Origin of the sequence: Saccharopolyspora erythraea, assembly GCF_018141105.1 — a bacterium.
GTDB lineage: Bacteria > Actinomycetota > Actinomycetes > Mycobacteriales > Pseudonocardiaceae > Saccharopolyspora_D > Saccharopolyspora_D erythraea_A.
The window spans coordinates 2,909,383-3,021,391 of sequence record NZ_CP054839.1 but is presented as its reverse complement, the minus strand read 5'-3'; the positions used below and the strand labels follow the sequence as shown (position 1 = coordinate 3,021,391).

The following is a 112,009-nucleotide window of genomic DNA, read 5'->3' as shown; positions in this document are numbered from 1 at the left end:
CCCTGCTCCACCAACGCCTCCGCCGTTGCCGCGGCCGCTTCGACCGCCACGTCCGCGCACGCGACCTTGGCGCCGTGCAGGGCGAAATGGCGAGCCACCGCAGCCCCGAGGCCACCGCCTGCACCTGTGACAACAATCCCTCTACCGCGATACGACATGCCTTCCTCCAACGACGATCTCCTTGCCGAGCGCTCCACTGCAGCGCATGCGGCCCGAGCTGAACACGACAGTCGACACGGCTTCGCGGAGAAGGATTCGATGACGCACCGCAGCCGCACAGTGGATGCGGAAGACGGTGCCCCGGCCGAGCACCGGAATGCTCACCAGTTCAACTGGTCCCTCAGGTTCCGTTTCAGCAGCTTGCCGGCCGGCGTCCTCGGCAGACTCCCGGCCTCGAGGAACGCCACGTGCTTGGGCACCTTGTAGCCGGCCAGATGGCGCCGGACGAAGTCCTGCACACCGGCTTCGGTCAGCTCATGCCCCGGACGCAGCGAAACGATCGCCCGGACCTCCTCATCCCACTGGGTACTCGGCACACCGATCACGGCGGCCTCCTGAACCGCGGGATGCGTGTAGAGGACCTGCTCGATCTCGGCCGAGTAGACGTTCTCCCCGCCAGTCTTGATCATGTCCTTGGCTCGGTCGTGGAAGTAGAAGTAGCCGTTCTGGTCACGACTGGCGAGGTCGCCCGTGCGCAGCCAGCCACCGCGGAAGACTTCCTCGGTCGCCCTCTGCCGACCGAAGTAGCCGGTCATCAGGCTCGGGCCCCGCACGCAGATCTCGCCGACCCTTCCCGGCTCAAGCTCGTGGCCGGACTCGTCCTGGACCTGGGCCTCGACGAGCAGGTACTCCTTGCCGATCGAGCCGTCGACTTCGGCTCGGAGCATGTCGTGGGGCTGGAGCCGCGTGACCATCGGGCCCGCCTCGGTGAGCCCGTATCGGAAGTACAGGGAGGCGTCGGGCAACACCTCTGAGAAGGCCTGCTTGTCCGGCATCCTCAGCAGGCCTGCGCCGGAATGCATGGCCCGGAAGTACTTCTGGAAACCGTCGGACTCGAATGCTCCAGAATTCAGCAGCCTGCGGATCATGTTCGGCACGAGGAAGAGGTTCGTGATCCGTTCGGCTGAGACGATCTCGGCCACGGCATCCTCATCGAACTTGTGCATGAACACGCTGGTCTTGCCGGCCAGGTAGTGGGTGACGAACCAGCACAGCAACGCCGCCGAGTGGAACATCGGCGTGATGATCAGGCCTCGTTCCTGCTGGTGCTGGCCCAGCCCGCAATCGGCGTTCTCGTTGATGGCGTTGGCCAGCGCCGCTCGATGGGAGAGCACCACGCCTTTCGAGAAACCTGTGGTACCGCCGGTGAACAGGATGCACAATGGGTCTTCCGGGGAAGTGTCGAGCTCGATCGGGCCACCAGAGCGGAACAGGGCCTCGTACTGAGCGCCCTGGTGTACCACGTGCTCGGCAGAAGCGAGTTCACCCGTGGCCTCTGCTGCCGAGTAGGCGTCGCGGAAGGCATCCTCGACGAGGACCACCGATGCACGGGTCTCGTTCACCCCTGCGACCAGCTCCGGTGTCGACCACCGCCAGTTGTAGGGCACGAAGACCGCTCCCGCCGCGGCCGCGCCCAGGAACGCCTCGACGGTGAAGATGCTGTTGCCACCCAGGACCCCGACGCGGTCACCAGGTCGCACACCGAGTTCGGCCAAGCCGCGCGCCAGCCCCCACGCCCGGTGCGCGAGTTCCCCGTGGGACAGCCGTCCGCTCGCGTCCACCACTGCGTCGCCGCCTGGATTGCGACGCGCGTTCAGCCTGATCAGATCGGAGACCGTGCGCAACTGGTCCTCCTCTGCTACCCATGCTAGTTCTCGACAACGTTCCTATGCCGCAATCGGCGGTACCCACGTGGCTCGCATGGCTAGGCGCGGCCGCACTGGGCGCGGTCAGGAGATCGACAGCCCGCCGTCCACCGCGATGACCTGCCCGGTGACCCATTCGTCCGCGAGCACCAGCCGTGAAATCCACAGCGCTACTTCCTCCGCCGTACCGTCGCGCCGCAACGGAGTGGCATCCCGCCGCCTGGCCAACAGCTTCTCGATCTCGTCCTGCGACATCCCGGCGCTGCGGTAAATGCCGGTGAGCACCGGACCTGGAGCCACGGCGTTGACCCGGATCCCGTCCGCGCCGAGCTCGAGCGCCCAACACCGGGCCAGGTGCGCGACGGCCGCCTTCGACGCGGAATAGTGCGCATTGCTGGGCGTGGGTTTCACCCCTGCCAGGCTCGAAACGTTCACGATCGCTCCGCCGGCGCGCCGGAGATGCGGCAGGGCCGACTGGGTGACCAGCGTCGTTCCGAGGATGTTGACGTTCAGAAGGTCCCGTACGCACGCCGGGTCGACCTCGTCGAGCGCACCGACCAGGAAACGGCCGGCGCAGTTCACCACGCCGTCGATACGACCGAACCGCTCCGCGACGCCCTCGATGGCCCTCGTCACTGCAGCCTCGTCGGTCACATCGACCACACGCGCGTGGCCAACTCCAAGCTCAGCCATCGACTCGGCGTTCACGTCCAGGGCAGCCACCCGAACCCCTTGGGCCGCTAGCAGATCCACCGCGGCCCGGCCGATACCCGAACCAGCACCAGTGATGACGACAACCGGCCCATCCCGTTCTTCCACCGCACCTCCCAGCGAGCTTCAGCACACGGAAGGAAACTAGCAAGCGTTCGTTCATTTTCCAAGCGGCTGACGGCATCGACCCGGCGCCTCGACCGCTTCAGGGATCAACTCCCGCTAGTCAGACCACACAGAGATGTGGCTGCCTTCTGCTGGAGAAGCTCACCGAGCCGAGCCTCGCCACCCACGTCCGCTGCGACGACACTCAAGGCAAGACAGCACGTACGAGCGTTCGTACCAAAACTATGGCTCGGATCACGTCACGTCAACGCCGCACGATCGGATCCTTGACCAATGCCGACAGACTGCCTACATTCCAAACAATCGTTCGTAAGTGACTGCCCAGTCGCGCAGCGTGGAAGGGAGCGCTCAATGAGTGAGCAGAGCACCACTGCGGTGCCGGAGACCGACGACGGACCGGCCGTCGAAGAAGAGCTCCTGGTCGAGGAGGTCTCCATCGACGGGATGTGCGGAGTCTACTGAGGACGCGGCGATGACCGATCTCGATGCGAGCCGCACCTACCGGTTGAACCCCCAGGTGGCATTGCGCCCCGAACCGTTCGGGGCTCTCGCGTACCACTTCGGCAACCGCCGGTTGTCGTTCCTGAAAGTTCCCGAGCTCGTGGACCTAGTTCGTCGCCTCGGCGAGTACCCGAGCGTCGAGGACGCGTTGGTCACCGTCCCGGAGAGCCGACGTGCCTCGTTTCGCAGCGCACTGGCCTCCCTCGCGGCGACCGAGATGATCGTGCCGGCCTGACACCGCGCAGTCGGAAGGAGAGAGTCGACGATGACCGCTGCGATCGGGTCTTCCCATGCGCCCGTGCCATCGCTGGTTAACCAGTTCAAGGAAGGTCTCGACGCGCCGATCTGCCTGACCTGGGAGTGGACGTACGCGTGCAATCTCGCGTGCGAGCACTGCCTGTCCTCCTCGGGGCGCCGGGACCCGTACGAACTGGACACCGCCGAGATGAAGGCCGTGATCGACGAACTGGACCGGATGCAGGTCTTCTACGTCAACGTCGGTGGCGGAGAACCCACAGTGCGGCCCGATTTCTGGGAACTGCTGGATTACGCCGTCGCCCACCGGGTGGGGGTGAAGTTCTCGACCAACGGCCTGCGCATCGACGACCGGCGCGCGGCACAGCTCGCGGCGATGGACTACGTGGACGTGCAGATCTCGTTGGACGGGGCCAGCCGAGAGGTCAACGACGCGGTGCGCGGACCCGGGTCGTACGACATGGCGCTGCGTGCCTTGGAAAGCCTCGCCTCGGCGGGGATGCGCGACTTCAAGATCTCCGTGGTGATGACCCGTCACAACGTCGCCCAACTCGATGACTTCAAGAGAGTCGCCGACCACTACGGCGCGCAGCTGCGGATCACGCGCCTGCGCCCGTCCGGTCGCGGTGCGGATGTGTGGGACGAGCTGCACCCCACCGCCGAACAACAGCACCAGATCTACTCGTGGCTGACCGCCCACGGACAGGACGTCCTGACCGGGGACTCGTTCTTCCACCTCAACGCCTTGGGATCCACACCACTGCCGGGACTCAACCTGTGCGGCGCGGGGCGCGTCGTGTGCCTCATCGACCCAATCGGGGACGTCTACGCGTGCCCCTTCGCGATCCACGATGCATTCAAGGCCGGCAACGTACGCGACCACGGCGGCTTCCAGCAAGTCTGGAGTGATTCGGAGTTGTTCAGCGACCTCCGGCGCCCGCAGTCGGCAGGGGCGTGCAGTTCCTGCGCGGCGTTCGACGCATGTCAGGGCGGCTGCATGGCGGCGAAGTTCTTCACCGGACTGCCGCTCGACGGCCCGGACCCCGAGTGCGTGATGGGGCATGGCGAGTCTGCGATGTCTGTTGTGGACCTATCCGGGCTTCCCCGACCGTCGAAAGACCATTCCCGCAGTGGACGCCGAACCGTGTCACTGGGCATGCCCGCTGTCCCGGCGAAGCCCTGCGACTCCAGTCCGCTTGCGAGCGGACTCTGATCACTCGGCGCACGAGCCGACGTCGTGCGGAGCCGCTCGTTGTACCGCGCGAGTCCGTTCCCACCCGAACACTCCTGCTCGGAACTCCGGGCAACGACAAGCCGAGGACCTCCCATGGCGAGTACGAAGCAATGGTTCGAAACCGTCGCCGAAGCGAGGGAGCGTGCCCGCAAGCGGCTTCCGAAGTCGGTCTACCTCGCTCTTCTGGCAGGGTCGGAGCGGGCTGTCACCCTCGACGACAACGCGAACGCCTTCGCCGAGCTGGGGTTCCTGCCGCGCATCGCCGACCTGCCCGCGAACCGGACGCAGACCACCCAGGTGCTCGGGCAGGAGCTGTCGCTCCCGGTGATCCTCTCCCCGACCGGCGTGCAGGCTGTGCACCCGGACGGCGAGGTTGCCGTGGCCCGCGCCGCAACGGCCTCGGGCACGGCGCTGGGACTGTCCTCGTTCGCCAGCAAGCCGATCGAGGATGTCGTCGCGGCCAACGAGAAGACCTTCTTCCAGGCCTACTGGTTGGGCGACACCGAGAGCATGCTGCGGCGGCTGGACCGCGCCAAGCGAGCCGGCGCCAAGGGCCTCATCGTCACCCTCGACTGGACCTTCGCCACCGCCCGGGACTGGGGCAGCCCACCGCTGCCCGAACGGGTCGACCTCAAGACCATGCTCAAGTTCGCACCCCAGGTGGCCACCCGCCCCCGCTGGCTGTTCGAATACCTGCGCGGAGGCTCCCTGCCTGACCTGACCACACCCAACCTCGCCGAGCCCGGTGAACCGGGGCCGCCGTTCTTCGGCGCCTACGGCGAATGGATGCAGACTCCGCCGCCGAGCTGGGACGACCTGGCCTGGCTGCGCGCCCAGTGGGACGGGCCGTTCCTGCTCAAAGGCATCACACACATCGACGACGCACGCCGGGCCGTGGACATCGGAGCCACCGCGATCTCGGTGTCCAACCACGGCGGCAACAACCTCGACAGCACCCCCGCGACGATCCGCGTACTCCCCGGCATCGCCGACGCCGTGGGAGACGACATCGAGGTCCTGCTCGACGGGGGCATCCGCCGGGGCAGCGACGTCGTCAAGGCCCTCGCGATGGGTGCCCGGGCCGTGCTCATCGGGCGCGCATACCTGTGGGGCATGGCCGCAGGCGGCGAGCGAGGCGTGCACAACGTGATCGAGATCCTGCGCAACGGCATCGACTCCGCGCTCCTCGGGCTCGGCAAGTCCTCCGTGCACGACCTCACCCGGGATGACCTCGTCATTTCTGACCGCTTCACCCGCGGACTATGACAGTCGGAGGCAATACCATGGGCGAACCGAGGTGCGCGGTCGTCACCGGTGCTGCGCGCGGAATCGGCGCGGCTGTGGTCGAACGACTTGTCCACAACGAATGGCGGGTCGTCGCCACCGACCTGTGCGGCGATATCCCCGGCGCACACTACCGGCTGGCGACAGAAGAACAACTGGTGTCGCTCGCCCGCCGCTGGCCCGAAACGGTGCGCGCCGTCCCAGCGGACGTGCGGGACCAGGAAGCGCTCCGCAACGCGGTCGCCGAAGCCGAGGCGGCGTTCGGCGGAGTGGACGCGGCCGTTGCCGCAGCGGCGGTCATCGCCGGAGGTAAACCGCTCTGGGAAACCCCGGACGTGGCTTGGGACGCCCTGTTCGAGGTGGGGGTCCGGGGCGTTGCCAACCTCGCCACCACGGCGGTGCCCGCGATGCTCCGGCGACCGGAACCCCGCTCCGGACGGTTCGTGGCACTGGCCTCGGCCGCGGCACACCGGGGTCTCTACCACCTCGCCGGATACAACGCGGCCAAGCACGCAGTCGTCGGCCTGGTCCGCGGGCTGGCGGCGGACCTGCGGGGCACCGGCATCACCGCGATGGCGGTCTCGCCCGGGTCGACCCGAACCGACATGCTGCAAGCCACCGCGGAGCTCTACGACCTGCCCAACGTCGAGGAGTTCAGCACCCACCAGTTCCTCGACCGGTTGCTGGAACCCGAGGAGGTCGCCGCCGCGGTGTGCTGGTTGTGCTCACCGGAGTCCTCGGCGCTCACCGGGACCGTCGTCCACGCGGACGGAGGTTTCACCGCATGACGGCCGTCAACGAATCGACGACCGGTGTCCGGGCGGTCCCACCGGGAACGCGGCTGGTCGCCGACCCGTCGCTGCGTCGGTTCGACGGCGGCCGGATGCTGCTCGGCGGTTCGCCACCCCGGCTCCTCACACTCAACGCCCGGGCCGCGGAATCCGTGCGGGGCTGGCTGAACGACGAGCCAGTGCCCGACGACCCGACAGCGGGAAGGCTCGCGCGACGGCTCCTCGACGCGGGTCTGGTGCACCCCCACCCCCCGGCCGGCGTTCACAGCAGCGCGGACGTGACGCTCGTCGTCCCGGTCAAGGACAACCCGGCAGGGACGGCCCAACTACTCGACGCGACGCGGGATCTGGCCCGACGCATCGTGGTCGACGACGGTTCCGCCGACCCGCTGCCGCGCGCTACGATCCGTCACGACCGCCCCCGCGGTGCCGCGGCAGCCCGCAACACCGGTTGGCGGCTCGCAAGCACCGAGCTCGTCGCATTCCTGGATTCCGACATCACACCGGAACCCGGCTGGCTGGAGGCGATCCTGCCGCAGTTCGGCGATCCGCAGGTCGTTGCCGTCGCACCACGAGTGCGTTCGCAGCGAACGGGGTGGTCGCCGGCGGAGCGCTACGAAGCTGACTTCTCCAGACTGGACATGGGGGACGGCCCGGCGCCCGTCCGGCCGTTGAGCCGGGTCTCCTACGTGCCCACCGCTGCTCTGGTCGTACGCAGGTCCGCCCTGGCCGATGTCGCCGGATTCGACGAAGAGCTGCGGTTCGGGGAGGACGTCGACCTGGTGTGGCGGCTGCTCGCGAGCGGCGGCACCGTGCGCTACGAGCCGACAGTCACCGTCTGGCACACGCCCCGCCGCACTCTGCGCGCCTGGCTGCGCCAGCGCTTCGACTACGGCACCTCTGCGGCACCGCTCTCCCACCGCCATTTCGGCGACCTCACCTGCGCCTTGCTGACGCGGTGGAACACCGTCGTGTGGTCGTTGGTCGCGGCGGGGAAGCCCTTGCCAGCTGTTGCGGTCGCTGCCGGGGACGCGATGCGGCTGGTTCGCGGGCTGGACGGCCTGCCCCCCAGGGAGGCGCTCGGCCTCGTAGCTCGTCGCCAGGTTGTGGTCGCCCGCATGGTCGCCGAGGCAATGCGGCGTGGGTGGTGGCCACTCGCGCTGCTCAGCCGGAACGGTCGCCGCCTCCTCTCCGCGAGCGTCGCGCTGAAGATCTGGGACGTGACGCGCGCCCGTCGCAAAGTCGATCCGGCCGCGCAGTTGCTCGCCCTCGCCGACGATCTCGCCTACAGCGCCGGGGTGTGGGCTGGCTGCTTCCGCCACCGAACGCTCGCGCCGCTCATCCCGCGAATTGTCGACGAGGCGCGGACGCTGCGATGAACCTGGCATCCATGTGCTGGCCCCAGCTCCACTCCGCGCGCTTTCTCTTGGCAGTGCCGCTCGGCGCCACCGAGCAGCACGGCCCGCACCTGCCGCTGGACACTGACACCGCGATCGCTGAAGAACTGTGCCGCCGACTGGCAGAACGGCGCCCGGACGTCCTGGTGGCACCTGCTCTACCATACGGCTCCAGCGGTGAGCACGCCGCCTTCCCCGGCACGCTCTCGATCGGTCAGACGGCGGTCGAACTCGTGCTCACCGAACTCGTCCGCTCCGCTGACGCATTCACCGGCGTCATCATCGTCAACGGCCACGGCGGCAACCTCGAACCTGTCCGCGCTGCCATGCGAACGCTCCACGGCGAAGGACGCCGCGCGCTCACCTGGACGCCGGACGGACCCGCCGACGACTCCCACGCCGGGCGCACGGAAACCTCTGCCATGCTGCACATGCACCCCGATCAGGTAGACCACGCCGCGGCCGAACCGGGTACCACCGCCCCGCTACCTCAACTGATGCGACTACTCCGTGCCGGCGGAGTGGCCGCGGTCAGCCCCAACGGCGTCCTCGGCGACCCGACCGGCGCCACCGCGGAGCAAGGGACGGTACTCCTCGATCGATGGACCGACCAACTCGTGGCCGCAGTCGAGCAGTGGCACCGCCGCTGACAGTCAGAGCGGGCCCGTACGTCCCCACGAGCAGAGGGTATCGCGCCCTCGCAGTCGAACTTCCCATCTCAGCAGTCTCAAAGCGGATGCCTCGGCGCGGCTAGCGCTACCTACCGTTTGCCGGGTCACAGCGACGCACATGCACGGAACCAGGCCGCCCCTGGTTACGGCGTCTCGTCGGCACCCGTAGGACGCCCGCGGGATTCACCAACTCGTGCACTACTGGCTGCTGAACTGAACGGGTGGTAACAGCGTTCACGGCGTCACCGGCCGCTGCTCGCCTCGTCTCGCCCGAAATGGTCTAACACGCGAGGTTGATCAGCATGACTCCGATCCGTGAGCGTCCCTCTCTCAATTCACTTGCCGGCTGGGCCGTGCACGCCCGTCGCCGCACCGCACAGCATGCGCCCAGCGGTGACAGCAACGGGATGCGTTTCGCCTTTTACGGCCGCACGTCCACACGCCGCCACCAGCACCGCGCCACTTCCGCGGCCTGGCAACGCGAAGCCGCCGAACACACCATCACCGGCCATGGCACCATCGTCGCCAAGTACTTCGACACCGGCTGCTCCCGACGCTTACCGTGGGCCCGGCGTCCCCGAGCTGCCGCGCTCTTGGCCGCACTCGACAACCCAGACCGTGCGTTCGAGGCGATCGTGGTCGGTGAGTACGAACGAGCCTTCACCGGCAACCAGTTCGCCCACCTGCTCCCGCTCCTCGAACGCCACGGTATGCAACTGTGGCTCCCCGAAGCCGCCGGCCCGTTTCACGCCGACAACCCGAACCACCAGGCCCTGATGACCATGCTCGGTGCCCAGTCCCACCGCGAGGTGCTCCGGGCTCGACACCGGGTCCTGGCCGCGATGCGCACCCAGACCCACGACCAAGGCCGCTACCTCGGCGGCCGACCACCCTACGGATACCGGCTCGTCGACGCCGGACCACACCCCAACCAAGCACACGCGCGCTGGGGCCGCCGACTGCAACGCCTCGAACCGGACCCAGCCTCGGCCCCACACGTGCGCTGGATGTTCACCCAACGCCTCAAGGGCATAAGCCTCGCCGCGCTCGCCCGGACACTCAACGACCTGCACGTCCCCTGCCCATCCGGCCTCGACCGCGACCGCAATCCACACCGCTCCGCCCAGGGCTGGCAAGTACCGACCGTGGTGTCAATCCTGGCCAACCCCCGCTACACCGGACGCCGAGTCTGGAACCGCCAACACACTCAAAGCGCACAAGAACAAGACTTGCCCCTGCAGTTATGGAGCGCCCCGCAGGAATGGGTGATCTCGAAACACCTCACCCACCCGGCATTGGTCAGCGAAGCCGACTTCATCGCCGCCCAACACATCCGCGCCGCCCGCTCCCCCAACGACGGCGCCACCCGCACCTACCTGCTGGCCGGACTCGTGCGGTGCGGACTCTGCCAGCGCCGCATGGACTCACACTGGGCCAACCACCGACCCGGCTACCGATGCCGCCACGGCCACACCAGCAGCCGACACCGCTCCCCCGACCAGCCCAAGAACCTCTACGCCCGCGAAGACCACCTACTGGCCCAGCTCAGCACCCACGTCGCCGGCCTCGCCCGCAATACTGCGCCCGAAGAGCTCGCGCAGTACCTGCGAGACCACGACCTGGTCATCGTCTATGACAAGAAAGGCCCGATCGTGACCACCGACCGAGCCTGACCAGCGGCGACACCGCCGCACATATGGGGTAATTCCGTGTCCGAGGGGGGACTTGAACCCCCACGCCCATTAATAGGGCACTAGCACCTCAAGCTAGCGCGTCTGCCATTCCGCCACTCGGACGCCTCGGGCCCGCCCTTCACTTCCGGGCGGCCCCGCTGTGTTGTGTACATAAGATTAGCCGATCGCTCAGTGGCCTCCCAACCCACCCCCCTCTGCGCCACCCGGGTGGTAGAAAAGCCTGGTGAGTGAGCACATCGATCCCACTTCCGGCAGCGGCGACGACCCAGGGCTCAGGCAGGCCGAGGACGAGGTCGTCAGCCTCGCCAGCGATCTCATCCGCATCGACACGACCAACACCGGAGACCCCGCCACGCTGGTCGGCGAGCGCGCGGCCGCCGAGTACGTGGCGGCCAAGCTCAGCGAGGTTGGCTACGAGACGACCTACGTCGAGTCCGGCGACCATCCCGGCCGGGGCAACGTCATCGCCCGGCTTCCCGGCGCCGACAGCGACCGCGGTGGGCTGCTCGTGCACGGTCACCTCGACGTCGTGCCCGCCGACCCCGCAGAGTGGTCGGTGCACCCGTTCTCGGGCGCGGTGCAGGACGGCTACGTGTGGGGCCGCGGCGCGGTCGACATGAAGGACATGCTCGCCATGAGCCTGGCAGTGGCCCGCAGGCTCAAGCGGGACGGCATCACCCCGCCCCGCGACATCGTCTTCGCGTTCCTCGCCGACGAGGAGGCCGGCAGCTTCCACGGCGCGCAGTGGCTGGCCGACCACCGCCCGGAGCTGTTCGAGGGCTGCACTGAGGCGATCAGCGAGGTCGGCGGCTTCTCCGTCACGCTCAAGGACGGCGTGCGCACCTACCTGGTCCAAACCGCCGAGAAGGGCATCCGGTGGCTGAAGCTGCGGGTGCGCGCCCGCGCTGGCCACGGCTCGATGGTCCACGACGACAACGCGGTGACCAAGCTTTCCACCGCCGTCTCCAAGCTCGGCCAGCACCGGTTCCCGCTGGTGCTCACCGACTCGGTCCGCGAGTTCCTCGACGGTGTCACCGAGCTGACCGGCTGGGACTTCCCCGACGACGACATCGACGGTTCGGTCGCCAAGCTCGGCAACCTGTCCCGGATCGTGGGTGCGACGCTGCGCGACACCGCGAACCCGACGATGCTCACCGCCGGTTACAAGCACAACGTGATCCCTTCGGTGGCCGAGGCGGCCGTGGACTGCCGGATCCTGCCGGGCCGCGAGGAGGCTTTCGACCGCGAGCTGGCCGAATTGCTCGGTCCGGACGTGGAGCGCGAGTGGGTGGGTCTGCCGCCGGTCGAAACGAAGTTCGAAGGCCGGATCGTCGATAACATGACCGCTGCGCTGATCGCCGAGGACCCGGGTGCGCGGACGCTGCCGTACATGATGTCCGGCGGCACCGACGCCAAGTCGTTCAGCAGGCTCGGCATGAACTGCTTCGGCTTCGTCCCGCTGAAGCTGCCCGCCGACCTTGACTTCGCCGCGCTGTTCCACGGCGTGGACGAGCGCGTGCCGGTCGAGTCGCTGCGCTTCGGCACCCGCGTGCTGGACCGCTTCATCCGCAACTCCTGACCGACCGCGGCGGCTCGGCGCGCACGCCGGTCGCCCGTTCGATCTGTCGGGGCCGTCTGGTTCGATCGGCCCGCGGAGTTGATCAACGGGAGGTGCGGCTGTGCCACGGCAGGAAGACGCGTCGGTTGCGCACTGGATCGAGGTGTACCTGGAGCATCTGCAGGCCAGGAAGCTCGCCGCGAACTCCCTGCGCGCCTACCGCCTCGACCTGACGGCCGTGGCCGGTGAGCTGGCCGAGCTCACCGGCCGCGGCACCGCCGATCTGCCGGTCGACGAGCTGACGACGTCGGTGCTGCGTTCGGCCTTCGCCCGGCACGCCGCGGCGCGCTCGGCGTCGTCGGTCACCCGCACGTGGTCGACGTGGAACGGCTTCTTCGGATTCCTGGTCGTGGAGGGCGTCGTCGGCGGCAACCCGATGCAGGTCATCCCCAAGCCCCGCACCTCGCCGGCCACCCCGAAGCCGCTGCAGGGCGAGGACACGCCCGAACGCCTGCTGCGCACGGTGTCGGCGGGCGTGCGTCGCGCCCGCAACCCCTGGCCGGAGCGCGACCTCGCGGTGCTCGCCACGCTGCTGTGCACGGGTGTGCGCTCAGCGGAACTGCTCGACCTGAGGGTGGGGTCGCTGGCCGGTCGCGCGGGCGATCGCAGGCTCCACGTGCGCGGCAAGGGCGGCAAGAACCGCTCCATCCCGATCGAGGACGCCCTCGACACCGTGATCCAGAACTACATGGCGACGCGCCGCGCCCGCTTCGGCGACCGCCTGCCCGGATCGGACCCGCTGTTCGTCGACCACCGCGAGGAGCCGTTGCGACGCGGCGGGCTGCAGTACCTGGTGCGCCAGTCGCTCCGCGCGGCGGGAGTGTCCGACCGGGTCCAGCGCGGTGCGATGGTCCACGCGTTGCGGCACACCTTCGCCACCCGGCTGGCCGAGGACGGGGCAAGCGCCGCGGAGATCGCCAAGCTGCTCGGCCACGCCTCGATCAACTCCAGCCAGACCTACATCGACGTGACCGCGCGGGAGCAGCGGCTGTCGGTGCGCGCGAACCGCACTCACCGCGTGCTCGGCGAGCTGTCCTCCCCGGAGTGCTGACCGCCCCACCGCTCACCGGTGCCGGCCAGGGCGCTCACCACGCCGACCGGGTCGCGGAACACCACCGTGTCGCCGAGCAGCGGGTGCCGCGCCCAGTCGACGACGGTGCCGCCGAGCTCGATCACCCGGTTGCCCGCCACGTCGATGTCCTCGACCGCGAAGTAGCACAGCCAGCCCCACCGGCCATCGACCTGGCGCCCGGTCCGTCCGGCGACCGCGCGCCCACCGACGGCGTACACCGCGTCCGAGACCGTCCAGTTCAACGTCTCGGTCCAGAATCCGTCCGCGCGCTCGGCCTCGGCCGCGAACAGCTCGACCCAGCACGGCTCCCCCGGCCGCGGTCCGGGAGCCCAGGGGCCGTGCTGCGCGCGCCCCCTGGTCATCCCCGCGCTCGCGTCGTCGGGCCCGGTCAGCGACCCGTCGTGCTGGCCCCCGGCGAACACGACCCGCAGCTCGGTCGCCTCCCCCGCCTTCCTGCCGCGCACCGACGCACACCTGCGGTTGCCTATCCAGCAGTCGAACCCGGCACCGGTCTGCATCGGCATCCAACCCAGCAATGCCTCGTGGAACGTCATCGAGGCGAGCGGGTCGGCGGTGATCAGTTCGGCGCGGCGCAGTCCACGGGCCGCAGGGTTCAAGCGCACGACATCGATTCCTCACGCCGGTCGGGGCGGGCTCGGGCGTACATCCTGACCCCGCGACCGGGAGGTGACAATGCTCGGTTCGATCTCAAATCGGCGACGTGACCACTCTCACCGGAGTCTTTCCAGCTCAACGGCCACGTCCACGACCTGCGCGGCCATCTTGCGAAGCTCCTCCGACGAGGCCCCGTCCTCGGCCGCGGTGACGACGTCCTCGGCGGCGCAGCGCAGCTGGAACAGGCGGTCCTGCAGGTTGGCCAGCTCCGTGGCCGACAGCACGACCGCGTCTTCCGGGAGGCCGCCGCGCTGCACGGCGGTCCGGCGCTCGTAGGCGCGCTGCCTGCACGACTGGGCGCAGTACATCCTCGGACGGCCTTGCCTGCCCGCCTCCGGTATGCGCCGCCCGCACCAGGCGCAGTGTCGGATCGCGCGCGGACGTGCGGTCTCGTGCAGGGGCTCCACGGCCGACAACGCTAACCGGCACCCCCGCGAGCGCGGTGCCGCCACGCCGATCCGGCACAGTGGGGGCCGTGACGCACCCTTTCCTTCAAGGACCATGGCCGCGGGCCTTCGCCCACCGCGGATGGCACATCGGGGAACTGCACGACATGGAGAACTCGCTCAGCGCGTTCCAGCGTGCCGCCGAGGAGGGCTTCCACTACATCGAGACCGACGTGCACGCCACCGCCGACGGCGTGGTGGTCGTGCACCACGACGCCACGCTCGACCGCACGACCGACGGTCGCGGCGCGATCCGGCGTCTGCCCTGGTCGGCGGTCGGTTCAGCGCTGATCGGCGGCCGCGAACCGGTGAGCAGGCTCGACGACGTGCTCGAGGAGCTGCCGCACACCTTCTTCAACATCGACGTCAAGGCCGACTCCGCGGTGCAGCCCGTCCTCGACGCGATCCGCGCCCACGACGCGTGGGACCGGGTCTGCCTGGCCGCGTTCGACGACCGGCGGATCGACGCCCTGCGACGCCGCGCCGACGACCGGCTGCTGACCTCCATGGGGCAGCGCGCCGCGACCTTCCTCTGGGTCGCCTCCCGCTGGGGCGGCTGGCCGATGCGTCCGCGGATCAACGGGTGCGCGGCGCAGGTGCCGCCGCACCACGGCCGGGTGCACGTGGTGGACCCGCGTTTCGTCCGCGCCGCGCACAAGTGGGGATTCGAGGTTCACACCTGGACCGTCGACGACGCGGCGACCATGGAAGCGCTGCTCGACATCGGGGTGGACGGCGTGGTCACCGACCGCCCGGACGTGCTGCGCGAGGTGTTGCGGGCGCGGGACCAGTTCCCGGCGGAGGTCGAGGACCGGCTCTCCGATTCCGGACCCGCTTGAGTGGAAATACGCATTGTCAGCGCGTGATCCTTCTCCGTCCTGAGTGAGCCAGTACAGTCCGGTTACCCCCGAACAGGTGAGCACGGGCTGGAGGGACCGAACGGATGAGCGTGATGGACAGCGAGCTCGCACCGGACGCCGCGGGGCGGCGCCGGGAACAGCGGGGTTGGTGCTGGTACGACTGGGCCAACTCGGTGTTCCCGACCTCGGTGACGACGGTATTCCTCTCGCTGTACCTGACCTCCGTGGCCACCGAGTCCGCCCGCGCCGATGTCGCGCGCAACGGAGTCAACGCCTGCCCCGGGGACAACGCCCTGCAGCGGTGCGACATCTCGTTGCTGGGGCTGTCCTTCCCGGCGGGATCGCTCTGGGGCTACCTGCTGTCGGTGGCGACCGTGGTGCAGGTGCTGGTCCTGCCGATCACCGGCGCGATCGCCGACCGGACTCAGAACAAGCGCGCGATGCTCGCGTCGTTCGCCTTCGGCGGCGCGCTGGCCACCGCGATGCTCGCACTGGTCGCGGGAAGCAACTGGCAGTTCGGCGTCGCGATGTTCATCGCGGCCAACATCTGCTTCGGGGCGTCGGTCGTCGTCTACTACTCGTTCCTGCCCGAGATCGCCGACGCCGATGAGCGGGACCAGCTTTCCTCACGCGGATGGGCGTTCGGCTACCTGGGCGGCGGTCTCGCGCTCGGTTTGCACCTGGTGCTCTACCTCGGCCACGACGCCGTGGGGCTGAGCACCGAGACCGCGGTGCGCCTGGTGTTCGTCTCCTCCGGCGTCTGGTGGGCGGCGTTCACGCTCCTGCCGCTCGCGGCGCTGCGCCGGCACCGTCGGCCGGAGGGAACCGAGCGCGGGGCGTCTGCGCTCACGGCCGGCTTCAAGCAACTCGCCTCGACCGTGAAGGGGGCGCGGCATTTCCCGCTGACCCTCGGCTTCCTGGGCGCCTACATGGTCTACACCGACGGCATCGCCACGGTGGCCAACGTCTCGGCGCAGTACGGCAGCCTGGAACTGAAGCTCCCGCAGGACTCGCTGATCATCACGCTGCTGATCGTGCAGTTCATCGCGTTCGTCGGCGGCGTGCTGCACGGCAGGGCGGCCCGGCGGTTCGGCGCCAAGAAGACGATCATGGTCAGCCTGGTGTGCTGGATCCTGGTGCTCGGCGCCGCGTACTTCGTGCAGGCCGGGCAGGCGCTGCAGTTCTACGGCCTGGCGGTCGGGATCGGCCTGGTGCTCGGCGGCACCAACGCGTTGTCGCGCTCGCTTTTCAGCCAGATGGTCCCGGAGGGCAAGGAGGCGGAGTACTTCTCGCTCTACGAGGTCGGCGAGCGCTCGACCTCGTGGCTGGGCCCGCTGGTGTTCGCGGGTGTGGGGCAGGCGACCGGGTCGTTCCGGCTGGCCATCATCTCGCTCGTGGTGTTCTTCGCCATCGGCCTGGTCCTGGTCGCGCTGGTTCCGGTGCGCCGGGCGATCGAGGCGGTCGGCAACCGGCCGCCGGCCGTGCTGTGAGAACTTCGTTGTGTACTTACGGTAACCGTTTGGTCGCACTCTGGAATCGAAAGTGCATTGCTCCAAGCCAGTGACGACGTCCGCCGCGGTGGCCCCGGGAACGGAATATGCCGGTACACAGCGTCGTGACAGACTGGAACCCAATGTGGCTACATTCCGTTATCGATTCGCGCGTCAAGACTACAGGCGGGTGTCGTGATCTCCGTCCCACTCTCCCGCCTTCACCCCCACCTCGCGTGGCTTGAGTGACTCTTCATCTGGCACTATCACCCGTTCGAACGCACCTATAGATTGTCAGGGGGATAACGCGTCACGAACGCGGACCGACTGCATCTCTAGGGGTGCAGCTTTCGTTGACGGGTGAAGAACGTCACCGACGGCGACCAGAAGACCTACGCCGGGAACAGATGACGGGACCGCCGTCGTTGCACTCGGTGAGCACAACCGCCCGGGCTCCCACCGGGCCGAAGTGAAAGGAACCGTCATGGCCGATCGCGTTCTGCGTGGCAGCCGGCTCGGAGCGGTCAGCTACGAGACCGACCGTAACCACGACCTCGCACCGCGCCGGACGGTGCGCTACGCCTGCACCAAGGACCACGAGTTCGAGGTGCCGTTCTCCGACGACGCCGAAATCCCCCCGACTTGGGAGTGCCGCCTGCACGGCACCGAGTCGAAGATCATCGACGGCAGCGAGCCGGAGCAGAAGAAGGCCAAGCCGCCGCGCACCCACTGGGACATGCTGCTCGAGCGCCGCAGCATCCCCGAACTGGAGGAGCTGCTCAACGAGCGGCTCGAGATGCTGCGCGGCCGCCGCAGCCACTCCGCCTGAGCGAGAGCACGGCATTGCCGGCGCCTGGGCCCCGTCGGGGTGCCCAGGCGCTTTTCCGCGTTCAGCGCAAGGTCCGCCGCAGCAGGTCCAGCGCCTGACCGCCTCGGCGGCGCACCCCCCACTCGGTCACGCGCAGCAACGCCTCGCGCACGACCGAGCCGCTCATCTTCGACTCGCCGACCTCGCGCTCGATGAAGGTGATCGGGGCCTCCACCACGGTGCAGCCCGCCTTCACCGCGCGCCACGTCAGGTCCACCTGGAAGCAGTAGCCCGCCGACTCCACGCCGCGCAGGTCGAGCTTCTCCAGCACCTCGCGGCGGTACACGCGGTAGCCGGCGGTGATGTCGTTGATCGAGAGCCCCAGGGCGAGCTTGGAGTAGAGGTTCGCGCCCCGCGACAGCGCCTCGCGGTGCCAGGGCCAGTTGACCACGCGCCCACCCGGCACGTAGCGGGATCCGATCACCACGTCGGCGCCGGTGGCCAGCGCCGCGAACAGCCGGGGCAGCTCCTCCGGGGAGTGCGAGCCGTCGGCGTCCATCTCTATGACGGCCTCGTAGTCGCGCTGCAGCGCCCACTCGAACCCGGCGACGTAGGCAGCGCCGAGACCCGCCTTCTGCGTCCGGTGCATCACGTGCACCCGCTCGTCGTCCGCGGCGATCCGGTCGGCGACCTCACCCGTTCCGTCTGGACTGCCGTCGTCGACGACCAGCACGTGCACCTGCGGCAGCGCGGTCAGCAAGCGGTCCACGATGGGGCCCAGGTTGTCCCGCTCGTTGTAGGTGGGGATCACCACCACTGCCGAGCCGGGACTCCCCGCCGGGCCGTCGAGGGGGTCTTGCCGCTTCGCCATCCATTCCTCCTTGCCGACGCCGGGACGCGTCGGCAGTACGTCGAATACCTTCTCGGGCGCTTCGATGGCCCTCACACGTCCCGGGAACGCCTCCGCAGGGTGAACACGACCGCTCCAGCCCCCAACGCCACCAGCACCCACAGCGGGGCGCTGCCCAGCCAGGTCGCCGGTGTGCCGCTCGATCGCAGCGGCACCTCGCCCACGAGGTTCTGCGCGACGAACTGCCCGGTCTGCTGCGCGACCGTGCCGTCGGGCCGCACGATCGCGCTCACGCCGCTGGTCGCGGCCACCACGACCGCGCGGCCGTGCTCGACCGCGCGCAACCGCGACATCGCCAGCTGCTGGTAGCTCATCTCCGAGTGGCCGTACCAGGCGTTGTTGGTCGGCACCGCCAGCAGCGTGGCGCCCTCCCGGGTGGCACCGGTGAACACGTCGTCGTAAGCGACGTCGTAGCACATCCCCAGCCCCACCCTGGCCGGTCCGGCGTCGAGCACTCCGGGTCGCTCGCCGGGAACCATGTCGCGCTCGAAGCGGTCGACGAACGGGCTCACCAAGCGGGCGACCGGACGCATCGGGATCGTCTCGGCGAAGGGCACCAGGTGCTGCTTGTCGTACTCGCCGCCCGGACCGGTCACCGGGTCCCACTGCACGATCTTGTTGCGCAGCTGCCCGTCCTCGTCAACGCCCAGGCCGCCGACGAGCATCGGCACGCTGAGCTCCGCGGCGATCCTGCTCAGCTCGGGGTCGTACTTCGCGGGCCCCCACGAACCGACCTGTTCTGGCAGTACGACGAGGTCCGGGCGCGGTGTCCGGCCGGCCCGGACGTCGTCTGCGAAGCGGTCCGCGGCCCGCATGTGGTTGTCGTGCAGGACGTCGTCCTCGTAGAGCAGGTCGAGCCCGATGTCGGGCGCGTTGCCCTGGATGACGGCGACCCTTGCACTCCCCGCGTTGGGGTCCGTGCCGATCGTCGGCAGTGCCGCGAGCCCCGCGAGCACAGGGACCAGTGCCGTCGCCACCGGTGCCACCAGACCGCGGCGTTCGCGCAGCCGGGTGACGAACTGCGCGAGCGCCGCACCGGTCAGCGCGACCGCGAAGGTGACGAGCACGGCGCCGCCCAGCGACGCCAGCGGGAGCAGGGCTCCGGTGGCCTGGGTGAAAGCCAGGCGCCCCCAGGGGAACCCGCCGAACGGCACGCTCGATCGCAGCGACTCGGCGATCACGAACACCGCGGCCATCCACACCGGAGCGGCCGCGAGCCGGCTCACCCGGGCCATCCCGGCCCCGGCGAGACCGAAGAACAGGGCCTCGACAGCCGCCACTCCCATCCACGGCCACGGTCCGAACTGGGCGCTCAGGAAGTCCTGCAACCACCCCAGCAGAGGGAGCATGAACGCGAAGCCGAACAGCAGGCCGTAGCCGAAGCCCGCCCGTGCCCGCCTGCCCAGCACGACCAGCGCGAAGCCCGCGAACGCGACCGGCGCCAGCCACCAGACGTCGTGCGGTGGGCTGACCGCGTACAAGGCGAACCCCGCCGCCACGGCCAGGAGCATTCGTCCCCACACGGCGCGGCCCGGCAGCCGCCCACCCGGGCTGCCGCCGCCACGGCGCTCACGACGCTGCGGACTCAGCGTGGGGACTGCCACCTGATCAACCTTCTCGGCCATGGGCCCCGGTGCGCGACCAGGACGTGCGTACATCAGAAGCCAGGCGCGCCGCCGGCGCGCCCCAACAAATGTACGCCGAGCCGCTGACCGGGCCCGAGCGCCGGTTGCTCAGCGGTCGCGACGGCTCAGCTTCAGCTTGGGGTGGCGCACGTCGTTTCCGCCCATGAACGAGTAGGTGCGGATGCGCACCAACGGGGCGTCGGGCAGCTCGGCATCCTCGTCCACCTTGACCTTGTTGCCGCCGAGGAAGTCGGTCGCGTCGACGACGACGCGCACGCCGCGGGGCACGATGACGTCGCTGCCGCCCATGATGGAGACCAGGGTGATCTCGACCTCCCCGCCGGGCAGCACGGCCTCCCGCAGGTCGACCTTGGAGCCGCCCATCAGCGCGAAGACCCCCATCCGCCGTGGCACCCGCCAGCGGCCCTCGTAGTCAGAGCCGCCCATGATGGCGAGCTTCCACCGGCGCTTGTGCTCCGGTTCCCCACCCTGGTTCTGGTCGCCCTGCGCCGCCGGTAGGTCGGCGGTCAGTGCTTCGAGCTCGGCGCGCGTCGCGGCCGCGTATGCCGCGTCGACCCGCTGGGTGAACTCGGCCAGCGCGAGCCGGCCCTCGCCCACCGCCTCGGTCAGCCGCTTCGCGACCTGGTCGCGTTCGGCGTCCGACGCCCGGATGGCGGGCGGCCGCTCGCCGCTGCCCTCGGAGCTGCTCATGTGAACAGTTTACGACCGGAGGCGCGAAGTTGGTACCATTTCTCCAAATCCCCGCCTTCCCGCCGGCCACCGGAGTTCACTCCATCAAGCGACGGCGAACGCTCGTTCGAACGCGGATACTCGATCACATGAGCACCGGATCGAACGAGTTCCCCACGTCCCGTCCGCAATGGACACCCGGATCCCACCGTACCCGCGAATCACGAACAGGCATGGCACGCATGCGAGTTCGCGGTCGCCCACCGGATCGCGCCACCGTCCACGAGCAACAACAACCGTCCACGAAGGACGGTTCAGTGGTCGTGGCCCTCGTCGTCATCGCTGTGGCGGACGTAGATCGTCTCGCCGCGGAGCACGGTGCGCAGGCAGCGCGGAAGCCTGGCGCCGGAGCTGAGGTCGGGCAGGCCCGGCACGCCGGCTCTCGGGTCCGTGGACCAGCGCTGCACGCGCGAGTCCGGCGCCGCCACGACCAGTTCCCCGGCATCCCACACGGCGTAGGTGGCCGGGGAGCCTGGCACGAGAGTCCCCGTCACACCGTCGTTCACCCCGGCGGCTCGCCAGCCGCCCTTGGTGTGGGCGGTGAAAGCCGCCCGCGGCGAGATGCCGAAGCCTTCGGTGCGGTGGTTGACCGCGGCCTGGACCGAGCGCCACGGGTCCACCGGGGTGACCGGGGCGTCGGAACCGAAGGCGAGCAGCACGCCGCTGGCGGCCAGTTGCGAGAACGGGTTCAGCCGTGTCCCGCGCGCGGTACCGAGGCGCCGGGCGTACATGTCCTCGGTTCCGCCCCACGCGGCGTCGAACGCAGGCTGCACCGACGCCGCAACCCCGTAACGGCCCAGTTCCGCCGCCTGCTCGGCGTCGATCATCTCGAGGTGCTCCAGGCGGTGGCGCGACCCGGCCAGCGCCGGGACGCCGACGGTCTCCGCGGCCCGGCGGAAGCCTTCCGCGACCTCGGCTACACCGGCGTCCCCTATGACGTGGAACCCGGCCTGCAGGCCGTTGCGGGTGCACTCGACGAGGTGCTCGGCGACGGCCTGGGCGTCCAGGTACAGCACGCCCGACGTCGACGGGTCGTCGGTGTAGGGCTCGTGCAGCGCCGCGGTGCGGGAACCGATGGCACCGTCGACGAACAGGTCTCCGCCCAGGCCTCGCACTCCGAGTTCTCGTGCGCGTTCGAGGGCACCGAGCTCTCCCCAGTAGCCCACGACCTCGGGCAGACCGCCCTTGGCCGCGACGTCGAGCAGGTCCGCGAGGTCGTCGGCCCCGGAGATGTCCGGCCCCGCGCACTCGTGCACGCACGCGACGCCTTTGGACGCCACGTCGCGCAGGAACTCCAGCTGCGCCTCGCGTCGCTGCGCCGAGCTCAGCGACTCGCGCGCCGCGCTCCTCGCGTGGTGGTGGGCGACCCGGGTCAGCGGCCCTTCCTGGCTCCAGCCCTCGGCACCGCGGGCCAGCGGCGCGCGTTCGACCAGGGCGCTGGACACCAGCGCGGAGTGGACGTCGATGCGGGAGAGGTAGACGGCCGCGCCCGCGGCGGCGGAGTCGATCTCCGAGCGCGTCGGCGGCCGGCGTTCCGGCCACCACGTCTCGTCCCAGCCGTGGCCCCACACCAGCGCCCCGGGGTGCTCCTCGACGTGGTCGCGCAGCGCGTGCAGGAACTCGGTCAGCGAAGCGCAGCCGGTGAGGTCGAGCCCGTTGAGCAGCAGGCCGGTGGAGGTGGCGTGCACGTGGGCGTCGACGAAGGCGGGGGTGACGAACGCCCCTTCGAGGTCGACGACCTCGGCGTCGGGGTGCAGGGCTCGGCCGACCTGGTCGCTGCCGACCCACGCGACGGTTCCGTCGATCACGGCCATCGCGGTGACGTCGGGGCCGGCGGGCGAATGAATCCGGCCGCCGAGCAGCAAGGTGGTGTCGGACATGTCCCTGTAGTTTCCGTGTCGCGGATGTTCAGCAGCGCGGTGCGCCATGCGCCGTGGGTTCGGTCGCGTGCCGACCACGATCGTTCCGGCGAGCTTACCCGCAGTGGCCTGACGGTCGGCGTCACGCCGGCCGGCTCACCGCCCGCTGCTGTCGTCCGGCGACGCTGCCTGCGAAGACGAGCCCGAAGGCCCCGTCTCGTCGCGGGCACCGGGAATCTGCGACCGGGTCTGGTCATCCCGCTGAGGCGGGTCGTCGTCCTCGGTCACGGAGATCACCTCGCCGTCGATCACTCCGTCGTCGGCCCCGGAACGGCCGCCGAAGCCGGCCGCGGCACCGCCTCCGGCTGCGGCCTGCTCGCGGCGGATGCGTTGGGTGTGCAGCCACACCTGGTCCTGCATCTGCTGCGAGTGGCGCTCGGCAGCGCGCTGCATCCGGCGGCGGGCCAGCGCACGCGTGGGCGGGAACAGGCACAGCAGGCCCAGGACGTCGCTGACGAAACCGGGCAGGATGATCAGGATCCCACCGACGGCGATGAGCGCCCCGTCGGCGAACTCGCGGGTCGGCGGCCGCTTCGCGCGGACGGCCTCGTTGATCTCGCGCAGGGTTCTGCGCCCCTCGCGGCGGACCAGCCACGAGCCCAGGACCGCGGCGACGACCAGCAGGCCCAGCGTGGGCCACACGCCGATCGCCTGCCCGATGGCCACGAGCACGCTGATCTCGACGATGGCGGCGACGAGGAGCAAAACCAGTATCGGCACGACGTCGGCAACCTCCGGTTGATGGCTTTCACCTGTCCAACGTCCGAGAACGGCCAAATGCTCCCACAACCGCCGAAGAAGGTGGGACCTGCGTTGTTAGCAGCGCCACGATCAGCCCGCGACCTGATCGACTCCGCGCGCCATAGACTGCCCGGTGATGCGGGCGCACATTACGAAGCTGGTCACACTGCTGCTGGTCGTCGGCGTGCTGGTGCTCGCCGTTCTCGTCAGCGACCGGTACCTGCCGGACCTGCCGCAACAGCCGGAACGCCTGCCGGCAGCGGTGGTCACCATGGGCGACAGCACGCTCTCGGGCGAGGGCGGCGGCAACTACGAGGCCGGGACCAACGGCGAGAACGACAACTGGTGCCACCGCTCCCCCGCCGCTCCGGTGCACCAGCTGCGCCTCCCGGCGGACGTGACGCCCATCAACCTCGCCTGTTCGGGGGCCCGCACCGATGTCGTGGGAGCGAACCCGGAGTCGGGCCGACTGGAATCCTCTCAGGCACGCCAGCTGGCCGAGCTCGCGCACCGCTACCGCGTCACCGACGTCATCGTGCAGGTCGGCGCCAACGACGATCCTGGTTTCAGCGATGTCGTGAACCGCTGCGTCGAGGCGTGGGCGAGCCGTTCGGCCATCGGCTGCGCCGAGCAGATGCGTGCGGAGTGGCCCAAGCGCGTGGAGCGCATGAAGCCGAAGGTGCGCGCTGCCCTCGGCGACGTCCGCGCCGCCATGGACAGCGCGGGCTACACCCCGGGCAGCTACTCGCTGGTGGTGCAGTCCTACGCCTCGCCGGTCGGGCCGGAGGTCGCGCCCGAGCTGCAGAACCTCTCCGGCTGCCCGTTCCTCACGCCCGACCTCGCCTGGATCCGCGACACCGGGGTGCAGCAGCTGTCGGACGGGTTGCACGACGTCGCGCAGCAGGTCGGCGCACGGTTTCTCGACCTTTCGCAGGCCGGGCGCGGCCACGAGGCGTGCACCGGCGGCAACAAGACACCCGAGGAGGAGTGGTTCACCAGGCTGACCGTGGACTGGCCGTCGCTGAAGGACGAGCTGCGCGCACCGCACGCGATGCAGGAGTCGTTCCACGCCAACGCGACCGGTCACGCACAGTTCGCCCGGTGCCTGCGTGCGTTCCTGGCCACCGAAGACCCGAGCGCGGTGTGCCTGCCCGACGAACGCGGGAACCTCCAGGCGGTCTCGCCGGAGGTCGCCGCACAGCGGTCGAACCCCTGACCAAAGCTGGACTCGACCGGCGCGCCAGGGTGGTGCGGTCATTGGTGGTGCGGCCTCGGTGCCGTGAGCCGGGTGGACTCCCTGACTGCTGAGTTCGCTGGGGCGTGAGGGACGTGTGCATCGTGGGCACGGCACGTACCGGAGCCATGGCCTGCTGTCTTCACGGTCGCCGGATGCGGGCTGTGCCGCCGCACTCCGACACGGCAACGAGAGGACGACTGCTTCGCTCGTGAGGAGGATGGCCTCATCGGATGATCGACAGGATCTGGCAGGCGGCTTCGGCGAGTTCTCGGTCGCCTTCGAGGCGGCTGCGCTGGATGGCCACGTCCGGCTCGATGCCGCGCGTGCACAGCAGCCATGCCGTCTCGGCGTCGAGGTGGACGACCGCCGCCGGGTCGTCCACCGGCTCGGGCGCCAGGGACCAGCCGAGGCCGGTGCAGGTCGCGGCCCAGGTGCCGCCAGCCGGGCCGTCGACGACCACCTGGACCTGGGTGGCCGCTTGTGCGGGCGCGGCCCGCATGGTGTGCGGGAGGGCGCGCATGAACGTGTCCAGGACCGGCGCGAGCAATCGCGGGTCGTGGTCGGTGGGCCGGCCGACGGCGTGCCTGATCTGCTGGCGATGCGTCCAGTACTCGGTGAGGTCTCGTGCGCAGTCCAGCCACAGGGGCGCGGGGTCGGCTCCGGCCCAGGACACGCCGAGGCTGCGTCCGTCGGGGTCGCTCTGTTCCCACAGCGCGCTGATCGCGTTGCCGGTCATCTCCAGCGTCTCGGTCAGTGCCGCCGGGCTGATCCGCGCGGCGGCATCCACCCATTGCTGGTTGGTGCGGTGGATGAACGTTTCGAGGGTTTCGCCGGGTGCGAGCGGTGGGCCGTCGTCGTGGTGATCGCGGTCGCGGGAGATCCGGCCGTAGTCGTCACCGAGGACGTGCGCCGCGAGGTCTCGGACCGTCCAGCCCGGGACGCTCTCCTCACGCCAGTCGATGGGGTCGAGGTCGCGCAGGAGTTCCAGCAGCCGGGAGCGCTCCGGGGTGAACAACGGGCGTGCGTCGATCGGTGGCCCCAGCCAGGAGAAGTCGGGCATCTGGTCAAGCTAGTGGACCGGCGCTGCCTGACGTGGCACGACCGGCTGGCAGAGCGGTTCGGGCAGCCGGACCGTCCGCGCCGTCTCGGCACTATCGGGCGGCCACGGCGCGGACCAGGAGGAACACCGGTTCAGAACTGAGGGTGTTGTATGCCTTCGGGTTCGCGGCTTCGAGTGCGGGCAGTGGTCGCGGCTCGTCGAGTTGTTCGACGGTGAAACCGGCCTGTTGCAGGAGGCCGAAGATCTGCGACAGGGGACGGCGGTAGAACGAGACCTCCACAGGTTGGTCGCCCAGGTGCCAGGTCTCGGTCACGAGCGTGGTGTCCAGGTAGACCGGCCGGCCCGCCCACTGCCAGTCCGCCGCCGGGTGGTGCACCGAGAACACCAGTGCGCCGCCGGGCACGAGGCATCTGTGCAGTTCCCCGAGCGCGGGTGCCCAGTCCTCCAGGTAGTGCAGGACGAGGGAGGCCACGACGAGGTCGATGCCGCCGGTCGGCACCGTGGTCAGCGGCTCGGCGAGGTCGGCCACCTCGAACCGTGCGCGGTGGCCCAGCCTGCGCCGGGCGAGCCGGACCATCTCCGGTTCCCGGTCCAGGCCGAGCACGTGGGCGCCGCGGTCGACGAGCTGTTCGGTCAGCGCTCCGGCGGCGCTGCCGAGTTCGAGCACTCGCTTGCCCGCGACGTCCCCGGCGAGTTCGAGGACTGCCGGACGGTCGTAGTAGGCGTTGGCCGGGCTCTCTTCGGAATGCCTGGCGTACGCCTCGGCGAACCGGCCGTACACGGGCCGCACCGTCAGATTTCCGGCGGGCGGTTCTCGAACGGGGTCGAGAGCACGACCGTGGTGCGGGTCGAGACCTTCGCGGCTTCCCTGATCTGGCGCAGCAGGTCCTCCAGGCCGAGCGGCGAGGCGACCCGGACCTGCAGGATGTAGGACTCGTCGCCGGCCACCGAGTAGCACGACTCGATCTGCGGCAGGTGCTCCAGCCGCTGCGGGTAGTCGTCGGGGGCCGCCGGGTCGATCGGAGTCAGCGAGATGAACGCCGTCAGCGGAAGACCGATCTGCTCGCCGTCGACCTTGGCCACGTATCCCTGCAGGGCGCCGCGCTGCTCCAACCGGCGAACCCGCTGGTGCACCGCCGAGACGCTCAGCCCGACCCGCTCGGCGAGCTCGGTGAAGCTGCAACGTCCGTCGCGGGCCAGCTCCCGCAGGATCGCCCGGTCGGTCGCCTCCAGGTCGCCGGGCGACGTCCCTCCCCGCTCGCTCACGCCGGAAGCACAATCAGCTCGTGGGGCTGGTTGTTGACGCTCTCCACGCCGTCCTCGGTGACGATGACGATGTCCTCGATCCGCGCTCCCCACCGGCCGGGCTGGTAGATGCCGGGCTCGACGCTGAAGGCCATCCCCGGTTCCAGCACGGTCTTGTCGCCGTCGACGACGTAGGGGTCCTCGTGCACGTCCAGGCCGATGCCGTGACCGGTCCGGTGCACGAAGAAGTCGCCGAAGCCCGCGGCGGCGATCGGCTCGCGCGCCGCGGCGTCGATGGACTCGGCGGTCACGCCGGGCCGGACCGCATCGACGGCGGCGCGCTGGGCGGCTTGGAGCACCGCGTAGGTGTCGCGGACATCGTCCTGGGACGGCTCGCCCACGGCGTAGGTGCGGGTGCAGTCGGAGTTGTAGCCCTCGGCGATCGGGCCCCCGATGTCGATGACCACGACGTCGCCTTCCTGCACGACGCGGTCCGAGAGCGCGTGGTGCGGGCTGGCTCCGTTGGGGCCGGAGCCGACGATGACGAACGCGGCCTCGACGTGGCCTTCGGCGACGATCGCCTCGGTGATGTCCGCACCCACCTCGGCCTCGGTGCGGCCCGCCTTGAGGAACTCCGCCATCCGCGCGTGCACCCGGTCGATGGCGGCCCCGGCCTTGCGCAGCGCTTCGACCTCGGCGGCGTCCTTGCGCATTCGCAGTTCGCGCAGGACGTCGCCTGCGAGCACCTGCTCGGCACCGGGTAGCGCGTCACGCAGGGGGAAGGTGTGCAGCGCGGGCATGACGTCGGCGACGGCGACCCGGGCGGGGGCAGCGCCACCGCGGCGCAGCAGGTCCGTGACCAGGGCGTACGGGTCCTCACCGTCGACCCAGGTCACGACCTCGATACCGAGCTCGCTCGCGGGGACGTCGGCGTAGCCGAGCTCCTCGAGCTTCGGCAGCACGAGGGCGGGCGGGGCGTCATGACCGGCGGCGGGCAGCACGAGGCAGCTCAGCCGTTCGAACGACCCGGCGCCCGCGCCGATGAGGTAGCGCAGGTCGGAGCCGGGTGAAATGAGCAGCGCGTCGAGGTCCGCGCCCGCTGCGGTCTCGGCGACGCGCCCGAGGCGGGCCGCGAGCACGGAGGGATCCTGCTTCATCGAAACGGTGGCCATGGAGCTAACCCTAATCCTGCTCGGCACACCCGCCATGGCGGCGGTCGGTGGGGCCGCTGCCGCCGACCGGGCTCTCGGCCCGGTGTGGCGAACCCGCTGGTCGGACCGTGTATAGGCGGACTGGGGCACGTGGTGGTGCGCTGCGTTGGGAGCGTGGTGGGAGGCAACGTCGATGCACACGTTCGGGCGAGGAAGCCCGGCGAGCACGACTTGATCTTGGGCTGACCCCGAACTGCCACAGGGGTTCTGTCACGCCGGCGGGTGGAGCGATTTCTGGTGGGGCGCATTGGCTGCGGGGAATTTGTCCTGGTCCTGGAGTGGGCGGTGAAGGCCGTCTGGTGGGCTGGAGACCGGAGTGTGGCGTCGCGTCAGGTGCTGCTTCGGCGGGGGAAGGCGTGGACGTGGACCGTGATGCGTTCGTCAGTGGGCCTGGGCTCGCGCCGGTACCAGTCGATGAGGCTTTCGATCTGTCTGGACAGCTCCGCGAGTTCGGAGGGGCTCAGCGAGAGCGTGGTGTCGGAGATCGTGGCGGCCCGGAGCCATTCCGGGCTCCAGTCGCGGATCTCGCCGAGGAAGGCGGTGCTGCGGCGGTAGTGGGTGGCCAGGACTTCTCGTATGTAGACGTCGAGGGCTTCGCCGAGGTCAGGATCGCCGGTGAACCTCTCCGCCTCCAGCACCGTCAGCTCGTGGCTGGCCCGCCACCAGCGTTCGCGCTTGGTGCCGCGGTCGGTGTCCTCCTCGATGAACCCGTGTTCGGCGAGCTGGCGCAGGTGCCAGCTGGTGGTGCCGGAACTCTCGGCGAGGCGCTTGGCGAGCTGGGTGGCGGTCGCCGGGCCGTCGGCCCGCAGCATCCCGAGAAGCCTGATGCGCAGCGGGTGGGCGAGTCCGCGCAGGCTTCTGGCGTCCAGTACCCGCTCGTGACGTTCGATCACCGCGTAACGGTAAGGCCAAGAACCATTTGCGCAGGGTTGTTGGCGGTTTTCGCTCACAGCTGGACGGAGGGGGCCACCCGTCGCCCGGGCGGGGGCTGCTCGCGGGCTCTGGACCGAGGGCAGCGCTCGTCCCGTGGGCGGACGGTGCTCGGTCCCAGCGGACGGTGTCGCCCGATCCCGGCGGGTGGCCGCTCGGTCCCTGCGGGTGGGCCGCCCGGTCCCCGCGGACGGCGCCGCCCGATCCCGGCGGGTGGCCGCTCGGTCCCCGCGGGTGGGCCGCCCGGTCCCCGCGGACGGCGCCGCCCGATCCCGGCGGGTGGGCCGCCCGGTCCCGGCCAGACGGCGCCGCCCGGTCCGGGTCCGGGACGGACGCGGCAGCGTCCGCGGGAGACCAGACCGGACGGCAGCGTCAGACGGCGACCAGACCGACCAGCGCCAGCCTCACCGCAGCGGGTACAGCTCCAGCGACTCGACCCTGACCTGCCCGCCGGTGGCGAACGGGCGGACGCGGTCGCCGTCGCCCGGGAAGACGAGATCGGTCAGCACGGTTTCACCCCGCCCGCCGAAAACCTCCACGCAGGAGCGGTCGACGAGCACTCGCAGCCGCAGCACGTCGCCGTCCGGGTGGAGTTCGGCCGAGTGCGTCGCGGCGAAACCCGGGCTGATCGACGTGCCGGAGGCGGTGCGGTCGACGAACAGCCGCCGTGCCGCCGCGTCGTAGCCGATGCGGGTCTGCTGCCCCTCGCCCACGAGGACGTCGACACCGAACGTCGTGGCGGTGTCGAGGCGGAACTCGGCGACGATGTCGAGCACCTCACCGGAGAACTCCGGGGCGGGCCCCTGGTCGGAGACCACGCCGCTCCAGCTCTGCGGCTTGCCACGGCGGGCTTCCAGTTCCGGCACCGGGTTCTGGGTGATCCGGGTACCCGAAGCGGTCGCGGTCAGGCCGACGGTGCGGGGCACGGTCATCGCTCCGCGCCACGGCTCGGTCGGTACCTGCTTCGCGTAGTCCCAGTTGCTCAGCCAGCCGAGCCAGATCCGCCGGTCCGGGACGTCGGACCAGGACTGCGGCGCGTAGAAGTCGGCGCCCTCCTCCACCCACCGGACGTCCTCCGGCGGCGCCTCGGAGGTGAACGTGGTGCCGTCGAAGTCGCCGAGGAAGTACTGCGTCGCCGATCCTCCGGCGGGTCCACCCGGGTTGATGCTGACGATGAGCACCCAGCGGGTGCGTCCGGGGTCGCCGTCGACCGGCAGCTCGAACAGGTCCGGGCACTCCCAGACGCCGCCGTGCGAGCCGTGTCCCACGCCGAACTCGCTGATCCGGTTCCAGTGCTTGAGGTCTGCCGAGTCGTAGAAGACGATGCGGTCGCCGGCGGCGAGCATGAGCACCCACTTGTCGCCGTGGCGGATGACCTTCGGGTCACGGAAGTCGGCGACACCCGGGTTGGGGATGACCGGGTTGCCTTCGTACTTGGTCCAGGTGCGGCCCCGGTCGGTGCTGTAGGCGAGGCTCTGCTGCTGGGTCTGGCCCGCGCTGGTGTAGAGCGCCACCAGACCGGGCTCGGCGTCGAAGAAACCGCTGGTGTTGTCGTGGTCGACCACCGCGCTGCCGGAGTAGATCTCACCCAGGTCGTCGGGTAAGAGCGCCACCGGCAGCTCCTCCCAGTGGGACAGGTCGGTGCTGACCGCGTGGCCCCAGCTGAGGTTGGCGTGCTCGCTGCTCTCGGGGTTGTGCTGGAAGAACAGGTGGTACTCGCCCTGGTGGTGGACGAGCCCGTTGGGGTCGTTCATCCAGTTGCGCCGCGGGGTGAAGTGCACCGCGGGCCGCCACTGGGCGGTGCGCCCGCGGGGGCGGGCGGAGGCCGGGGCCGACGCACCGGTCAGGCCGAGGCCGACCAGTGCGCCCGCGCCGGCGAGGAAGCCCCGCCTCGGGAGTTCGAACGCCGACTTGCCGTTGTGGTGCCGCATCCGTTCCTCCTGCCCTCAGGCGTTGACGGGTTCGTTGTCCAGGTCGCGGGAGAGCAGGGAGACGAGCTCGTCGAGCACGGGCTCGGCCGAGTCGCCCTGCGCGGAGAGCTCGACCTCGTCTCCGTGCTGGGCGTTGAGGGTCATCAGGCCGAGGACGCTCGCGGCGTCGACCGGGTCGCCGGCGACGCCGTCGGTGACCTTGGCGATGCGGACGGCGACCGGCTTGGCGCCCGCTGCCTGGGACAGCAGCGAGGCGGGCCGGGCGTGCAGGCCGACCGCCGAAGCGATCGTGACGCGACGTTGCATCGTGATCTCCTTTCACAGGGGATATTGCGGGTGGGGACGACCCCGACACGACTGGCGGGGACGGCGCGAACCGTTGACGGACGACGGGTGTGGGAACCGAGGTGACCGGCGGATTGGGACGGGGGGCCAGCCCGCCGGTCACGTTCGGCCTCCACAGCGGACTCGGAGAGCACTTGCAGGCGACGAGGTGCCTGGATTACCGGTGTGGCATTGGTTTTCCACGCTGGCGGGGAATCCACCGGCGAGTGATTCGTAGTGGACGAAAGTCCAAATCGGGAATGTTCAAGGACGGGTTTGGCATTTCGGAGGAGAGCGGGATTCGGCGATGTTCTGCGAGCGGTCAGCCGGGGTGCGGCTCAGTCCACACGGGACCGTCACCGCGTCCGTCCCCGGCGGCCGCCGGGCCGCGGCCACCGGGATCCGGATCGCCCGGCTGTCATCGTCGGAGTCCCGGTGGCCGCCGCATCACGGGCGGGATCAGGCCGGCACGGCGCTGGCGTCCGCCGCGGCGTCGGCCGGGGCCTGAGCACGCCCGAGCTGCTTGGCGAAGATCACCGCCACCGCCGAGATGACGACGCCGGCGAGGATGGCGACCAGGTACAGCAGGGGCTGGCCGACCAGGGGCAGCACGAACAACCCGCCGTGGGGCGCGCGCAGCGTGGCGCCGAAGATCATCGACAGGGCACCCGTGGCGGCGGAGCCGACCACGATGGACGGGATGACGCGCAGCGGGTCCGATGCGGCGAAGGGGATGGCGCCCTCTGTGATGAACGAGGCGCCCAGCAGCCACGCCGGTCGTGCGCTCTCCCGCTCCGCAGGGGTGAACAGCTTGCCGCGCACGGTGGCGGCCAGCGCCAGGGCCAGCGGCGGGGTCATGCCCGCGGCCATCACCGCCGCCATGATCTCCAGGGAGGTCTCGGTGCCGGTGGTCAGTCCGCCGACGGCGAAGGTGTAGGCGACCTTGTTGATCGGCCCGCCCATGTCGAAAGCGATCATCGCCCCGAGCAGGGCGCCGAGCAGCGCCGCGTTCGCTCCGGTCAGGCCGTTGAGCCAGCCGGTGAGCGAGGCCATCGCCGCCGCGATCGGCGTGCCGATGACCACGAACATCAGCACGCCCACCACGAGCGAGCCGAGCAGCGGTAGCACCATCACCGGCATCACGCCCGCGACCGCCCGGGGCACCTTGATGCGCCGCAGGGCTCCCACCACGGCACCCGCGAGCAGACCGGCGACCAGACCGCCGAGGAAGCCCGCGCCGACGGTGACCGCGATCGCGCCGCCGACGAAGCCGGGGGCGATGGCGGGCCGGTCGGCCATCGCGAAGGCGATGAAGCCGGCCAGCACCGGCACCAGGAAGTCCATCGCCGCCGAGCCGATCTGGTTGGCCAGCGCCGCCCAGCTGGTCAGGCTGCCCGCGTCGAAGTGCTCGGTGACGCTGGGGGCGTCGGTGATCTGGTAGCCGCCGAGGGCGAAGCTCAGTGCGACGAGCAGGCCGCCCGCGGCCACGAACGGGATCACGTAGCTGACGCCGGTCATCAGCCACTGCCGCAGCTTGCTGCCGATCCCGGCGCCCGTCACGACCTTGGTCGCCAGCTCCGGCCCGGCGTTCGCCACGCCCGGCGCCGGTTCCGCTGTCGCGGGGGCCTCGGCGGAGGCGGCAGCGGCCTGCTCCAGCAGGCCGGCGGCGTCGTTGATGGCCTGCTTGACCGTCGCCTCCACGGTGGGCTTGCCCGCGAAGCGGTCGCGGTCCTGGACGCCGACGTCGGCGGCGAACACCACCGCGTCGGCCTCGGCGACCTCGGCCGCCGACAGCGAGTTGGCCCCGGCCGAACCCTGGGTCTCGACCTTGATCTCGTGCCCGGCGGCCTTGGCCGCCTGCTCCAGGGCCTCGGCGGCCATGTAGGTGTGCGCGATGCCCGTGGGGCACGCGGTGACCGCGACGAACTTCATGGCGTGACCTCCTCGCGCACGTACTCGGCGACCTGCGCCGGGTCGGTGGCCTCCAGCAGCGTCTGCTTGAACTCGGCGCGCACGAGCCGGCGCGCGAGCGCGGCCAGCACGGTCATGTGGTCGGACCCGCCGCCTTCGGGGGCGGCGATGAGGAAGATCAGCCTGGCCGGGCCGTCCTCGGCGCCGAAGTCGATGCCCCCGGTGCTGCGGCCGAAGGCGAGCGTGGGGGTGGTGACCGCCGCGGACCGGCAGTGCGGGATGCCGATGCCGCCTTCCAGGCCGGTGGGCATCTGCGACTCGCGCGCCTCGACGTCGGTCAGGAACCGTTCGAGGTCGGTGACGCGTCCGGCTGTGACCAGCCGCTCGGCCAGCGACCGCACCGCCGTGCGGCGGTCGTCGTCGGCCAGGTCCAGGTCGACGAGTTCGGTGGTGATCAGTTCAGTGCTCATGCCGCCGCTCCGGTGAGGCTCAGTGATTCGTCCACTTCGTGCACACGGACGGCCGCCGTGCGCAGGTCTGACGGGTGGGGCATCCGCGATCCGGCGAGTCCGACCGCGGCGGTGCCGTAGGCGACCGCGGTGCGCAGCGCACCCGGTCCGTCGCCACCCTCGTGCAGGAAACCCGCCAGTGTCGCGTCTCCCGCCCCCACGGTGCTGAGCACCGCGGTTGCCGTGCTGAGCGCGTGCCAGGCGCCGGTCCCGGTGACCAGCAGCGCTCCCTGTTCGCCGAGGCTGACCAGCACCGCCCCCACGCCGGCGGCGCGCACCTCGCCCGCCACCTGCAGCACGTCGCCGAGAGTGGGCAGGTGGCGGCCGGCCAACTCGGCCAGCTCGGCCAGGTTCGGTTTGATCAGGTCCGGCCCGGCCTGGCAGGCCGCGGCCAACGCCGGGCCGGAGGCGTCGACGGCGACCCGGGCCCCTGCCCGGTGGCCGGCGCGCACCAGGCGGGCGTGCAGGTCGTCGGGGCAGCCGCGCGGGAGGCTGCCGCAGGTGACCAGCCAGTCGGCGCGGCCAGCGAGCTCGACGGCCCTGGTCTCCAGCGCCGCGACCTCCGAAGCGGTCAGCTCCGGGCCCGGTTCGTTGAACTTGCTCGTGGTGCCGTCGGCTTCGACGACGGCGACGTTGCTGCGGGTGGGCATGCCGATGGGGACCTCCACCACCGGCACCGCCTCCGGCGCCAGCAGCTCGGCCAGCCGGGCGCCTTCGGCGCCGCCCGAGGGCAGCAGCGCCAGGGTCGGGCGGTCGGCGGCCGCCAGCGCGCGGGCGACGTTGACGCCCTTGCCTCCGGGGTCCAGCCGCACGCGGCTCGCCCGGTGCACCGCGCCGCGCTGCATCTGCCCGACCAGGATCGTGCGGTCCAGGCTCGGGTTCGGGGTCACCGTGACGATCACGCCGCCACCACCTCCGTCTGCGCGCTCAGCTCGGCGACGGCGGCCTCGTCGAGCCCGCTGTCGGTGATGAGCACGTCGATCTCCGACAGCTCGGCGAACCGGCTGAACTGGTCGTCGCCGTACTTGCTGTGGTCGGCCAGCAGCACCCGGCGCCTGCAGGAGCGCACCATCGCCGCCTTGACCGCGGACTCGGCGGTGTCGGGGGTGGTGCAGCCGCGGTCGACCGAGAAGCCGTTGGTGCCGAAGAAGCCGACGTCGACGGTGAGCCCGTCGAGCACGTCCAGCGCCCACGACTCCACCGAGGCCAGTGTGGTGCCGCGGATGCGGCCGCCGAGCATGTGCACGGTGCAGTGGTTGCGGCCGGCGAGCTGGCCGGCCACCGGCAGCGAGTTGGTCACGACGGTGAACTCCCGGTCCGTGGGCAGCATCCCGGCCAGCCGGCCGGTGGTGGTGCCCGCGTCGAGCAGCAGGGTGCCCCGGTTGGGCAGCAGGTCGAAGGCGGCTCTGGCGATGCGTTCCTTCTCCGCGGCGTTGGTCTGGTCCCGCTGGGTTACCCCGGGTTCGAAGTCCAGTCGCTCCACCGGGATGGCGCCGCCGTAGACGCGCCGGACCAGCCCCTGGCGCTCCAGCGCGCCGAGGTCGCGGCGGATCGTCTCCGGTGCCACCGCGAGTTCCTCCGCGGCACCCATCACGTCGATCCGGCCGTCACGGCGCGCACGCTGCGCCAGCAGTTGCTGCCGTTCCGCCCCATACATGCCCGTTTGCCTCCGGTCTGTGTTTGGTGTTGCCTGATTCTGCCCTTTGTTGCCATATTGTCAAGGGACAGCAAACCGCTGGAAACCCGAGGAGCGGACATGACCACGACGACAGCGCACGGTGTGGGCGTCAGCCCCGGGCAGGTGTCCGGGCCCGTCGCACGCGTCGCGGAGCCGCTGCCGGAACCGAAGGCGACACCCGCCCCCGCCGACCGCGACCAGGAGGCCGCGCGCATCGGCCCGGCGGCCACCGCCGTGGCGCGGCGGCTGGCGGACCGGGCTGAATCGGTCACGGGCGAGGCGCGGGCGATCCTGGAGACCACCGCCGCGATGGCCGGCGACCCGACGCTGCTGGCCAACGCCGAAAAGCTGGTGCGGGAGCGCGGCCTGCCCGCGCCGCGCGCGGCGTTCGAGGCGGCCGAGGAGTTCGCCGCCCTGCTGGCCGCGGCGGGCGGGTACCTGGCCGAGCGGGTGCGCGACGTGCGCGACGTGGCCGACAGGCTGATCGCCGAGCTCACCGGCACCGCCCCGCCCGGGGTGCCGGAGCTGTCGGGCCCGGCCGTGCTCGTCGCCCGCGACCTCGCCCCCGCCGACACCGCAGACCTCGACCCCCGGCTCGTGCTCGCGCTGGTCACCGAGGAGGGCGGCCCGACCGGGCACACCGCGATCCTCGCCCGCTCGCTGGGCATCCCCGCGGTGGTGGCGGCACGCGGCGTGCTCGCCGCCGACGCCATGGGCGCCCGGGTCGACGGCGACACGGGCGAGGTCGAGCTGTCCGACGAGCCGGTGGCCGTGGAGGTGGCGCAGCGCCCCGCGCAGCGCGTGTGGGACGGCGTCGGCCGCACCGCCGACGGGCACCCGGTCAAGGTGCTGGCCAACATCGGCTCCGCCGCCGACGCTGCGGCCGCGGCCGCAGCGGGCGCCGAGGGCGTGGGCCTGTTCCGCACCGAGTTCTGCTTCCTGGCCGCCACCAGCGAACCCGACGTCGCAGCCCAGCGCGCCGCCTACGCAGAGGCGCTGGCGCCGTTCGCGGGCAAGCCCGTGGTCGTGCGGACCCTGGACGCCGGGGCCGACAAGCCGCTGCCGTTCCTGAACGCGACCGACGAACCCAACCCCGCGCTCGGCGTGCGCGGCATCCGGGTCGCCTTCGACCGCCCCGAGATCGTCGACCGCCAGCTCGAAGCGATCGCCGCCGCGGCCGCCGACACCGGCGCCGAGGTCTCGGTGATGGCGCCGATGGTGGCCACCGCCGAGGAGGCCGCGTGGTTCGCCCAGCGGGCGCGCGCGGCCGGCATCACCAGGGCGGGAGTCATGATCGAGGTGCCCGCCGCCGCGCTGAGCGCCGCCGAGGTCCTCGACGCGGTCGACTTCGTCAGCATCGGCACCAACGACCTCGCCCAGTACACCTTCGCCGCCGACCGCATGCTCGGTGCCCTGGCGCAGCTCAACGACCCGTGGCAGCCGGCGCTGCTGCGCCTGGTCGAGCTGGTCGCGCGGGCGGGGCGCGAACGCGGCAAGCCGGTCGGGGTGTGCGGGGAGGCCGCCGCGGACGGCCTGCTGGCCGGTGTCCTGGCCGGGCTCGGCGTGACGAGCCTGTCGATGGTCACCGCCGCGCTCGGCGCGGTCGGCGCGTCGCTGGCCGAGCACTCGATGGCGACCTGCGAGCAGGCGGCCCGGGTCGCGGTGGCCACCGCCGAACCGGCCCAGGCCAGGCAGGCCGCCCGCGGCCTCCTGCACCGCTGAAACCACCCGGCCGCTGCGGCGAGGTGGGACGGGGCGTGACAGGCTGGTCAGCCGTGACAGGTCCTCTGATGCTGATCGACTCGGCGGGGCTGTGGTTCCGCTCGTACTTCGCGCTGCCCGACTCGCTGACCGCCCCCGACGGGACGCCGGTGAACTCGGTGCGCGGGTTCTGCGACATGCTCGCGAAGCTGGTCACCGAGCGGCGGCCGGCGCGGCTGGTCGCCTGCCTGGACAACGACTGGCGGCCGCAGTTCCGGGTGGACGCCCTGCCCTCCTACAAGGCCCACCGGGTCGCCGGGGAGGACCCGGAGGCCGAGGAGGTGCCCGACACGCTCACGCCGCAGATCCCGGTCATCCTGGAGCTGCTGGACGCGCTGGGCATCGCCACCGCCGAGGCCGAGGGCTTCGAGGCCGACGACGTCATCGGCGCGCTGGCCCACCGCGAGCCCCACGACGGCGTCGAGGTCGTCACCGGCGATCGGGACCTGTTCCAGCTGGTGCGCACCGAGCCCACGCCGGTGCGGGTGATCTACGTCGGCGGCGGCCTGTCGAAGGCGCAGAACTACGGGCCCGAGGAGCTGGCCGAGCGCTACGGCCTGTCGCCGGGCAGGGCCGGTGACGACTACGCCGACATGGCGGTGCTGCGCGGAGACCCGTCGGACGGGCTGCCCGGTGTGGCCGGGATCGGCGAGAAGACCGCGGCCAAGCTGATCACGCAGTTCGGTTCGCTCGACGCGCTGCTGGCGGCGGCGGTCGACGGCACCGGCGTCACGCCCCGGGTGCGTGCCCTGCTGGCCGACGCCGCCGACTACCTGGCGGCGGCCCCGTCGGTGGTGCGGACCGTCAACACCGCGCCGGTCGTGGTCGACCGCGACGACGACTCGCTGCCGTCGAAGGCGGTCGACCACGAGCGGGTCGTGGAGCTGCAGAAGCGCTGGGGCCTCGGCGCGAGCGTGGACCGGCTACTGGCCGCCGTAACGCTCTAGCTCGACGGGGTCTCGCGCGGCCCGTCGGCCCGGTTCAGCGCGGCTCCGATCAGCTCGCCCATCCGGTGTCCCGCCACCGGCTCGGGGGCCGGCTGCTTCCTGCCGAAAGCGGCGGCCGTTCCGGTCGGGCCGCCGCGCAGGTCAGAAGGACGTGCCGCACCAGGGGGTCTCGGCGGTGGCGAAGAGCCGGTCGGCCGCCGCGACCGCCGACGGGTCGTGCACCGCGACTCGACCGGCGGCCACGAGGTCCGACACCGCGACGTCGCCCAGGTACAGCGACGCGAGCGCGTCGACGCCGAGGCTCAGCTGCGGGCTGTCACCGCACCGGCGCACCTCACCGGGCTCGATCCGGTAATGCCCGGAGTTGTCCGGAAGGAACGCATCGCGTACCTCCACCACTACCGGGTCGGCCTTGCCGTAGGTACGGGCGGACAACGCAGCGGGCACGTCCACCAACCGCAGCCACAGGTCGTCGTCGACCGAGGTGACCCGGCACTGGCGACGGTCGGTCAGCCACCACTCCAGCAACTCGTCCACCGGCCGGATCGCGACGATCCGGTCGGCCAGGTCCAGCCCCAGCAGGAACCCCCACAACCCGGCCACGACCGCGGGGTCGGCTCCCTGGATGTCGAGGACCTGCAACGTGATGGCACCGTCGTCGAACCGGTAGTCGTTGGCCTTGGCCTCGTAGAGCACGAAACCGTCGTCGACCCCGTCGTCGTCGCTGTGCACGGCGGCGACGGTGCTTTCGCGCAGCGCCGCGAGCCACGACGTCCACCAGCCGTCGGAGCGGCTGATCATCCCGGTGCGGCGCAACCCGATGTTCCGATAGATCTCCGGCAGAAGCTTGGCCGCCGTGTCCGCGTCGACCATCCGCACCCGGCCGCCCACCGGCGCCTCCGGGCGCAGCACCGAACGGAAGCGGTCGAGCGAGACGGTGCGCGAGCGGGTGGCCACGCCGTACCCGAAGCGCTCGTAGATGACCGCCTCCGACGCGTGCAGCATCGCCAGCGGCTCACCGCTCTCCCGGGCGTCGGCCAGCTGCCGGCGCATCAATGACCGCAGCGCACCGCGCCGCGTGCGGTCGGCCCGCACCCCGACGCCGGTCACCGCCGCCGCAGGCAGCACGCCACCACCGGGCACCGCGATCGAGCTCGCGAGCGAGATGGCGGTACCGGCCAGCTCGCCCTCGTCGAAGGAACCGAGGACCCGCCCCGGCTCGTAGCGGCCGGCGACGCGCTCCCACTGCTGGTCGTCGACATCGGGTCGGTGCAGGCTGCGCATGAACAGCGAGCGCGCACGGCGGTGTTCGGACTCGGCCAGCGGCCGCACGTCTAGGTCGTCCACAACCCGATCCTGCCCGCTGCCACCGGCCGGAGTCGACCGGTTTGACCAGCGGCGGTCAGCGGGGGTGGCCGACCTCGTAGGTGCCCTTGTCGTTCTTCACCGTCACCTTGACCGACTGCTGCCTGCCCTCGACGGTGACCCGGCAGTCGAAGCTGTGCCCCGGCTGCACCGCCTGCCCCGACGGGCAGGTCACCGGTCCGACGACACCGAGCCGGTAGGAGGTCTCGAGCGTCTGCTGCACGCCCTTCTCGACGCTCTCGGCGTCGAAGACCGACCGCACGAACCACCCGGGTGCCACGAAGCCCAGCACGAACACCACCGCGGCGGCGACGACGAGGACGACTCCGCCCAGCACCCACGGCAGCACCCGGCGCCTGCGCTTCGCGGGCGCGGGACCGCCGAAACCCGGTCGCCCGCCGAAACCGCCCTGCGGGTACTGGCCGTAGGGCGCCGGCGGGGCGCCGTAGGACTGCCCGCCGTATCCGCCCTGGTGCCCGTAGCCACCCGGCTGGCCGTAGCCGTACCCGGACTGCGGAACCCCACCCGGGTAAGGCCCGGGGCCCTGGGGCTGCTGCCTCCACGGGGGCTGCTGTCCCCCCGGCGGGCCGTAGGGGTTCGTCATCTTCACCTCCGGACGTCGATCACGAACGATCACGCGTGACTGCCCGCGGAACCGGACGGCTCCGCCGGAGCGATCCAACCACAGCCGCCGTCACGGCCGCCTCTGCCGTCACACCACGCCCGCGGCGACCACCCCGCGGCGGATCGCGGTGACCGCCTTGGCCGCGGCGGCCCCGACCGGGTCGGACTTGCCCACGACGTCGCGGATCTGGTCGAGCAGGTCCACCACCTGGCGGCACCACCGCACGAAGTCCCCGGCCGAGAGCTCGTGACCGGTGGACTCCGCGGCGGTCAGCACCCGCTCCAGGCTCTCCCCGCGCGCCCACCGGAACACCGGCCACGCGAAGCCCGGGTCGGGCTCCCTGGTGCGGTCGAGCTTGTGCCTGCGCTCGTCGTCCTCCAGCTCGCCCCACAGCTGCCAGGTCGTCTGAAGCGCGTCGGACACCGCACCCGATGGCACCGCCGGGGCCACCGGCCCCTCCCGCCGCGACTCGTAGACCAGCGAGGACACCACCGCTGCCAGCTCCGCCGGCCCCAGCTTCTCCCACACCCCGACCCGCAGGCACTCCGCGGCCAGCAGGTCGGACTCGCTGTAGAGCCGGGTCAGCCGCCTGCCGTGCTCGGTCACCGGCTCCTCGGCGTCCTCGTCGAGCAGCACGTAGTCGCGCTCGGCCAGCAGCGCGATGATCCGGTCGAACGAGCGCGCCAGCGAGTGCGTCGTGGCCGCGACCTTGCGCCGCAGCTGCTCGGTCTCGGCGCCCAGCCGCTCGTGGCGCTCGGCCCAGCGCGCGTGGTTCTCCCGCTCGTCGCAGCCGTGGCACGGGTGCGCCTTCAGCGCCCGCCGCAGGCTCGCCAGCTCGGCGTCGTCGGCGGCGTCGGCACGGCGCCGCGACCGCCCGCCGGGGGTGCTGATGCCGGTGTTGCGCAACGTCGACGCCAGGTCGCGGCGCGACTTCGGCGAACGGGTGTCGACGTGCTTGGGCAGCTTGATCTTGCCCAGCGCCTCCACCGGGGAGGTGAAGTCGGCGACCGAGAGCCTGCCCGCCCACCGGTCCTCGGTGACCACCAGCGGCCGGGGCTCACCCATCGGCTCCAAGCCCGGGTCGATCACCACCGCCAGACCGGAACGGCGACCCGCGGGCACCGCGATCACATCGCCCTTGCGCAACCGCTCCAGCGACTTGGCCGCCTCGGCCCGCCGCGACGCCCGGTTCTGCCGGGCCAGCGCCTTCTCCCGGTCCGAGATCCGCTTGCGCAGCCCGAAGTACTCCTCGAAGTCGCCCAGGTGGCAGCGCATCGACTCGGCGTAGCCCTCCAGGGCGTCGGCGTTGCGGTCCACCCGCCGCGACATCCCGACCACCGAGCGGTCGGCCTGGAACTGCGCGAACGACTGCTCCAGCAGCTCCCGCGCCGACTCCCGGCCGACCCGCTGCACCAGGTTGACCGCCATGTTGTAGCCCGGCCGGAACGACGAGCGCAGCGGATAGGTCCGCGTCGAGGCCAGCCCCGCGACCCCCTTCGGGTCGATGCCCGGCTGCCACACCACCACCGCGTGGCCCTCGACGTCGATGCCCCGCCGCCCGGCACGACCGGTCAGCTGCGTGTACTCCCCCGGGCTCAGGTCGACGTGGGACTCGCCGTTGAACTTGACCAGCCGCTCCAGCACCACCGTGCGGGCGGGCATGTTGATGCCCAGCGCCAGCGTCTCGGTGGCGAACACCGCCTTGACCAGGCCCCGGACGAACAGCTCCTCGACGGTCTCCTTGAACGCGGGCAGCAGCCCCGCGTGGTGGGCGGCCAGCCCGCGCTCCAGCGCCTCGCGCCACTCCCAGTAGCCCAGCACGGTCAGGTCCGACTCGGGCAGGTTGCTGGTGTGCTCGTCGACCACCCGCCGGATCTCTTCGGCCTCGTCCTCCGTGGTCAGCCGCATGCCCGCGCGCACGCACTGGCTCACCGCAGCGTCGCAGCCCGCCCGGCTGAAGATGAACACGATCGCAGGCAGCAGCCCGGCCGCGTCCAGCCCGTTGAGGGTCTCCACCCGCGAAGGCGCGTAGAAGCGCGGCGGGCGCGGCCCCCGGCGCTTGCCGTTGGGACCACCACGACGCCCGTAGGGCGTGTGCACCCGCGACAGCTCCTGGGTGTGACGCAGCAGGTTCGGGTTGATCTTGAGCTCGCGGTCCTTGGTCTCCCCGCCGAACAGGTCGAACATCCGTGAACCGACCAGCATGTGCTGCCACAGCGGCACCGGCCGGTGCTCGTCGACCACCACCGTGGTGTCGCCGCGCACCTCCACCAGCCACTCGCCGAACTCCTCGGCGTTGCTCACCGTCGCCGACAGGCTGGCCAGCTGCACGTGCTCGGGCAGGTGCAGGATGACCTCCTCCCACACCGCGCCGCGGAACCGGTCGGCCAGGTAGTGCACCTCGTCCATCACCACGTAGCCCAGTTGGTCGACCGTCGACGAGCCCGCGTAGAGCATGTTGCGCAGGACCTCGGTGGTCATCACCACCACCTGCGCGTTGCCGTTGATGGAGGTGTCACCCGTCAGCAGGCCGACGGCGTCGTCCCCGTAGCGCTCGCACAGGTCGGCGTACTTCTGGTTCGACAGCGCCTTGATGGGCGTGGTGTAGAAGCACTTGCGCCCCTCCGAGAGCGCCAGGTGCACGGCGAACTCGCCCACGACGGTCTTGCCCGCGCCCGTGGGCGCGCACACCAGCACGCCGTGCCCGGACTCGAGCGCCTGGCAGGCGGTGCGCTGGAAGGGGTCGAGCTCGAAGGACAGCTCCCCCGCGAAATCGGCCAGCTTGGGGTGGGCGCTGCGGCGCGAGTGCGCCGCATAGCCCTCGGCCGGGGACAGCTTGGCGATGTTCGAACGGCTTGCAGCCACCCCCCAAGGTTTTCACACCTGACCGACGCTCGTCGCAGGTACGTGCGCAACTGCTCATCACACAGCGCGACGCCCCGACCCCGCACGGCTCACGCGGCCCGGCCCCGAAGCAGGCCGATCGGCCTAAGGTCTCGGCAACCGCCACGCCAGCCACTTCGGCAACATTGCCTACCGACCGCTCAGCGCGGCCCCACCACCTGCAGCGCCGCCTGCTCGCACCGCACGCCCACCGGCAGCCTCGCCTGCGGCTCCCCGTCGGCGTAGGCGAACCACCCGTTGTCGCCGCCGAGCCGCACCGCGGCCGCCCGCAGCGTCCGCACCGCCGGGTGCCGCACGTGCTCACCCGAACGCATGCCCGGCAGGATTCGCAGCAGCTCCCGCCGCGACACCTCCCCCACCACGGTCACGTCGAACTCCCCGTCCGAGGAGTCGGCGTCCGGGCAGATCGGGATACCGCTGCCGTACCAGGCGGTGTTGCCCACCGCCACCCAGCACGCGTCGAGCTCGAGCACCTCCGACGCGGTCTCCACGCGCAACGGCATCGGGCGCAGCCCGGCCAGCTCGCGCAGCACCGCCAGGTCGTAGCGACGCCTTCCACGCGGCCACCGCATCCGGTTGGCCCGCGCGCTGACCATCGAGTCGAACCCCGCGCACAGCACCGTGGCGAACCAGCCGCCGCCCACGACCCTGCCCAGGTCGATCCGGCGGCGCTCGCCCCTGGTCATCGCCTCGGCCACCGCCCGCGAGGCCAGCACGGGGTTGGACGGCACGTCCAGCGCCCGCGCCAGGTCGTTGCCCGTGCCCGCCGGGATCACCGCCAGCGCGGTCGAGCTCCGCGCGCAGGACTGAAGCGCCAGGTTCACCACGCCGTCCCCGCCGAGCACCGCGAGCACGTCCACACCGGCGGCGACCGCCTCGGCCGCCGCCTCCGACGTCGCCGCCGCATCCGGCGCCACCACGACCCGCACCTGCGAGACCGCGCGGAGGTGACCGGCCACCGCACCGGCCACCTTCGCCGCCAGGCCGCCACCGGCCGCCGGATTGATCACCAGCACACTGCGCACAACGCCGTATCCTGGCCCAACGGCACCGGGGCCGACCACCTACTCAAGTTGCCCGCTCGATCAGGTGATGTCGTCGTGCTTCGCATGCGCGGACGGTGTCACGTCCAGCTCCGAGGGCCGGTGGTCGATCTCCGAAGCATCGTCCAGGCCGATCCCGGCCAGCCCCTGCTTCTCCAGCTTCTTCGCCTTCGATCGGTCGTGCGCCCGGCACATCACCGCCGCGACGCCGAAAAGCAGGCTCAGCGCGGCGGCCAGCGCCAGCATCGAGATCGGGTCCTGCCCGGGGGTGGCCACCGCGGCGAAGACGAACAGGGCGAACACCAGTCCGCGCCACCAGCTCTTGAGCTTGGCGTAGGTGACGACCCCGGCCCGGTTGAGCATCACCATGACCAGCGGCAGCTCGAAGCTCACGCCGAAGATCACCAGCATCAGCAGCACGAAGTTGATGTAGTCGCCACCGGTGAGGGCGGTGAAGAACGTCTCCCCGCCGAAGCCGGCCATGAAGGTCAGGCCCTCCGGCACGACGAAGTAGGCCAGCACCGCGCCTGCCACGAACAGCACGCTGGCGAAGCCGACGAAGGTGCCCGCGAACTTGCGTTCCTTGGCATAGAGCCCGGGCGTGATGAACGCCCACACCTGGTACAGCCAGACCGGGCTGAACAGCACCGCACCGACCGCGATACCCACCTTCATGCGCAGCATGAAGACCTCGAACGGCTTGGTCTGCAGCAGCTGGCACTTGCCCGGCGTCGGGCTGAAGCGCATCTCCGGGGGCATCGCGCAGTACGGCCCGGTGATCAGCTGCCCCAGCGAAGGCAGGCCGAACACCGTGTTGGAGAACCACCAGAAGCCGAAAGCACCACCGATGACGACCGCCACGAGGGCGACACCGAGCCGGTAGCGCAGCTCGTAGAGGTGGTCGACCAGCGTCATGGTGCCGTCGGGGTTGTGCCGACGTCCCCACCTGCGCCGGTTGGCGCGGAACGGGTTCAGGCGGCGCAGCGGACTACCCACCGTGAGATCCCGCCCTCAGTCACTTCTTGCTGTCGTTGCGCTGCGTTTCCTCGACCGGAGACGCGACCGTCGGGGCGCTGGACTCACCCGCGGTGAGCTGCTGCGGCTCCGACTTGGTCTGCTTCTCGCGCTTGGCGGCCTCTTCGTCTTCCTTCATGCCACGCGCCTCGGCCTTGAAGACGCGGGCGGACTGGCCGAGGGAACGCGCCATCTGCGGCAGCTTGGTCGCACCGAAGAGGAGCACCAAGACACCGACGATGAGTACGAGCTCCCATCCACCTGGCAGACCCATCCGTGCACAACCTTTCGTGAGTTCCCCGCATGCCCATCGTACGCGGGAAGAGTAGTGGTCAATAGGGCCGCTAAACAGACCCGCGCCGACGCTCCGACAGGGCCACCCGGAGGCCCGCGGTGCGTGCTTTCAGCAGACCGGCGCGGTCGCCGACGTCGGAGGCGACGCGCTTCTGCAGGGCCCTGACCCGGCCCAGCACCCGGATCGTCCTGATCAGCAGCAGCAGGAGGAGCAGGAGTCCAACGCCCAGCAGCACCAGGCTCAACACGTACGGCACCCGATCACCGTAACCCGCTCAGGTGGACGGCAGGTGACGTGCCCGCGTCAACGCCTCTTCAGCGCGTTGACGCACGTCACTGGCCAGGTCGTCGGGTCCGCTCACCCGCACCCGGCCGCCCTGGCCGAGCACCAGCCGCACCATCCAGGACCGGTCGGAGTAGCGCATCCGCACCCGCGCCCGCCCCCCGGACAGCTCCACGAGGTCGTCGACCGGGTAGTACTCGGCCACCCACCGGGCGTCGGGCTCCAGTTCCAGCTCCGCCACCAGCTGCTCGGGCGCGGGCCGGAACAGGCCCTCGGAGAAGTCCGCCGGGCGCGCGTCCGGCGGTGGCTGCGCCGGCTCGGGCAGGACCTCGATGTCGTCGATGCGGTCCAGGCGGAACAGCCGCATCCCCTCGGCCTGGCGGCACCACGCCTCCAGGTAGCTGCGGCCGTCGATGAGCAGCAACCGCATCGGGTCCACGGTCCGCTCGCTGATCTCGTCCCGCGACGCGGTGTAGTACCGCATCCGCAGCGCCCGGCCACCGGTCGTGGCCTCCTGCACGGCCTCGCGGACGCCCGGGGCCAGCGGCCCCTCCCGGCCCGCGAGCCCGACGACGACACCGGCCGGCCGGGCCTGGCCGACAGCGTCCTCCACCTTGGCCAGCGCGCGCTGCACGGCGTCGGTGTCGGTGATGCCGGGGGTCTCGGCCAGCGCCCGCAACGCCACCAGCAGCGCGGTGGCCTCCGACGCCGTCAGGCGCAGCGGCCGGTTCATGCCCGCGTCGTAGGTGACCGTGACGGAGTCGCTCTCGAAGGAGAGGTCGATCAGGTCACCGGGGCCGTAGCCCGGCAGGCCGCACATCCACAGCAGCTCCAGGTCGCGCCGCAGCTGCTGCTCGCTGACGCCGAAGTCGGCGGCCGCGTCGGCCACCGGGATGCCCGGCCTGCTCAGCAGGTACGGCACCAGGGCCAGCAGCCGCGGCAGGCGCTCGGTCGCGCTCCTCATGCCCGCATCTCCCCTCGGGGGGTGTCGGAGGCCGCGCCCAGGTGCGTCTCGTGGACGGTCTTGCGCAGCGTGTCGGGCTCCAGCACGACCACGTCGGGCCCGTAGCCGGCGATCCACGTCGCGGCCGACTCCGGGTAGACCAGATCCAGCTCGACCACGTCCCCGGGCACGCCGTCGAGCTCCATCGCGTCGACCACGGTGGACCTGCGCCGCAGGCCATGCGCCCGGCCCTGCTCGATCCACAGCCGCGCCGGGGTGCTCGGCGGCGCCTCCCGTTCACCGCCCGCGACCACGCGCAGCAGGTCCACATCGGGCGGACGCTGCACGACGTCGCGCGGCCCGGTCGCCTCGACCGCACCGACCACCCTGGACAGCCGGAAGCACCGCTCGGCCTGCCTGTCGCGGTCGTGTCCGACCAGGTACCAGCGACCGCGCCACGACACCACGCCCCACGGCTCGACCGTGCGGCGCGTGGCGTCCTGGCTGCTGGGCCTGCGGTAGTCGAACCGGACCACCCGGCCCGACTGCACCGCCGCCAGCAGCGGCGCGAAAGCGGGCTCGCTGGTGCGGACCTTGGGCTCGACCGCGGCGGAGGCGCGCTCGTCGACGTCGACGCCCGCGGCGCGCAGCTTGAGCAGCGCCCCGCGCGCGGCCCCGGTCAGCTCCGGGGAGTCCCACAGCCGGACCGCCAGCGCCACGGCGGCGGCCTCGTCGGGCAGCAGGTCGATGTCGCCGAGCTCGTAGTCCCGGCGCGCGATGCGGTAGCCGTCGGTGAGGTCGAACGCCGAGTTGCGCCCAGTCTCCAGCGGGATCCCCAGGTCGCGCAGCTCGGCCTTGTCGCGCTCGAAGGTCCGGAAGAACGCCTCGTCGTTGGGCGCGTCGGCATAGCCGGGCACGATGCCCCGGATTCGCTCCGCCGTGAGGAACTGGCGAGTGGACAGCAGACACAGCACCAGGTTCACCAAGCGTTCAGCACGCATAGTGGCCACTTCGAAACTCTAGCTCCACACCGGGTGATCAAGTGTTCGGGTGCCCGGGCCCATCGGAGGGGCCCACCGAACGGCGGCGAACGGGCCGCCTCACGTTCCCAGCCGGACCGCGCCCTCACCGGTCAGCACCGCGGGCACCCTGCTGCCCACGTCGTCGGTCCTGGCGGGACCGAGCAGGCCGCCGTGCACGAGCCGGCGGGCGGTGGCCTGGTCGCACAGCGGCAGGCCGTCGACGTAGAGGTCGGGTTCGGAGCTGCAGGTGATCTCCACCCTGCCCTCGGCGACCGCGCGCAGGGTGGCGCGTTCACGGTTGTTCAGTTCGACCAGCATGCCGGATGCCATCTCCAGCCTTTCGTCGTCTCTGCGCTGGGGGTGCCGACCGCGCGCACCTCGGTTTCCCACGCGCGGGACAGCTCGCGGGTTGCCTCGTGGACGGAAGGATTTCCCCAGTGGCGCAAGGACTTCTTAGCGCACGACACCGAGTACACCCGCGTGCGCGCAGAGTTGCCAGAGTAGGAATACCTGACGTCCGGCGAGCACTAATGCGTCACGTCCGTGAAGAGTTGCCACCGCCGCCGAGATCGCTTTGGCGACTCAGGGCTTCGATCTTCTGCTTCTGGACCCATCAGGATTGACTTCATTCGACACTGAATGGGCGAATGTGATCGAGGTCAGGGCCGGTGGCTCTAGGCTGAGGCGCATGTCCTCACCGGTCATGTTGATCACTGGCGCCTCCCGCGGGATCGGGGCTGCGACCGCCCGCGCCGCGGCCGCGGCCGGCTACCGGCTCGGGCTGGTTGCCCGCTCCGCCGACCGGCTCTCCGCCCTCGTCGACGAGCTGGGCCCGGCCAGCGCCATCCCGCTGATCTGCGACGTCGGCGACTGGGCGCAGATCAGCGCCGCCGTCGAGCGCACCGAAGACCACTTCGGACGGCTGGACGCCGCCTTCGCCAACGCCGGCCTGAGCCTGGAGACCTCCTTCCTCGGCGACAGCGGCGCCGACCCCGGCCAGTGGCGGGACCTGGTGCTCACCAACGTCTGCGGTGCGGCGCTCACGGCCCGGGCGGCCCTGCCCGCGCTGGTCAGGTCCAGGGGGCACCTGCTGCTGACCGGTTCGGCGGCCGGACGGGGCATCCGCCCCGGCAACCTGTACTCGGCGACGAAGTGGGCGGTCACCGGGATGGCGCAGAACATCCGCGCCGAGTGCGTCGGGACCGGTGTCCGGGTCACGCTGGTGCAGCCGGGACTCGTCGAGACCGGCATGAACACCCCGGAACAGCTCGACCGTCCCAAGCTGCGCCCGTCCGATGTAGCCCAGGCGGTGCTCTACGCGCTCTCGCAGCCGGAGTCGGTGGACGTCAACGAGATCATGATCCGCCCGACCGGGCAGCACCCGCTGCGCTGAGCGCCTGACATTCCGCTGCCGGAGCCGCAACGCAAGGCGAGTTCGAAGACGGCTTCTGAGCCGACACGCACAACGGCGTGGCAGGAAGGGCCTTGCCCCGCCTGCCACGCCGCACCGGTCACCCGCCCTGGAGCAGGTTCGCGTACACGATGACGTTGTCCCGGTAGCTGTGCGCTTTGCTGTCGAACGATCCCCCGCAGGTGATCAGCCGCAGCTGCGCGTCCGGTGTGCTGCCGTAGACCGACTGCGTCGGGAAGTTCGACTTCGGAACCCTCTCGACGCGCTGCACCCCGAACCTCGCGGTCGTGCCGTCCTGGCGCTGGACGTCGACGACGTCACCCGGCACCAGCTCGTGCAGGCGGTGGAAGACGCCCGCCTTGCCCTTGCCGTCGACGTGGCCCGCGATGACCGCGGGGCCAGGCTCGCCGGGTGTGGGCCCGTTGCCGTACCAGCCCGCCTGCATCGGCTGGGACACCGGCGGCACGTCCAGCGTGCGGTCCGCCCGCAGGCCCAGCTCGACCAGCGACGACCTGGCACCGATGCGGTGGACGTCGATCCGGACCGGCTTGGAGTCCGGCATCGGCGAAGCCACCGGCGCGGACGCCCTGCCGGTGTAGCCGGCCTGGTAGCCGGGACCGGAGCCGCCCGAGGACATCACCGAGCCGCCGAGCAGCAGCAACAGGGCCAGGAAGGTGACCGCCGCCGCGATCAGCAGGCGGCCACCCTTCGAGCTCGTGATCGTGCCCATGACTACCGTCCCTCGGTGTCGCCGTGGAGCTCGCTCGAGCGGCGACGGGTCACGAAGACGCCGATCAGGGCGCTTCCGACCACGACGCTGCCCGCCGCGAGCAGGACCATGTCGTCGGTGAGCCCGTCCGGGCTGCCACCGCCGGTGTCCACCGAGCCCTGCGGGATCTCGGAGACCTGCGCGACTGCGTCGCCGTTCCAGTTGCCGCCCGCGTACGAGCCACCGCCGTAAGTGCCCGAGCCGCCGGTGTACTCACCACCGCCGTACGAGCCGCCGCCGGTGTCGGTTCCGCCGTTGTCGGTTCCGCCGTTGTCCGTACCACCCGGGTTCGGCGCCCCGCCCGTGTCCGGCTTGCCGTTGCCGGTGTCGGGCGGCGGTGTCACCGGAGGCGGAGTCACGGGTGGCGGAGGTGTCACCGGAGGCGGAGTCACCGGCGGAGGCGGTGGCGGCGTCACCGGAGGCGGCGGAGGTGGCGTCACCGGCGGAGGTGGAGGCGTCACCGGAGGAGGCGGTGGCGGCTTGGAGGGACCACTGCAGAGGAACGGCACCGGCACCAGCTTGCAGATGTCGATCGGCGGCAACCCGGGAATCGGCGGCTTCGGCACCGGAGGTGGCGGCGGAGCAGGCGCCGGGATCGGGGGCAACCCAGGAATGGGTGGCAGCCCCGGAATCGGCGGCAGCCCGGGAATCGGCGGCAGGCCGGGGATGGGCGGCAGGCCGGGGATGGGCGGCAACCCGGGGATCGGCAGGAAGTTCTGCTGCGGCTTCTGCTCGTCCTTGGGAGCCTCGACCCGCGGCGTCGTGTCCCGGCTCGAACCGGTGTTCTCGCGGTCGGAGTCGGTGCTCTTCTTCCCAGTGCCGCCCTTGCCGTGCTGCCCGCTCGAGCCGGACGTACCACCGGAACCGCTGTTCGAACCACCGTTGGAACCGGAGCTCCCGCCCGAACCGGACTCGCCGGTCGAGCCGCCGTCGTCGGACCGGCTCCCGCCCTGGCTCGCCAGGTGCACGACCGGCGCGCCGGCCTGCACGCTCTCGGCGAGCGCCGAGACCGGTGCCATGGCGCAGCACGCCGCTCCCGCGAAGATCACTCCTAGGGTCCTGATCGTCTTGCTCATGAGGGCCTCACTCATCCCGCCCGGTTCGGAGACCGGGTGCGTGGCTGATCGGTGTCGGCCGGGCATCGGGCGTGGCCGCATGCCTGGCCTGAACCGAAAGCCTGCTGGTCAGGAGCCCGCAGTTCGATGGAGCGAGCCCCCGGCCGCCGGGTGGGGGCCATAGCTTTCGAGGTGGTGCGGACACCGGCGGGAGGTGGGCGAACGGTGCGTCCGCCGGTGGGGACCTGTACGCCCGGGCCGGCTGAACAGGCGAGCGCGCAGCAAGACGCCGACCGCACGAATGCGGCCGGCGTCTTCGGTCGTGGGAAGTTGCTACAGGGAGCTGATGAGCCGCTCCACCCGCTCGTCCACCGCGCGGAACGGGTCCTTGCACAGCACCGTGCGCTGCGCCTGGTCGTTGAGCTTCAGGTGCACCCAGTCCACCGTGAAGTCCCGGCCAGCGGCCTGCGCCGCCGCGATGAAGTCACCGCGCAGCTTGGCCCGGGTGCTCTGCGGCGGGGTGTCCTTGGCGGCCTCGATCTCGCCGTCCTCGGTCGCCCGGTCCACCAGGTCCTTGCGCTGGAGCATGTCGAACAGGCCCCGGCCGCGCCGGATGTCGTGGTAGGCGAGGTCCAGTTGCGCTATGCGCGGGCTGGAGAGCTCCAGGCCGTGCTTGTTGCGGTAGCGCTCCAGCAGCCGCAGCTTGATCGCCCAGTCCACCTCGCGGTCGATCAGCGAGTAGTCCTGGTGCTCCACGGCGTCCAGCGCGCGGCCCCACAGGTCGAGGATCCGCTCCGACATCGGGTCCGAGCCGCGCCGGGCCACGTGGTCGACGGCCCGCCCGTGGTACTCGCGCTGGATGTCCAGGGCCGATGCCTCCCGGCCGCCCGCGAGCCGGACCGTGCGCCTGCCGGTGAGGTCGTGGCTGATCTCGCGGATGGCGCGGATGGGGTTGTCGAGGCTGAAGTCGCGGAACTGCACGCCCTGCTCGACCATCTCCAGCACCAGGTTGGCCGCGCCCACCTTGAGCAGCGTGGTGACCTCGGACATGTTGGAGTCGCCGACGATGACGTGCAGCCGCCGGTAGCGCTCGGCGTCGGCGTGCGGCTCGTCGCGGGTGTTGATGATCGGCCGGGATCGGGTGGTCGCGCTCGACACGCCCTCCCAGATGTGCTCGGCGCGCTGCGACAGGCAGTACACCGCGCCGCGCGGGGTCTGCAGCACCTTGCCCGCACCGCAGATGAGCTGGCGCGTCACCAGGAACGGCAGCAGCACGTCGGCGATCCTGGAGAACTCCCCCGACCGGCCCACCAGGTAGTTCTCGTGGCAGCCGTAGGAGTTGCCCGCCGAGTCGGTGTTGTTCTTGAACAGGAATATGTCCCCGCCGATGCCTTCGTCGGAGAGCCGGCGCTCGGCATCGATGAGCAGGTCCTCCAGGATCCGCTCTCCCGCCTTGTCGTGGGTGACGAGCTGGACCAGGTCGTCGCACTCGGCTGTGGCGTACTCCGGGTGCGAGCCCACGTCGAGGTAGAGGCGGGCCCCGTTGCGCAGGAAAACGTTCGACGAACGCCCCCATGACACGACCCGCCGGAACAGGTACCTGGCGACCTCGTCCGGGGAAAGCCTGCGCTGCCCGTGGAAGGTGCAGGTGACTCCGAACTCGGTCTCGATGCCGAAGATCCTCCGCTGCATGCTCTCCACAGTAGGCGTATCGGCCGCTGTCGGCGGTCCGCCGTTCGGGCTTGTTTACCGATTCGCACGGTACCAGTGCGTTACATTCCGCCTGGTCACGGACCGATAACTACGCTTCGTGGCCGCGTGTGCACCCCCTGCGGACGGCGTGTCCAGGGCCGATGCGGGCACCCGCACGTGCGCCTGGCCACGCCTGGCGGTGGCGGCCTCGGCTTCCGGCGGTGACCAACGGGTAGCGTTTCGCAGGTGCAGGAATGGTTTCGCAGAGTCATCGACGACGTCAACGCATTCGACCGGGTGCTGGCGCGCAAGAGCGCCGTGCTCCCCCGCAGCGTCGCCGACCACGGGCTGAAGGCGCTCAGCACGGCTGCCAACCACAGCCTGCTGTGGCTGACCGTCGCCGCCGCCCTGTCCGGCGGGAAGGGCGTGACCCGGCGCGCGGCCTTCCGCGGTGTCGCGGCGATCGCGGCCGCGAGCGCGACGACGAACCTGATCGGCAAGCCGCTGTTCCCGCGCAGGCGCCCGGCGGCCGAGCTGATGCCGCCGCACCGCAGGCTCGACGATCCGCCGACCTCCTCGTCGTTCCCGTCCGGGCACGCCGCCTCGGCGGCGGCGTTCGCCACCGCGGTGGCCATGGAGTCGCCGAAGCTGGGCGCCGCGGTCGCCCCGGTCGCGACGGCGGTCGCCTACTCCCGGGTGCACACCGGCGTGCACTGGCCGACCGACGTCGTGTGCGGGGCCGCGGTCGGCGCGGGCATGGCGTGGGCGACCAAGCGGTGGTGGCCGCTGCGCCCGGCCGAGCCCGCGGCCAGCAACCATCCCGCCGAGGCGCCCGCGCTCATCGACGGCCGCGGGATGCTGGTGCTGGTCAACGCCGACTCCGGCAACGGCCAGCTCGACCCCGAGCAGTGGGTGCGCACGCACTGGCCCGCTGCCGCGGTGGTGCGCGCCGAGCCCGCCAACGGCCTCGTCGACGGCCTGCGGGAGGAGCTGGAGCGGCGGCAGGACTCCGTGCGCGCCCTCGGGGTCGCCGGCGGCGACGGCACGGTGGCCGCCGTGGCGGCCCTGGCCACCGAGCGCGGGCTGCCACTGGCGGTGCTGTCGACCGGCACGCTCAACCACTTCGCCCGCGACATCGGCGTGGAGGACCTCCCCGCGGTGTCGGGCTCGGTCGCGGCCGGCTCGGCGGCCACCGTGGACCTCGGCGGGTTCACGGTGGACGACCGGCCCACCGACTGGTTCATCAACACCGCCAGCCTCGGCGGCTACCCGGACATGGTCCGGTTCCGCGAGAAGTGGGAGCCCCGGTGGGGCAAGTGGCCCGCCGCGGCGATGGCGCTGGTGCGGGTGCTGCACGAGTCCGAGCCGCTGGAGGCCGACATCAACGGGCAGCGCCACCGGGTTTGGGTGCTGTTCGTGGGCAACGGCGCGTACGCGCCGCGCGGCTTCGCCCCGACGTGGCGGCCCCGGCTCGACAACGGCACGCTCGACGTGCGCTTCGTGCGCGCCGACCGCCGGTTCTCCCGCCTGCGCTTCGTGCTGGCGGCGATCACCGGCGCGCTCGACCGCAGCCACACCTACGTCGAACGCGAGTGCTCCCACCTGGAGGTCGCGGTGCACGGCTCGCCCGTGTCGGTGGCCACCGACGGCGAGGTCCACGCCCCGGGACGGCGGTTCACCTTCACCGCGCACGAGAACGTGCTCAGCGTCTACCGGCCGACCACAGCGGACTGACGCACCGTCCACTCGGAACGGACGACGCCCTGCTCCCCCGGCGGGGAACAGGGCGTCGCGCGTGCGAGCGGGGTCAGCTCTTCTTGTCGTCCCCGGCGTCATCGGAAGCGTCGCCGTCGGTGGAGCCGCTCTCGTCCTGGTTGGGCAGCAACGCCTTCAGCGCGGCCCCGGTGATCCGCCGGAAGGTCCGGTTCGGCCGCGCGCGGTCGAGCACGGCGACCTCCAGCTGCCCGACGCCCAGCTCCCGCGTGCCGTCGCCGCCGGAGGACAGCGCCCGGATCGCCAGCCCGGCGGCCTCGGCCAGCTCCATCCCGTCGGAGAAGGAGTCCTTGAGGGTGGTGGTGATGGTGTCGGCCTGCCCGCCCATCACCACGTACTGCGGCTCGTCGACGATCGACCCGTCGTAGGTGAGCCGGTAGAGCTGGTCGTTGCCGGCGGTCTGGCCGACCTCGGCCACGCAGATCTCCACCTCGAACGGCTTGATCTGCTCGGTGAAGATCGCGCCCAGGTGCTGGGCGTAGGTGTTGGCCAGCGCCCGACCGGTGACGTCGCGGCGGTCGTAGGAGTAGCCGCGCACGTCGGCGATCCGGACCCCGGCCACCCGCAGGCTCTCGAACTCGCTGTAGCGGCCCACCGCGGCGAAGCCGATGCGGTCGTAGATCTCCGACACCTTGTGCAGCGTCGTGGACGGGTTCTCGGCCACGAACAACACGCCGCCTGCGTACTTGAGGACCACCACGCTGCGTCCCCTGGCGATGCCCTTGCGAGCGAGCTCGGAACGCTCCCGCATCAGCTGCTCGGGGGAGGTGTAGAACGGCATCGTCACGACTGTGCACTCCTGGATCGAATCGTTCGCCCGCGCCCGGGCGGCGAGGTTTCTCGGTGAGCAGGGGTGGGTGGGCTCAGCCGCCCGGGTTCTGCATGCGGCCGTTGACGACCTCGGCGGCGACCTCGGCCGCACGCTCCTCGGACACCCGCGTCGCGCCCTCGGCGCCGGTGATGGTGATGATCGACGGGAAGATCCGGCGCGACAGGTCGGGCCCGCCGGTCGCGGTGTCGTCGTCGGCGGCGTCGTAGAGCGCCTCGACCGCGGTGCGCACCGCGGCGTCGGCGTCGGCGTCGGGGTCGAAGCGCTTCTTCAGCGCGGACTTGGCGAAAAGCGATCCGGAGCCGACCGCGTGGTAGCCGCCGAGCTCGTTGTAGCGGCCGCCGGTGATGTCGTAGGAGACGATCCGGCCGGCGCGGTCGGGATCGTCGGCGTCGACGTCGAAGCCCGCGAACAGCGGCAGCACCGCCAGGCCCGCCATCGCGCCCTGGAGGTTGCCGCGCAGCATCGTGGCGAGCTTGTTGGCCTTGCCGTCCAGCGACAGCGAAACGCCTTCGAGCTTCTCGTAGTGCTCCAGTTCGATGGCGTAGAGCCGCACCATCTCCAGTGCGATGCCCGCGGTGCCCGCGATGCCCACGGCGGAGTAGTCGTCGGTGACGTAGAGCTTCTCCATGTCCCGCTGGGCGATGAGGTTGCCCATCGTCGCCCGGCGGTCCCCGGCCAGCAGCACTCCGCCGCGGAAGGTGAGGGCGACGATGGTGGTCCCGTGCGGGGCCTCCACGGCGCCGTCGGGGACCGGGCGGCTACCCGGCATCAGTTCCGGGGCCGCGGCCCGGAGGAAGTCGGTGAACGACGACGATCCCGGGGTGAGGTAGGCGGCGGGCAGGGCCTGGCCCGGGAACCGGGTCGAGCTGGATTCCATCGGCGACATCGTCTCCTGCTCTAACTGGTGTCACGACAAAACCTGTGACCTGAGGACAGGACTGCACTCTAGTCAAGATCGGCGCGGGTACGGGACCGTCCGCGCCCGCGCGGTGCGCCACCGCACCGCGCCGGGCCGCGCCAGGGCGGTGCCGGGCCGGTGTCCACACCGGCCCGAACCGCCGACGGCGCACGCGCCGATCCGGACTACTGGCCGCCCTTCTGCACGTAGGCGCGGACGAAGTCCTCGGCGTTCTCCTCCAGGACGTCGTCGATCTCGTCCAGGATGGCGTCGACGTCCTCGCCGAGCTTCTCGCGACGTTCCTGACCGGCGGCCTCGGGACCCGATTCCTCTTCGCCGTCGCCGCCGCCGTGCCGCTGAACCTTTTCCTGCGACATCTTGCCTCCCGGTGGTCGCACTCGGCGGATGCCGGCCGACGATGCCGGACATCCATGCTCTGAACACTACCCATCCGACCACCCGTTCGCCCACAGCCATGCGGGCGTCGTTTCGATCATCCGCCCGCTGCTGACGTGCACGAAGCGTGGTGCCTCACCCCTTGGTCAGGGAGTCCACGAGCTCCTCGGCGCTGCTCGCGGCGTCGAGCAGCTCACCCACGTGCGCCCTGGTCCCGCGCAGCGGTTCCAGGGTCGGGATCCGCACCAGCGACTCCCTGCCCAGGTCGAAGATGACCGAGTCCCATGACGCGGCCGCCACCGACGCCGGGTAGCGCTCCAGGCACCGGCCGCGGAAGTAGGCCCGGGTGTCCTCCGGCGGGGAGGTGACGGCCTCCCGCACCTGCTCCTCGCTGACCAGGCGCTTCATCGAGCCGCGGGCGACGAGGCGGTTGTAGAGGCCCTTGTCCATCCGCACGTCGGAGTACTGCAGGTCGATCATGTGCAGCCGCGGCGAGGCCCAGCCGAGGTTGTCCCTGGTCCGGTAGTTCTCCAGCAGCCGCAGCTTGGCCGGCCAGTCCAGCCGGTCGGCGCAGTCCATCGGGTCGCCGCCGAGCAGGTCCAGCACCTCGGCCCAGGTGGCCAGCACGTCGCGGGCGGCGCGTTCGGCACCGTGGGAGTCCAGGTGGGCCGCCGCCCGCTCGTGGTAGGCCCGCTGGAGGTCCAGGCCGGTGAAGCGCCTGCCGTCGGCCAGCTCGACGGTCTGCTTCAGGGCGGGGTCGTGGCTGATGAGGTGCACTGCCTGCACCGGGTCGGCGAGCTTGAGGTCGTCGAAGCGCTCCCCCGCCTCGATCATGTCGAGCACCAGCGCGGTGGCTCCGAGCTTGAGGTAGGTGGAGGTCTCGGCGAGGTTGGCGTCGCCGATGATGACGTGCAGCCTGCGGTACTTGTCGGCGTCGGCGTGGGGCTCGTCGCGGGTGTTGATGATGCCGCGCTTGAGCGTGGTCTCCAGGCCGACCTCGACCTCGATGTAGTCCGAGCGCTGGGAGAGCTGGAAGCCGGCCTTCTCGCCCGCCTGTCCGATGCCGACCCGCCCGGAGCCGCAGATCACCTGCCGGGAGGCGAAGAACGGCGTCAGCCCGGTGATGACCGAGGTGAACGGCGTGCTGCGGGCCATCAGGTAGTTCTCGTGGGTGCCGTAGCTGGCGCCCTTGCCGTCCACGTTGTTCTTGTAGAGCTGCATCGGGGCGGTGCCGGGCACGCTGGCCGCGCGGATCGCGGCCTCCTCCATCACCCGCTCGCCCGCCTTGTCCCAGACGACCGCGTCCATCGGGTTGGTGACCTCGGGAGCGGAGTACTCCGGGTGGGCGTGGTCGACGTAGAGCCGCGCCCCGTTGGTGAGGATGACGTTCGCCGCGCCCAGGTCGTCGCTGTCCGAGCCGTTGGGCTGCTGGGCAGCCGCCCCCAGGTCGAAGCCGCGGGCGTCGCGCAACGGCGACTCGACCTCGTAGTCCCAGCGCGCCCGGCGCGCCCGGGGGATGTCGGCCGCCGCCGCGTAGGCGAGCACGATGTGGGTGGAGGTAAGCACCGGGTTGGCGCTCGAGTCGCCGGGCACCACGATGCCGTACTCCACCTCGGTTCCCATGATCCGCCGCATACCTCGCAGCGTACGGGTTCCGGGTCGGTTGGCGGAGTGCCGGACGCGATGTGTGACCCGGCAATCGCGCCGCGTGCGCGAAGAACTGGTGTGGGTGGTGCAGGTGGGATGATCTCCGGCGTGAGCGGCGAACACGAAGAGGTGGCGACCTACGACGCGTCCGGGCGTGTCGTCGGCAGCGCGCCGAGGGGCCGGATGCGCGCCGAGGGGCTGTGGCACGCGGCCGGCGAGGTGCTGCTGCTGTCGCCCGGGCGCACGGAGGTCTACGTGCACCGGCGCACCGAGACCAAGGACATCTACCCGGGGATGCACGACTGCTGGGCAGGCGGCGTCGTGGCCGCGGGCGAGGACCCCGCGGCCACGGCGGTGCGGGAGCTGGCCGAGGAGCTCGGCGTGACGGGCGTGCGCCCGCGCTTCCTGTTCCACACCGTCCACGAGCTGGGATCGGTTCGCTTCCACGCCTACCTGTACGAGGTGCTGTGGGGTGGTCCGGTCGTGCACCAGCCCGAGGAGGTGGCCGAGGGATGGTGGATGCCGGTGGAGGAGCTGCGCGAGCGGCTCAGCGACCCGAGCTGGCCCCTGGTGCCCGACGGCCGCCAGTTCGCCCAGGAGTGGTTCGCCGGGCGGGCAGAGACGCGCTGAGGGCGTTCGGCGGCGTCAGTGCTTGCCTTTGACGTTTCTTCGACGCGGCGCAGCCGCTTGGCGCACCCTGGCAACCGGCACCGCAGCGGGTTCTCAGGCGTTCTCCGGCGAGGACAGCTCTTTCGTGGCGTATCGGCATACATGAGAAAGAGATCCCGCAACGAGAGAACGCCTGAGGTTCCGCCACCCACACCCCCCACCAAGGCGAGTTCAAAAACAGCCTCTGCGGTTCCGCCACCGCAACCGCTACGCAAGGTGACCACGAAGACAGGCGATCAGTGCCACGGCAGCGCGGCGCGCTCGCCCCAGTAGGTCGCGGCGTCGCGGGTGACCGGCGCGAGGTCGTCGAGGTCCTGGCGGCTCAGCTCCACGTCGCGCACGGCCAGGTTGGACATCAGCTGCTCCACGCTGGCCGGCCCGATGAGCACCACGTCCGCCCAGGGCTGCGCCAGCACGTGGGCCAGAGCGACGGCGTCGGGGCCCACTCCGTGGCGCTGGGCGACCTCGAGCACCGCCTCCGGCGGTTCGACCACCAGCCTGCCGTTGGCCAGCGTCTCCTTGACCAGCACCCGCCAGCCGCCGTGGTGGGCCTCGGCCAGCGCCCGCCCGGCCGAGGGCTCCATCGAGTTCCACGTCGACTGCACGGCGCTGAACAGCTGCGCACCGCCCACTTCCAGCTCCCAGCCGCGTTCGACGGCCTCGGCCTGCGCGGCCCCGCTGGTGGAGAAGCCCAGCCGGACACCGGAGTCGCGGATCCGGGCGAGTTCGTGCTGCAGTTCGAGGTCCTCGAACAGCGGGCTGTCGGCGGTCAGGGAGTGCACCTGGTAGAGGTGGACCCGGTCGCCGAGCAGCTTGCGGGTCTCCGCCCACTGCGCGCGCAGGCGCTCCACGGAGTGCTCCTTGACCTCGTGGACCTCGGTCTCGATCCGCCACTGCGCCACGTAGGCGTAGCCCCACTTGCTGGAGACCGTGACGTCCTCGTGCCCGCGCTCGGCGAGCCAGCCCGCCAGGAACTCCTCGGCGCTGCCGTAGGAGCGGGCGGTGTCCACCCAGCGCAGCCCCTGGGCGTGCGCGGCGTCCAGGACCAGCTTGGTGCGCTCCCGCATCTCGTCGGCCGTGCGCAGCCCGGGCAGGGCCCCGGTGCGTCCCACGTTGATGTAGGCGGGGCGGCCCAGCGCCGCCAACCCGACGCCGAGGCGCTGTTCGGTCGAGATCATGCCCCGAAACCTAACCGGTCGGGGCGCGAGCCGACACTCGGCGCGGTCCGGGGCCGCCACCGGCGTGGGTGACGGCCCCGGGCTCGGTCGTGCTCGTACTTCCAGCGGCGTCAGCCGCTTGGCCCACCCGGGCGACCTGCGTTGCCCGGCAGGGCTACCACCACACCGCGCCTACAGGTACTGGCCGGTGTTGGTGGCCGTGTCGATCGCCCGTCCGGACTCCTGGTTCTTGCCGCTGACCAGGGTCCGGATGTAGACGATGCGCTCGCCCTTCTTGCCCGAGATCCGCGCCCAGTCGTCCGGGTTGGTCGTGTTGGGCAGGTCCTCGTTCTCGGCGAACTCGTCGATGATGGCGTCCTGCAGGTGCTGGACCCGCAGACCGGGCTGGCCGGTCTCCAGCACCGCCTTGATGGCCGCCTTCTTCGCCCGGTCCACGATGTTCTGGATCATCGCGCCGGAGTTGAAGTCCTTGAAGTACAGGACCTCCTTGTCCCCGTTGGCGTAGGTGACCTCCAGGAACCGGTTCTCGTCGGTCTCGGCGTACATCCGCTCGACGGTGGTCTGGATCATCGCCTCCACGCACGACGCCTGGTCGCCGCCGAACTCCTTGAGGTCCTCCTCGTGGATCGGCAGCTGCCTGGTCAGGTACTTGGAGAAGATGTCCTTGGCCGACTCGGCGTCCGGACGCTCGATCTTGATCTTCACGTCGAGCCTGCCGGGCCGCAGGATCGCCGGGTCGATCATGTCCTCGCGGTTGGAGGCGCCGATGACGATGACGTTCTCCAGCCCCTCCACACCGTCGATCTCGCTCAGCAGCTGGGGAACGATCGTGGTCTCCACATCGGAGGACACGCCGCTGCCGCGGGTGCGGAAGATCGAGTCCATCTCGTCGAAGAACACGATCACCGGGGTGCCCTCGGAGGCCTTCTCCCTGGCCCGCTGGAAGATCAGCCGGATGTGCCGCTCGGTCTCGCCCACGAACTTGTTGAGCAGTTCGGGACCCTTGATGTTCAGGAAGTAGGACTTGGCCTGCCCGTCGTCGTCGCCCCGCGAGGCGGCGACCTTCTTGGCCAGCGAGTTGGCCACCGCCTTGGCGATGAGCGTCTTGCCGCAGCCCGGAGGGCCGTAGAGCAGGACGCCCTTCGGCGGCCGCAGCTGGTACTCGACGTAGAGGTCGGAGTGCAGGAACGGCAGCTCCACCGCGTCGCGGATCTGCTCTATCTGGTTGCCCAGACCACCGATGTCGTTGTAACCGACGTCGGGCACCTCTTCCAGCACCAGGTCCTCGACCTCGGCCTTGGGGACGAGGTCGTAGGCGTAGCCCGCCTTGCTGTCGACCAGCACCGAGTCGCCGGCCTTGAGCGTGCCCTCGGCCAGCGGCTCGGTCAGCCACACCACGCGTTCCTCGTCGGTGTGCCCGAGCACCAGGGCCCTTGGACTCTGGTTCGCAGCGTCGACGGGCAGGAGCTCCCGGAAGGTGCACACCTCACCGGTCTGTTCGAACGCGCCCGCCTCCACCACGGTCAGCGCCTCGTTCAGCCGCACCGACTGACCGAGCCGCAGGTCCTCGGTGGTCACGTTGGGCGACACCGAGACCCGCATCTTGCGGCCTGAGGTGAACACGTCGACCGTGCTGTCCTCGTAGGCGTGCAGGAACACCCCGTAGCCGCTCGGAGGCTGGGCGAGGCGGTCGACTTCCTCGCGCAGGGCCATGAGCTGGCTGCGCGCTTCCTTCAGAGTTTCGGTGAGTTTGGCGTTCCGTTCGGTGAGCTGGCTCACTCTCTCGGATGCCTCGGCCAGCCGCTTTTCCAGCAACCGGACCTGCTGAGGGGACTCGTTGAGCTTTCGGCGCAGCAGGGCCACCTCGTCCTCGAGAAGACGAATCTGGCTGTTGAGCTCGGCATCTCCACCGATCTGCTGCTCGCCGCCCTCCTCAGGCCGGCTGCCGGGACGGTCGTGCTGCATGTCGGCACCCTCCTCCCGTGCTCGTACCACCACGGTACCGGCGATCACCGACGACGGCGGCGTCGTGATTGCCCGCCGGATCGCCCAGAGTGCCACACAAATCGGCGAACTCACATGAATGACGCCGGGTTGGTACCGCCGCGACCGCCTGCAGCCGGCCTCCGGCGACCACGCTGTGTCGATGATCATGGTCCGTTCGGTGCGGCCCGGGGCGCCCCGGCGGCGCGGATACCCCGTGGCAGACGGGCATGTTCGGCGTTGCGCCACGCCCCTTGGCGACCCGCTGTGGCATCCGGGTGTACGACTCCGGCAACCGGGTGTCATTGCCCGCGCGCCCACCGTGAGCAACCCGGAACTTCTCCCATCATTTGGAACAACCCCGTCGAGCGGGACCCGCCGAGCACGGCGGCCGCCGCGGGCCGGTGACGTTCCGGAGAACGATTCGGTGCCAAATCGTCCACTCCCCACACCGCCCTCGGCGCGCTCTGGTCTACTTACGCCCGCCGTGCACACCGGACGGCGCCCTTGACACCGGAATCACTCGGGGGAGGACGTGCAATGACCTATCCGCCGCAACAGCCAGGTCCAGGCGGGTGGGGCCAGCAACCCGCGGGCGGCGGCGGGATTCCCGCCCAGGGCCCGCAGCAGCCACCGCAGCAACCGCAGCAGCAGCCGGCCTGGTACGGCAACCAGCACACCGGCTGGGGCCAGCCCGGGCAGCAGGCGCAGCCCACGCAGCAGGTACCGGCGTTCGGGCAGCAGACGCCGCCACAGGCGCCTGACTGGGGCGGGGAGTTCGGTCCGGGGAGCTGGATCCAGGAACCGGGTGGTTTCGCCGACGTCGAGCCGCCCCGCAGGAAGTCGAAGCTGCCCTGGATCCTGGGTGGCGTGGGCGCGGTGGTCGTGGCGGGCGGGGTGGCCGCCGGGCTGTTCTTTTTCATGGGCGGCGGCCCGGGCGAGGCCAGGCCGGCCGCCCAGGTGGTCGTGGACAAGGTCAACGCCCACGACTTCGCGTGGCTGGCCGGCAACCTGTGCCAGGCCAACCACCAGCAGCTCAAGTCGGCCCTCAACCAGCTGGAACCGTGGCAGTTCGACATCCGCCTCGGCCAGGTCACCGAGCAGGGTGAGCAGGCCACCGCCAAGATCTCGGGCACCTACGTCGAGGACGGGGTGGCCCACCCGGTCGAGCAGACCATGGGCCTGTCCGTCGAGGACGGACAGTGGAAGCTCTGCAAGCTCGAGCAGTGACCCGAAGCGGTCCGAGCGGCCCGTCCCGGCGTGAAGCCGGGGCGGGCCGTTTCGCATCGGCGCCCGCCCGGCTCAGCCCTTGCTCGGCCTGCGCTGGGGCCTCGGCGGGGTCACGCCGTCCGCCAGCCTGCGCGTGACCAGCAGGAACGCGGTGTGGGCGACCATCCGGTGCTCCGGGCGGACCGCCATGCCGACCACGTGCCACGGCCGGACCAGCGTCTCCCACGCCTGCGGCTCGGTCCAGCACTGCTGCTCCCGGATGGCCTCGGTCACCCGCGAGAGCTGGGTGGTGGTGGCCACGTACACCACCAGCACCCCACCGGGCACGAGGTTGTCGAACACCGTGTCGAGCACGTCCCATGGCGAGAGCATGTCCAGCACCACCCGGTCGACCTGACCGCCGTCGTAGTCCTTGACGTCGCCGACGCGCAGGGACCAGTTCGCGGGCACGTCGCCGAAGAACTTGCGAACGTTGCGCTCGGCGTGCTCGGCGTGGTCCTCGCGGACCTCGTAGGAGATGACGCTGCCCCCGTCCCCCACCGCGCGCAGCAGCGAGCAGGTCAGCGCCCCGGAGCCCGCACCGGCCTCCAGTACCCGCGCACCGGGCCTGATGTCGCCCCACATGAGGATCTGCGCGGCGTCCTTGGGGTAGATGACCTGCGCCCCGCGCGGCATCGAGAGCACGTAGTCGGCGAGCAGGGGCCGCACGGCCAGGAACGAGGTGCCGCCCGCGGAGGTGACCACCGAGCCCTCCGGGCTGCCGATCAGGTCGTCGTGGGCGAGCGCGCCGCGGTGGGTGTGGTACTCGCCGCCGGCCTGCAGGACGACGGTGTAGTGCCGTCCCTTCGGGTCGGTCAACTGGACCCGGTCGCCCGGCCGGAACTCACCGCTGACGGTGCTCACTCGCGTCTAACCTCCTGGATGTCTGTCCGCCGACCGGCGGGCACGGCGGACCATCGTCCCAGAAGGACCCGGCGCTTCCTCGCTCACCCGCGCCGTGCGTGCGCGTGCAGCGCGCTGCGCAGATCCTCGCGGCGCAGGACTCCGTTGGGCCTGCCGTCGGCGTCGAGGACCAGGAACTGCCAGGCCAGTACCGACTGCACACGTTCGAGGACCGCCTCGGGCGGCTCGCCCGCGAGCAGGATGGTGTCCGGGCCGACCGGCTCCGACGCCCGCTCCGCGGGCTCCAGCGGCGCGTGGGCGGCCAGCCGCTCGGCCGCGGTCTCGTCGAGCAGCCCGACGGCCAGGCCGTCGGCGCGCACCAGCACCACGCCGCGGCCCGCGGCGGCGACCAGCGCGTCGCGCACCGGGCTCTCGGCGGGCAGTTGCAGCACCGGGCGGACCAGCTCCTCCAGCCGCAGCCCGTCCGGCCAGTGCCTGCGCTGCTCCGCGTTGTGCTCGGAGCCGGCCCCGGCGACGACGAACCAGGCCAGCAGCACGCACACGCCCAGTCGCAGCCACTGGTCCTCGGCGTTGCCCAGCAGCCCGACCAGCGCCCACACGATCAGCCCCACCGCGACGGCTCCGGCGCCGACGACCCCCGCGGTCGTACCCGCGTGCCGCCGTCCGGTCACAGCCCAGGTCAGCGCCCGCAGCATCCGCCCGCCGTCGAGTGGCAGTCCGGGCAGCAGGTTGAAGAGACCCACCGCGAGGTTGGCCACGCAGGTCTGGGCGACCAGCAGCCACACCGCCCCGCCCGGCGGCAGTGCCAGCCAGCCGACGCCGGTGAGCCCGGCCAGCGCGATCGACACCGCCGGTCCGGCGACCGCGACGACGCCTTCCTGGCCGGGTCTGGGCGGTGTCCTGGAGATCTCGGTGATCCCGCCGAGCAGGAACAGCCGCACGCGGCGCACCGGCAGTCCGAGGCGCAGCGCGACCACGCAGTGCCCGAGCTCGTGCAGCAGGACCGAAAGCGCCAGCAGCACCGTGAAAGCGGCCGCGACCAGCCCGCTGGTCAGGCTCGTCGCACCGGGCAGCAGACGGCCCACCAGCGGCGTGTAGAGCAGGACGACCACCGCCGCACCCACCCACCACGACGGCGACAGCAGCACCGGCACGCCGGCGACCCGGCACAGCAGGAGCCCTCCTTCGCCGTGCCGCGCTCGGCCCCGTCCGGACGTGGTCGCCATGGGCGCAGCGTAGAACGGCGGAGGTGACCGGGTCGTGACCCGGCACGCCGTCAAGCGTGTCGGGCAGCTCATCTAGGGTCTGGGACCATGGTCGACTCGCAGGCGGAAACCGCACCTCAGCAGCCGGCAGGCGTCCGGCGGCCGGCGCTCTCGCCGTCCCGGGCGGGGGACTTCAAGCAGTGCCCGTTGCTCTACCGGTTCCGCGCGGTGGACCGGTTGCCCGAGACCCCGACCAGGGCGCAGGTGCGCGGCACCGTGGTGCACTCGGTGCTGGAGCGGCTGTTCTCGCTGCCCACCGCCGAGCGCGGCCCGGAGCGGGCCCGCGCGCTGCTGGCGCCGGCCTGGGAGGACCTGCTGGCCGCCGAGCCCGGGCTCGGCGCGCTGTTCGACGGGGCCGACGATCCCGAGCTGGCCGGGTGGCTGGACTCGGCCAACGCCCTGCTGGACTCCTACTTCGAGTTGGAGGACCCGCGCCGCCTGGAGCCGGAGGCCTGCGAGCTGCGGGTGGAGACCGAGCTGGAGTCGGGCGTGCTGCTACGCGGCTTCATCGACCGCGTCGACGTCGCACCCACCGGGGAGATCCGGCTGGTCGACTACAAGACCGGTGCCGCGCCGCGCGAGATCGGCGAGGCCAAGGCGATGTTCCAGATGAAGTTCTACGCCCTGGTGCTGTGGCGCACCCGGGGTGAGATCCCCCGGCAGCTGCTGCTGATGTACCTCTCGGACAAGCAGTCGCTGGCCTACACCCCCGACGAGGCCGAGCTGCGGCGCTTCGAGCGGACTCTGGAGGCCATCTGGCAGGCCATCCTCAAGGCGGGCCGCACCGGTGACTTCCGGCCGAACCCGAGCAGGCTGTGCGACTACTGCGACCACAAGCCGCTGTGCCCGGCCTTCGGCGGGACCCCGCCGCCCTACCCCGGCTGGCCGGAGCCGGACCCCGGACCGGAGACGGTGCTGGACCGCACCGACTGAGAGGCGGCGAACGAGTGGCCGGTGAGGTGTTCTACGAACCGGTGGGCGAGGACCGCTACCTGGCGACCGGGCACACCGCGGGGCCCTGGTCGGACCAGGCCCAGCACCTCGGTCCGGTCGCGGCGCTGCTGGTGCGCGAGCTGGAGTCGTGCTCGCCCGGGGCAGGCGTCGCGCTGCGCCGGGTGAGCGTCGACGTCATGGGCCCGGTCCCGGTCGGCGAGGTCGGGCTGCGCGCCGAGCTCCTGCGTCCTGGCAGATCGGTGGAGCTGGTCTCGGCCGAGCTCACCTCCGGCGGCCGGGTCGCGGCGACGGCGCGGGCGTGGCGCTCGGCCCGGTCGGACACCGGGCAGGTCGCCGGCGTCGCCTCCGACCCCGTCGTGCCGCTGGACCTGCCGGAGATGGTCATCCCGGGCGGGTGGAGCGGCGGCTACGCGGCGGCGGTCGAGTGGCGGGTGGCCGACCCGGCCACGCTCGGCACCGGCCGCGTCCAGGTGTGGGCGAGGCTGCGGATGCCGCTGGTCGCGGGTGAGGAACCGAGCAGTCTGCAACGCCTGCTGGCCATCGCCGACTCCGCCAGCGGGGTTTCGAGCTCGATCAGCATGGCCGAATGGTCGTTCGCCAACACCGACCTGACGGTCCACGTGCACCGGGAAGCGGCGGGCGAGTGGATCGGCATGGATGCCGAGAGCGCGGTGGGGGCCGACGGTGCCGGCGTCGCGAGCAGCGTGCTGCGCGACGTGCGCGGCCCGGTGGGCCGCGGCGCGCAGTCGCTGTTCATCAGCCCGCGCTGAGTGTCACTCCACTGTGGCCGGTCGGGCCCGTTTCCGTTGCCGGGCAGGGAAAGCGACCGCGGCAGGTCGCCGCGGTCGCCTCCGCGTCAGTCGTCGTAGGGATCGAAGTTGGCCGCGGTGCCGAAGTTGCCCGCCTGGCTCGGGTCGACCACGGCGAACCGGGCGCCCGTCGGATCGCGCAGCACCGCGACCCGCCCGATGCTGGAGTCGTAGGGGTCGACCCGGACCCGCCCACCGAGCCCGATCGCCTCGCGCACCACCTCGTCGGTGCCGCGCGCCCGGTCCACGCCCAGGTACAGCAGCCAGTGCGGCCTGGTGTGGGCGGTGATGAACTCGCGGATCATGCTGACCCGGGCCAGCACCGACTCCTCCCCGAGGTACCAGACCGAGTAGTCCGAGCGCCCCTCGGTGCCGAACTGCTCGTGGTCGTAGCCGAAGAGCTCCTGGAAGAACACGTCGGCGGTCTGGGCCTTGATCGTCACCAGCTCGGCCCACATCAGGGTGCCCGGCAGGCCGACGTCGAACTGCCAGCCCTCCTCCGGTTCCAGCAGGCCGAACTCGGCGTCGCTGGGCCCCGTCAGCACGACCTTCGTGCCGAGGCCGCTGACGTGGTTGCGGGGCACGGTGATCGCGGCGCCGAGGCGGGTCGCCTCCTCCGCGGCGGCCGCGCTGTCCCCGGTGGCCAGGTAGAGCCGCCACACCGAGTGCTCACCCGAGGCGGCGCGGATGCTGGCGACCGGGAAACCGTCGTGCAGGGCGATCAGGTGCTCGCCCGCTTCCGGGTCCCGGTGCAGCCGGTACTCCCAGCTGAACAGGCCCGCGTAGAACTCGCACGCCCGCTCGGCGTCGGTGGTGATCAGCTCGATCCAGCAGGGCATCCCAGGGTAGAGATCCCACTGCGGTGGCGAGGATCCCGGTGTCACGACGGCCATTTCCCACCCCCGACGAACAGTTCAAGATCGTTTCGTTGGAGGCAATTATGACTTCCCGGGCCGCCGTTGTGCAGCGACCCGGGAAGAGAATCGATGGATCAACCGGCGATTTCGGGCATTTCGGCGTCGGAGGTCACCAGCTCGTAATGCTCGACGACCGGGAACGGGTCGTAGAAGTGGTGCAGGAGCTGCTTCCAGCGCGGGTAGTTCGGGCCTTGGCGGAAGCCCACCTCGTGGTCGCGCACCGACCGCCAGCGGATCAGCAGCCGGTACCGGCCGGGCCGCTCCAGGCACCGGCGCAGCTCGAGCCCGAGGAAGCCCGGCGTGGCCGCCACCAGCGGCCTGGCCTCCTCGAAAGCGGCCTCGAACTCCACCGCACGGCCCGCGACCACGTCGAGGACAGCGGTTTCCAGGACCACGTTCACATCCGGCAGGAGCGGATGTCCGACGACAGGATCGCCTTCGCGCCGAAGTCGGCGAGCCGGTCCATGATCGCCGGGGCCTTCTTGCGGGAGACCATCGCGCGGACCGCGACCCACTTCTCGTCGGCCAGCGGCGACATCGTCGGCGAGCCGAGCCCGGGGGTCAGCTTCGCGGCCTCGTCGAGCAGGTCGCGCGGGCAGTTGTAGTCCAGCATCACGTACTGCTGGGCGAACACCACGCCCTGCAGCCTGGCCACCAGGCGGTCCTTGGCCTCCTGCTGGTCGGAGCCGCGGCGCTCGATCACCACCGCCTCCGAGGAGCAGATCGGGTCGCCGAAGGCGACCAGGCCGTGCTGGCGCAGCGTGCGCCCGGAGCCGACGACGTCGGCGATCGCGTCGGCCACGCCGAGCTGGATGGAGATCTCCACCGCGCCGTCCAGGCGGATGACCTCGGCGCTGACGCCGTAGCGGGCCAGGTCGTCGGTGACCAGCCGCGGGTAGGAGGTGGCGATCCGCCTGCCCGCGAGGTCGCCGACGCTCCACTCCCCCGCCGCGGCCGGCGCGGCGTAGCGGAAGTTGGAGCCGCCGAAGCCCAGCGCCAGCCGCTCGTCGACCTGCGAGCCGGAGTCCAGCGCCAGGTCGCGTCCGGTGATGCCCAGGTCGAGCTCGCCGGATCCGACGTAGATGGCGATGTCCTTGGGCCGCAGGAAGAAGAACTCGACGTCGTTGACCGGGTCGAGGACGGTCAGGTCCCGCTGCTCATGCCGCTGCCGGTACCCGGCTTCCGCGAGCATCTCGGAGGCGGGACCGGCCAACGTGCCCTTGTTGGGCACTGCCACACGCAGCATGGGACTTGATCTCCTTCTTCTCGGTGTTTCAGAGGTAGCGGTAGACGTCTTCGAGGGACAGGCCGCGGCCGAGCATGACGACCTGCAACCGGTACAGCAGCTGCGAGATCTCCTCGGCCAGCGCCTCGTCGGACTCGTACTCGGCGGCGATCCACACCTCGCCGGCTTCCTCGATGACCTTCTTGCCCTGGGCGTGCACCCCGGCGTCGAGCGCGGCCACCGTGGACGAGCCCTCGGGGCGGGTCCGGGCGCGTTCCTGCAGTTCGGCGAACAGTTCGTCGAAGGTCTTCACACGTCCGATCCTTGCATCCGGCCCGTCCGGCACCGAAGGCGACCCGCGGTGGCCACGGGCGTCACCGGAACCCGGCGGTGCCTTCCAGCACCGCGCCGAGGGTGTCCTTGACCATCGCCAACGCCGCGCCGCGCGGGCTGGAGCGCCCGCCGGAGACCGACACCGGCCCGGCCTCGCCGCAGTCGTAGGTGACGGCCTTCTCCGGTCCGGTCAGCGCGCCCAGCGGCGAGGTCACCGGCTCGGCGCTCAGCCGGACCTCGACCACGCCGGGCCGGGCGGCCTCGGCGGTGGCGACGTGGCGCAGCCGGTGGCCTGGTCCGACGTCGCGCGCGGTCACCGGCTCGGCGCTGACCTCGGTGCGGGCCGGGTCCCAGCCCCACAGCAAGGCCGCCAGCAGCCGCATCTTGGTCGCCGCGTCCCGGCCCGACAGGTCCGCCGAGACGTCGGCCTCGGCGATGCCCAGCTCCTGGGCCCGCGCAACCGCGTCGGCCGGCGGGACGCCCTCTGCCAGCCGGTCCAGGACGAACGTCGCGGTGCCGTTGAGGCAGCCGCGCACCGCCTGCACGTCGAACCCGCGCAGGACCGAGCGGGCGAGGTCGCCGGCGGGCATGGCGGCGCCGGTGGCGCCGGAGACGCGGACGGACCGGCCCGCGGCGCGAGCCGCCCGGTCCAGGGCGTGCCACTCGGTGAGCAGGTGGGTCTTGGTGGCCGTCACCACGTGCGCGCCGCCGGCGAGGGCGGCCAGCGCCTCCCGCGCCGCGCGGTCGCCGCCGTCGGAGGGCACGGCCTGGGCGAACACGTGCGCGCCCGTGCGGGCGAGGGCGTCGGTGATGTCGTCGGCCGGCTCCCACTCCTCGCGCGGTGCGACCTGGCCTGATGCGGCGACCGAGGTCCTGGTCCGGTTGCCGCGGACCTCCACCAGCCGCAGGTCGACGCCGTAGCGGTCGCGCCAGGCGGCCCGGTGCTCGCGCAGCAGCCCGGCGTAGGCCTGCCCGACCGGTCCGTACCCGGCGAGCAGCACCGCCGTCTCCATCAGGCCGCGGCCCCGTCCAGGACAGTGGAGAGCGTGGTCAGGTCGAGCCCTTCCAGCGAGTCGCGCAGCACGCGGCGGTCGCCCGGCAGCAACGGCACCTCGCACGGGATCGCGATCACCGTGCAGCCCGCGGCCTCGGCCGAGGCGACCCCGGTCGGCGAGTCCTCGATCGCGACGCACTCGGCCGGGTCCACCCCGAGCAGGCGGGCGGCCCGCAGGTAGGGCTCCGGGTCGGGCTTGTTGCGGCCGTCGACCTCGTCACCGCAGACGGTGATGTCGAAGTGGTCGCGTCCGATGGTGTCCAGCGCGATCTCGGCCAGCGACCGGATGGTGGAGGTCACCAGCGCGGTGCGGATGCCGTGCTCGCGGACGGTGCGCAGGGCCTCCGGGGCGCCGGGCCGCCAGGGCAGGCCCTCGCGGAACAGCTCCGCGGTGCGCGCCCCGACCCAGGCCGCGGCGTGGTCGACGTCGGCGTCCTCGGTCGGCAGGCCGAGGTCCTCCAGCAGCATGATCATGCTGCGGGTCATGTTCGAGCCGACCATGACCTCGCGGGTGGCGTCGGACAGGCTGCCTCCCCGATGCGCGGCGTAGTCGTCCAGAGCGATGGTCCAGAGCTTCTCGGAGTCGACCAGGGTGCCGTCCATGTCGAACAAGACGGCGGCCGGGCTGGTCGGGCCCTGATCGGCGGCGTCGGTCATCGCGCAGGCGTCCCCCGTGTTCACGTGGTGGTCGGGTCGGTTCCAGTAGAGCAGAGCGACCAGGGCCGTTCCCAGCGAAAGTGTCCGACGCGACGTGCGCCGGAGCCGGACGGGGTCGCGGCGTGCTCGTACCGGTGTAGGAGACTGTGGGGCGTGGACGAGGAGCGCGATCGGGCCGACATCGCTGGCGTGCCCAGCGCGGTGTGCTTCACCTGCGGTGGTTTCCGCAAGGTCAGCGAGCCGCGGATCTACCTCATCCAGGCCACCGCGGACATGTGGACCGGCATGACCATGGGCGAGTGGCGCACCTGCCCGCAGTGCAGCGGCAAGGGGCAGCTGCCGGGCGTGCGGCCTCCGCTGTGACGCGGGATCGCGGTTGCCCCGCAGCGGAACACCGGCGTTCCACAGTGGAGGAGACCCGCGCTGCTGTCCGATGTGGACATGTTCACGCGAGCGCGCCCGCCACCCGGTGCCGACGCGGCCGCAACGCGCAGTCACGCGTGAGCAATCCGAACAAATCAGACAAAAGGCAACAGACTTGGACACAATTCGCCGGCCGGGGCCGCTCGCGGCTTCCGCGGCACGCCTGGTTCGCCGACGTCGGAAGCTCTCGTCCGCCCTCCGTCGTAGGCTGACGCAGTGACCGATCGCGACCCCACCCCCGCAGAAGACTCGCGCGAACAGCCCGAGCTGACCGACCCGATCGTGGTGGCGGCCTTCGAAGGCTGGAACGACGCAGGCGACGCCGCCAGTTCCGCGATCGAACACCTCCAGCTCACCTGGGACGCGACCCCGCTGTCGGAGATCGACCCGGACCCCTACTACGACTTCCAGGTCTCGCGCCCGACGGTGAAGCTGGCGGACGGCATCACCAGGAAGATCACCTGGCCCACGACCCGGCTGTCGGTGTGCCGCCCGCCGGGCTCCGGGCGCGACATCGTGCTGGTCCACGGCATCGAGCCGAACATGCGCTGGCGCGCCTTCTGCGGCGAGCTGGTCGACCAGGTCGAGCGGATCGGCGCGAGCACCGTGGTGTCCCTCGGGGCGCTGCTCGCCGACTCGCCGCACACGCGCCCGGTGCCGGTGACCGGCGCGGCCTACGACTCGGCCTCGGCCAGCCGCTACGGGCTGGAGCAGTCCAAGTACGAGGGCCCGACCGGCATCGTCGGGATCTTCCAGGACGCGTGCGTGCAGGCCGGGATCCCGGCCATCTCGTTCTGGGCGGCCGTGCCGCACTACGTGTCGCAGCCGCCGTCGCCGAAGGCGACCCTGGCGCTGCTGCACCGCGTCGAGGAGGCGCTGGACCTCGAAGTCCCGCTCGGGGCGCTGCCGGAGCAGGCCGAGGAGTGGGAGACCACGGTCAGCGAGATGGCCGAGGAGGACGAGGACGTCCGCAACTACGTCCGGGCACTGGAGGAGCGGGGCGACGCCGAGGTGACGCTCACCGAGACCAGCGGCGACGCCATCGCCGCGGAGTTCGAGCGCTACCTGCGCCGCCGCGGGCCCGGCGGGAAGGGCCCGATGGGCCCCGGACCCGGCTGACCTGCGAGAACCGACAGGACCGCGACAGCGAGGCGCCGCCGTGCGAGGCACGGCGGCGCCTCGCTTTTCCGGGGGGCGGCTTGCGCCTTCCCGGCCGCGCTCGGCTTGCCCTCGCGGGGTGGCTCCCGTTTCCGTGAGCGGCGCCGGGCCTGGGACGCGGCCAGCGCACGCGGCCTACTGGCGGCCTGCGATGCGCCACTCGGCCGCGAAATGGACCAGACCATTGACACCGCAACAGTGGTCCAGTCCACTTGTCCGGTCCGGATCACCGCTCCTCGTCGCGCGGGCCGCCCGCGGATCGGAGGAAGGCATGTCGCGCACCCTCGTCGCCGCCGCGCTCGGCGCCGCCCTGCTCACCCTCGCACCCTCCGCGTCGGCCCGGCCGCCCGAGGAGCCCGCGGCCACCCGGGACGTGCCCGCGCACGCGCTCGTCGGGTACCTGCACACCAGCTTCGCCAACGGCTCGGGCTACGTCCGCATCGCCGACGCGCCGCCGGAGTGGGACGTCATCGACCTCGCGTTCGCCGAGCCCACCTCGCCCACCTCCGGGCAGCTGGAATTCTCGCTGTGCCCGGTCGCGGAGTGCCCGGAGGTCGAGACCGAGCAGGAGTTCATCGCCGGTATCCGGCAGAAGCAGTCCGAGGGCAAGAAGGTCGTGCTGTCGGTCGGCGGCGCCAACGGGCAGGTCCGGCTGGAGACCGCGGCGGCCCGGGACGCCTTCGTGTCGTCGGCGAGCGCGATCATCGACCGCTACGGGCTCGACGGGCTGGACATCGACTTCGAGGGCCACTCCCTCGAGCTCGCCCCCGGCGACACCGACGTGCGCAACCCCAAGACCCCGGTGATCGTCAACCTGATCGACGCGCTGCGCGCCCTGACCGGCAAGTACGGCGAGTCGTTCGTGCTGACCATGGCGCCGGAAACCTTCTTCGTGCAGGTCGGCTACCAGCACTACGGCGGCGGCACCGGTGCCGATCCGCGCGCCGGGGCGTACCTGCCGGTCATCGAGGCGATGCGCGGCGAGCTTGACCTGCTGCACGTGCAGAACTACAACTCCGGCCCGGTGATGGGCCTCGACGGCCAGTACCACACGATGGGCAACGCCGACTTCCACGTCGCGATGATCGACATGCTGCTCACCGGGTTCCCGCTGGCGGGCAACCCCGCCAACACCTTCGCACCGCTGGCGCCCGAGCAGGTCGCGATCGGCCTGCCCGCGGCCAACCCGGCGGGCAACGGCTTCACCCCGGTGCCCGAGGTGCACAAGGCCCTGGACTGCCTGCGCGCGGGGACCGGCTGCGGCCCGTACCGTCCGCACGGCACCTATCCGGGGTTGCGCGGGCTGATGGCGTGGTCGATCAACTGGGACGTCTACCACGGCAACGAGTTCGCCCGCAGCCACGACGGCCACACCGGCTAGCCGTTGACGACACTCCACTTCGGACAAGTCCGGTGTGGCGCGGAAATCCGGGTGCCGGACCGCCGCCGTTGATCTAGCGTGACCGGCTGTGCTGAGCGAACGAGACTGGAACCTGGTCCGGCACGCGACCGGCCTCGCCGAGTCCCTGGGCGAGCACGACGACCACACGGTGGTCTCGGCCGCCTACGACGAGAGCGGCGAGATCGTCACCGGCGTCAACGCCTACCACTTCACCGGTGGTCCGTGCGCGGAGCTGGTGCTGCTCGGCCGGGCGGCCGAACGCGCGGTCCCGGTGCGGGTGGAGACGATCGTGGCGGTCATGAAGAGGACCGGTGCGGTGATCTCGCCGTGCGGCCGGTGCAGGCAGGTGCTGTTCGACTACCACCAGCAGACCCGGGTCGTCGTGCACGGCCCGAACGGCCTGGAGGCGGTGGGGATCCGCGAACTGCTACCGCACGCGTTCGACTGGCACGCCTACGAACCGGGCGGCCCCGGCCCCGCGCTCCACATGCACCCGGCCTACCTCGACGCGGTCCGTGCGGGCGCCAAGACCACCACCGTCCGGGTGCACGACCCGGTGTCGCCGGGGCCGGTGCGGCTGGTCTTCGACGGGGGCGGCGGAACATCGACGCGGATCGACGCCGTGGTGACCGAGGTGCGGGCGGCCTCGCTGCGGGAACTCACCGACGAGGACGCCCGCAGGGACGGCTTCGACGACCGCCAAGCGCTCCTGGAGGCGCTGGAGTTGCACTACCCCGGCATCGCGCCGGCGACCCGGGTCGACGTCGTGCGCTTCGAAACGGCGCGCTGACCCGGGCCGGGCGACGGCACTACGCCCTGCGCCGGAACAGCAACATCGCGCCGGCACCCGCAAGAAGCCCGACGATCGCCGCGACACCGACCGGCAGCCACGGGAACTCCGGTGCGCGCGCCGACGCGGCCCGGTAGTCCGGAACCGCCGCCGGATCACCGACCTGCCCCTTGCGGTCCACTGTGGAACCCTCGGCCCAGCCGCCGCCCAGGTCGCAGTTCACCCGGTCGCGGGCGGTGACGGCGTCGGCGGGCAGGGCCATGCTGAGGCTCCGCGCGTCGGCGGTCACCCCCGGCGGCACCGCGATCTTGGGCTCGCGGATGCCGAACTGTTCCTTGGTGCGCCGCTCGACGTCGTCGACGAGGTACTCGGTCAGGTCCAGGCCCTCCATCGCCCGGTCACCGCTCCACTGTGTGAGCAGCGCCCTGGCGCGCTCGTCGTCGCCGGTCCGGTAGGCGTCGGCGGCCTGCCTTTCGACGTCGCCGATCTCGGCGAGCATCCCCGCCTCGAACCCTTCGAGCGCCCTCGTGACCCCGCTGAGGAAGACCTCCGGGCGGTCGCAGGTGTAGTACATCAGCCGCTTGGACACGTAGGTCGCCGAACGGGTCGCCTCCTGCGCGGCGTACTCGGGGTTGAGGTACTCGGCCGCCGCGCCCGAGGTGAGGTAGCGGTGCTGGCTGTACTCCGGCGGGACGGTGGCCGCTCCGATGTGGAACGGGATGTAGGGCGCGGTGACCGCGGCGGTGTTGGCCACCCACAGCGTCGCCAGGTCCGGGTGCGGCAGGTCCGGGCGCAGCTCGGCGACCTGCCCGTAGCCGGAGCGGTCGTCGGACCAGCGGGGATCGCGGACCATCCGCTGCATGTCCACGAGGGACACCCTGCCGAGCTGCCGGAGCTCGTCCTCCAACGTCGGCGGGTGCCGCCACGGGGCTTCGTCGGTCGGTGCGGACTTGCCCGGGTGCCCGGGGAACGGCGTGCCGTAGACGCGCTGGATGTTGAACGGCTCCCCCGAAGCGGGGTTCCACCAGCCCTGCTGGACGGCGAAGTCGACCAGGTTCGGCGAGCCCATGAAGTCGGGGTTGCCGCGGAAGCCGGCCGGGAAGTCGCCGATGTAGCCCGGGTAGGACACCCGGACGTCATCGGGGCCGAGGCGCTGGGCGGCCCAGAGTCCCTTGCCACCGGCGAGCTCGATGAAGATCCAGCCCTCGTCCTTGTCGGCGAACAGGTGCGAGTTGCCGCCGTAGGTGGTGTAGCCGTGCCTGTTGATCAGGTCACCGAGGATCTCGACGGCCTCGCGGGCGGTGTGCGCGCGTTCCATCGCGATCCGGGACAGGTCGCTGTAGTTCGGCCCGGTCTGCCCGGGCGGGGTCATCGCGACCAGCTCGGGGCGGGAGTCCGACCAGACGTCGCGGGCGGCGACCTGGTGCTCGTTGAGGCCGCCGTTGGTCAGCGGCGCGGGAAAACCGGCGAACTCCGAGTAGTTGGAGGTGATGTACTTGGCGGTCTCGGGCACCTGCGGGATCTGGGTGAGCTGTCCGGGCAGGTCGGCCTCCGGTGTCGCGCCGACCGTGATGGTGGCGCCCGCGGGGTGGTGCCGCCTCGGCACGATCTCCAGCCAGTGGCTCGACGGCTCGTGGCCGAAGCCGCCGATCAGCGTCGAACCGCTCTCGGAGCGGTTCTTGCCGACGTAGAAGGCGATGCTCTTGTCCGGCATCCGGTGTGCTTCGGCGCCACCGGCACGGGCGGGTGGCGACGGCTCGGCGCTGCCGGCCGGCGGCGCGCCCCAGGCCGCTGCCGGCGCCGTCACCGCCAGCACACCCGTCGTCAGCGCCAGAGCGCTCCAGCGCCGTAGTCCCCGCCGCATGGGCACCTCCTCCTGGACCAGGCCGGACGTACCTCACGCGCGTGCAACCTCGTCCCTCGATCGACTCGGTCTGTTGTAGACGAAACAGGTGTGCGAATCCAAGCCCCGGCTCTCACCTGGTGGTCACCGACGCAGCGCCCGGGCTGCCGCGTTGGAGGCGGCCCGGCGCTACGGCGCTCACCGCCGCGTGCCCGGGCTGGGGCCCGGATCGCCGCTCCCTGCTCCCCGCCCTCCGCGCATGAAACGGCCCCGCGCTCCGGGAGGAACGCGGGGCCGATCCCGTCGTGGCCGCTGGGTGCGTCGCGGTCAGAGCTGGACGCCGAGCAGGGCATCGACGGCGTCGCGGATGGCCGCGGGCGCCCCGGCCTCGCCGCCGCGGCGGCACAGCGCCTCGTCCACCCAGGCGTCGACGGCCAGCAGCGCGCGCTCGGTGTCGAGGTCGTCGGACAGCCGGTCCCGCAGCCGCTCGACGACCGGCTCCGCCGAGGGTGCGGCCTCCAGCGCCACCGCCTCGCGCCAGCGCGCCAGCCGCGCGGTGCCCTTGGTCAGCGCGTCGGCGGTCCAGGAGCGGTCGCTGCGGTAGTGCCCGTCCAGCAGCGCGAGCCGGATCGCCATCGGGTCGACCCGGTCGCCGCGCAGGCGGGAGACGAACACCAGGTTGCCCTTGGACTTCGACATCTTCTCGCCGTCCAGGCCGATCATGCCCGCGTGGCAGTAGTGCCGGGCGAACGGGTGGTCGCCCGCCAGCGCCTCGGCGTGCGCGGCGCTGAACTCGTGGTGGGGGAACGCGAGGTCGGAACCGCCGCCCTGGACGTCGAAGCCCATGCCGAGGCGGTTGAGCGCGATGACCGAGCACTCCAGGTGCCAGCCCGGCCGCCCCGGTCCCAGCTCGGACTCCCAGGAGGGCTCGCCGTCGCGGGCCATCCGCCACAGCAGAGCGTCGAGCGGGTGCTCCTTGCCCTTGCGGTCGGGGTCACCACCGCGCTCGGCGGACAGCTCCAGCATCGTCGCCTCGTCGTAGTTCGACTCGTAGCCGAAGCGCCCGGTCGCCGAGTGCCGGAAGTAGACGTCGGGGTACTCGTCGTCGTCGACCCGGTAGGCCGCGCCGGAGGCCAGCAGCTTGCCGACCGACTCCTCGATCTCCGGGATCGACTCCACCGCACCGATGTAGTCGGTGGGCGGCACCACCCGCAGGGCCTCCATGTCCTCGCGGAACAGGGCGGTCTCGCGCATCGCGAGCACGACCCAGTCCTCGTTGTCCCGGTTCGCCCGCTCCAGGAGGGGGTCGTCGATGTCGGTGACGTTCTGCACGTAGTGCACGTCGTGGCCGTTGTCCAGCCAGATCCGGTGCACCAGGTCGAACGCCAGGTAGGTGGCGGCGTGACCGAGGTGGGTCGCGTCGTAGGGGGTGATGCCGCAGACGTACATCCGGGCCGTGCGACCCGCCGTGACGGGGCGGACCTCACCGGCGGCGGTGTCGAAGAGGCGCAGGGGGCGAGCTGTGCCAGGCACCTTGGGCACTGGGACCGACGACCAGGGTTGCATGCACCCGACCTTATCTGTCGGCCCCTGCCGGACGCCGCCGTCGGAACCATCGTCCGTATCACAGAGTGGGACGCTCGTGTGCTCCGAACAGGTGGTCGTCGTGCTCGCCGCCGGAGCGGCCCCCGCGGGAAAGCGCCCTCTCCGATCGCCCGTCCAATTGCCATTCTTTTGCAGATCTTTTTCCCTCGGATTCGCTCGGAATCCGGTCCGCGCAAGTTTCGAGTATGCCGGAGCGCCGCCCGGTCGTACGATCGAACAGCGCACATCCACCGCGTCTCCTCATGCCGGGGTGAGGCGACGATGGAAAACCGAACTCCCAATGGCAGCGGAGGCGGTCGGTGACATCGGTACGCGTGGAACAGCTGTTCAAGATATTCGGCCCGCAGCCCGCCGAAGTCGTCCGCATGCTGCGGGAAGGCGCAGGTCAGGACGAGGTCCGAGCCGCGGGCGCGACCCCTGCCGTGGTCGACGCGTCGTTCAGCGTGCACGACCGCGAGACGTTCGTGGTGATGGGGCTTTCCGGCTCCGGGAAATCGACGTTGATCCGAATGCTCAACGGTCTTCTCGCGCCCACTTCCGGGCGAATCCACGTCGATGACGAAGAGATCACCGCGATGTCGGCCAAAGCTCTGCGGACGATGCGGCAGCGGACCATGAGCATGGTTTTCCAGCACTTCGCGCTCTTCCCGCACCGGACCGTGCTCGACAACGCCGGCTACGGGCTGCACGTCCGGGGCGCCGGGCGCGACGAGATCCGCACCCGGGCGCTCGAGGCGCTGTCGCTGGTCGGCCTGGAGGGCTGGGAGCAGCGCTACCCGCAGCAGCTCTCCGGAGGCATGCGCCAGCGGGTCGGGCTGGCCAGGGCGCTGGCCGCAGGCACCGACGTGTTGCTGATGGACGAGGCGTTCAGCGCGCTCGACCCGCTGATCAAGCGGGAGATGCAGGACCAGCTCGTCGACCTGCAGGCGCGGCTGGGCAAGACGATCATCTTCATCACCCACGACCTCAACGAGGCGATGCGGCTGGGCGACCGGATCGCGGTGATGCGCGCCGGACGGATCGTGCAGATCGGCACCTCCGAGCAGATCCTCGACGAGCCCGCCGACGACTATGTCGCCAAGTTCATCCGCGACGTCGACCGCAGCCGGGTCCTGACCGCGGCCGACGTCGTCCGCACGGCCGGCGGCGACGGCAGCGGGGAACGGGGCGACCTCGACGAAGCCCTGGCGCGTCTGCGGGAACGGCACGTCGTGGGCGACCCGGTCGTCTCCACCACACCCATGCACGAGCTGTTCCCGCTGATGACCGGCGAGGGCACCGTGCTGCCGGTGATCGACGGGCAGCGGCGCCTGCTCGGCGTGATCACCGCCGACGGCCTGTTCGAGGCGCTCAACCCCGCGGCGAGGAGGCACCGAGATGACTGAGCCGACCGCGGCCCAACTGCCCCGCGTACCGCTCGGGGAGTGGTTCCAGGACCTGGTGAACTGGCTCCAGGACAACATCGGCCCCGTGTTCGACTTCATCGACCTCGCCGTGCGGTCGGCGGTGTCCGGGCTGACCGCGCTGCTGACGTGGCCGCCGGAGCTGGTGATGCTGGCGATCTTCACCGCGCTGGCGCTGTGGCTGCGCGGATGGCGCTTCGCGCTGTTCACGCTGGTCGGCTTCGGCCTGGTGATCAGCATGCGGGAGTTCCCGCCGGCGATGCAGACCCTGGCGCTGGTGCTGGTCGCCAGCATCATCGCGGTGGTCATCGCGATCCCGGTGGGGATCCTGGCCGCGCGGCACCGGCGGGTGTCGCTGGTGGTGCGGCCGGTGCTGGACCTCATGCAGACGATGCCGGCGTTCGTCTACCTGATCCCGGTCATCTTCTTCTTCAACATCGGGTCGGTGCCGGGTGTGGTGGCCACGGTGATCTTCGCGCTGCCGCCGGGCGTGCGGCTGACGGAGCTGGGCATCCGGCAGGTCGACGCCGAGGTGGTCGAGGCCGGCGAGGCGTTCGGGGCGCCGCCGAGCCGGATCCTCACCGGTATCCAGCTCCCGCTGGCGATGCCGTCGATCATGGCCGGGGTCAACCAGGTGATCATGCTCTCGCTGTCGATGGTGGTCATCGCGGGCATGGTCGGCGCGGAGGGCCTGGGCACCGAGGTCTACACCGCGGTGACCCGGGTGCAGCTCGGCGCGGGTTTCGAGGCCGGTGTCGCCGTGGTGATCCTCGCGGTCTACCTGGACCGCATCACCGCCGTCCTGTCCGATCGCGCCCCGGTCGCTCGTGCGGCCCGCAGGGCCGCCCCCGCGGGCGCGTGACTCCGTCCGCGGCCCGCAGCACAGAAAGGCGCAACGCCATGTTGATGAGAACACGAGCACGCAGGCTCACCGCCCTGCTCGCCGCGCTGTGCGCGCTGGTGCTGGTCGCAGCCGGGTGCGGGGGACGTGAGGCCCAGACCGGCCAGGAGGCCAAGCGGATCACCATCGGCTACATCGCGTGGGACGAGGACATCGCCGTCACCAACCTGTTCAAGGTGCTGCTGGAGAAGCAGGGCTACCAGGTGACGATCACGGAGCTGGAGGCCGGACCGGTCTACGCCGGGCTCGCCCAGGGCAACATCGACCTGTTCCTCGACGCCTGGCTGCCCGAGACCCACGCCGACTACTGGCAGCAGTACAGCGGGCAGATCGAGGACCTCGGCGTCTGGTACGACCAGGCCACGCTGAACATCGCGGTGCCCAACTACATGACCGACATCAACTCCATCGCCGACCTCAAGGGGCGGTCGGGGCAGTTCGGCGGCGTGATCACCGGCATCGACCCGGGCGCGGGGCTGAGCCGGATCACCAAGGACAACGCCATCCCGCAGTACCAGCTCGACTACACGCTCCAGACGTCGTCGACCACGGCGATGCTGGCGTCGCTGGAGAAGGCGATCAACGAGCAGAAGCCGATCGTGGTGACCCTGTGGCACCCGCACTGGGCCTACGCGCGCTACCCGATCAAGGACCTGCAGGACCCGATGGGAGCGATGGGCCAGGCCGAGGAGATCCACTCGGTCGGGCGCAAGGGCTTCAGCCAGGACTTCCCGCAGGTCACCGAGATGGTCAAGAAGTTCAGGCTCGACGACCAGACCCTGTCGTCGCTGGAGAACGCCGTCAACAGCGCACCCAAGGGCCAGGAGGCCGCGGCCGCCCGCAAGTGGGCCGACGAGAACCCGCAGGTGATCAGCACCTTCGCCCCGGGTCAGTGACGTCGCGGGTCCACAGCGACGTCAGCGGGAGGCGGCCGGTCCGGATCGCGGAGGTCCCACTCGGCGTGGGCGCGGGATGACCGAGGGCGATGCCGGTGCGCACCTCCCACGGCGGGGCGAACCCGGCCAGCGCGGTGACCCGCCCGGCGTTGTCCGCGGGGAAGAACGTGACCGGGCACGACCCGAGGCCAAGCCGCTGGGCGGCGAGCATGACGGTCTGCGCGACCCGGCCGCCGTCGAACTCCGCGTCGGCGCCGCTGCGGTCCAGGGCCAGCAGCACGACGACGGGCGCGGTGCGCACGTGCAGGGCGTAGGCACCGCACGCGCTCAGTTCCTCGCGCGTCGCCGCGTTCCGGACGGTGTGGAAGCGCCACGGCTGCCGGTTGCGGGCCGAACCCGTCCAGCGTGCGGTGTCGAGGATGCGGCGCAGGTCTTCGTCGGCGACATCGGCGTCGGTGAACCAGCGCGTGGCGCGCAGCGAGCGCAGCTCGCGCAGCGGATCGCTCACGCCGCGTCGAACCGCCCGGCCTTCAGGGCGGACACGAACCGGCCCCATCGCGGCGCGGGGAACCAGAGCGCCGGGCCCGAGGGGTCCTTGGAGTCCCGCGCCCCGACGGCGGAGGCGTCGAGGGCGATCTCGACGCAGGCGCCGTTGTTGGCGCTGTAGCTGGATTTCTCCCAAGCCACATCCGGCGCCGCGAGCGCGAATGCCACCTCGACGCACTCTCCGTTGTTGGCGCTGTAGCTGGACTTTCTCCACACATGGGCGTCGACGTTAGGGGCGGACACGGCGTGCCTCCGGCTGCTACTCGGCCATCAGCGCCTTCACCAGCGCTACGGATTCAGCCGGCTCCAGCGCGACGTGCTGCAAATTCTCCGCCGCCAGTGTATAGGTCCGAACGTCATCCGGGTCCTGTACGTAAACTGCTCCGTCAAGCTGTTCGGTGTAGGCGATCGGCCGCGCTTCGTCGAAGTGCAGCACCACGAACTGGCCGGCGCCTCCCGCGTCGTGCGGCCCGCACTCCGGCCGCAGCACCTGCAACGTGATGTTGGGCTGGTCAGCGAGTTCGAGCAGTCTCTCGTACTGGGCGAGCCGCATCTCGGGCGTACCGACCGCGAGACGCAGGGCCGCCTCGCCGACGACGGCGTGCAGCCGCAACGGATCTGGATCGTTGAGCCGTCTGGCGCGTGCAAGCCGGAAGGACACGAAGCGTTCGTTGTGGTTCTGCCGCACGAAGTCCGTGGCCGCGGTCAACGCATGGGCGTACTCCTCCGTCTGCACCAGCCCGGGCAGAACCATTGGCTGGTACACGAACTCCGACTCGGCGAGCCCTTCGAGTCCCACGAAGGTCTTCAGCCAGTCCGGTACGACGTGCGCCCACGGCGCCCACCACGACTTCGAGTCCGACCTGCCGCTCAGCGAGGACAGGCGGTCGACGGTGCGCTCATCTGTTCCGCACGCGCGCAGCACGTTGGCGATGTCGTCCGGATTCTGCTGGTACCGGCCCATCTCCATGTGCCCCAGCTTCGGTTTGGTGATCCCGGTCGCCTCCGACAGCTCGGTAAGCGTCAGGCCCGCCTGCCGCCGGTACGCGGCCAGCTCCACGCCGATCAGCCAGCGCAGCGCGGACGGGTCGTTCCGTCCTGCCATCAGGACACCTCCTCGGTCTCGGCCATCACGCATGGTTCCAGGGACGAACACGGACGGTCACACCAGCCTATTGAGCGATACCGGACCCGATACGTATCGCGCTAGTTTCGGCGACGCAGAGATCGATTCAGCTAGGAGGTTTCAATGTCCGGAGACGTCGCCGACTGGACGCCCAGGCCCGACGAGTTCGCCGTCCTGGAGTCGCAGATCCGTTGCGCGCCCAGGTTGTTCGCGCTCTGCGAGCTGGAACGCGACGACACCGAGGGCGAGGTCGCAGGCGAGGTGTTCGCGTGGGGGCTGTCGTTCGACGACCGCGCCGAGGTGCTCGCGCTCGACGGGCGCAACCGTGGTTCGTTCCGCTCCGCCGACCGCGCGGCGCGGTTCTTTTCCCGCTGCGCCGACGTACGGCTGGTCTGGCCCTAGCGGAACGGGACGAGGGCGTGTCCTATGCCGGGCCGGCAAGCCGGTCGAGTCGATCGCGGTGGGCTCGGCTCAGCTGAAGACGTTCGGCAGCGAGGTTCTCCTCCAGGTGGTCGACCCGAGCGGTGCCCGGGATCGGGAGCACGACCGGCGAGTGGTCGAGGAGCCAGGCGAGCGCGACCTGCGTGGGCGTGGCATCGAGCTCGGCCGCCACGGCGGCGACCTCGGCCCTCGCTCCGGATTCTCCCCAGGCGACAGGACGCCACGGCAGGAACGCGATCCCCGCCTCCTCGCAGGCCGCGAGCACGGGCTCGTGCTCGCGGTCGAGCAGCGATGTCTCGCTGGCGGCGCCCGCCTCGGTGGGCAACTGCATGGCTCCGAATCCGAGCCGCCGCACTTCCGGATCCCCACCGATGCGAAACGTTGTCGCTGCCATGCGCTTTTCGCGCTCCCCTCAGTCAACGGCAGAGGCTAGCAGCGCGATCGACCACGAACCAGGTCCACCGACAGCAACCGGTCTCGCCGCGCGGAGAACTAGCGGCGGCGCTTGCTGCGCAGGTAGTCGCCGACGACGGCGGCGCCGAGGCCGTCGGGGGTCGGAGCCACCACGCGACCCCCGCCCCGGCGGGCGACGATGTCCACGAACGCCTCCAGCCTCGGGTCGTCGCCGAGCATGAAGACGCTCAGCGACGCGCCCAGCCTGCTGAGCGAGTCCACTTCGGACAATGTCGCCGACAGGGTGCGCGGCGTGGGCGGGTACTGGAAAACGGCCTCGCCGTCGGGTTCCAGGTGTGCTGTGGGTTCGCCGTCGGTCACCACGAGCACCACCGGCTGCGCGTCGGGGTTCCGCCGCAGGTGCCGACCCGCCAGCAGCAGGGCGTGGTGGAGGTTGGTGCCCTGCTCCCAGGTCCCCTCCAGTGCCGCCAGTTCACCGACATCCACAGTGGACGCGTAACGCCCGAAAGTCACCAGTTGCAACGCATCCGAGCGGTAGCGTGTGGCGACGAGGTGGTGCAGCGCGAGCGCCGTGCGCTTCATCGGCACCCATCGCCCGTCCTGCACCATCGACCACGACGTGTCCACGCACAGCGCGACCGCCGCCCGCGAGCGCTGTTCGGTCTCTGCCACCTCGAGGTCGGCGATGTCCAGCATCGGCGACGACGGGCCTTCGGCCGCGCGGCGCAACACGGCGTTGCGCACCGTCCTGCCGGAGTCCCACGGCTCGGAGTCGCCGAACTCCCATGGCCGCGTCGTCCCGGTCGGCTCCCCCGCCGCACCTGCCCGATCCGTGTCGCGTTCCCCGCGCCGCGACCGGAGGCCGGAAATCACCGACCGCAGCGCGGTTTCCCCGAGCCTGCGCATCGCGCGCGGGGTCAGGCGCAGGCTGCCGTCGGAGGCGCGCTCCAGCATCCCGTGCTGGCGCAACTGCCGCTCGATCTCCGACAGCCGTTGCGCGTCCACGACGGCCTGCGGCCCGAGCTGGCGTTCCAGCGCCTCCAGGTCGATGTCCTCCAGCCGCGCGCCCGGATAGGACTGGCCGAGCTGTTCGGCGAGCCGGTCCAGCTCGCCGAGTTCGGCCATCGCGGCGGTCGCCTCGCCGAGCCCCAGCGGTTCGTCACCCCGGAACCGGGCCCGGCCGGACCAGTTCTCCCCCGGGCGCAGACCTCGAAGCTGGGCGTCCATCTGCTGCAGCGCCTGCCCGATGCGCGGATCGCCGAAAGCCTGCTGCGAAAGCTGCGCGAGTTCTGCGCGCTGCTGCTCGCTCATCGAGTTCAGCATCCGTTGCGCGGCAGCGGAACGCTCCGCGAGCGCGTCGATCAGCTCGTCGACGTTGCGGGGCTGCTCGGGGAAGAACTCGCCGTGCTCGGCCATGAACCGCTCGAACTGCTCGCGGGTGTCGTCACCGCGGGCGTGCGCGGCGAGCAGGTCGTTGAGGTCGTCGAGCATCCGGCGGACGCGTTCGACGTCCTCGGGCGTGGTCTGCTCCAGCGCCTGCTTCATGCCCTGGAAGCGCTGTTCGAGGAGTTCGCTGCCGAGCAGGTTGCGGATCTCCTCGAACGTCTCCCGCGCGTCCTGCGAACGCCAGTCGTACTGCGACAGCTCCGAAACCGCGCCGGCGGTGTCGGTGGGCAGCGCGTCCATCTGCATCTCGCGGAAGCGCGCGTCCTCGCTACGCTCGGCCGAAAGCGCCTGGCGCTCCTGGGAGACCGCGCGGTCGAGCAGCCTGCGGACCTCGTTGAGCGTGCCGTCGAGGTTGTGCCTGCGCTGCAACTCGCTGCGGCGCTGCCACAGCCGCCGCGTCAGCTCGTCCAGTCCGCTGGTCTCGCGCGTTCCGGTGCGCAGCAGCTCTTCCAGCGCCGAGCGGGGCGACGCGCCCTCCATCACCTCGCGGCCGATCGCGTCGAGCGCGGAACGCAGGTCCACCGGTGGTTCCAGCGGATCGGCGCCCCCGTGCCAGGCGCGGTAGCTGTAGCGGCGAGGCGGACGGCTCATCGCCCGTACACCGACCTGTCGTCCTCGACGTCCTTGCTCAGCCGCTTGGACAGGTACAGCGACTCCAGCGCCAGCTCGACGGCGCTGGCGATGCGGCCCGGCGGGTCGCCGGCGCGCACGTCCAGGCGCTCGGCGACCTGGTGCAGGACCGGCAGCTCCGGCAGCGCGGTGAGCACGTCGCGGGCCGCGATCCGCTCTCCGGTGGCAACTTGGTGCCCGTCGACGACGGTGTCGGCCAGCGACTGCAGGTCGAGCCCGGCGAACGCGGAGCGCGCGGTGTCGGCGACCGAGCGGCGCAGCAGGTAGCCGAGCAGCTCGTCCTCCCGACCCTCCTCGCCGGCCTCGAACTCGATCTTGCCGCGCAGCACCGAGGGCACGGCGTCGAGGTCCACCGGCCGGGCCACCGCGGGCTCCTCGCCGATGAGCGCGCCGCGGTGCACCGCGGCGGCGGAGACGGTCTCGGCGGCGGCGATGGCGAACCGGGCGGAGACACCGGAGCGCTGGTCGACGGCCGGGGACTCCCGCAGGTGGCCGACGAAGCGCGCCAGCACCTCCAGCAGGTGGTCGCCGACCTCGGCCTCGAGCACCGCCTCCTGGCGGACCAGCGAGATCTCGTCCTCCAGCTCCAGCGGGTAGTGGGTGCGGATCTCGGCGCCGAAGCGGTCCTTCAGCGGCGTGATGATGCGTCCCCGGTTGGTGTAGTCCTCGGGGTTGGCGGTGGCCACGAGCAGCACGTCCAGCGGCAGCCGCAGGCTGTAGCCGCGGATCTGGATGTCACGCTCCTCCATCACGTTCAGCAGCGCGACCTGGATGCGCTCGGCCAGGTCGGGCAGCTCGTTGATGGTGACGATGCCGCGGTGCGCGCGGGGCACGAGTCCGAAGTGGATCGTCTCCGGGTCGCCCAGCGACCGCCCTTCGGCGACCTTGACCGGGTCGACGTCACCGATGAGGTCGCCGACCGCGGTGTCGGGTGTGGCCAGCTTCTCGGAGTAGCGCTCGCTGCGGTGGCGCCACGTCACCGGCAGGTCGTCGCCCTCCTCGGCGGCGCGCCGCAGCGACACCGGGGTGATCGGCTCCAGCGGGTGCTCGTCCAGCTCGGAGCCCTCGATCACCGGGGCCCATTCGTCGAGCAGCTCGCTGAGGCCGCGCAGCAGCCGGGTCTTGCCCTGCCCGCGCTCGCCGAGCAGCACCACGTCGTGGCCCGCGATCAGGGCGCGTTCCAACTGCGGCAGCACGGTCTGGTCGAACCCGACGATTCCGGGCCAGATCGTGCGCCCCGAGCGCAGCGCGGTCAGCAGGTTGCCGCGCGCCTCCGCCTTGACGCTGCGCGGGAGGTGGCCGCTGGAGCGCAGCTCCCCCGCGGTTCGCGGGAGGCCCGGGGGTGGGGTCGGGATGCTCGTCACCCACCCGACGCTACCTCTCAGAGCGAGCTGACGCCGCCGTCGGCGAAAGGATTTCAGGACAGCGGAAGCGGCCCGGCAACGCTGCGCGACCAGCGACGAACGACCGCGACAGTGCGTAGTGGACTCCGGGTGCCGGCGGGAGCGCCGTGGCGCCCTTGAGTCTTTTGCTTTTGGGCCGCTGTTTCAGCCCAAAAGCCCCTTTCGCCGTACCCGGGGTCAGCGTTTTCGGGCGCCTTGCCGGCGGTGGTTCCGCGCGCCAAGCCCGCGATGACTTCAGGCGCCCAACCCGCGGCGTCTCCGGGCGTCGAGTCCGCCGGTGTTCCGGCGTCTCCGGGCGCCAAGTCCGGCGGCGTTTCCGAGTGCTTAGTCCGCGGCGACCACGTCGTTGAACAGCTCCAGGGCGTCGTCGACCGCCTTGGTCAGCGACTCCGGCTCGGTGGTCACGCCCGCCACCAGGCCGTCGACCTCGCGGAGTCCGGCGCGCTCCAGCAGCTTCTTCTCGTTGGTGATCCACTCGCCCCGGTCGGCCAGCGCCGCGTGCGCGGCCTGGCACGCCGCCTGCCCGATGGCGCCCACCGTCTCGGCGAGGTGCCCGTGCTCGGCATACGCGGCCCGGGCGTAGCCCAGCGTGAGCTGCGCCGAGTCCCACCAGCGCGGCGCGGCCGCCTTGCGCAGCGCGTCCGGATACTCCGGTTTCTCCAGTTCGCCGCGCAGTGTCCGGTTGATGGCGAGTTCGGCCGCCACCAGGTAGCTCGGAATTCCCGCGAGGTGGAACATCAGCGACTCGACGTGGAAGCGCCCGGCCCGCGCCTCGGCGAGCTGGTGCTCGACGTCGTCGAGGTCGCGGTAGTGCACGTCGATCTGCCTGCAGTCGACTTCCAGCCACGCACCGCCGTTGAAGACCCCGCCGCCCCAGCCGCCGATCGGCGAGATCTCGCCCGGCCAGCCGACGGCGCGCAGGTCCTGCGGGTCGAACTCGCCGCGGTAGTAGATCGCGAAGTCCCAGTCACTGTCCGCGCGGTGGGTTCCGCTGGCCCGGGAACCGCCCAGCGCGACCGCCTCCACACCGGGCAGACCGGCCAGGGTGTCTGCGATGTGGTCGCGGAATTCGTCGTCTCCTAGGTCCACGGGGCAAGAGCGTACCGGTCGGTCTGGCGACGGCGCTCGCGCTGAAGGTAGAAAGGAGCGCGGTGCCGTCTGCGAGGAGGACTGCCGTGAGCCCACTGCACGTCGAGGCCGAACCCGCTGAGCTGGGGTTCGACGCCGCCCGGCTCAAGCGCATCGACCGCCACTTCGCCCGCTATGTCGACGAGGGCAAGCTGCCGGGTTACCTGGTGCTGGTCGCCCGGAGCGGCAAGATCGTGCACCTGGCCACGCAGGGCAAGCGCGACATGGAGGCCGGGCTCCCGGTCGAGACCGACACCCTGTTCCGCATCTACTCGATGACCAAGCCGGTCACCTCGCTCGCGGCGATGATGCTCTACGAGGAAGGCGCCTTCGAGCTCACCGATCCGGTCAGCGCGTTCATCCCTTCCTTCGCCGAGCAGCAGGTCTACCTGGGCGGTCCCGCGCGCAAGCCGGAAACCCGGCCCGCGACCGCGCCGATGCTGGTCTGGCACCTGCTCACCCACACCTCCGGGCTGACCTACGGCTTCCACAACCTGCACCCGGTCGACCAGATGTACCGGGACGGCGGTTTCGAGTGGGGCAGCCCGCCCGCGCTCGACCTGGCGGGCTGCTGCGACGAGTGGGCGTCGATGCCCCTGCTGTTCGACCCCGGCCAGGCGTGGAACTACGGCGTGTCCACCGACGTGCTGGGCCGCGTGGTCGAGGTCGCCTCCGGGCAGTCGCTGGACGAGTTCTTCCGCAGCCGCATCCTGGAACCGCTGGGCATGCACGACACCGGTTTCAGCGTGCCCGAGTCGGAGACGGAGCGGCTGGCGGCGCTCTACACCGCCGACGCGGCGGGCGGCCCGGTGCGCAACGACAGGTTCGGCCGCGTGGGCTCGACGCTCCCGCGGGTACTGGCGGGCGGACAGGGCCTGGTCTCCACGGCGCGCGACTACCACCGCTTCCAGCAGATGCTGCTGCGCGGCGGCGAACTCGACGGCGCCCGCGTGATCGGCAGCCGCACCCTGCGGTACATGACCCGCAACCACCTGCCGGGCGGTGCCGACCTGGAGTCCATGGCCCTCGGCTCGTTCTCGGAGGTCGCCAACGCGGGCAAGGGCTTCGGCCTCGGCTTCGCCGTGATCGACGACCCGGCGGCGGCCAAGGTGCTGTCGTCGGCCGGCGAGTTCTCGTGGGGCGGAGCCGCCAGCACCGCCTTCTGGGTCGACCCGGCAGAGGAGCTCACCGTGCTGTTCCTGACCCAGCTCCTGCCTTCCAGCACCCACCCCATCCGGCCCCAGCTCCACCAGCTCGTGTACCAGGCTTTGGTGGACTGAGACTGTTGCCGGTTGGGGCGGGCCCTACGGCTCGCCCCCGCTGTGCGCTCAGGCTTTGCCTTCTGGGCCGTCCTTCTCGACGGCATCGCCGGCCTTCTCCGCTTCCCTGGTGGTAGGCGCCGGCGCGAAGCCTGGGTCTCGGGACATTTGAGACACGGCGGGGCGTTGGCCGGGCGACCGCCCCACTGTCGTCAGCGACCTCGTGGTCGCCGACCACCGCTGAGCCGCGGTCACCACCCTGGGTACCGGCGGAACCACGACTCGTCGCGGGGCGGGTTCGTGCTGTACTCGGCGATCTCGTCCTCGGCCAAGGTGTCGACGACGTCGGCGAGCGGCGCAGCGGCACGCAGGTCGGCCGGTATCGCCCGCACTCCGCACTCGGCACCGATGAGCAGCCCGGAGACAGCCCCCACCACCGAGCGGTGCGCCGAGTAGTTCATGGCCAGTTGCAAAGCCTCGCGCACGTAGTCGCTGGCCATCGCGCAGTAGAGGGCGAGCCCGAGCGCTTCGGCACCGTCGCTCCCGCCATCGCCGAACGGCTTTCGCATGTCCTGGCGCGAGGCGGGGACCCAGTACTCCTGGTTCATGGTCAGCGCCAGGTCGATCTTGCGCAGGACCCGCTCGGCGTGGCGGCGTCGCCGCAGCATCTCCTGGGCCGCGGTGACGCAGTCGAAGAACGGCTGGTCGCGAATCTGCTGTTGCAGGATCACTGCGAGGGCACCGGCCGCCAGGCAGTCGTCCGAGCTGTTGTGCGTGAGCGCGGCGATGTTCAACGCGCCGAGGAAGGCCGCGTCGGCGTCGTTCGAACACGCCGCCAGACCCGCGACCCTGGGCAACAGTGCGGCGCCTCGCGCTCGGGCCACCGGCTGGGGCAAGGACGACAGCTCGCCGGTGCGGGCGAAACGCTCCAACTCGGCAACCGTCGCCGGATCGGCTGCGCCGTCCTGGTAGAGCATCTCGGTGCCCACCAGCCACCCGTCGGGCTGCGGCGCGTGGGCAGCGTACGGCCCACCGGTGACGTTCCACCCGTGCCCCTTGGGGACGCGCTGGGTGTGGAGCCAGCGCTGGAGGGCGTGCTGGATCACGGGCGTGGGTTGTCCTGACTCCCCGCGAGCCCGAACCCCCAGCCGGATCAGCCCTTCCATGGTGAAGGCCATCAGCTGCGCGGCCGCGGACGACTCGCCCACGGCGCTGCGCAGGACGTACTCGGTGAGCGCCTTGTCACCCTTCAGCTTCAGGTCCGGCGACCAGGGCAGCTCGTACACCGCCCCGGCATCGACCGCACGGCCCAGCGCATCCCCGGCCGCCGCGGTCACGAGCGCACCGCGGAACCGTTCGCGGTAGTCGGGGGCGGGCATGAGCCGTCCCGTGTCCGGATCACGACCGTCGATCTCGCGGACCCGGCGGTCGAAGTCGATCTGGGCCTCCAACGGGGCGTCCATGTCCACGTAGTGGAGGTTGTAGTCACTGCCCTCCTTGCGACCCTGGGGGCGGAAGTCGGAGCGCTTCTCGTTGCGCTTCGTCCAGTCCGCGTGCCAGCGGGAGACCTTCCCGCTACGCCGGCTCCCCTGTTCCTTGGGCAAGCCCTTCGGTGCTACCCGTTCGTCCCTCACAGCCTCTTCACCCCATGCCACGCGACTTTTTCCCGCCCCGACGGGTCTTGCAGTACGTCCTTGCCGAGCCATCGCCGATCGCGCCACTCCCCGGGCTGGAGGCCCTCAGGCCGCCCGAGCCCGCTGATCTCTCGCGGCTTAGGGAAGTTCTCCGAGCCTTCGTAGAACCGCGACTCGATCTCGCGCGCATTCAGCAGCAGTTCGTTCTGTGCTTCGATGGCCTTGCTCAAGGTCCCGTGATCCGCATCCGGCCGGCGCAACTGGTCCTGAAGACCCGCGAGGTCCCGCTCCGCACACGCGATCTCGTCTTGCAACCTCGGCAGAATGTGATAGACGGCTTGCGCGTGGTTCGCGAACTCGTACCCTTGCCTCGCCCACGCGTAGCTGCCGACATCGATGTTGGCACGGAGGCGGATCTCCTCGACCCCGGAGTTCCGGTACCAGTCCTCGAGCTTCCCGTTGAACTCGGAGGCGAAGCCCGAACCTCGGAGCTCGGGGTCGAGGATCTCGAGCTTGTTGTGGGTCACCGACACGCCGCCGTCCGCGAGCCTGTAGAAGTCGCGGATCGCTGATCCCGCAGGTTGTCCGTTCGCATCGAGGATGTCAGCGACCATGCGGTACGAACCCGCGTTGCCGCTGACCTCCTTCACCGCGACGGTGAGGTCTCCGTACTGGCCGTCGAGCGCTTCCCTGAACGTGTGCAGAGCGCGTCCCGCGTCGAACGGTGCCCCTGCTTCCGGGAACAGCTCGTCGACACCCGGCCGATCGCCGTCGCCGCGCGGCGACGGGTCATCACCACCGTGCCCAGGTGGATCGTCGTGGTGGCCTGGCTGGTCCGGTCCGCTCTCGTGGTCGCCGTCCCGGTGGGTCGGCGTCTCAGGTTCGGGAATCCGGTCAAGCGGCTCGGTGGTCGGAGTGGTTGCCCGTTCGTGCGGTCCTGGCGCATTGTCGTCGAATTCGTCCTGCCAAGGCGGTGTGCGGTCGACCTTCTCGGCATAGCGCGGAGCGTGTTCGACGACCTCCTGGGCGCTGCCCATCGGTCCGAACCCGCCGTCTGGGCGGGTCGGGTAGCTGGTCTGCGGTTCCGGATGCCCCCAGGACGGCGTGGTGTCCGGGGCGTGGTGCGCCGGTGTGGAGGGCGGTAGGTCGTTGTAGTCGCCCCAGGGTGTGGTCGGTGACGGGGGCTGCTGTGCCTGTGGGGTCGATGCTTCCGGACGCGGCTGCGGCGCGGGCGGGTCCGGCCGCGGCTGGTGCTGCGGTGCGGGCGGTTGCGGTCGCGGTGAGGGCTCGGGCGTGTGCCGGGGGACCCCGTCGACCCGGCCCGCGGTTTTGCCCAGATCACCCGCGACCTCGCCCACCTTGCCCACGCCGCGGGCCACGCGGCTGGCGATGCCCGCGCCGCCGACGATCGACCCGACCGCATCCGGCACCATCTCCCCGGCGGCGCGCAGCGGGTCGTTCTTCCAGCCCTCGACGTTGAGCATCGTCTTGCCGACCTGGTAGCCGAATCCCGCCGGGTCGGTGGTGGCCGCTTTGACCAGGCCGTCGACCTGGGCGTTGAACTGCGCGACCTCCTGCGGGTGGGTCATGGTCCACGCCGGGTTGCCGTAGGTGGTCATGAAGCCCACCGCGCCGATGACCGTGCCGCCCAGGCCGACCACCGCGTCGACGGCACCACCGACCAGCGAACCGACGCCCGCGCCCAGACCCTGCACCAGGTCCTCGGCGTTGGCTGCCAGCTGCGCCAGCAGTCCCGGCTCCGCCGGCGCGGCCTCCATCGCACGCCCGACGATCCGCGCCGCCCGCAGATCCGCATCGGCCACCGCGGCCTTCGCCGCGGCGATCTCCCGTTCGGCCTGGGCCCGCGCCTGCGCACCCGGATCGGAGAACTCCGGCGGCGCCGCACCGGCACCGGGATCGGCGTTGTAGCGCTCCACTGCCGCGTTGTGCGCCAGACGCGCCTTTTCACTCTCGGCGTTGGCCCGATCCAGCGCCTGCTTGGCCTGCTCCGCCCGCGCCTTGGCATCGGCCAGCACCCGCGCGTAGTCCTGCACCGCCGTACCCGCCTCGGTGTGCGCATCCGCAGCGGCCAGCCACCGCGGCGGCAACGTGGCCGTCAGGTACTCCCGCGCGGCGTCGGCGGCCTTGCCCTCCCAACCACCGGCATCGATGCGCTTGAAACCCTCACCGGCCTTCTCGAACGCCGCCCCCAGCTTCAGCAGGTGCGCCGCCAACTCCTCGGCAACCGCCGGATCCCCCGGGATCAGGTCCTGCTCGACCAGACCCGTGACCTGACCCAGATACTCCAGCTCGCTACCGAGCGAGTTCATGTCCTCGGAGAACGAGGACGTGTTCGTCCACGCCACCCTCAGCCCCGCTTCGCCTCGTGCACGCCGCCCAAGGCGCGGATCGCCGCCTGATCAGTGGCCAGGTACTCCGCACGGACCTCGGCCAGCGCATCAGCCGCGGCCACACCGTCCTCGACCAGGAACCGCGTCCCCCAGCTCCACTTGTCGGCGAACCCGACCAGCATCGCCGGCAACATGCCGCCGCTGCCGATCCGCGGAGCGTTGTCCATGCACGCCTGCACCAGGCCGTGCCCCGAGGCACCCAGCGCGTCCCCGACACCGCCACCGCCGGCCATGTCCGCCAACTCCTTGACCGCGTCCCGCACACCCTGCTCGGCCGTGCGCATCGCCTGCAGATCCGCGGCGAAAAACCCGTACCCCATCAGCCCATCCCCCCGTGCTCCGCCGCCCCCACCGCGGGCACCACCAGGGCGCGCTCCACCACCACCGACTCCGGTGCCAGCCCCGCGAACGGCGGCACCGCCACGACGTGCTCACTGCCCGGATCCAGCACCAGGCCCGTACCGGCGGGCAACTGCGGCCACACCTCATCCAGCAGCTCAGCACCGCTGAGCCTGCCGTAACGCAGCGTGTCCCCGCCCCGCTGCGCAGAGCGGAAGAAAGCGGCCATGCGCGGCAAGGACGAGAAGACCGCAGCCCACGCCGACCCCTCCGCCGTCACCAGCGGCAGCTGCGGCGCGGCATCAGCACCGGTCAACTCGACGAAGACGACCGACTCACGCAACACGCGCGGGATCCCGCCCATGGCGAGCAAACCAGAACGCACCTCGCCCAACGCGACCACCAGCGAGCCGTCCACTTCGGACGATGAGCTTGCCGGCTCCGCGTCCGGCAACGTGCCCGCGAAGGTCAGCACGCGACCACCCACCGCCTCCCCCTCCCCGGAACACCTTCTGTCGCCTTTGCCGGGGAGGGACTTTAACCACCACGAGGAGATGCGCAGGCGGTGATCACCGAAACACCACCCGTGATCGCCGTCTCACCCGATCGCCAGCCGGTGTCTGCGCGCCCACCCTCACGCCGCGGCGCGGGTGCGGGCGCTCCAGCGGCCGTCGGGGGTGCGGGTGATCAGCACCGGGTGGTCGAAGCACGCGCTGATGCGGTCGGTCGTCAGGACGTCGTCGACGGGGCCCGCGGCGAGACATTCGCCCTCGCGCAGCAGCAGGGCGTGGGTCGTGGTGGCCGGGAGTTCCTCCAGGTGGTGGGTCACCAGAACCGTTGCCAGGTCGGGGTGTTGGCGCCGCAGGGTGTCCAGGCTGGACAGGAGCTGTTCGCGTGCCGCGAGGTCGAGGCCGGTCGCGGGTTCGTCGAGCAGCAGGAGCCGCGGCCACGGCATGAGCGCCCGCGCGATGAGGGCGCGGCCGCGTTCGCCCTGGGACAGGGTCGGCCACCGGGCGTCGGCGCGCGCGCTCATGCCCAGCATGCGGATGAGGCCGTCGGCCTGTTCGCGCTGTTGCGCCGTCGGGACCCACCTCGGGACCGGTTCGGTGGTGTTGGTCAGCCCGGTCAGCACGACGTCGCGCAACCGCAGCGGCGCCTGCAACGGGTGCCTGGGGTTGACGTGACCGACGTGGGAGCGCAGCTCGCGCATGTCGACCCTGCCGAGGCGGTGTCCGAGCACCTCCACCGAGCCTCGCGTGGGATGCGTGACCGCCCCGAGCAGGCCGACCAGGGTGCTCTTGCCCGCGCCGTTGGCGCCGAGCAGCGCCCAGTGCTCGCCGCGGCGCACCGTCATCGAGATCGCGCGCAGCAGGTGGTTGCCCTCCCGGACGACGTCGACGTCGTCGACGCGCAGAACCGGTCCGGTGTCGCTGGGCCGGGAGTCGGTCACTTCGCCGCCACCTTCGCTCGCACGGTCGCCATTACGCTCTCCAGGTTCTCGACGGTGGCCGCGACCGCGGCCTCGGAGTCGCCGCGGCGCAGCGCTTCCAGCAGGTCGGCATGGGCGCACGAGACGTCGGGGATGCCGGTCTCGTGCGCCACCATCGCGGTCAGCGCCTCGGCGAGCGCGGGCCGCACCGAGTCGAAGAGGCCGAGCAGCACGGCGTTCCCGGACAGCTCCACCACCACGCGGTGGAAGTCCAGGTCCGCGTCGACAAACGCCGCGGGGTCACCGTCGAGGCGTGCCTGGCGCCGGCTGAGGCGTTCGGCGATCCCCTCGACGTCCTCCGGGCGCACGCGCTGGGCGGCGAGCCTGGCCGACTCGACCTCCAGCGCCCTGCGCACCTCGTAGACCTCCAGCAGCCGTGCCCGTCGCAGCATGCGCCGCAGGTCTCCGGTCTCTTCCTGCGCCGCGGCGACGAAAGTGCCCGAGCCGTGCCGGACGTCGAGCAGGCCGTCCCGCGCGAGCAGGCGCACCGCCTCCCGGACCGACGAGCGCCCGACGCCCAGATCCGCGGCGAGCTGGACCTCGCTCGGCAGCTTTTCCCCGGCCGCCCAGCGCCCTTCGGCGAGCAGTTCGCGAAGGGCGCGCTCGACTTCGGGGACCACGGGTCCGCGCCGCAACCGCCGCGTCTCCACCACCGCGCACCTCCTGATCTCGGGGTGCGACGCTAGCAGAACTCCTCAGACGTCTGAGGAGTTGTCCCTGGGGCGCCAGCGCCCGAAGCCGCCCTCGGTGTTGATCACCTGGCCGGTGATCCACCTGGCCTCGTCGGTGGCCAGCCACGCGATCAGCCTGGCGGGGTCGTCGGGCTCGCCGTAGCGGCCGAACGGGAACATCGGCCGCACGTGCTCCCAGTCGCGCTCGCCGAGGTAGCCGGTGTCCACAGGGCCCGGATTGACGGTGTTGAGCGTGATTCGCGCGTCGGCGAGCTGGTCGGCCAGCGTCGTGGTGATCTCGGCGAGCGCGCCCTTGGCCGCCGCGTAGGCGACCTCCCCCGGCATCGGCCCGAGGCCCTGCCCGGAGGTCATGAAGACGATCCGGCCACCGTCGCGGCCGTCGTGCGCGGCGGCGAACGCCTGCGCGAGCAGGATCGAGGACCGGGTGTTGACGGCCCAGTGCCGGTCCAGCATCACCGCGTCCAGCTCGCCCAGCGCCCCGTCCGAGCCGCTGAGCGCGTGGTTGCACACCAGGATGTCGACGTGGCCGAACTCGGCGGCCGCGGCGTCGAACACCCGTTGCGGCTGCGCGACTTCGGCGAGGTCGGCGTCGAGATGGGCGAGGCGGGCGCCGTCGACGAGCTGGTCGGCGACACCGGCCACGACGGCGTCGATGTCGTCGGCGCCCCACGGCTGTTCGACGTCGTGGGAGCGGTAGTGGTGGAGGAAAACGTTCGCGCCGTAGGAGGCGAGGCGGCGCGCGATCGCGTGGCCGATGCCCCGCCGCCTGCTGACGCCGGTGACCAGGGCCGTGCGGCCGCGCAGCGGATGAGGATCTCGTCGGAGTCCGGGCATCGGCACAGGATGCCCGAACCGCTACGCGGGCAGCACTCGCGTTTCGCCGATGGCGAGGTCCCACAGCTCCGCGGGGTCGCGACCGGCCTCACGCCACGCGTCGCGGAACCGGGTCAGCGGCTCCAGCACCGGCTCGCGCGTCAGGGCGAAGGTGCCCCAGTGCATCCCGGCGGCGCGCGCGGCCCCCAGGTCGGCCACCGCGCGGACGGCCTCCTCCGGGTCCATGTGCACCGGACGCATGAACCAGCGCGGCGCGTAGGCACCGATCGGCACCATCGCCACGTCGATGCCCGGCAGCCGGGCGCCGATCTCGGCGAAGTGCGGGCCGTAGCCGCTGTCGCCCGCGTGGTAGAGGCGGCGCCCGTCCGGGCCGGTGATCACCCAGCCGCCCCAGAGGCTGCGGCAGGTGTCGCGCAGGCCGCGCCTGCTCCAGTGCCGCGCGGGCACGAAGTCGAAGGTCAGCCCCGCGACCTCGGCGGTCTCCCACCAGTCGAGCTCGACGACCTCGGTGAAGCGCCTGCGTCGGAACCAGTCGCCGAGCCCTGCCGGAACGAGCATTGGCGTCGAGCGCGGCAGCTTCGCGATGGTCGGCGCGTCCAGGTGGTCGTAATGGTTGTGGCTGATCACCACGGCGTCCACCCGCCCGGCCGGCCGTACGGGTTCCAGTCCGGCGTGCAGCTCGCCGAAGGCCACTCCGGGCGGGGTCAGCCGCCTCGGCACGCCGGGAATCCGCGTCGACCACACCGGATCGGTGAGCACCGAGACGCCTCCCGTGCGCACCAGGTAGGTGGCGTGCCCGATCCAGGTCAGCGCGGTGTCGGTGGGCCGCACCGGCCGCAAACCGGTGCGCAGGACCGGGATGCTGTCGGCGTCGCCGAGCGGCGCCCGCGACCGTCCGCTCCACATCAGCCGCATGACGTCGCGGAAGCGCGGCAGCGGTGCGGCGAGGCGGTCGGCGAAGCTCGGGGGCCACTCGCGGGCGGGATGCGGCGCCGGGCGGACCGGACCGGACATCAGAACGCCGGCCAGGGAATCGCGGGCCACTCGCCGGACGGGGCCGGGAAGACGCCCGCCTCCAGCAGCTGGTCGATGCGCTGCACCACCGCCTGCACTTCCTTCGGCGTGATGTGCTCGGCGAGGTCCTGGGCCAGCGGGCCCTCCAGCAGGGCGCGCAGCTCGCTGAGGCGTTCGACCTCGGCATCGGGCAGGTCCTGCCCGATCCAGCCCCACAGCACGGTTCGCAGCTTGTCGTCGGCGTTGAGGCTCACGCCGTGGTCGACGCCGAACACGCGGCCGTCCGGGGTGTGCAGGATGTGCCCGCCCTTGCGGTCGGCGTTGTTGATCACAGCGTCGAGCACTGCCAGACCGCGCAGCGAGTCGTGGTCGGCGTGGGCCAGCACCACCGGCGACCCGTGGTGGTCCTGCGCCCTCAGCACGGGCAGCCAGCTGTCGGGCACCTCGCCCGGTGCGACGATGTCGACGAGCTCGGAGTCCTCCTCCGTGTCGATCCACAGCTGCACCATGCCGGGCCCGAACGGCCCGTCGCGCAGGATCGTCGGCGGGACCAAGCCCCACCCTCCGGACTCCGACAGCAGGTAGGAGGCGATCTCCCGGCCGGCGAGCGTGCCGTCGGGGAAGTCCCACAGCGGGCGCTCGCCGCGGACCGGCTTGTAGACGCACTCGGCCGCCACCCCGTCGAGCTCAATGCCGCAGAACAGCGTCGCGTTCGACGCCTCGACCAGCCGTCCCTGCATCTCGATCCGGCCCCGCCGCAACAGCTCGCGAGCACCGGCCCCCTCGGCGGGCACCGGAGGCTAGTCCTCGTCCGAGCGGCGGTAGCCGTTCTGGCGCGGGCAGATGTGCCCGGCCGGGTCCAGCGGCTCCGCGCACAGCGGACAGGGCTTGCGACCGGCGTTTATGACCCGCTCGGCGCGTTCGGCGAAGGCCCGCGCGTGCCCGGGGGTGAGGAAGACCCGCACCGCGTCGGGGCCCTCCTCGGTGTCGTCGAGCACGACCGACTCGTCGATCTCCTCCTCGGTGACGGCGAGCAGCTCGACCACCACCGCCTCGGTCTCGGCGTCCCAGCCCAGGCCCATCGTGCCGACGCGGAACTCCTCCTCCACCGGCACCCGCAACGGGTCGGTGTCGAGCAGCTCCTCGGGCGGTTCGGCGGGCAGCTCGGCGTCGAAGCGCCTGCGCACCTCGTCCAGGAGGGCGCCGATGCGTTCGGCCAGGACCGAGACCTGCTGCTTCTCCAGCTGCACGCTGACGGTGCGGACGTCCTCGGACGCCTGGAGGTAGAAAACGCGCTCGCCTGGTTCACCGACCGTTCCTGCTACGAACCGGTCGGGCTGGCGGAAGACGTGGATGACACGAGCCATGACACCTCCGACACTAGGCCACGGGGGTGGGTGCGTGCGCGGCCGTCCCCCGTTTTCCACGTCACCTGCACCAGCGGGCGCGGTAGGCCGCATCCGTCGCAACGCCGCTTGCTGGGAGATCGTGCCCGCGGGCGTGCCACCGGGCCTGTTCGCCCATCGCGAACAGATCTCTCCTCCGGCACGTCCGGGCCGCTGCGGATACCCTCACCGGCAGTGGTCAAGATCGCGCCGCCCGGACGGAGCACCGCCATGAGCATGCGTGAACTACGCCGCCCGCACCGGCTGAGCCCCGGCGACGCGGTCGCGGTGGTCGCACCGGCGGGGCCGGTGCCCGCGGAACCGCTCGAGGCGGGACTCGCGCAGCTCCAGGAGTGGGGACTTCGGGTCGTGGTCGGCAAGCACGTGCGGGAGCGGCACCCGCGGCTGGACTACCTCGCGGGCGCCGACGCCGACCGCGCCGCCGACCTCCAGCAGGCGTGGTGCGACCCCGAGGTGCGCGCCGTGCTGTGCGCGCGCGGCGGCTACGGCAGCACGCGGATCCTCGACCACCTGGACTGGGACCGGATGAGCGCGGCGGGACCGAAGGTGCTGGCCGGCTCCAGCGACATCACCGCGCTGCACCAGGCGTTCGCCACCCAGCTCGGCCTGGTCACCGTCTTCGGACCGATGCCCGCGACCGGAGCGTTCACCGACGACCCGCCCGCGCGCGAGCACCTGCGCAGAACGCTGTTCGAGCCCGAGGCGGTGACGATCGTGACCCGCTCCGGCGCGGACGCGCTGGTGCCCGGCCGGGCACGCGGGGTGACCTACGGCGGGAACCTGAGCCTGGTGGCCTGCGCGCTCGGCGCCCCCGACGCGCCCACACCGCCCGAGCGCGGAATCGCGCTGCTGGAGGACGTCACCGAGGACCCGTACCGGCTCGACAGGTACCTGACGCAGCTGCTGCGGGCGGGCTGGTTCGACCGCGCGGGCGGCATCGCGCTGGGCTCGTGGACCGGCTGCGGGCCGCTGGAGGAGGTCCGGGCGGTCATGTCGGACCGGCTCGGCGCGCTGGGCATCCCGATCGTGTGGGAGCTCGGCTTCGGGCACTGCGACGCCCAGCGCACCATCCCGCTCGGCGTGGCCGCCGAGCTCGACACCGACGCGCGCCGGCTCAGCATCCTGCAGCCCGCGCTGCTGTGACGCCGGTCCTCCGGGCTGGTCACGGCCGCGCTTTGCGGCGGGCGTAGTGCTGACGGGCCTTCTCCCGGTTGCCGCAGCGGCGCATCGAGCACCACTGGCGGTTGCCGGCGGGCGAGCCGTCGAGGAACCGGATGCCGCAGCGGTCGGCCGCGCAGACGCGGACGGCGGGCGGCGGGTCCGTCGCGAGCAGGTCGACGGCGTCGGCGGCCAGTGCACCGAGCGCCGCCAGCACCGGGTCCCCCGGCGACGGAGCCCAGGAGACGACCACGCCGTCGTCGTCCTGGCGGAGCTGACGGGCGACCAGGTGGCTGTGGCGCGCGGTGCGGTTGATCAGGTCGATGTCGGGAGGATCGAGCCGTGCGGCGCGGGCGCGCGCCCGCGCCGCACGGTCGACTGCTTCGCGCAGTTCCAGCGCTGTCCGCAGGTGCGCCGAGGACGGCCGCGCGGAGCTAGCGCGTTCCGTCCCGAGCAGACCCGCCAGGACGAGCCATTCGGCGAGTTCTCCCGGCCCCAGGAGCAGCTCGCGCCCGCCGCGGTAGCGGTCGCGGTAGGTGTTGACCAGGTCGAGGCAGCGGCGACCGCTTTCCCACACCCATTCGTCCATCTCGCGCGCCTTCCCCGAAGCCGCTGTCATTGTCCAGCCCGCAGGGCGCGGCTACGATTCTAACCCTCTTAGGCAGTTAGGAGTCCGTCGATGCAGGTCAGCGAAGAGGTCGCGAGTGTCAACGGGCTGCGCATGCACTACCGGCGCGCAGGCGAGGGACCCGGGCTCGTGCTGCTGCACGGATGGCCTCAGACGGGGCACTGCTGGCGCCGGGTCGTCCCCGAGCTCGCCCGCACCCACACCGTGATCGTCCCCGACCTGCGCGGGTACGGCCGCACCGACAAGCCCCGCGGCGGCTACGACAAGCGGACCATGGCCGCCGACGTCGCGGCGCTTGTCGAGGCCCTCGGGTTCGCCTCCGTCCAGGTCGTCGGCCACGACCGGGGCGCCCGCGTCGCCCACCGCTGGGGACTGGACCGGCCCGAGCAGGTGGGGCGGCTCGCCGTCCTGGACATCGTGCCGACCAGGGAGATGTGGCGGCGGCTCGACGCCGACCTCGCACCCGGCTACTGGCACTGGCTGTTCCACCTCCAGCCGGACCTGCCCGAGCGGCTGGCGGGTGCCGACATCGCGGGCTACCTGGGGCACTTCTTCGAGCAGTGGACCTACAACCGGCACGGCCTCGAACCGGCGGCGGTCGATGAGTACGTGCGGGCGTTCTCCGTCCCCGGCGCGCTGCGCGCCGGGTTCGACGACTACCGGGCGTCGTTCCCGCTCGACGCCGAGCACGACGACGCCGACGCCGCGTCCGGGCGCAGGCTGCGGATGCCGGTGCTGGCGCTGTGGGGCTCGACCGGGCTCCCGGCGCGACTGCCGATGCTCGACATCTGGCGCGACTACGCCGACGACGTGCGGGGCACCTGGATCGCCGAGTGCGGGCACTTCCTGGCCGAGGAGCGGCCGGAGGAGGTTCTGCGGCACCTGCGGGGGTTCCTGACGTCCTAGGTTTCACAAGCGGCGGAGCCGCTTGCGGCGTGGGACTCAGCTGGACCACCCGCGGGTTCTCAGCCGTCTTCTCGCGAGGACAGCTTCGACGCCGCGTTCGGACATACGTCAGTCGGAGATCCCGGAGCGAGAAGGCGGCTGAGGTTCCGCCAGGCGACCCACTACGCAAGCCACGTCTGAAACACGTCCTAGGCTGGACGGCGGTCGCTGTCGCCGCGGAAGGGTCGTCCGATGCGTGTCCGTCCGGTAACGCCGGAGCTGCTGGTCTCGGAGCTGGTCGAGCGCGTCGAGAAGTCGCAGGCGCGCCGGCCCCGGGTCGCCATCGACGGCGTGCCCGAGGCCGGGACCGGCGAGCTCGCGGACGCGCTGGTCGAACCGCTGCGGGTGGCGGGCCGGGACGTGGTGCGAGTGCGCATGGCCGACTACGTGCGCCCGGCGTCACTGCGGCTGGAGCGCGGCCGCGAGGACCCGGACTCCTACTACGAGTCGTGGTTCGACCTGGACGGGCTGCGCCGCGAAGTGCTGAACCCCTTGTCGGACGGCGGAAACGGCGAGGTTCTGCCCGCCCTGTGGGACGCCGAGGCGGACCGCTCGCCCCGGCTCGACCGGGTGCGCCTGTCCGAGCGCGGCGTGGCCGTGGTGGACGGTCCCCTGTTGCTGGGCGCCGGACTGCCCTTCGACTTCACCGCGCATCTGTTGCTGCCGCAGGCCGCGCTGGAGCGCCGGACGCCCGACGCGCGGCGCTGGATGCTGCCCGCGTACCGGCGCTACACCGACGAGGTCGGCCCGGAGCGGCAGGCGGACGTCCTCGTCCGCGTCGACCGCCCGGGCCGCCCCGCCATCGTCGACAGCCTCGACGGGTGAGGACGCGGGCGGACCGCACGTCCATCCACTGTGGAAGATCCACGTCGGCGCGGCTGCTCACCCAGCACCCGAGAGGATTCCCGGCGCGAAGCCTCAGCCCGCGGCTTCCCGGCGGATGGCGGGCACGGCCGACAGCAGCGTCCGGGTGTACTCGTGCTCGGGGTCCAGCAGCACCTGCTCGACGTCGCCGACCTCGACGATCTCGCCCCGGAACATCACCGCCACCCGGTCGGCGATGTTCCACGCCAGGCCCAGGTCGTGGGTGATGACCAGCGTCGAAAGGCCGCGCTCGACGCGCAGGCGCAGCAGCAGGGCCAGGATCTCGCCGCGCACGGTCGCATCCAGCGACGCCACGGGTTCGTCGGCGACCAGCACGCGCGGCTGGAGCACCAGGGCACCGGCGATGACCACGCGCTGGCGCTGACCGCCGGAAAGCTCGTGCGGCAGGCGGGAGAAGAACTTCTCCGCGGGCCGCAGCTCGGCCGCCTCCAGGGCCTGGGCGACCAGCTCCCGCTCGTCGCCCTCGATCCTGTGGATGCGCAGGCCCTCGGCGACCGCCTCGTAAACGGTGTGGCGGGGGTTGAGCGCACCGGTCGGGTCCTGCAGCACCAGTTGGACGTGCCTGCGGTAGTCGCGGAGCCCGGCGGCCGAGGTCGGCAGCCGCGACCCGTCGTAGTGCACCGCGCCGCCGGTCGGCGCCTGCAGGCCGAGCATGGTGCGCGCCAGCGTCGTCTTGCCCGAACCGGACTGGCCGACCAGGGCGACGATCTCGTTGTCGGCGACCTCCAGGTCGACCCCGCGCACGGCCCGCACCCGCTTGCCCGCGCGGTCGGTGAAGTCCACCGAGACGCCCTTGGCCGCCAGCAGCGCCGACCCCGGCGCTGCGCTGCTGGTGAAGCGGAACTCCGGGTCCCCCACGGTGGGGAAGGCGCTGGCCAGCGCGCGGCTGTGCTCGTGCCTCGGCGCGGTGATGACCTGCTGGGACGGCCCCTCCTCCACCAGCCTGCCCCCGTACATCACCGCGAGGCGGGCGCAGCTCGCCGACAGCACCGACAGGTCGTGGCTGATCATCATCAGCGCGATCTCGCGCTCGGTGACCAGCCGTCCCATCAGCTCCAGGATCTGGGCCTGCACCACCACGTCCAGCGCCGTGGTCGGCTCGTCGGCGATCACCAGCCGCGGCTCGCACGCGAGCGCCATCGCGATCATCACGCGCTGCTTCTGGCCGCCGGAGAGTTCGTGCGGGTAGGCATCGGCGCGGGCCGCGGGCAGCTCGACCTGCTCCAGCAGCTCGGCGACGCGCCCGCGAAGCTCGGTCTTCGAACGTCCCGGGGAGTGCAGCCTGATGGGCTCGGCGATCTGGGCGCCGATGCTCTGCACCGGGTTCAGCGCGTGCATCGCGCCCTGGAACACCACCGACGCGCTGGCCCAGCGGGCCGCGCGCAGCTCGCCGAAGGACATGGTGCGCACGTCCTTGCCGTCGAGCAGCACCTCGCCGCCGATCTCGGCCGACCTGGGCAGCAGCCGCAGCACCGACATCGCCAGCGTCGTCTTGCCGCAGCCCGACTCACCGGCCAGCCCGAGCGTGTCGCCTGCCTCGAGGCTCAGGTCGACCCCCTGCACGGCCGGGATCAGCCCGTCGGCGGTGCGGTAGGACACCGAGGTGTCGCGCAGTTGCAGGATCGGACTCACCGTTGCCCCCGAAGCCTCGGATTGAACACCGCTTCCAGCGCCCGGCCGCACAGCGTGAAGCTCAGCACCACCGCGACGATGCCCAGACCCGGCGGCAGCAGGTACCACCACGCGCCCGCGGTGACCGCGCCGGTGTCCATCGCCGACTTCAGCATCGAGCCCCACGACACCCGGCTCGGGTCTCCCAGGCCGAGGAACGACAGCGTCGACTCGGCGATGATCGCGCTGGCGACCTGCAACGTGGTGTTCGCGAAGACCAGCGGCAGCACGGCGGGCAGCACGTGGTGGCCGATGACGTGCGCGTGCCCGCCGCCGAGCGCCCTGGCGCGCTCGATGTAGGGGCGGGCCTCCACGGTGAGCGTCTGCGCCCGCACCAGCCGCGCCGTCGTGGCCCACGAGGTGACCCCGATCGCCAGCACGATGGTCGGCAGCCCACGGGCGAGCACGGTGGACAGCGCGATGGCCAGCACCAGCGAGGGCAGCACGAGGAAGAAGTCGGTGACGCGCATCAGGACCGTCGAGGTCCAGCCGCCGAAGTGCGCGGCGAGCACGCCGCACACGGTGCCGATCACCACCGACAGCAACGCCGCGGACAACCCGACCACCAGCGACACCCGCGCGCCCCACCACGTCAGCAGCAGCACCGAGCGGCCCGACTCGTCGGTGCCGAGCCAGAACTCGGAGCCCGGCGCCTGCAACGCGCCGCCGGTGGCGCGCGTGACGTCGAGGCCGGAGTCGTCGGTGAGCAGCGGGGCCAGCAGCGCCAGGACCACGATCAGGCCCAGCAGCACCAGCCCGGCCAGCCCGCCCCGGTCCTCCCGGAAGATCCGCCAGGTCTCGGCGGCGCGGGCGCGGCGCCGCTCCCGTGCGATCTGCCTCGCGGTGGCGGTCATGACTCGCGCACCCGCGGGTCCAGCACCCGGTAGAGCACGTCGGCCAGCACGTTCATCACGATCACACTCCCGGCCAGCACGATGAAGACTCCTTGCAGCAGCGGCAGATCCGGCACCCGCAGCGCCTCGAAGGTCAGCAGGCCCAGGCCCGGCCACGAGAAGACCGTCTCGACGGTGATGGCCCCGGCGACCACCAGCCCGAGGTGCAGGAAGATCAGCGTCACGGTCGGCAGCAGGGCGTTGGGGACCGCGTGCCTGCGGCGCACCAGGTCCTCCCGCAGCCCCTTGGCCCGCGCGGTCGTCAGGTAGTCCGCGCCCATCTCCTCCAGCAGCGAGGAGCGCATGATCATCAGGTACTGGGCGTAGACCACCGCGACCATCGTCAGCGACGGCAGCACCAGGTGGTGCGCGACGTCGAGGACCTGCGGGACGAGCCCGTCGGGCACGTCGGGCGAGGAGATCCCGCCGACCGGGAACAGTCCCGGGATCGGCCCGGCCCCGACGCCGAAGACCATCAGCACGATCAGGCCGAGCCAGAACGTCGGCACGGACCACAGGGTCAGCGCCACCGAGGTCGAGCCCTTGTCGAACGCGCTGCCGTGCCGCCACGCCGCCCGGGTGCCGATCCACAGCCCGAGCACGACGGCGAGCACGGTCGAGGTGCCGACCAGCAGCAGCGTCGGACCGAGCCGTTCGAGGATCAGGTCGCCGACCGGACGGCTGTAGGTGTAGGAGGTGCCGAGGTCCCCGCGCAGCAGGTTGCCGAGGAAGTCCAGGAACTGCTTCCACAGCGGCTGGTCCAGCCCGAAGCGTGCCCGCAACGCCACCAGCTGTTCCTCGCTGACCGGCGCGCCGCGCGTCATCGTCCGCGCCGGGTCGCCCGGCATCACCCGGAAGAGGAAGAAGCCGAGCACCGCGACGAGGAACAGGCTCAGCAGCCCGCCGCCGAACTTTCCCGCGAGGTACCGGCCCAGCCGGCCGCGAGCGCCCCCGGAGCCGGTCGACTCGGGGGCACCCGCCAGTAGGTCAGCCACGCTTCACTCCCGGTTGTCGGCCGTCTTGCGCCTGCGGAAGACGATCAGCACCACCACGACGCCGACGAGCACCACCACCCCACCGAGCAGCAGCGCCGCGGTGCGGTAGTCCGAGCCGCTGGCGTCCTTGATGGCCAGCTCGGTGGGCTGGGCGCCGTAATAGCCCCAGTAGCCCTGCTGTCCAGTGATAACGCCTTCTCCCTTGGGCTGCATGGCGAATCCGCTGAAGCGGTCGCTGCGGTAGGCCTCCAGGGAGTTCTGGTAGAAGAGGATGAGCCCGGCCGCCTGGTCGTAGAAGCGCTCCTGGGCCTGGTTGACCGCGGCCACCCGGGCCGCGGGGTCGAACTCGTTGAGCTGGCGGGTGTAGGCCGCGTCGTACTGCGCGTCGCACAGGTAGCTGTCGGTGTTTCCGCCGCCCTCAGGGCTCGGACGGGCACCGCAGGTCTGCAGCCTCAGCACGTAGTCCGGGTCGGGGTTGGCCGACCAGCCGCTGATGACCATGTCGAAGTCACCGGCCACGGTGCGGTCGTTGAGCTGGTTGTCCGAGACCGGCTGGAGCTCGACGGCGATGCCCAGCTCCGAGAGCCACCGCTTGACGAACTCACCCACCTGGGCGTCGCTGGACTCGTCGCCGTGCAGCACGAAGTCGAAGTTCAGCGGCTCGCCCTGCGGGGTGCGCCGGGTGCCGTCGGCACCGCGCGCGTATCCGGCCTCGTCCAGCGCCCGGTTGGCCGCGGCGATGTCGAAGGGCCTGGGGTGCGGCGGGGTCCAGTGGTAGTCGGAGAAGATCGGCGGCAGGTAGCCGCCGCCGACCTGGCCGTAGCCGCCGAGCACCCGCTCGACCAGTGCCTTCCTGTCGATGGCCATGTCGATGGCCCGCCGCACGCGAACGTCGGTGAGTGCCTGGTGGCCGGTGCCGATGCGGGCGCCGGTGCTGTTGGCGGCACCGGGGTTGAGGATCATCTCGTAGAACCGCCGGCCCTGGCCCTTGACCTGCGTGATGTCGGGCTCGCCCTTGAGCGCGTCGAACTGGGCGGGCGTCAGCTTCTGCACGACGTCGACCTCGCCCTTGCGAAGGGCCTGCACGGCGGCGTCGCTGTTCTTGAAGTTGACGAACTGCAGCTCGGCGACCTTCGGCGCGCCGCGCCAGAACTTCTCGTTCGCGCGCAGCGTGAGGTAGCGCTCGGCCTCGTACTCGACGGGCACGAACGGTCCGCTCGACACGATCGGCATCTGGTCGTTGGTGAAGCTGGAGACGTCGGCGACCTTCGACCACACGTGCTCCGGCACGATCGGTGCGTCGATGGCCAGCATCGTCGCCTGCGGAGTGCGGGTCTTGACCACCAGCGTGGCGTCGTCAGGCGCGGTGACGGTCTCGAAGTTCTCGACGAAGTTGCCGTTGGCGGTGCTGGCCGCCGGGTCGCTCATCATCCGGTTGAACGTGTAGGCGGCGTCCTTGGCGGTCACCGGCCTGCCATCCGACCAGGTGACCCCCGGGCGGATGTGGAAGGTCCAGGTGAGCTTGTCGGCGGAGGTGTCCCAGCGCTCGGCCAGCTCCGGGATCGGCGTGAAGTCGTCCTGGCTGTAGGTGGTCAGCGTGGGATAGACCAGCCGGAACACCTCGGTGGAGGCCAGCGTGTAGCCCAGGAACGGGTTCAGCGAGTCGAACTGCTGCTGCAACCCGACGCGCAGCTTCGCGCCCTGCTTCCCGCCGTCCTGCGCCGAAGCCGGCACCGAGGCCGGGAACGCCAGCCCGGCCAGCAGGACCGCCCACAGCACGGCCAGTTTTCTGCCCACGTCGACCACTCCTTCGCGGTGAGTGAGAAGAAAGAACCATCAACAGGCGCTGGTCGTCAATGCTTAACAGGCCAATGTCGCCGAGTCTCGTCACGCACCTGTACCGAACCGTTACGCAGCGCGTTCCGCCGGCGTCACCCGCATACGTCGGCGACGAACCGAGGGCAGCGCCGAAAACGCCTCACCGAAACGCCGACGGCCCCGACCGCGCGTGCGATCGGGGCCGTCGGGCCGGACACCGGCTACACCTCACCCCAGCGGGCGGACTGCCACTGGACCGCTTCCGGCCGCTGCCCTTCGCGCGAGTACTCCAGCAGCGCGGCCCGCAGGTCGCGGAACGGCAGGACGGAGTCGCGCGGGAAGCGCAGCGCGCTGCCCGCGTCGAACCGCAGCGCGGGCGGGTCGGGCAGCGGCTGCGGGTTGAGGGTGTGCCAGGAGTGCAGTTCGCCCTCCTCGGTCTCCTCGGTGTAGTTCAGGACGCCGACCTCGGCCTCGGGGTCGGTCACCACCCGCACCTGCTGGTAGGGCCCGGCGGCCTCCTCGTTGTCGAACGGCCGGTCCCACACGAACAGGTGCGCCGCGCGCTTGGACTGCGGGCGCAGCACGCGGTTGACCAGCGTGGCCTTGTCGTCCTCGGTTTGCGCGTAGTGGCGGTCTCCGTCGATCACCGCGGTCGCGACCGTGACGCCCAGCTCGGTGTTGCGGGCCCCGATCGCCTCGGCGCGCAGCCCTTCGAGGCACTCGCGCGCCTCCTTCAGCGCCCGCATCGCCGCGCCCTGGTGAAAGACGAGGTCGCCCCAGTACGGGTGGCCGTGCACCTTGTTGAGGTCGCCGTAGACGGCGTTGGTGGTCTCGATCAGCTTGTCGACGACGTCCAGCGGAACATCCGACAGCCGCGCGAACACCGCGGCAGGGGGTTCGAGGGGACCCGACTCGTCTTGCGATGGCGGATTCGACATGCCTTCCCTACATCCAATGGCTCTTGGGACAAATCCACTGGCTCACAGGCGCCCGCGGGACGCCCCTGGACTCGTTGCGCGAAGGACTCCGCCGGTCATGATGCCAAGCCACGCCGACCGGCCGACCAGCAGCACCTGGGACGGACAAAGGCTACCGTGCGTGACATTCCGGCCCCGCAGCGCCACCGCGTCCCGGTCAGCTCGCGCGACCGCGCAGCACGCCGGGCACCGGACCGCTGGTTGTCGTCATCGACAGCAGCGCCCTGGCCAGCGCTTCGGCGTCGTCGAAGCCCGTCTGGCGCACCACGTCGTCGGGCTGGCTGAGCATCGTCAGCGCCACCCCGAGCATCCCGGCCTCCAGCAGAGCCCCGCCCCGGCGGCTGATGCGCTCGCCGACGGCGGCGTGCAGGTGCACCGTCGTGTCCACGTTGGCCAGTGCGATCTCGCCGAGCGCGGAACGCACCTCGGGTCTGCGCACGCCTTCCAGGTGCAGTTCGAACAGGGCGAGGAACCTCGAGCGGGCGTCGGTGACCATGCGCCGCAGCATCGTCGCGTAGAGGGTCGCGATGTCGTTCTTGTTCAGGCCTTCGGGCATCCGTTCACGCAGCTCGCGCAGCGCGGAGGTGTGCTCGGCGGCGATGTGGCGGGCCACGGCGATGAACAGCGAGCTGCGGGTCGGGTGGTAGTTCTTGGTGGTCCCCTCCGGCACCCCGGCCTCGCGGTCGATCGCGCGGTGGGTCAGCCCGCGGCCGCCCTCCCTGGCGAGCACCTCGATCGCGGACTCCGCGAGCAGTTCACGTCGGTTGCCTCTCTGCGGCATGCGTCCCCTGGCGGCTCGATCGTCATGACGTGATCAACAGCCTATCGCCGTCACGGGCCGGACGGTGGGAGGGGTGAACGCGGTTGACCCGTGTCGCGGCATTGGTATAGACCTCCTCGGAACCTGTTGTCGCCCACCAGGAGCGCCCGCCCATGCCCGAGAACGCGTCCGCGTCCGCACACGCCGAACACAGCCTCGCCCACCTGCGCGAGGTGGGTGAGCACAACGCCGCCGGACTGCGCGACGCCGCCGCCCGCCTGCTCGACTGCATCCGCTCGGACGGCCTGATCTACACCGCGGGCGCCGGACATTCACTCGCCGGAGTGATGGAGACCTTCTACCGGGCGGGCGGGCTCGCCGCCGTCCGCCCGCTCTACCACCCCGACCTGCTGCCGCTGCACGGCGCGGTACCCAGCACCAGGACCGAACGCCGCACCGGACTGGCCGAGCTGGTGATCACCGAGGCCGGGTTCCGCGGCGGCACCGACGCGCTGGTGGTGTTCTCCAACTCCGGGGTCAACCCCTACCCGGTCGAGCTCGCGATGTCGGCGCGCTCGGCGGGCTCACCGGTCGTCGCGGTCACCTCCCCCGCCGCCAGCGCGGAGGCGCCCAAACGCGCGGGGACGACACTGGCCGAACAGGCCACCATCGTGCTGGACACGATGGTCCCCGGCGGCGACGCGAGCTACCCGCCGCACGCCCCGGTCACCGCCCCGCTGTCGTCGCTGACCAACGTCCACGTGTGGAACCTGCTGCTGGTGGAGCTGCACGACGCGGCCCGCGCGGCGGGCGTCGACCTGCCGGTCTGGCGCAGCTCGAACACCGTCGGCGGCGACGAGGCCAACGCCGCCAACCTGGCGCACTACGGCAAGCGGGTGCCCGGTCTCCAGTAACCCGCGGACGCAGAAGGGCCCGGTGGTCACCGCCACCGGGACCTGCGCACTCATGGTCAGGCTTCGTGCAGCTCGATCATCTCGGTGATGCGCCGAAGCTGCGCCGAGCGTTCGGCGGCCAGCTGCTGCTCCAGCTCCACAGCCTCCTCGGCCTGGGCGAGCAACGCGAGTGTCTCGCGGGCGGCACCGGCCGGCGGCGCGGCAACGGCCTCGGCGAGCTCGTCGGCGGCGCTGTCCAGCTCCTCGGCGGGCACCACCGAGTTGGCCAGGCCGATCCGCTCCGCCTCCTCGGCCGTCACCTCGCGGCCGGCCAGGCAGATCTCCACCGCCTTGGCATAGCCCACCGCCCGGACCAGCGGCAACGTGCCGCCCAGGTCCGGTACCAGGCCCAGGGTCGTCTCG

Annotated in this window: 110 protein-coding genes and 1 tRNA gene (2 of these 111 running past the window's edge); 35 read left to right on the top strand and 76 right to left on the bottom strand. The window is 71.4% G+C overall.

Features of this window, described 5'->3' with window-relative positions; all coding sequences use genetic code 11:
* From HUO13_RS14130 to HUO13_RS14120, 3 genes are all read right to left on the bottom strand, one after another.
* Window positions 1-170, bottom strand: partial view of an SDR family NAD(P)-dependent oxidoreductase gene (locus tag HUO13_RS14130; RefSeq protein ID WP_211901824.1) — the beginning only. It extends 595 nt beyond the left edge of the window; only the first 170 of its 765 coding nucleotides appear in the window; it begins with the start codon at window positions 168-170; the stop codon falls past the left edge of the window.
* Window positions 171-320: 150 nt separating this feature from the next.
* Window positions 321-1,844 (bottom strand): class I adenylate-forming enzyme family protein, encoded by a 1,524-nt coding sequence (locus tag HUO13_RS14125; RefSeq protein WP_211901823.1) that lies wholly within the window; start codon window positions 1,842-1,844, stop codon window positions 321-323.
* Between the two features lie 105 nt (window positions 1,845-1,949).
* Window positions 1,950-2,684 (bottom strand): SDR family NAD(P)-dependent oxidoreductase, encoded by a 735-nt coding sequence (locus tag HUO13_RS14120; RefSeq protein WP_211901822.1) that lies wholly within the window; start codon window positions 2,682-2,684, stop codon window positions 1,950-1,952.
* A gap of 369 nt (window positions 2,685-3,053) precedes the next feature.
* Between HUO13_RS14120 and mftA the strand changes: the two genes are divergently transcribed.
* The 8 genes from mftA (at window position 3,054) to HUO13_RS14080 (ending at window position 10,508) form a co-directional block, all read left to right on the top strand.
* Complete coding sequence (gene mftA, locus HUO13_RS14115) at window positions 3,054-3,164, top strand: mycofactocin precursor MftA (RefSeq protein WP_211901821.1); 111 nt, start codon at window positions 3,054-3,056, stop codon at window positions 3,162-3,164.
* 10 nt (window positions 3,165-3,174) lie between these two features.
* Entirely contained in the window at window positions 3,175-3,438 is a 264-nt protein-coding gene (gene mftB / locus HUO13_RS14110) for a mycofactocin biosynthesis chaperone MftB (RefSeq protein WP_211901820.1), read from the top strand.
* 30 nt (window positions 3,439-3,468) lie between these two features.
* Window positions 3,469-4,671 (top strand): mycofactocin radical SAM maturase, encoded by a 1,203-nt coding sequence (mftC, locus tag HUO13_RS14105; protein ID WP_211901819.1) that lies wholly within the window; start codon window positions 3,469-3,471, stop codon window positions 4,669-4,671.
* A gap of 114 nt (window positions 4,672-4,785) precedes the next feature.
* Window positions 4,786-5,958, top strand: coding sequence for a pre-mycofactocin synthase MftD (gene mftD / locus HUO13_RS14100; RefSeq protein WP_211901818.1), 1,173 nt, complete (start codon window positions 4,786-4,788; stop codon window positions 5,956-5,958).
* Between the two features lie 17 nt (window positions 5,959-5,975).
* Window positions 5,976-6,764: a mycofactocin-coupled SDR family oxidoreductase gene (locus HUO13_RS14095; protein WP_211901817.1), complete on the top strand. Its 789-nt coding sequence runs from the start codon at window positions 5,976-5,978 to the stop codon at window positions 6,762-6,764.
* 95 nt (window positions 6,765-6,859) lie between these two features.
* Entirely contained in the window at window positions 6,860-8,146 is a 1,287-nt protein-coding gene (mftF, locus tag HUO13_RS14090; RefSeq protein WP_249124783.1) for a mycofactocin biosynthesis glycosyltransferase MftF, read from the top strand.
* Window positions 8,068-8,814 (top strand): mycofactocin biosynthesis peptidyl-dipeptidase MftE, encoded by a 747-nt coding sequence (mftE, locus tag HUO13_RS14085; protein WP_349253371.1) that lies wholly within the window; start codon window positions 8,068-8,070, stop codon window positions 8,812-8,814. Before mftF ends, mftE begins: the two co-directional genes overlap by 79 nt.
* 323 nt (window positions 8,815-9,137) lie before the next feature.
* Window positions 9,138-10,508: a recombinase family protein gene (locus HUO13_RS14080; RefSeq protein WP_249124782.1), complete on the top strand. Its 1,371-nt coding sequence runs from the start codon at window positions 9,138-9,140 to the stop codon at window positions 10,506-10,508.
* Window positions 10,509-10,545: 37 nt separating this feature from the next.
* On the opposite strand, the gene HUO13_RS14075 is transcribed toward HUO13_RS14080, so the two are convergent.
* Window positions 10,546-10,631 (bottom strand) — tRNA-Leu (locus HUO13_RS14075).
* 121 nt (window positions 10,632-10,752) lie between these two features.
* Between HUO13_RS14075 and HUO13_RS14070 the strand changes: the two genes are divergently transcribed.
* Window positions 10,753-12,108 carry a M20/M25/M40 family metallo-hydrolase gene (locus HUO13_RS14070; protein WP_249124780.1) on the top strand — a complete coding sequence of 452 codons (1,356 nt, stop codon included), beginning with the start codon at window positions 10,753-10,755 and terminating at the stop codon, window positions 12,106-12,108.
* 100 nt (window positions 12,109-12,208) lie between these two features.
* A complete protein-coding gene (locus tag HUO13_RS14065; protein ID WP_211901815.1) occupies window positions 12,209-13,198 on the top strand; it encodes a tyrosine-type recombinase/integrase in 990 nt (329 codons plus the stop codon).
* On the opposite strand, the gene HUO13_RS14060 is transcribed toward HUO13_RS14065, so the two are convergent.
* Both HUO13_RS14060 and HUO13_RS14055 read right to left on the bottom strand, forming a co-directional pair.
* A complete protein-coding gene (locus tag HUO13_RS14060; protein ID WP_211901814.1) occupies window positions 13,159-13,842 on the bottom strand; it encodes a VOC family protein in 684 nt (227 codons plus the stop codon). The genes HUO13_RS14065 and HUO13_RS14060 overlap by 40 nt on opposite strands.
* Before the next feature lie 108 nt (window positions 13,843-13,950).
* Complete coding sequence (locus HUO13_RS14055; RefSeq protein WP_211901813.1) at window positions 13,951-14,301, bottom strand: hypothetical protein; 351 nt, start codon at window positions 14,299-14,301, stop codon at window positions 13,951-13,953.
* Between the two features lie 68 nt (window positions 14,302-14,369).
* On the opposite strand from HUO13_RS14055, the gene HUO13_RS14050 reads away from it, so the two are divergent.
* The 3 genes from HUO13_RS14050 to HUO13_RS14040 all read left to right on the top strand — a co-directional run bounded on the left by HUO13_RS14050 (window position 14,370) and on the right by HUO13_RS14040 (window position 17,519).
* Window positions 14,370-15,179 (top strand): glycerophosphodiester phosphodiesterase, encoded by an 810-nt coding sequence (locus HUO13_RS14050; RefSeq protein WP_211901812.1) that lies wholly within the window; start codon window positions 14,370-14,372, stop codon window positions 15,177-15,179.
* Window positions 15,180-15,283: 104 nt separating this feature from the next.
* Window positions 15,284-16,690 (top strand): MFS transporter, encoded by a 1,407-nt coding sequence (locus HUO13_RS14045; protein ID WP_211901811.1) that lies wholly within the window; start codon window positions 15,284-15,286, stop codon window positions 16,688-16,690.
* 484 nt (window positions 16,691-17,174) lie between these two features.
* Window positions 17,175-17,519 (top strand): RNA polymerase-binding protein RbpA, encoded by a 345-nt coding sequence (locus HUO13_RS14040; RefSeq protein WP_211901810.1) that lies wholly within the window; start codon window positions 17,175-17,177, stop codon window positions 17,517-17,519.
* A gap of 61 nt (window positions 17,520-17,580) precedes the next feature.
* On the opposite strand, the gene HUO13_RS14035 is transcribed toward HUO13_RS14040, so the two are convergent.
* The 5 genes from HUO13_RS14035 to HUO13_RS14015 form a co-directional block, all read right to left on the bottom strand.
* A complete protein-coding gene (locus HUO13_RS14035) occupies window positions 17,581-18,369 on the bottom strand; it encodes a polyprenol monophosphomannose synthase (RefSeq protein ID WP_211901809.1) in 789 nt (262 codons plus the stop codon).
* Between the two features lie 71 nt (window positions 18,370-18,440).
* Window positions 18,441-20,012 (bottom strand): apolipoprotein N-acyltransferase, encoded by a 1,572-nt coding sequence (lnt, locus tag HUO13_RS14030; RefSeq protein ID WP_249124777.1) that lies wholly within the window; start codon window positions 20,010-20,012, stop codon window positions 18,441-18,443.
* 129 nt (window positions 20,013-20,141) lie between these two features.
* On the bottom strand, window positions 20,142-20,744 hold the full coding sequence (locus tag HUO13_RS14025) for a DUF1707 SHOCT-like domain-containing protein (RefSeq protein ID WP_211901808.1): 603 nt from the start codon (window positions 20,742-20,744) through the stop codon (window positions 20,142-20,144).
* Between the two features lie 293 nt (window positions 20,745-21,037).
* Window positions 21,038-22,663: an amidohydrolase gene (locus tag HUO13_RS14020; protein WP_211901807.1), complete on the bottom strand. Its 1,626-nt coding sequence runs from the start codon at window positions 22,661-22,663 to the stop codon at window positions 21,038-21,040.
* A 135-nt stretch (window positions 22,664-22,798) separates the two neighbouring features.
* Complete coding sequence (locus HUO13_RS14015) at window positions 22,799-23,422, bottom strand: FxsA family protein (protein WP_211901806.1); 624 nt, start codon at window positions 23,420-23,422, stop codon at window positions 22,799-22,801.
* Between the two features lie 157 nt (window positions 23,423-23,579).
* Here HUO13_RS14015 and HUO13_RS14010 point away from each other — a divergent pair, with 157 nt between their 5' ends.
* Window positions 23,580-24,659, top strand: coding sequence for a GDSL-type esterase/lipase family protein (locus HUO13_RS14010; RefSeq protein WP_211901805.1), 1,080 nt, complete (start codon window positions 23,580-23,582; stop codon window positions 24,657-24,659).
* A 244-nt stretch (window positions 24,660-24,903) separates the two neighbouring features.
* Here the strand turns inward: HUO13_RS14010 and HUO13_RS14005 are convergent, their stop codons facing one another.
* The 11 genes from HUO13_RS14005 to HUO13_RS13955 all read right to left on the bottom strand — a co-directional run bounded on the left by HUO13_RS14005 (window position 24,904) and on the right by HUO13_RS13955 (window position 35,458).
* Complete coding sequence (locus HUO13_RS14005) at window positions 24,904-25,740, bottom strand: maleylpyruvate isomerase family mycothiol-dependent enzyme (protein ID WP_211901804.1); 837 nt, start codon at window positions 25,738-25,740, stop codon at window positions 24,904-24,906.
* A gap of 91 nt (window positions 25,741-25,831) precedes the next feature.
* Window positions 25,832-26,521, bottom strand: a complete 690-nt coding sequence (locus HUO13_RS14000) for a class I SAM-dependent methyltransferase (protein ID WP_211901803.1) — start codon at window positions 26,519-26,521, stop codon at window positions 25,832-25,834.
* Window positions 26,522-26,532: 11 nt separating this feature from the next.
* Window positions 26,533-26,973 carry an Lrp/AsnC family transcriptional regulator gene (locus HUO13_RS13995; RefSeq protein ID WP_009945820.1) on the bottom strand — a complete coding sequence of 147 codons (441 nt, stop codon included), beginning with the start codon at window positions 26,971-26,973 and terminating at the stop codon, window positions 26,533-26,535.
* 29 nt (window positions 26,974-27,002) lie between these two features.
* Complete coding sequence (locus tag HUO13_RS13990) at window positions 27,003-28,157, bottom strand: M24 family metallopeptidase (protein WP_211901802.1); 1,155 nt, start codon at window positions 28,155-28,157, stop codon at window positions 27,003-27,005.
* A 368-nt stretch (window positions 28,158-28,525) separates the two neighbouring features.
* Window positions 28,526-29,089, bottom strand: coding sequence for a winged helix-turn-helix domain-containing protein (locus HUO13_RS13985; RefSeq protein ID WP_211901801.1), 564 nt, complete (start codon window positions 29,087-29,089; stop codon window positions 28,526-28,528).
* A gap of 441 nt (window positions 29,090-29,530) precedes the next feature.
* The gene (locus tag HUO13_RS13980) at window positions 29,531-31,057 is read right to left on the bottom strand and encodes a glycoside hydrolase family 32 protein (RefSeq protein WP_211901800.1); all 1,527 of its coding nucleotides are present in this window, start codon (window positions 31,055-31,057) and stop codon (window positions 29,531-29,533) included.
* Between the two features lie 15 nt (window positions 31,058-31,072).
* Window positions 31,073-31,363: an HPr family phosphocarrier protein gene (locus HUO13_RS13975; RefSeq protein ID WP_211901799.1), complete on the bottom strand. Its 291-nt coding sequence runs from the start codon at window positions 31,361-31,363 to the stop codon at window positions 31,073-31,075.
* A gap of 477 nt (window positions 31,364-31,840) precedes the next feature.
* On the bottom strand, window positions 31,841-33,313 hold the full coding sequence (locus HUO13_RS13970; RefSeq protein ID WP_211901798.1) for a PTS fructose transporter subunit IIC: 1,473 nt from the start codon (window positions 33,311-33,313) through the stop codon (window positions 31,841-31,843).
* Window positions 33,310-33,762, bottom strand: coding sequence for a PTS sugar transporter subunit IIA (locus HUO13_RS13965; protein ID WP_211901797.1), 453 nt, complete (start codon window positions 33,760-33,762; stop codon window positions 33,310-33,312). The genes HUO13_RS13970 and HUO13_RS13965 overlap by 4 nt, the downstream gene beginning before the upstream one ends.
* Window positions 33,759-34,703 (bottom strand): 1-phosphofructokinase, encoded by a 945-nt coding sequence (gene pfkB, locus HUO13_RS13960; RefSeq protein WP_211901796.1) that lies wholly within the window; start codon window positions 34,701-34,703, stop codon window positions 33,759-33,761. The genes HUO13_RS13965 and pfkB overlap by 4 nt, the downstream gene beginning before the upstream one ends.
* A complete protein-coding gene (locus HUO13_RS13955) occupies window positions 34,700-35,458 on the bottom strand; it encodes a DeoR/GlpR family DNA-binding transcription regulator (RefSeq protein WP_211901795.1) in 759 nt (252 codons plus the stop codon). The genes pfkB and HUO13_RS13955 overlap by 4 nt, the downstream gene beginning before the upstream one ends.
* Window positions 35,459-35,557: 99 nt before the next feature.
* Between HUO13_RS13955 and ptsP the strand changes: the two genes are divergently transcribed.
* Together ptsP and HUO13_RS13945 are read left to right on the top strand one after the other, a co-directional pair.
* Window positions 35,558-37,201 (top strand): phosphoenolpyruvate--protein phosphotransferase, encoded by a 1,644-nt coding sequence (gene ptsP, locus HUO13_RS13950; RefSeq protein ID WP_211901794.1) that lies wholly within the window; start codon window positions 35,558-35,560, stop codon window positions 37,199-37,201.
* 68 nt (window positions 37,202-37,269) lie between these two features.
* On the top strand, window positions 37,270-38,187 hold the full coding sequence (locus HUO13_RS13945) for a 5'-3' exonuclease (protein WP_211902875.1): 918 nt from the start codon (window positions 37,270-37,272) through the stop codon (window positions 38,185-38,187).
* Between the two features lie 141 nt (window positions 38,188-38,328).
* Here the strand turns inward: HUO13_RS13945 and HUO13_RS13940 are convergent, their stop codons facing one another.
* The 10 genes from HUO13_RS13940 to HUO13_RS13895 form a co-directional block, all read right to left on the bottom strand.
* Entirely contained in the window at window positions 38,329-39,534 is a 1,206-nt protein-coding gene (locus HUO13_RS13940) for a GNAT family N-acetyltransferase (protein ID WP_211901793.1), read from the bottom strand.
* Window positions 39,535-39,589: 55 nt separating this feature from the next.
* Window positions 39,590-40,156, bottom strand: a complete 567-nt coding sequence (locus HUO13_RS38060) for a DUF4333 domain-containing protein (protein WP_211901792.1) — start codon at window positions 40,154-40,156, stop codon at window positions 39,590-39,592.
* 108 nt (window positions 40,157-40,264) lie between these two features.
* Window positions 40,265-43,042, bottom strand: coding sequence for a DEAD/DEAH box helicase (locus HUO13_RS13930; protein WP_211901791.1), 2,778 nt, complete (start codon window positions 43,040-43,042; stop codon window positions 40,265-40,267).
* 179 nt (window positions 43,043-43,221) lie between these two features.
* Window positions 43,222-44,106 (bottom strand): diacylglycerol/lipid kinase family protein, encoded by an 885-nt coding sequence (locus HUO13_RS13925; RefSeq protein ID WP_211901790.1) that lies wholly within the window; start codon window positions 44,104-44,106, stop codon window positions 43,222-43,224.
* Window positions 44,107-44,166: 60 nt separating this feature from the next.
* Window positions 44,167-45,120, bottom strand: a complete 954-nt coding sequence (tatC, locus tag HUO13_RS13920) for a twin-arginine translocase subunit TatC (RefSeq protein ID WP_211901789.1) — start codon at window positions 45,118-45,120, stop codon at window positions 44,167-44,169.
* Window positions 45,121-45,139: 19 nt separating this feature from the next.
* Window positions 45,140-45,412: a Sec-independent protein translocase subunit TatA gene (tatA, locus tag HUO13_RS13915; RefSeq protein WP_211901788.1), complete on the bottom strand. Its 273-nt coding sequence runs from the start codon at window positions 45,410-45,412 to the stop codon at window positions 45,140-45,142.
* A 70-nt stretch (window positions 45,413-45,482) separates the two neighbouring features.
* Complete coding sequence (locus HUO13_RS13910; protein WP_211901787.1) at window positions 45,483-45,689, bottom strand: bacteriophage holin; 207 nt, start codon at window positions 45,687-45,689, stop codon at window positions 45,483-45,485.
* An 18-nt stretch (window positions 45,690-45,707) separates the two neighbouring features.
* Entirely contained in the window at window positions 45,708-46,679 is a 972-nt protein-coding gene (locus HUO13_RS13905) for a helix-turn-helix transcriptional regulator (RefSeq protein WP_211901786.1), read from the bottom strand.
* Entirely contained in the window at window positions 46,676-47,668 is a 993-nt protein-coding gene (locus HUO13_RS13900; RefSeq protein WP_211901785.1) for a helix-turn-helix transcriptional regulator, read from the bottom strand. Before HUO13_RS13900 ends, HUO13_RS13905 begins: the two co-directional genes overlap by 4 nt.
* A 90-nt stretch (window positions 47,669-47,758) precedes the next feature.
* Window positions 47,759-47,998, bottom strand: coding sequence for a hypothetical protein (locus tag HUO13_RS13895; RefSeq protein WP_211901784.1), 240 nt, complete (start codon window positions 47,996-47,998; stop codon window positions 47,759-47,761).
* Window positions 47,999-48,368: 370 nt separating this feature from the next.
* Here HUO13_RS13895 and HUO13_RS13890 point away from each other — a divergent pair, with 370 nt between their 5' ends.
* Window positions 48,369-49,073, top strand: coding sequence for an SDR family oxidoreductase (locus HUO13_RS13890; protein WP_211901783.1), 705 nt, complete (start codon window positions 48,369-48,371; stop codon window positions 49,071-49,073).
* 118 nt (window positions 49,074-49,191) lie between these two features.
* Here the strand turns inward: HUO13_RS13890 and HUO13_RS13885 are convergent, their stop codons facing one another.
* From HUO13_RS13885 to pafA, 3 genes are all read right to left on the bottom strand, one after another.
* Complete coding sequence (locus tag HUO13_RS13885; protein ID WP_211901782.1) at window positions 49,192-49,821, bottom strand: class F sortase; 630 nt, start codon at window positions 49,819-49,821, stop codon at window positions 49,192-49,194.
* Window positions 49,822-49,823: 2 nt separating this feature from the next.
* A complete protein-coding gene (locus tag HUO13_RS13880) occupies window positions 49,824-50,936 on the bottom strand; it encodes a hypothetical protein (RefSeq protein WP_211901781.1) in 1,113 nt (370 codons plus the stop codon).
* 312 nt (window positions 50,937-51,248) lie between these two features.
* Window positions 51,249-52,607 carry a Pup--protein ligase gene (pafA, locus tag HUO13_RS13875; RefSeq protein ID WP_211901780.1) on the bottom strand — a complete coding sequence of 453 codons (1,359 nt, stop codon included), beginning with the start codon at window positions 52,605-52,607 and terminating at the stop codon, window positions 51,249-51,251.
* A gap of 246 nt (window positions 52,608-52,853) precedes the next feature.
* Between pafA and HUO13_RS13870 the strand changes: the two genes are divergently transcribed.
* Window positions 52,854-54,341: a bifunctional phosphatase PAP2/diacylglycerol kinase family protein gene (locus tag HUO13_RS13870; RefSeq protein WP_211901779.1), complete on the top strand. Its 1,488-nt coding sequence runs from the start codon at window positions 52,854-52,856 to the stop codon at window positions 54,339-54,341.
* Between the two features lie 73 nt (window positions 54,342-54,414).
* Here HUO13_RS13870 and prcA read toward each other — a convergent pair whose 3' ends face one another.
* From prcA to dop, 4 genes are all read right to left on the bottom strand, one after another.
* Window positions 54,415-55,167, bottom strand: a complete 753-nt coding sequence (gene prcA, locus HUO13_RS13865; protein ID WP_211901778.1) for a proteasome subunit alpha — start codon at window positions 55,165-55,167, stop codon at window positions 54,415-54,417.
* A gap of 76 nt (window positions 55,168-55,243) precedes the next feature.
* Entirely contained in the window at window positions 55,244-56,089 is an 846-nt protein-coding gene (gene prcB, locus HUO13_RS13860; protein WP_211901777.1) for a proteasome subunit beta, read from the bottom strand.
* Window positions 56,090-56,295: 206 nt separating this feature from the next.
* Complete coding sequence (locus HUO13_RS13855; RefSeq protein ID WP_009945868.1) at window positions 56,296-56,487, bottom strand: ubiquitin-like protein Pup; 192 nt, start codon at window positions 56,485-56,487, stop codon at window positions 56,296-56,298.
* Window positions 56,488-56,641: 154 nt separating this feature from the next.
* A complete protein-coding gene (gene dop, locus HUO13_RS13850; protein ID WP_211901776.1) occupies window positions 56,642-58,141 on the bottom strand; it encodes a depupylase/deamidase Dop in 1,500 nt (499 codons plus the stop codon).
* A gap of 120 nt (window positions 58,142-58,261) precedes the next feature.
* Between dop and HUO13_RS13845 the strand changes: the two genes are divergently transcribed.
* Complete coding sequence (locus HUO13_RS13845) at window positions 58,262-58,783, top strand: NUDIX domain-containing protein (RefSeq protein ID WP_249124775.1); 522 nt, start codon at window positions 58,262-58,264, stop codon at window positions 58,781-58,783.
* Between the two features lie 275 nt (window positions 58,784-59,058).
* On the opposite strand, the gene HUO13_RS13840 is transcribed toward HUO13_RS13845, so the two are convergent.
* Window positions 59,059-60,000: an aldo/keto reductase gene (locus tag HUO13_RS13840; protein ID WP_211901774.1), complete on the bottom strand. Its 942-nt coding sequence runs from the start codon at window positions 59,998-60,000 to the stop codon at window positions 59,059-59,061.
* Between the two features lie 171 nt (window positions 60,001-60,171).
* The gene (arc, locus tag HUO13_RS13835; protein WP_211901773.1) at window positions 60,172-61,965 is read right to left on the bottom strand and encodes a proteasome ATPase; all 1,794 of its coding nucleotides are present in this window, start codon (window positions 61,963-61,965) and stop codon (window positions 60,172-60,174) included.
* Between the two features lie 558 nt (window positions 61,966-62,523).
* On the opposite strand from arc, the gene HUO13_RS13830 reads away from it, so the two are divergent.
* Window positions 62,524-63,213 carry an Rv0361 family membrane protein gene (locus tag HUO13_RS13830; protein ID WP_211901772.1) on the top strand — a complete coding sequence of 230 codons (690 nt, stop codon included), beginning with the start codon at window positions 62,524-62,526 and terminating at the stop codon, window positions 63,211-63,213.
* A gap of 72 nt (window positions 63,214-63,285) precedes the next feature.
* On the opposite strand, the gene HUO13_RS13825 is transcribed toward HUO13_RS13830, so the two are convergent.
* Window positions 63,286-64,116, bottom strand: a complete 831-nt coding sequence (locus tag HUO13_RS13825; protein ID WP_211901771.1) for a tRNA (adenine-N1)-methyltransferase — start codon at window positions 64,114-64,116, stop codon at window positions 63,286-63,288.
* 83 nt (window positions 64,117-64,199) lie between these two features.
* On the bottom strand, window positions 64,200-65,342 hold the full coding sequence (locus HUO13_RS13820) for a site-2 protease family protein (protein ID WP_211901770.1): 1,143 nt from the start codon (window positions 65,340-65,342) through the stop codon (window positions 64,200-64,202).
* 87 nt (window positions 65,343-65,429) lie between these two features.
* Between HUO13_RS13820 and HUO13_RS13815 the strand changes: the two genes are divergently transcribed.
* Together HUO13_RS13815 and HUO13_RS13810 are read left to right on the top strand one after the other, a co-directional pair.
* Window positions 65,430-66,314, top strand: coding sequence for a RecB family exonuclease (locus HUO13_RS13815; protein ID WP_211901769.1), 885 nt, complete (start codon window positions 65,430-65,432; stop codon window positions 66,312-66,314).
* Between the two features lie 14 nt (window positions 66,315-66,328).
* Window positions 66,329-67,105 carry a thioesterase family protein gene (locus HUO13_RS13810; RefSeq protein ID WP_211901768.1) on the top strand — a complete coding sequence of 259 codons (777 nt, stop codon included), beginning with the start codon at window positions 66,329-66,331 and terminating at the stop codon, window positions 67,103-67,105.
* Window positions 67,106-67,191: 86 nt separating this feature from the next.
* Here HUO13_RS13810 and HUO13_RS13805 read toward each other — a convergent pair whose 3' ends face one another.
* The 6 genes from HUO13_RS13805 to HUO13_RS13780 form a co-directional block, all read right to left on the bottom strand.
* Complete coding sequence (locus tag HUO13_RS13805; RefSeq protein ID WP_211901767.1) at window positions 67,192-68,037, bottom strand: VOC family protein; 846 nt, start codon at window positions 68,035-68,037, stop codon at window positions 67,192-67,194.
* Window positions 68,038-68,135: 98 nt separating this feature from the next.
* Window positions 68,136-68,456 carry an antibiotic biosynthesis monooxygenase family protein gene (locus HUO13_RS13800; RefSeq protein WP_249124774.1) on the bottom strand — a complete coding sequence of 107 codons (321 nt, stop codon included), beginning with the start codon at window positions 68,454-68,456 and terminating at the stop codon, window positions 68,136-68,138.
* Between the two features lie 2 nt (window positions 68,457-68,458).
* The gene (gene hisG / locus HUO13_RS13795) at window positions 68,459-69,307 is read right to left on the bottom strand and encodes an ATP phosphoribosyltransferase (protein WP_211901765.1); all 849 of its coding nucleotides are present in this window, start codon (window positions 69,305-69,307) and stop codon (window positions 68,459-68,461) included.
* 28 nt (window positions 69,308-69,335) lie between these two features.
* Window positions 69,336-69,599 (bottom strand): phosphoribosyl-ATP diphosphatase, encoded by a 264-nt coding sequence (locus tag HUO13_RS13790; protein WP_211901764.1) that lies wholly within the window; start codon window positions 69,597-69,599, stop codon window positions 69,336-69,338.
* 61 nt (window positions 69,600-69,660) lie between these two features.
* Window positions 69,661-70,632 carry a homoserine dehydrogenase gene (locus HUO13_RS13785; protein ID WP_211901763.1) on the bottom strand — a complete coding sequence of 324 codons (972 nt, stop codon included), beginning with the start codon at window positions 70,630-70,632 and terminating at the stop codon, window positions 69,661-69,663.
* Window positions 70,632-71,330, bottom strand: a complete 699-nt coding sequence (locus tag HUO13_RS13780) for an HAD family hydrolase (RefSeq protein WP_211901762.1) — start codon at window positions 71,328-71,330, stop codon at window positions 70,632-70,634. The genes HUO13_RS13785 and HUO13_RS13780 overlap by 1 nt, the downstream gene beginning before the upstream one ends.
* A 153-nt stretch (window positions 71,331-71,483) precedes the next feature.
* Here HUO13_RS13780 and HUO13_RS13775 point away from each other — a divergent pair, with 153 nt between their 5' ends.
* The 4 genes from HUO13_RS13775 (at window position 71,484) to HUO13_RS13760 (ending at window position 75,103) form a co-directional block, all read left to right on the top strand.
* Window positions 71,484-71,693, top strand: a complete 210-nt coding sequence (locus HUO13_RS13775) for a hypothetical protein (RefSeq protein WP_211901761.1) — start codon at window positions 71,484-71,486, stop codon at window positions 71,691-71,693.
* 276 nt (window positions 71,694-71,969) lie between these two features.
* Window positions 71,970-72,872, top strand: a complete 903-nt coding sequence (locus tag HUO13_RS13770; protein WP_211901760.1) for a PAC2 family protein — start codon at window positions 71,970-71,972, stop codon at window positions 72,870-72,872.
* A 310-nt stretch (window positions 72,873-73,182) separates the two neighbouring features.
* Window positions 73,183-74,292 (top strand): chitinase, encoded by a 1,110-nt coding sequence (locus tag HUO13_RS13765; protein ID WP_211901759.1) that lies wholly within the window; start codon window positions 73,183-73,185, stop codon window positions 74,290-74,292.
* A gap of 88 nt (window positions 74,293-74,380) precedes the next feature.
* Window positions 74,381-75,103 carry an ASCH domain-containing protein gene (locus tag HUO13_RS13760; protein WP_211901758.1) on the top strand — a complete coding sequence of 241 codons (723 nt, stop codon included), beginning with the start codon at window positions 74,381-74,383 and terminating at the stop codon, window positions 75,101-75,103.
* Between the two features lie 19 nt (window positions 75,104-75,122).
* On the opposite strand, the gene HUO13_RS13755 is transcribed toward HUO13_RS13760, so the two are convergent.
* Together HUO13_RS13755 and mshC are read right to left on the bottom strand one after the other, a co-directional pair.
* The gene (locus HUO13_RS13755; RefSeq protein ID WP_249124773.1) at window positions 75,123-76,967 is read right to left on the bottom strand and encodes a C69 family dipeptidase; all 1,845 of its coding nucleotides are present in this window, start codon (window positions 76,965-76,967) and stop codon (window positions 75,123-75,125) included.
* A 306-nt stretch (window positions 76,968-77,273) separates the two neighbouring features.
* Complete coding sequence (mshC, locus tag HUO13_RS13750; RefSeq protein ID WP_211901757.1) at window positions 77,274-78,512, bottom strand: cysteine--1-D-myo-inosityl 2-amino-2-deoxy-alpha-D-glucopyranoside ligase; 1,239 nt, start codon at window positions 78,510-78,512, stop codon at window positions 77,274-77,276.
* Between the two features lie 353 nt (window positions 78,513-78,865).
* Here mshC and HUO13_RS13745 point away from each other — a divergent pair, with 353 nt between their 5' ends.
* The 3 genes from HUO13_RS13745 to HUO13_RS13735 are packed head-to-tail and all read left to right on the top strand — an operon-like array spanning window position 78,866 to window position 81,751.
* Complete coding sequence (locus tag HUO13_RS13745; RefSeq protein ID WP_211902873.1) at window positions 78,866-79,936, top strand: quaternary amine ABC transporter ATP-binding protein; 1,071 nt, start codon at window positions 78,866-78,868, stop codon at window positions 79,934-79,936.
* On the top strand, window positions 79,929-80,816 hold the full coding sequence (locus HUO13_RS13740) for an ABC transporter permease (RefSeq protein ID WP_211901756.1): 888 nt from the start codon (window positions 79,929-79,931) through the stop codon (window positions 80,814-80,816). The genes HUO13_RS13745 and HUO13_RS13740 overlap by 8 nt, the downstream gene beginning before the upstream one ends.
* 44 nt (window positions 80,817-80,860) lie before the next feature.
* Window positions 80,861-81,751, top strand: a complete 891-nt coding sequence (locus HUO13_RS13735; RefSeq protein ID WP_249124772.1) for a glycine betaine ABC transporter substrate-binding protein — start codon at window positions 80,861-80,863, stop codon at window positions 81,749-81,751.
* On the opposite strand, the gene HUO13_RS13730 is transcribed toward HUO13_RS13735, so the two are convergent.
* Genes HUO13_RS13730 through HUO13_RS13720 form a run of 3 tightly spaced genes read right to left on the bottom strand, consistent with a single transcriptional unit; the run spans window position 81,726 to window position 83,402 of the window.
* A complete protein-coding gene (locus HUO13_RS13730) occupies window positions 81,726-82,259 on the bottom strand; it encodes a nitroreductase family protein (protein WP_211901754.1) in 534 nt (177 codons plus the stop codon). The genes HUO13_RS13735 and HUO13_RS13730 overlap by 26 nt on opposite strands.
* Window positions 82,256-82,540, bottom strand: coding sequence for a DUF397 domain-containing protein (locus tag HUO13_RS13725; protein WP_211901753.1), 285 nt, complete (start codon window positions 82,538-82,540; stop codon window positions 82,256-82,258). The genes HUO13_RS13730 and HUO13_RS13725 overlap by 4 nt, the downstream gene beginning before the upstream one ends.
* A gap of 16 nt (window positions 82,541-82,556) precedes the next feature.
* Complete coding sequence (locus tag HUO13_RS13720) at window positions 82,557-83,402, bottom strand: helix-turn-helix domain-containing protein (protein ID WP_211901752.1); 846 nt, start codon at window positions 83,400-83,402, stop codon at window positions 82,557-82,559.
* Between the two features lie 144 nt (window positions 83,403-83,546).
* On the opposite strand from HUO13_RS13720, the gene HUO13_RS13715 reads away from it, so the two are divergent.
* Window positions 83,547-83,825, top strand: a complete 279-nt coding sequence (locus tag HUO13_RS13715; RefSeq protein ID WP_211901751.1) for a hypothetical protein — start codon at window positions 83,547-83,549, stop codon at window positions 83,823-83,825.
* Window positions 83,826-83,847: 22 nt separating this feature from the next.
* Here the strand turns inward: HUO13_RS13715 and HUO13_RS13710 are convergent, their stop codons facing one another.
* The 4 genes from HUO13_RS13710 to HUO13_RS13695 form a co-directional block, all read right to left on the bottom strand.
* Window positions 83,848-84,195: an aldo/keto reductase gene (locus HUO13_RS13710; protein ID WP_249124771.1), complete on the bottom strand. Its 348-nt coding sequence runs from the start codon at window positions 84,193-84,195 to the stop codon at window positions 83,848-83,850.
* A 161-nt stretch (window positions 84,196-84,356) separates the two neighbouring features.
* Window positions 84,357-86,315 carry a vWA domain-containing protein gene (locus HUO13_RS13705; protein WP_211901749.1) on the bottom strand — a complete coding sequence of 653 codons (1,959 nt, stop codon included), beginning with the start codon at window positions 86,313-86,315 and terminating at the stop codon, window positions 84,357-84,359.
* On the bottom strand, window positions 86,312-87,709 hold the full coding sequence (locus tag HUO13_RS13700) for an ATP-binding protein (protein ID WP_432757857.1): 1,398 nt from the start codon (window positions 87,707-87,709) through the stop codon (window positions 86,312-86,314). Before HUO13_RS13700 ends, HUO13_RS13705 begins: the two co-directional genes overlap by 4 nt.
* 372 nt (window positions 87,710-88,081) lie before the next feature.
* Window positions 88,082-88,846 carry a nucleotidyltransferase domain-containing protein gene (locus HUO13_RS13695; protein ID WP_211901747.1) on the bottom strand — a complete coding sequence of 255 codons (765 nt, stop codon included), beginning with the start codon at window positions 88,844-88,846 and terminating at the stop codon, window positions 88,082-88,084.
* 86 nt (window positions 88,847-88,932) lie between these two features.
* Here HUO13_RS13695 and HUO13_RS13690 point away from each other — a divergent pair, with 86 nt between their 5' ends.
* Window positions 88,933-90,165: a serine hydrolase domain-containing protein gene (locus HUO13_RS13690; RefSeq protein WP_211901746.1), complete on the top strand. Its 1,233-nt coding sequence runs from the start codon at window positions 88,933-88,935 to the stop codon at window positions 90,163-90,165.
* Window positions 90,166-90,395: 230 nt separating this feature from the next.
* Here HUO13_RS13690 and HUO13_RS13685 read toward each other — a convergent pair whose 3' ends face one another.
* The 10 genes from HUO13_RS13685 to HUO13_RS13640 all read right to left on the bottom strand — a co-directional run bounded on the left by HUO13_RS13685 (window position 90,396) and on the right by HUO13_RS13640 (window position 99,924).
* A complete protein-coding gene (locus HUO13_RS13685) occupies window positions 90,396-91,748 on the bottom strand; it encodes an ADP-ribosylglycohydrolase family protein (RefSeq protein WP_211901745.1) in 1,353 nt (450 codons plus the stop codon).
* 26 nt (window positions 91,749-91,774) lie between these two features.
* On the bottom strand, window positions 91,775-94,144 hold the full coding sequence (locus HUO13_RS13680; protein WP_249124770.1) for a putative T7SS-secreted protein: 2,370 nt from the start codon (window positions 94,142-94,144) through the stop codon (window positions 91,775-91,777).
* A 2-nt stretch (window positions 94,145-94,146) separates the two neighbouring features.
* Window positions 94,147-94,509, bottom strand: coding sequence for a hypothetical protein (locus HUO13_RS13675; RefSeq protein ID WP_211901744.1), 363 nt, complete (start codon window positions 94,507-94,509; stop codon window positions 94,147-94,149).
* On the bottom strand, window positions 94,509-95,003 hold the full coding sequence (locus tag HUO13_RS13670; RefSeq protein ID WP_249124769.1) for an SseB family protein: 495 nt from the start codon (window positions 95,001-95,003) through the stop codon (window positions 94,509-94,511). Before HUO13_RS13670 ends, HUO13_RS13675 begins: the two co-directional genes overlap by 1 nt.
* Window positions 95,004-95,162: 159 nt before the next feature.
* Window positions 95,163-95,978, bottom strand: coding sequence for an ABC transporter ATP-binding protein (locus HUO13_RS13665; protein ID WP_211901742.1), 816 nt, complete (start codon window positions 95,976-95,978; stop codon window positions 95,163-95,165).
* Window positions 95,975-96,670, bottom strand: coding sequence for a FadR/GntR family transcriptional regulator (locus HUO13_RS13660; protein WP_249124767.1), 696 nt, complete (start codon window positions 96,668-96,670; stop codon window positions 95,975-95,977). The genes HUO13_RS13665 and HUO13_RS13660 overlap by 4 nt, the downstream gene beginning before the upstream one ends.
* 42 nt (window positions 96,671-96,712) lie before the next feature.
* Window positions 96,713-97,543 carry an SDR family oxidoreductase gene (locus tag HUO13_RS13655; protein ID WP_211901741.1) on the bottom strand — a complete coding sequence of 277 codons (831 nt, stop codon included), beginning with the start codon at window positions 97,541-97,543 and terminating at the stop codon, window positions 96,713-96,715.
* Between the two features lie 21 nt (window positions 97,544-97,564).
* Window positions 97,565-98,557 carry an MBL fold metallo-hydrolase gene (locus tag HUO13_RS13650; RefSeq protein ID WP_249124766.1) on the bottom strand — a complete coding sequence of 331 codons (993 nt, stop codon included), beginning with the start codon at window positions 98,555-98,557 and terminating at the stop codon, window positions 97,565-97,567.
* Window positions 98,557-99,351 carry an SCO1664 family protein gene (locus tag HUO13_RS13645; protein WP_211901739.1) on the bottom strand — a complete coding sequence of 265 codons (795 nt, stop codon included), beginning with the start codon at window positions 99,349-99,351 and terminating at the stop codon, window positions 98,557-98,559. The genes HUO13_RS13650 and HUO13_RS13645 overlap by 1 nt, the downstream gene beginning before the upstream one ends.
* Window positions 99,352-99,357: 6 nt before the next feature.
* Window positions 99,358-99,924, bottom strand: coding sequence for a DUF3090 domain-containing protein (locus tag HUO13_RS13640; protein ID WP_211901738.1), 567 nt, complete (start codon window positions 99,922-99,924; stop codon window positions 99,358-99,360).
* A gap of 249 nt (window positions 99,925-100,173) precedes the next feature.
* Here HUO13_RS13640 and HUO13_RS13635 point away from each other — a divergent pair, with 249 nt between their 5' ends.
* A complete protein-coding gene (locus tag HUO13_RS13635) occupies window positions 100,174-101,106 on the top strand; it encodes a S66 peptidase family protein (RefSeq protein ID WP_211901737.1) in 933 nt (310 codons plus the stop codon).
* A 19-nt stretch (window positions 101,107-101,125) separates the two neighbouring features.
* Here the strand turns inward: HUO13_RS13635 and HUO13_RS13630 are convergent, their stop codons facing one another.
* Window positions 101,126-101,710, bottom strand: a complete 585-nt coding sequence (locus HUO13_RS13630) for a CGNR zinc finger domain-containing protein (RefSeq protein WP_211901736.1) — start codon at window positions 101,708-101,710, stop codon at window positions 101,126-101,128.
* Window positions 101,711-101,800: 90 nt separating this feature from the next.
* Here HUO13_RS13630 and HUO13_RS13625 point away from each other — a divergent pair, with 90 nt between their 5' ends.
* Both HUO13_RS13625 and HUO13_RS13620 read left to right on the top strand, forming a co-directional pair.
* Window positions 101,801-102,655 carry an alpha/beta fold hydrolase gene (locus HUO13_RS13625; RefSeq protein ID WP_211901735.1) on the top strand — a complete coding sequence of 285 codons (855 nt, stop codon included), beginning with the start codon at window positions 101,801-101,803 and terminating at the stop codon, window positions 102,653-102,655.
* 231 nt (window positions 102,656-102,886) lie between these two features.
* Window positions 102,887-103,519 carry a uridine kinase gene (locus HUO13_RS13620; RefSeq protein WP_211901734.1) on the top strand — a complete coding sequence of 211 codons (633 nt, stop codon included), beginning with the start codon at window positions 102,887-102,889 and terminating at the stop codon, window positions 103,517-103,519.
* A gap of 93 nt (window positions 103,520-103,612) precedes the next feature.
* On the opposite strand, the gene HUO13_RS13615 is transcribed toward HUO13_RS13620, so the two are convergent.
* The 6 genes from HUO13_RS13615 to HUO13_RS13590 all read right to left on the bottom strand — a co-directional run bounded on the left by HUO13_RS13615 (window position 103,613) and on the right by HUO13_RS13590 (window position 110,714).
* A complete protein-coding gene (locus HUO13_RS13615; RefSeq protein ID WP_211901733.1) occupies window positions 103,613-105,211 on the bottom strand; it encodes a dipeptide ABC transporter ATP-binding protein in 1,599 nt (532 codons plus the stop codon).
* The gene (locus tag HUO13_RS13610; RefSeq protein WP_211901732.1) at window positions 105,208-106,104 is read right to left on the bottom strand and encodes an ABC transporter permease; all 897 of its coding nucleotides are present in this window, start codon (window positions 106,102-106,104) and stop codon (window positions 105,208-105,210) included. The genes HUO13_RS13615 and HUO13_RS13610 overlap by 4 nt, the downstream gene beginning before the upstream one ends.
* Window positions 106,101-107,138: an ABC transporter permease gene (locus HUO13_RS13605; RefSeq protein WP_211901731.1), complete on the bottom strand. Its 1,038-nt coding sequence runs from the start codon at window positions 107,136-107,138 to the stop codon at window positions 106,101-106,103. Before HUO13_RS13605 ends, HUO13_RS13610 begins: the two co-directional genes overlap by 4 nt.
* Before the next feature lie 3 nt (window positions 107,139-107,141).
* Window positions 107,142-108,935 (bottom strand): ABC transporter substrate-binding protein, encoded by a 1,794-nt coding sequence (locus HUO13_RS13600; protein ID WP_211901730.1) that lies wholly within the window; start codon window positions 108,933-108,935, stop codon window positions 107,142-107,144.
* 242 nt (window positions 108,936-109,177) lie between these two features.
* A complete protein-coding gene (locus tag HUO13_RS13595; protein WP_211901729.1) occupies window positions 109,178-109,894 on the bottom strand; it encodes an Imm1 family immunity protein in 717 nt (238 codons plus the stop codon).
* A 196-nt stretch (window positions 109,895-110,090) separates the two neighbouring features.
* A complete protein-coding gene (locus HUO13_RS13590) occupies window positions 110,091-110,714 on the bottom strand; it encodes a TetR/AcrR family transcriptional regulator (RefSeq protein ID WP_211901728.1) in 624 nt (207 codons plus the stop codon).
* A 152-nt stretch (window positions 110,715-110,866) separates the two neighbouring features.
* Here HUO13_RS13590 and HUO13_RS13585 point away from each other — a divergent pair, with 152 nt between their 5' ends.
* On the top strand, window positions 110,867-111,607 hold the full coding sequence (locus tag HUO13_RS13585) for an SIS domain-containing protein (RefSeq protein WP_211901727.1): 741 nt from the start codon (window positions 110,867-110,869) through the stop codon (window positions 111,605-111,607).
* A 56-nt stretch (window positions 111,608-111,663) separates the two neighbouring features.
* Here the strand turns inward: HUO13_RS13585 and HUO13_RS13580 are convergent, their stop codons facing one another.
* Window positions 111,664-112,009: the final stretch of an enoyl-CoA hydratase/isomerase family protein gene (locus HUO13_RS13580; RefSeq protein WP_211901726.1), read on the bottom strand. It continues 473 nt past the right edge of the window; 346 of the gene's 819 nt are visible here — the last part of the coding sequence; its start codon lies beyond the right edge, outside the window — the gene reads right to left on this strand; the stop codon is at window positions 111,664-111,666.

What these genes read in the sequence shown, in the direction of transcription:
- mftA (WP_211901821.1), top strand. Translation starts at nt 3,054, where the DNA reads ATGAGTGAGCAGAGCACCACTGCGGTGCCGGAGACCGACGACGGACCG.
- mftB (WP_211901820.1), top strand. Translation starts at nt 3,175, where the DNA reads ATGACCGATCTCGATGCGAGCCGCACCTACCGGTTGAACCCCCAGGTG.
- mftC (WP_211901819.1), top strand. Translation starts at nt 3,469, where the DNA reads ATGACCGCTGCGATCGGGTCTTCCCATGCGCCCGTGCCATCGCTGGTT.
- mftD (WP_211901818.1), top strand. Translation starts at nt 4,786, where the DNA reads ATGGCGAGTACGAAGCAATGGTTCGAAACCGTCGCCGAAGCGAGGGAG.
- HUO13_RS14095 (WP_211901817.1), top strand. Translation starts at nt 5,976, where the DNA reads ATGGGCGAACCGAGGTGCGCGGTCGTCACCGGTGCTGCGCGCGGAATC.
- mftF (WP_249124783.1), top strand. Translation starts at nt 6,860, where the DNA reads ATGCTGCTCGGCGGTTCGCCACCCCGGCTCCTCACACTCAACGCCCGG.
- HUO13_RS14080 (WP_249124782.1), top strand. Translation starts at nt 9,138, where the DNA reads ATGACTCCGATCCGTGAGCGTCCCTCTCTCAATTCACTTGCCGGCTGG.
- HUO13_RS14045 (WP_211901811.1), top strand. Translation starts at nt 15,284, where the DNA reads ATGAGCGTGATGGACAGCGAGCTCGCACCGGACGCCGCGGGGCGGCGC.
- HUO13_RS14040 (WP_211901810.1), top strand. Translation starts at nt 17,175, where the DNA reads ATGGCCGATCGCGTTCTGCGTGGCAGCCGGCTCGGAGCGGTCAGCTAC.
- HUO13_RS14035 (WP_211901809.1), bottom strand. Translation starts at nt 18,369, where the DNA reads ATGGCGAAGCGGCAAGACCCCCTCGACGGCCCGGCGGGGAGTCCCGGC.
- HUO13_RS14025 (WP_211901808.1), bottom strand. Translation starts at nt 20,744, where the DNA reads ATGAGCAGCTCCGAGGGCAGCGGCGAGCGGCCGCCCGCCATCCGGGCG.
- HUO13_RS14020 (WP_211901807.1), bottom strand. Translation starts at nt 22,663, where the DNA reads ATGTCCGACACCACCTTGCTGCTCGGCGGCCGGATTCATTCGCCCGCC.
- HUO13_RS14010 (WP_211901805.1), top strand. Translation starts at nt 23,580, where the DNA reads ATGCGGGCGCACATTACGAAGCTGGTCACACTGCTGCTGGTCGTCGGC.
- HUO13_RS14005 (WP_211901804.1), bottom strand. Translation starts at nt 25,740, where the DNA reads ATGCCCGACTTCTCCTGGCTGGGGCCACCGATCGACGCACGCCCGTTG.
- HUO13_RS13990 (WP_211901802.1), bottom strand. Translation starts at nt 28,157, where the DNA reads ATGGCCACCGTTTCGATGAAGCAGGATCCCTCCGTGCTCGCGGCCCGC.
- HUO13_RS13980 (WP_211901800.1), bottom strand. Translation starts at nt 31,057, where the DNA reads ATGCGGCACCACAACGGCAAGTCGGCGTTCGAACTCCCGAGGCGGGGC.
- HUO13_RS13975 (WP_211901799.1), bottom strand. Translation starts at nt 31,363, where the DNA reads ATGCAACGTCGCGTCACGATCGCTTCGGCGGTCGGCCTGCACGCCCGG.
- HUO13_RS13970 (WP_211901798.1), bottom strand. Translation starts at nt 33,313, where the DNA reads ATGAAGTTCGTCGCGGTCACCGCGTGCCCCACGGGCATCGCGCACACC.
- HUO13_RS13965 (WP_211901797.1), bottom strand. Translation starts at nt 33,762, where the DNA reads ATGAGCACTGAACTGATCACCACCGAACTCGTCGACCTGGACCTGGCC.
- HUO13_RS13955 (WP_211901795.1), bottom strand. Translation starts at nt 35,458, where the DNA reads ATGTATGGGGCGGAACGGCAGCAACTGCTGGCGCAGCGTGCGCGCCGT.
- ptsP (WP_211901794.1), top strand. Translation starts at nt 35,558, where the DNA reads ATGACCACGACGACAGCGCACGGTGTGGGCGTCAGCCCCGGGCAGGTG.
- HUO13_RS13945 (WP_211902875.1), top strand. Translation starts at nt 37,270, where the DNA reads ATGCTGATCGACTCGGCGGGGCTGTGGTTCCGCTCGTACTTCGCGCTG.
- HUO13_RS38060 (WP_211901792.1), bottom strand. Translation starts at nt 40,156, where the DNA reads ATGACGAACCCCTACGGCCCGCCGGGGGGACAGCAGCCCCCGTGGAGG.
- tatA (WP_211901788.1), bottom strand. Translation starts at nt 45,412, where the DNA reads ATGGGTCTGCCAGGTGGATGGGAGCTCGTACTCATCGTCGGTGTCTTG.
- HUO13_RS13905 (WP_211901786.1), bottom strand. Translation starts at nt 46,679, where the DNA reads ATGAGGAGCGCGACCGAGCGCCTGCCGCGGCTGCTGGCCCTGGTGCCG.
- HUO13_RS13895 (WP_211901784.1), bottom strand. Translation starts at nt 47,998, where the DNA reads ATGCTGGTCGAACTGAACAACCGTGAACGCGCCACCCTGCGCGCGGTC.
- HUO13_RS13890 (WP_211901783.1), top strand. Translation starts at nt 48,369, where the DNA reads ATGTCCTCACCGGTCATGTTGATCACTGGCGCCTCCCGCGGGATCGGG.
- HUO13_RS13885 (WP_211901782.1), bottom strand. Translation starts at nt 49,821, where the DNA reads ATGGGCACGATCACGAGCTCGAAGGGTGGCCGCCTGCTGATCGCGGCG.
- HUO13_RS13880 (WP_211901781.1), bottom strand. Translation starts at nt 50,936, where the DNA reads ATGAGCAAGACGATCAGGACCCTAGGAGTGATCTTCGCGGGAGCGGCG.
- pafA (WP_211901780.1), bottom strand. Translation starts at nt 52,607, where the DNA reads ATGCAGCGGAGGATCTTCGGCATCGAGACCGAGTTCGGAGTCACCTGC.
- prcB (WP_211901777.1), bottom strand. Translation starts at nt 56,089, where the DNA reads ATGGAATCCAGCTCGACCCGGTTCCCGGGCCAGGCCCTGCCCGCCGCC.
- HUO13_RS13855 (WP_009945868.1), bottom strand. Translation starts at nt 56,487, where the DNA reads ATGTCGCAGGAAAAGGTTCAGCGGCACGGCGGCGGCGACGGCGAAGAG.
- dop (WP_211901776.1), bottom strand. Translation starts at nt 58,141, where the DNA reads ATGCGGCGGATCATGGGAACCGAGGTGGAGTACGGCATCGTGGTGCCC.
- HUO13_RS13840 (WP_211901774.1), bottom strand. Translation starts at nt 60,000, where the DNA reads ATGATCTCGACCGAACAGCGCCTCGGCGTCGGGTTGGCGGCGCTGGGC.
- arc (WP_211901773.1), bottom strand. Translation starts at nt 61,965, where the DNA reads ATGCAGCACGACCGTCCCGGCAGCCGGCCTGAGGAGGGCGGCGAGCAG.
- HUO13_RS13830 (WP_211901772.1), top strand. Translation starts at nt 62,524, where the DNA reads ATGACCTATCCGCCGCAACAGCCAGGTCCAGGCGGGTGGGGCCAGCAA.
- HUO13_RS13820 (WP_211901770.1), bottom strand. Translation starts at nt 65,342, where the DNA reads ATGGCGACCACGTCCGGACGGGGCCGAGCGCGGCACGGCGAAGGAGGG.
- HUO13_RS13815 (WP_211901769.1), top strand. Translation starts at nt 65,430, where the DNA reads ATGGTCGACTCGCAGGCGGAAACCGCACCTCAGCAGCCGGCAGGCGTC.
- HUO13_RS13805 (WP_211901767.1), bottom strand. Translation starts at nt 68,037, where the DNA reads ATGGCCGTCGTGACACCGGGATCCTCGCCACCGCAGTGGGATCTCTAC.
- hisG (WP_211901765.1), bottom strand. Translation starts at nt 69,307, where the DNA reads ATGCTGCGTGTGGCAGTGCCCAACAAGGGCACGTTGGCCGGTCCCGCC.
- HUO13_RS13785 (WP_211901763.1), bottom strand. Translation starts at nt 70,632, where the DNA reads ATGGAGACGGCGGTGCTGCTCGCCGGGTACGGACCGGTCGGGCAGGCC.
- HUO13_RS13780 (WP_211901762.1), bottom strand. Translation starts at nt 71,330, where the DNA reads ATGACCGACGCCGCCGATCAGGGCCCGACCAGCCCGGCCGCCGTCTTG.
- HUO13_RS13765 (WP_211901759.1), top strand. Translation starts at nt 73,183, where the DNA reads ATGTCGCGCACCCTCGTCGCCGCCGCGCTCGGCGCCGCCCTGCTCACC.
- HUO13_RS13755 (WP_249124773.1), bottom strand. Translation starts at nt 76,967, where the DNA reads ATGCGGCGGGGACTACGGCGCTGGAGCGCTCTGGCGCTGACGACGGGT.
- mshC (WP_211901757.1), bottom strand. Translation starts at nt 78,512, where the DNA reads ATGCAACCCTGGTCGTCGGTCCCAGTGCCCAAGGTGCCTGGCACAGCT.
- HUO13_RS13740 (WP_211901756.1), top strand. Translation starts at nt 79,929, where the DNA reads ATGACTGAGCCGACCGCGGCCCAACTGCCCCGCGTACCGCTCGGGGAG.
- HUO13_RS13735 (WP_249124772.1), top strand. Translation starts at nt 80,861, where the DNA reads ATGAGAACACGAGCACGCAGGCTCACCGCCCTGCTCGCCGCGCTGTGC.
- HUO13_RS13720 (WP_211901752.1), bottom strand. Translation starts at nt 83,402, where the DNA reads ATGGCAGGACGGAACGACCCGTCCGCGCTGCGCTGGCTGATCGGCGTG.
- HUO13_RS13715 (WP_211901751.1), top strand. Translation starts at nt 83,547, where the DNA reads ATGTCCGGAGACGTCGCCGACTGGACGCCCAGGCCCGACGAGTTCGCC.
- HUO13_RS13710 (WP_249124771.1), bottom strand. Translation starts at nt 84,195, where the DNA reads ATGCAGTTGCCCACCGAGGCGGGCGCCGCCAGCGAGACATCGCTGCTC.
- HUO13_RS13705 (WP_211901749.1), bottom strand. Translation starts at nt 86,315, where the DNA reads ATGAGCCGTCCGCCTCGCCGCTACAGCTACCGCGCCTGGCACGGGGGC.
- HUO13_RS13675 (WP_211901744.1), bottom strand. Translation starts at nt 94,509, where the DNA reads ATGGGGTACGGGTTTTTCGCCGCGGATCTGCAGGCGATGCGCACGGCC.
- HUO13_RS13655 (WP_211901741.1), bottom strand. Translation starts at nt 97,543, where the DNA reads ATGCCCGGACTCCGACGAGATCCTCATCCGCTGCGCGGCCGCACGGCC.
- HUO13_RS13650 (WP_249124766.1), bottom strand. Translation starts at nt 98,557, where the DNA reads ATGTCCGGTCCGGTCCGCCCGGCGCCGCATCCCGCCCGCGAGTGGCCC.
- HUO13_RS13640 (WP_211901738.1), bottom strand. Translation starts at nt 99,924, where the DNA reads ATGGCTCGTGTCATCCACGTCTTCCGCCAGCCCGACCGGTTCGTAGCA.
- HUO13_RS13635 (WP_211901737.1), top strand. Translation starts at nt 100,174, where the DNA reads ATGAGCATGCGTGAACTACGCCGCCCGCACCGGCTGAGCCCCGGCGAC.
- HUO13_RS13630 (WP_211901736.1), bottom strand. Translation starts at nt 101,710, where the DNA reads ATGGACGAATGGGTGTGGGAAAGCGGTCGCCGCTGCCTCGACCTGGTC.
- HUO13_RS13625 (WP_211901735.1), top strand. Translation starts at nt 101,801, where the DNA reads ATGCAGGTCAGCGAAGAGGTCGCGAGTGTCAACGGGCTGCGCATGCAC.
- HUO13_RS13620 (WP_211901734.1), top strand. Translation starts at nt 102,887, where the DNA reads ATGCGTGTCCGTCCGGTAACGCCGGAGCTGCTGGTCTCGGAGCTGGTC.
- HUO13_RS13610 (WP_211901732.1), bottom strand. Translation starts at nt 106,104, where the DNA reads ATGACCGCCACCGCGAGGCAGATCGCACGGGAGCGGCGCCGCGCCCGC.
- HUO13_RS13595 (WP_211901729.1), bottom strand. Translation starts at nt 109,894, where the DNA reads ATGTCGAATCCGCCATCGCAAGACGAGTCGGGTCCCCTCGAACCCCCT.
- HUO13_RS13590 (WP_211901728.1), bottom strand. Translation starts at nt 110,714, where the DNA reads ATGCCGCAGAGAGGCAACCGACGTGAACTGCTCGCGGAGTCCGCGATC.
- HUO13_RS13585 (WP_211901727.1), top strand. Translation starts at nt 110,867, where the DNA reads ATGCCCGAGAACGCGTCCGCGTCCGCACACGCCGAACACAGCCTCGCC.